Source organism: Methylobacterium sp. NPDC080182, assembly GCF_050281105.1.
GTDB lineage: Bacteria > Pseudomonadota > Alphaproteobacteria > Rhizobiales > Beijerinckiaceae > Methylobacterium.
The window spans coordinates 1-113,066 of record NZ_JBNNWO010000016.1; the positions used below are offsets into that span (position 1 = coordinate 1).

Below are 113,066 nucleotides of genomic sequence, written 5' to 3' on the forward strand. Positions count from 1 at the left end.
GAGCCGACCGGTACTAATCGCCCGATTGGCTTGATCGCTCTCGTGATCCGTGTCCGGACTGGTTCGGCAGCCGCAAAGGCTGGCGAAGCCAGAGACACACGAAACAAGAAGACCCGCAGCGCCAGACGCTGCATGCTTGCCGAACTGAGCACTCGCCGTCGCAGCACCCTGCGACGCCCAGTGCCAAAAAAGTTGCGATGCGCCGGTCTGGTGGCCTGAGCGGCGTGCCCAGAACCCGATCCCATCTCGAACTCGGCCGTTAAACACGCCAGCGCCTATGGTACTGTGTCTCAAGACACGGGAGAGTCGGTCGCCGCCAGACCCGCCCATCGCAATCATTCCCTCGACACGAACACCGATCCGGCCTCCGGACACGCCGCCCGCTCGCCAGAGCCGGCGTACCCGGACCAGCCGCACAGACTTGGCGCGGGGTGGAGCAGCCCGGTAGCTCGTCAGGCTCATAACCTGAAGGTCACAGGTTCAAATCCTGTCCCCGCAACCAAATCCGACGCACAGAACCCGCCGCGCTTAACAGCGCGGCGGGTTCTGCGTTGTGGCAGTAAGTCGCGTGGACCCGCTCGTGGCGCGGACACGCTCCGGAACACGGCCTGCCCTCCGCGAGGGGAGGGGAGTCCGAGCACCGCGCCGCCCCGGGTTCGCGGTCTGTGCCGCCTGCATCACGCGCGTCGGAGCCCGTCGTTGACCAGCCTCATCGCGAGCGGCCGAACCGGTTCCCGGGCGCGGTCCCCGGGCCGCGACCTTGGCGGTGTTGGCCTCGCAGGCACCTGGCCTTAAGATGCGGTGGGGTACGTCGTGATACGGCGTAAGGGGGGAGCGGCAATGATCTCACAGGCAGGCGGCACGGCCGACCTCGATCGGAGCTGAAGAGCGCGGTTTGCGCGTCTCCGCTCCCTCTCATCGTGCGGCCCGCCCGGTGATGCGTCGCGCATCGCCGCCGAGGCTGGTCGCCCTGGCCCTGGCCCTGCTGGTCGCCGCGGGGAGCCAACCCGCGCGCGCCTTCGACCTGTTCGGCCTGTTCGGCAGCGAGCCGGAGCCGTCGCCACCGAGTGCGACAGCGCTTCCGTACACGCTGCGGATCACCGGCACGGACGATTCCGACGTGCTGCGGGCCCTGCAGGACACGTCCACCCTCTATCGCCTGCGGCAGGAGCCCCCGCCCGACGGCGAGGGTCTGCTGCGCCGGGCCGAGACCGACCGCGCCAAACTCGCCGACGTCCTGTCGGGCTACGGCTACTATCAGGGAACGGTCACGATCCGGATCGACGGCGCGCCGGTGCCGGGCCAGGCGGCGTCGGCGGTGGGTGCTGCGGAGGCGTGGCGCAACCGCAGCCTCGTCCCAGTGCGGATCGCGGTGGATCTCGGACCCCTCTACCATCTGCGCCGGATCACCGTGCGCGATCCGGCGGGCAACCCGTTCCCGGACGCCGTTCTGCCAGCGCGGGTCACCCGCGTCGACGACGACGTTCCCGCGCGCTCGGCCACGGTGCTGGCGCGGGAAGCGCAGATCGTCGACCAGTTCCGCGCGCAGGGCCATCCCTTCGCCAAGGTGATCGCGCGCGACCCCGTGGTGGACGATTCCGCCCACGTCATGGACGTGACCTTCACGGTGGCGCCGGGCCCGGTGGCCGGACTCGGCCCGGTCACGGTCAGCGGCGCGCCGGGCATCGACCCGGCGACCATCCGGTCCTTCATCTACGCCGAGCCGGGCGACCCGTACTCGCCCCAGGCGGTGGCGGCGATCCGCCGGTCGGTGGCGCGGATCGAGGGGATCGGCGGCGTGCGGGTCCGCAAGGGCACGACCCTCGACGCCGACGGGAACCTGCCGCTGTTCGTCGCGGTCACCGAGCGCGAGCGCAACCTCGTGGGCGTCTCGGCGCGCTACTCCACCGTCGACGGGCCGGGCGTGCGGGCCTACTACGCCAACCGCAACCTGTTCGGTGGCGGCGAGTCCTTCCGGGTGGACGCCGACATCTACTATCTGGGTCTCGGGAACGACCCGTTCGCCAACCAGCGCAAGCTCGCGGGGATCGGCACGAACGGCCTCGGCGGGCGCCTCTCGGCGACCTACGTCCAGCCGGCCCTGTGGGGGACGCGCAACGACTTCCTCGCGAACGCCTTCATCACCCGCGAGGTGCAGCAGAGCTATCTCGTGGATGGCGGGGGCGTCTCGGGGGCGATCCGCCACCGGTTCTCGGACACGTTCTCGGCGCAGATCGGGCTCGACGCGCAGGCAGGCCGGTCGAAGGACGCCCTCGGCACGGTCAATTACCGGCTGATCGGCGTACCGGCGTCGGTCACGTACGATTCCACCGACAGCCTCCTGGACCCGACGCGGGGCGTCCGGGCCATCGCCTCGCTGGCGGTCTATCCCGGCGCGATCTCGTCGCCCGGCATCGTCGTGGCCAAGGCGCAGGGCTCCACCTACTACGCCCTCGACGACGAGGCCCGCATGATCTTCGCCGGCCGCATCGGCTTCGGCTCGGTCTCGGGCGCGCCGCTGGGGGAGATCCCCGACAATTTCAGGTTCTTCGCCGGCGGCGGCGGCTCGGTGCGGGGCTACCCGTACCGAACCCTCGGGCCGATCGGCCCCTTCAACCTGCCGATCGGCGGCCGCAGCCTGCTGGAGGCCTCGCTCGAGGCGCGCATCAAGGTCACCGACACGATCGGCGTGGTGCCGTTCTTCGACGCGGGCACCGCCTTCGCCTCGGCGACGCCGGATTTCGACGAGAAGATCCGCAAATCCGTGGGCATCGGCCTGCGCTACTACACCGGCATCGGGCCGATCCGCGCGGACGTCGCCTTCCCGCTCGATCCCTACAAGGGCGGACACGTGCGTCCCGCCGTCCTGTATCTCAGCCTGGGGCAGGCGTTCTGAATGGTGTTCCGAACCGGACTCACGCCGCGCGCCGCGCGTCCGACCGCCCGTCCCGGCCGGTTGAGCCTGGCGCTCGTCCTGGTCTGCCTCGCCCTGCTGCTGCCCTGCACCCTCGCGGCGACGCGCGCCGACGAGGGCGACAAGTCCGTCCTCGGCGGCCTCCTGTCCCGCGCCCTGTCGACCCCATCCTCGCGGGTGGCGATCGGCGCCGTCGACGGCGCGCTGTCGTCCGACGCGACCATCCGGGACGTGGCGATCAGCGACCGCGACGGCGTCTGGCTGAAGCTCGACCGGGCCCGCATCGTCTGGCGGCGGCTCGCCCTTCTGTCGGGACGGCTGGAGGTCGACAGCCTCGAGATCGGGCATCTCGACGTGCTGCGCCGCCCGATCCCCGGACCGCCGCCGCCCGAGGCCAAGCCCGACGGGCGGCTCCTCCCGGACCTGCCGGTCAAGGTCGAGATCAAGGGGTTCAAGCTGGCCGAGCTGACGCTGGGCGAGGCGGTGGCCGGGCAGCCGGCGCGGCTGTCGGCGGAGGGCCGGGCGAAGCTCGGCGCCGCCAGCGAGGGGCTCGACCTGCAGGCGAGGGCGCAGCGCCTCGACGCGCCGGGCCGCTTCCTGCTGTCGCTGCTGTTCGTGCCGAACGGCGAGCGACTGGAACTCAAGGCGAACCTGGTCGAGCCGGCGGGCGGCCTGCTCTCGAAGGCCGCCAACCTGCCCGGCACCCCGCCGATCGACTTCGCGCTCGACGGGACCGGGACACTGGATGCCTGGGGGGCCAAGCTCGACTTCACGGCCGGTCCCGACATCGGCGCCAGGGGCGGGGCGAAGATCTCCCGCATCGGATCCGAGCGGCGCCTCGCCCTCGACCTCGCGGCCCGGATCGAGGGACTGATGCCCGGTCCGGCGGCGGCGGTCTTCGCCGGCACCACCAAGCTCGACGGCGGCCTCGCCTTCGCGGATAGCGGCGCCTTCCGGATCGACCGGCTGGAGCTGACCTCCCGCACGGCGCGCCTGACGGCCGGCGGCAGCCTCACCCGCGACCGGATCGCCGACCTGACGCTGCAGGCGCGCGCCCTGCCGACGGAGGGCGACGTCACCCGGGCCGGCGAGGCCGAGATCGGCAAGCTCGTCTTCGACGGCAGCCTCAAGGGACCGCTGGCGGCGCCCACCGTCCGGGGCCGTCTCGACGCGGCCGCCCTGCGCAGCCGCAATTCCAGCCTCGACCGGATCGAGGCCAGCCTCGGCATCGACCCGCAGGGCGAGCCGTCGGCGCAGCGTTTCGCCATCGCGGCGGACGGCCGGGTCGACGGGCTGAAGCTCGCCGACCCGGCCCTGCGCCGGGCGATCGGCAGCCGGGCCACCGTGACGCTCCGGGCCTCGGCCGGCGCCGACGGCGTTCTCGATATCGCGGCGCTCAACCTCGATTCCGACACGGCGCGGGCCGCCTATGCCGGCCGGGTCGGCCAGAACACCCTGACCGGCACCGTGGACGCGGCGCTGCCGGACCTCTCCGTCTTCTCGGGCCTCGCGGGCCAGGGTCTCGCGGGCAGCCTCGACGCCAAGGCGCGGCTCAGCGGCGATCCGGCGCGCAAGGCCGTCGCCGCCGACCTCGCCGTGACGACGAGCGGCGTCGTCACCGGGATCCGGGCGGCCGACCGCACCCTCGGCCGCGCGCCGAGCCTCCAGGGGCGCGTCTCCCAGACCTTCGACGGGTACGGCTTCGACCATCTGCGCCTCGAAGGCTCCGGCGTCACCGCGACCCTGCAGGGCGAGGCGACGGCGACCCGCGCGGACGTCACCGGCAGGATCGACCTCAAGAGCCTCGCGGATCTCGACGGGCGCCTCACCGGCAGGGCGGGCGTCGACGCGCGCCTGACCGGATCCCTCGAGCATCCGGACGTGACCGCGAGCCTGACGGCGCCCTCCGCCACCGCGGCCGGCAAGCCGATCCGGGACCTGCGCGTCGAGGCGGTCCTGCGGGACGCGCTCCTCGCGCCGGACGGCACGGTCCGGCTCGGCGGCGATGTCGGCGGCAAGCCGCTGACCGGCGGCGCGCACCTCGCGCGCGTCGGCGGGGACTGGGTCCTCGACCGGCTCGGCCTCGATCTCGGCTCGGTCTCCGTCGCCGGCCAGGCGACGGTCGCGGCCGACACGTGGCTGTCGGCCGGCGCACTCACCGTGCGGGCCGGCGACCTGACAGACATCGCGCCCCTGGTCCCGGAACCGGTCGCGGGCCGCCTCGACGCCGCACTGACCCTCGCCCGCGACGGCGGCCGCCAGGACGTGACCGTCCGCGCCACCGGGGGCGGTCTCCGCTACGGCGAGACCGCCCTCGCGCGGCTCGACGCGGACCTCTCGGGACGCGACCTGCGCGCCCACCCGGTCCTCGACGGGCGCGTCGAGGCTGACCGGCTCGTGGCCGCCGGCCAGCAGGTCGACGCAATCCGGCTCCTCGCCAACGGCACGCCCGCCTTCAGCGACGTGAGCCTCACCGCCCGGGCGCGCGGCTTCACGCTCGACGGTGCCGCGCGGGTCGTCCCGGCCGCGGACACGCGGATCGAGATCCAGCGCCTGTCGGCGGCCCGCGGCAACGACCGCTTCGCCCTCACCGGGCCGGCGGCGATCACCCTCCGGGACGGCGGCGCGGTGATCGACGGCCTGTCGATCGCGGCGGGCTCCGGCCGCGTCACGGTCGCGGGCCGCGCCGGGCGGGATCTTGACCTCAAGGTGGCGATCCGGTCGCTGCCCCTGTCGCTCGCCCGGATCGCCGCACCGAGCCTCGCCCTCTCGGGGACCCTGGACGGGGAGGCGGATCTCCGCGGCCCCGCGACGCGGCCGGAGGGGCGCTACGCGGTCAGCGTCGCCAAGCTCGTTGCCCCGCAGACGCGGCAGGCCGGCTTGCCGGCGATCGACGCGACTGCCAAGGGCAGGCTGTCGGACGGGCAGGCGAGCCTGGACGGGCGGGTCACGGCCGGGCGCGGTGTCGCCCTGACGGTCTCCGGGTCGCTGCCCGTGGAGGCCGGGGGTCCGCTGGACCTGCGCGCGCGCGGGACACTCGACGCCGCCCTCGCCAATTCCCTCCTGAGCGTCGGCGGCCAGAGCGTCACCGGCAAGATCGCCATCGACGGCGGCGTCACCGGCACGCTCGCGGCGCCGCGGGCCCAGGGCGCGGCGGTGCTGAGCGGCGGGAGCTTCACCGATCCGCTGAACGGGCTCCGCTTCACCGGGATCGAGGGTCGCGTCACCGGCCGCGGCGACAGCGTCGTGGTCGAGCGCCTGACCGCGACCGCCCGCAACGGCGGTCAGGTCTCCGTAACCGGCCGCGTCTCCCTCGCGCCCGACTTCCCGGGCAATTTCCACGTCGTCGCCGACAAGGCCGAACTCGTCTCGAGCCCTCTGATGACGGCCGTGTCGAGCGTCGACATCACGCTGGCGGGGCCGCTGGCGCGGACGCCGCGGATCGCCGGCCGGGTGAACGTCGTGTCGATCGACGTCGCGGTTCCGGACCGGCTGCCGGCCACCATCCGGCCGCTGCCGGGAGTCCGCCACGTCAACACGCCGCCGGCCCTGAAGGCGCGTCTGGCGCAGCGGGCGGAGCGGAAGGCCGCGACCCGGTCCGGGCGACGGGGCGGGAAGCCGGCCGTCCCGTTCGACGCCACCCTCGACGTGACGATCGACGCGCCGAGCCGCATCTTCGTGCGCGGGCGCGGCATCGACGCGGAACTCGGCGGTGCGCTGCGCGTGACCGGCACCTCGGCGTCGCCCAACGCCAACGGCGCGTTCTCGCTGCGGCGCGGACAGTTCGAGCTCGTGGGCCAGCGCCTGGATTTCAGCCGCGGCCGGCTGACCTTCGCCGGCAGCCTGACCACGCCGGAGCTCGATTTCGTCGCCGAGACCAAGGCCACCGACGTGACCGCCCGCATCGCGGTCTCGGGCTTCGCGGACGCGCCGCAATTCTCCCTGACCTCGGATCCGGTCCTGCCGCAGGACGAGATCCTGTCGCGGATCCTGTTCAAGAAAGCGTCGGCCGGCCTGTCGCCGTTCCAGGCGCTGCAGCTCGCCCAGGCCGTCGCCCAGCTCTCGGGTGGCGCCGCCGGTCCGGACGTGTTCGAGCAGGCGCGCAAGAGCCTCGGCCTCGACAGCCTCGACGTCTCCACCGGCGCGAGCGGCGGGCCGGCGATCGGCGCCTCGCGCTACATCTCGGATCGGGTCAGCGTCGGCGTGAAGGCCGGGGCGAAGCCCGCCGACACCGCCGTCGGGGTCGACTTCGACGTCACCCGCCGGATCAAGCTGAAGGGCGAGGCCGGGACCGACGGCCGCACCAGCCTCGGCGTCGGCGCCGAGTACGAGTGGTAGCCGGCACGGTCACACAGCCGCCCGTTCCACCGCGCCCGCGGGGCTGCGGGATCGACACGCCCGGTCAATGGTTTAGGTTCGGGACGAGCGGCCGCCAGGGCCGCCGATCGGGCGGGAAACACCACGGGCAATGGACGAGCTTTTCGAGACCGATGACGATCCGCCGGTTCCGGAGGGCGGCCTTATCCGCAAGCTCCCGATCATCAACAGGCGGGGCCTCCACGCCCGCGCCTCCGCGAAGTTCGTGCAGACCGTGGAGCGCTACGACGCCGCCGTGACGGTCACCCGGGCCGGCGAGACGGTCGGCGGACGCTCGATCATGGGCCTGCTGACGCTCGGCGCCGCCATGGGCACACGCATCGCCGTCACCGCCGTCGGCCCGGACGCGGAGAGCTGCCTCGACGCCATCGAGGCCCTGCTGGCCAACCGCTTCGGCGAGGACGAGTAACCTCTAGGCCGTCGCCTTGCCCGGCCACGCGCACAGGTCGGAGACCGGGCACCGGGGGCAGGCGGGCTTCCGGGCCGTGCAGGTGTCGCGCCCGTGCCGGAACAGCCAGACATGGGCGTTGTCCTTGAACGCGTCCGGCACGATTCGGGCGAGGCCGTCGGCCACCGCGTCGACCGTCGCGCCCGGAGCGAGGGGGATCCGGTTCGCGATCCGGAAGATGTGGGTGTCGACCGCGATCACCGGCTCGTGGAAGGCGAAGTTCGCCGTGACCTCGGCGCTCTTGCGGCCGATCCCCGGCAGGCGGCGCATCTCCGCGGCGCTGCGCGGGACGGCGCCGCCGTGCTCCGCGAGCAGGACCGCCGACAGCCTGACGATGTTGCGCGCCTTGGAGGGCCCGAGCCCGACCGGCCGGACGATCTCGGTGATCCGGGCCTCCCCCAGGGCCGCCATGGCGGCGGGATCGCGGGCCTCGGCGAACAGCGCGTCCGCGATCCGCGAGACGGTCGGGCCGGTGGACTGGGCCGAGAGCAGCACGGTCACGAGCACGCGGAACGGGTCGGTGTGGTCGAATCCGGCCTTCGGATCCGGGTCCCGCTCGGCGAGGCGCGCGAGGATGGCGGCCACCCGGTCGGCCTCGCCCGCCCCGCGCGAGCGCGGCACAGTCCGTGCGGCCGCCTTCCGGCGCGGAGCGGGTCGAACGCCGTGGGGCAGGTCGCGGGTCATGTCGGCCAGCTAGGGTTCGCCGCCCACGTCGACAGGCGCCCCGGACGCGGCGGATTGACTGCTCACCGACCACTCAGGCCCGGGCGCGGCGCCAGGGCACCGCGTTGGCGCCGGCGCACAGGTGGAGCGTCCCGGCGACCACCGCGCCGGCCCGACGGCGGAACTCGACCCGCAGCGCGCCGCGGCGGGCGAACAGCCGGGTGACCACACGCACCAGCGACGCCTCGGCCGGGTCGGCGATGATCGGCCGCGCGGCCGTGCGGGCGTCGAGGGCGAGGAAGGTCTCGACCGCGTCGCGGACCGCTTCCGGCTCGGTGACGGCGAGCATCTCGGTCTCCGCGGGCTCCCAGCCCTCGGGACGCACGCCGAGCAGGTTCCCGGCCGGGATCGGCCGGGAACGCGCCGGGCGGCTGGCCGCCAGGACAGGGCGCCGCGGCTCCGGTTCCGGGGCGGGCGCGGACTGGCCGACGAGACGGAGCGGGCGGCGCAGCGCCCCGAGCCGCTCGCGCAGCGCCCGGTCGACGGCCTCCGCGGCCGCGCGCTCCACGAGGGCGGCCGCGTCGGGCTCGGCGGGCTCCCAGGGCCGGGCGCGGCGGCCCCAGACCGGATGCGGCATCGCCAGCGGGACCACGCCGCGCAGCGTCTCGGGGCCGTCGCGCGCGTCCCGGCTCCAGGCGAGGGCGACGGCGACGGGACGACCGGCCGGGCGGTGCTGGGCGAGCGGGAGGAGGTGGTCCGGGTCGCGCAGCGGGTCGGTCACCGCGTTGCGCACCAGCATGGCCCGCCACGCGGCGACGGAGGCCGCGTCGACGGCACCGGGTCGCCGCAGATCGACCCGCCAGGTCCCGGTCTCGGCGCCGTCCTCGGCGCCGTCCTCGGCACCGGCTCCGGCTTCCGGATCCGCCGCGCGGTCCGGCCGCTCGGTGAGCCCGCCCTGTATCACGGTGAAGCGTCGCGCCATCCGCGTGTCCTGCCTCTCGACGACCCGTCCCGATCCGGGACGATCCGGCGCCTCCGGGGCGCCCCTCGCGTCGAGGGCTTCAAGGACGGTGCCGACCGCCGGCGTCAGGGGCCGGGGATCGCCAGGGGATTGTCGGTCAGGGCGGCGGCATCCGGCGCGTCGACCCGGGGGCGGCCGAGGAAGGCGTCCCAGAGCTGGCGCACGAAGGCCGGATCGAGGTCGCGCAGGATCAGGACGAGGCGCGAGGTGTGGTCGGGATCCGGCCAGGCCGGCAGGGTGACCGGCGCGTGGAACACGTGCTGGACGCCGTGGACGACGAGGGGACGCTCGGGATCGTCGGCGAGGGCGACGAGGCCCTTGAGCCGGAGCAGCTTCGGCCCGTGGCCGGAGCGCAGGAGATCCATGAACATCTCGAAGGCGGGGCGCGGCACGGGCGCCGCGCTGGTCAGGCAGATCGCCCGGATCGACGCGTCGTGGCGGTTCACGTCGGCGTGGCGGTGATGCGCCTGCTCCAGGGCCGCGTCGCCGAGCCACGCGCGCACGTCGGCGGTCTTGCCGTCGAGGCCGAACAGGCCGCCGAGGAGCGTGTCCGCGGGGGCGTCGGGCGCGACGATCGGGGCGGCCGGGTTGAGCGCCGCGAGGCGCGCGCGGATCCCCGAGAGGTCGCCCGCGAGGTCGGCCTTGGTCAGCACGATCCGGTCGGCGACCGCGGCCTGCCGCAGGGCTTCCGGATGGGCGTCGAGGGTCGCGGCGCCGGTAGCCGCGTCCACCACCGTCACCACGGCCTGGAGACGGTACCGCAGCACGAGGTAGGGGTGGTAGATCAGCGCGTGCAGGATCGGCGCCGGATCGGCGAGGCCCGTCGTCTCGATCACGACCCGGCGGAACGGCCGGATCCGGCCGTTGTCGCGCTTGCGCAGCAGATCCTCGAGGGTCGCGATCAGGTCGCCCCGCACCGTGCAGCACAGGCAGCCGGCGCCGAGCAGGATCATGTCCTCGTCGACGGTCTCGATCAGCAGGTGGTCCAGGCCGATCTCGCCGAACTCGTTGACGATCACCACCGTGTCGGCGAGCGCGGGATCGCGCAGCAGCCGGTTCAGCAGGGTGGTCTTCCCGGCTCCGAGGAAGCCGGTGAGCACGGTCAGCGGGATCGGCTCCGGGCGGCGCGGGTCCGGAGCGGGGGCGGGGGTCTCTGACAGAGGCGGCGACATGGGCGACGAAGTGGGGTGTGGCGGCCTCCGCGGCAACGCGGCGGCCGCACGGACACCCGCGCGGACCTACTCGTCGGCCGCCGCCTTCTTGGCGGCCGGCTTCCTGGCCGGGGCCTTGGCCGCCGCCTTGTGGGACGTCGTATCGGCCTTGGCGGGCGACGGCTTGTGGGCGGCCGCCTTCGGAGCCGGCTTGCTCAGGCCCTTACCGGGCTTGGCCTCCGGCATCCCGGGCGTGACGTCCGACGTGTAGGCGCTGGCGTTCCGCGGCACGCCGTGGCCCGGCTTCGCGGCGACCTTGGGAGCGGATTTGGCGGCCGCCTTCGCGGCCTCGGCCCGCTCCAGGCGCGCCGCGCGCGCCTGCTTGGCCGCCTCGAGGGCCGCCGCGCGCTTGGCCTTGGCGGCCTCGAGCTTGGCGGCGCGGGTGTTGGCGGCGGCGGCCTTCTGCTCGGCCTCCTGCGCCTCGAGGATCTGCTGGCCCTCGGCCGGGTTGCGACCGACCCAGACGGCGATCGGCTGGAGCGGCGCCCGCGGCGGCAGGGACCGCGCCCGCAGGGCCGGGTTGGAGAACGCGGCGAGCGCCAGCGCCGGCGAGTTCGCCGCCGAGCCGCCGATCAGCTGCGCGGCCGAACCGGGGGCGCTCAGCGCGCCGGGACCGTCCTCGATGGCCGGGGGCTTCTTGCCGCCGCACACGAAGGGACGCATGTCCGGCGGCGCCGGGATCGCGGAGGCCGGCAGCGCGTCGAGGGTCGGGCTGGTCCAGCCGGCGCTCTGGCCGAAGGCGTAGTCGAACAGGTCGGCGGTCTTCACGTCGCGCTCGCGCGGGGTCGGCTGCCCCATCACGATGGTGACGATCCGCCGGCCGTTGCGCGTGGCGGTCGCCACGACGTTGAAGCCGCCCGAGCAGATGAAGCCGGTCTTCATCCCGTCCGTGCCGGGATAGCGCCCGAGCAGGCCGTTGTGGTTCGCCATCACGGCGCGGCCGAACTGGATCGCCGAGATCGAGAACAGGTCGTGGGAATCCGGGAAGTCGCGGATCAGCGCCCGGGCGAGGACCGCCATGTCGCGGGCGGAGGTCCACTGGCGCGGGTCGGGCAGGCCGTTCGGGTTGAACCAGCGGCTGTCGTGCATGCCGATCCGCTGCCCGGTCTCGTTCATCAGCGCGGCGAAGTTCTCGACGGATCCCCCGAGCGACTCGCCGATCGCGTAGGCGACGTCGTTCGCCGACTTGACCATGATGATCTTCAGGGCGTTGTCGAGGGTGAGCTGCGTGCCCGGCTTGAAGCCCATCTTCGACGGCGGCTCGGCGGCGGCGGCGGCCGAGATGGTGATCATCGAGTCGAGCGAGACCTTGCCCTGGCGGACGAGGTCCAGGGCGACGTAGGTCGTCATCAGCTTCGTGATCGAGGCCGGGTACCAGGGATCGGTCGGCGCCTGCGCGTAGATGACCTTGCCCGAATCCACGTCGGCCACGAGGATCGGCACCGTCACGGCGTTCGCGGCGCCGATCCCGACCAGGCCTGCCCCGAGCAGACCCGTCAGCGCCGCAAGCCCGACGGTGAGGCGTCGGTAGAGAGAAGAGGACATTCGAGCCCGACTCGTCAGAGGATCGCCTGGATCGACGCCCTGGGGGCGTCGGATTTCCGGCCGGCCAGCCGGAGAGCGGCGCAGCCCGGTCGGCCGAAGGCGGTCGCCGGACTGCATCTCGGCATGAACGAGCCTACCGTGGCAAGAGCAAGGCGAGATCACATCGCGGGTCTGCACGGCGCGGTTGTCGGTGGCCCGCGCGGGCGGCACGGCTTATGTGCAGACCGGGCGCGCAAGCCGGATCGCGCGCGACGGTGACTGGGACGGTTGTGGCTTACGCGGTCAAGGAGATCTTCCACACGCTCCAGGGCGAGGGCGCGCAGGCGGGCCGTGCCGCCGTGTTCTGCCGGTTCGCCGGATGCAACCTCTGGTCCGGGCGCGAGGCCGATCGCGCCGCCGCGGCCTGCCGGTTCTGCGACACCGATTTCGTCGGGATGGACGGGGAGGGCGGCGGGCGCTTCGCGGACGCGGCCTCCCTCGCCGACGTGATCGCCGCCACCTGGGCGGGCGGCACCGCGAACCGCTACGTTGTCTTCACCGGCGGCGAGCCGCTGCTCCAGCTCGACACGCCGCTGATCGAGGCCGTCCACGCGGCCGGGTTCGAGATCGCCATCGAGACCAACGGCACGCTGCCGGCGCCCCCGGGGATCGACTGGATCTGCGTCAGCCCCAAGGGGAGCAACGCCCTCGCACAGGTCTCCGGCCACGAGCTGAAGCTCGTCTACCCGCAGGCGGACGCCGATCCCGCGGCCTTCGTGGATCTCGCTTTCCAGCACCGCTTCCTCCAGCCCATGGATGGCCCCGACCGGGTCGCCAGCACCGAGGCGGCGATCGCCTATTGCCGCCGGGACGCCCGCTGGCGGCTCTCGCTGCAGACCCACAAGATGATCGGCATTCCCTGAGAGGCCTGGATTCGGTCCCGGGATTGGGTTCGGACGAAGTGATCGCCAAGCCGGTGCCGCACGAGGCGCCGGTCCCCTCTCCCGTGCGGGAGAGGGACAGGGTGAGTCGCGGCCTGTCGGCAACCCGAGAGCGCGCCTGATCCTGAAGCTTCTCGTCCCTCACCCCGACCCTCTCCCGCACGGGAGAGGGGGTTACGACGCGGTTGTCTCGACCGGGATCGCCGTCTCTCCGAACCATCAGGACGCGATCGGGGACGGCACTACCTGACGATAGCCACCCGCTGGGCGCGCGCCGCGCGGATCGCCGAGCGCGCGAACCGTCCGCCCGCGCGCGGCGGATCGGGATCCTGGCCGTCCAGCACAGCGCGGCGCAGGGCCACCAGCGCGGGATCGCCCCATCGGTCGAGGACGCGTCCGAACGCGGCGTGGCGCCCGGCATCGAACGGGACCGGTCGCCCGGCCCCGTCCCGCACGGGATGGGCCGGATGCAGCGTCCCGCAGGGTATCCAACCCGGCGGGATCGGCGCGGTGGCCGCGTGCGTGCGTGCGAGTCGCAGGAGTTGCGGCAGCAGGTGGCACCGCGGCCCGGGCCCCGCGGCCGCCCGATCGGCCTCCGGCGCGAAGACCTCGACACGACCGATGCGGGTGATGACGATCTGGTCCAGGCCCGAGATGACAGCGGACGGCATCGCCGCGGCGCCGGCGGCGAGGAGCGGACGGCCCGCCAGCGCCCGCAAGCGGGCGATCCGCGCGGGGTCGGCGGTCCGGATGCAGGCATCTGCGGCGCGCAGACCGAGGCCGAGATCGAACAGGCGCGCGGCGCGGTCCTCCGGCCGGATTGCCGCCTCGTCGGGACCCAGTTCGGTCAGAACGGTGCGCCGGCCCATCGCGCAGGCGGCCTCGGGAAGGCAGAGCGCGAGCGTCTGGCTCCAGCCGTCGGCGAAGCCGGTCTCGTAGGCGAACGGCCTGAGATCCGGATGCGCCCGGACCGCGAGCGCGCCGCGGGCCGTGCGGATCCCGATCGCGTCGTCCTCGAGGGGCCGTGCCGGCTCGTCGGGTTCCCGCGCGAACACGGCGGCGGCTCCGTAGCCGCCGAGGCTCCACGTGCAGGCCGGATCGGCCAGCTGGGCACGCAGCAGGCCGTCCACCGCGGGTCCGGCTCCGCCCGTCATCGGCTCCCCTCGTGCACGCCACCGCAGCCCGCACGCCTTGACACGGACGGCGAATGACCGGAAGTCGCGGTGCATCACCGAGGTTGTGGTCGGCGAGGCGGGCGCGCGACCCGGAACGACCGACGCGGAGACGTCCGCTGGACCTCGCGACGGGATCCGCAAGAAGGGCGCTGGCATGGACGTCATCGAGACCGAGATCCCGGACGTGAAGCGCATCGTCCTGAAGCGCTTCGGCGACGCGCGGGGCTGGTTCTCGGAGACCTTCCGGGCCGACACCCTGGCGCGGGCCGGCATCACCACGCCGTTCGTGCAGGACAACCAGTCCTTCTCGGCCCCGCAGGGGACGGTCCGCGGCCTGCACTTCCAGATCGCCCCCCGCGCGCAGGCCAAGCTGATCCGCGTGCTGCAGGGCGCGATCCTCGACGTCGCGGTCGACATCCGCAGCGACTCGCCGACCTACGGGAAGTACGTCGCCGTCACGCTCGACGCCGAGAACGGCGAGCAGCTCTACATCCCGCACGGCTTCGCGCACGGCTTCTGCACCCTGACCCCCGACGTCATGGTCGCCTACAAGGTCGACGACTACTACAGCCCCGAGCACGACCGCGCGCTGTTCTGGAACGATCCGGCGATCGGGATCCCGTGGCCGGTCTCCGGCGAGGCGGCGATCCTGTCCGACAAGGATCGCCGGGCGCCGAAGCTCGCCGATCTCGGCCGCGTCTTCTGAAGAGCGCGGCCCGGCCGCAATTTTGTCACGACGGCCGGTCTTAGGCTGCCCCGGCTTTCTCAGTTCTCGATCGATCCGAAGAGGTAATCCGCCATGCGCATCCTGGTGACCGGAGGCTGCGGCTTCATCGGCTCGGCGCTGGTGCTGCACCTCGTCAACGATCTCGGCCACGACGTCTGCACCCTCGACGCGATGACCTACGCGGCCAACCCGGTCTCGCTGGCGCCGCTCGCCGACAACCCGCGCCATCGCCTGGTCGAGGCCGACATCTGCGACCGCGCCGCCGTGCAGAAGGCCTATGCGGACTTCAAGCCCGAGGCGGTGATGCACCTGGCCGCCGAGAGCCACGTCGACCGCTCGATCACCGACCCGGGCGCCTTCGTGCGCACCAACGTGATCGGCACGCAGACCATGCTGGACGGCGCCCGCGGCCATTACGAGACGCTGCCGGAGGCCGAGAGGAAGACCTTCCGATTCCTCCACGTCTCCACCGACGAGGTCTACGGCTCGCTGCCGCCGGACGCGTTCTTCACGGAGGAGAGCCGCTACGATCCGCGCTCGCCCTACTCGGCCTCGAAGGCGGCCTCCGACCACCTCGCCCGCGCGTGGCACGAGACCTACGGCCTGCCGGTCCTGGTGACCAACTGCTCGAACAATTACGGGCCGCGTCACTTCCCCGAGAAGCTGATCCCGCTGATGATCCTCAACGCCCTCGAGGGCAAGAAGCTGCCCGTCTACGGCGACGGCCTGAACGAGCGCGACTGGATCCACGTGGAGGACCACGCCAAGGGCCTCGTGGCCGTGCTGGAGCGCGGCCGGATCGGCGAGACCTACCTGCTCGGCGGCCGCGCGGTGCGCAACAACCTCGCGGTGGTCAAGGCGCTGTGCGCGGCCTTCGACCGGCTGCGCCCGCAGGGCGCGCCCCACGATCAGCTGATCAGCTTCGTGGCCGACCGCCCGGGCCATGACCGGCGCTACGCGATCGACTGCACCAAGGCCGAGACCGAGCTCGGCTGGCGCCCGCAGAAGACCTTCGAGCAGGCGCTGGAGGATACCGTGGCGTGGTACCTCGGCAACGAGGGCTGGTGGCGCCCGATCCGCGAGGGCCGCTATAAGGGCGAGCGCCTGGGGCTCAACGGCTGATGGACGTCCTCGTCCTCGGCGGCGCCGGCCAGGTCGGCACCGAGTTGCAGGCCCTGACTTGGCCGGACGGCGTCACCGTCCACGCGCCGGGCCGCGCGGATCTCGACATCACCGACGCGGACGCCGTCGCGGCGGCGCTCGCCGCCCGCGACTACCGGGCGGTGATCAACACCGCCGCCTACACGGCGGTCGACAAGGCCGAGTCCGACGTCGTCGCGGCGTGGCACCTCAACGCGCTGGCCCCGGCGATCCTGGCGGCCGCGACCGCCGCCAAGCGAATCCCGCTGGTGCACGTCTCGACCGACTACGTCTTCGCCGGAACGAAGCCCGACGGGGCCTACGCGCCCGACGCGCCGATCGACCCGCAGAGCGTCTACGGTGCCAGCAAGGCCGCCGGCGAGCTGGCGGTGCGCACCGGCAACCCGCGCCACGCCATCGTGCGGACCGCCTGGGTGGTGAGCCCGCACCGGGGCAACTTCGTCAAGACGATGCTGCGGCTCGCGGCGGAGCGCGACGCGCTGACCGTGGTGAACGACCAGCACGGGTGCCCGACCTCGGCCGCCGACCTCGCCGCGGCCCTCGCGACGATCGCGCAGGCCATGGCCGCGGATCCGGAGGCGCCGACCGGCACGTTCCACTGCGTGAACCGGGGCGACACCACGTGGTGCGGCTTCGCCGAGGCGATCGTGGCGGGCTCGGCCCGGCGCGGCGGGCGCTCCGTGCCGGTCAAGGGCATCCCGACCTCCGCCTACCCGACACCGGCCCGGCGGCCGGCCAATTCGCGCCTGTCCACCGACAGCCTCACGGCCGCCTACGGCATCGCGCCGCGGCCCTGGCAGGCGGCGCTCGACGACATCCTGGACCGGCTCGTCGGGCCGGTCTCAGAGGGAGTTTCCAAGCCATGAAGGGCATCGTTCTGGCCGGCGGATCCGGCACGCGCCTGCACCCGGCCACGCTGTCGATCAACAAGCAGCTCCTGCCGGTCTACGACAAGCCGATGATCTACTACCCGGTCTCGGTGCTGATGCTCGCCGGCATCCGCGAGATCCTGATCATCTCGTCGCCGGAGCACCTCGACAACTACAAGCGCCTGTTCGGCACCGGCGAGCAGTTCGGCCTCAAGTTCTCCTACGCCCTGCAGCCGCGGCCGGAGGGCCTCGCCCAGGCCTTCGTGATCGGGCGCGACTTCGTCGGCGACCACGACGTGGCGCTGATCCTCGGCGACAACCTGTTCTTCGGCGCCGGCATGGGCGAGCTCCTGGAGCGCGCGTCGAGCCGCAAGCAGGGCGCGACCGTCTTCGCGTACCACGTCGACAACCCCCAGGCCTACGGCGTCGTCAACCTCGACAAGTCGGGGCGGCCGACGAAGATCGTCGAGAAGCCGCAGAACCCGGAATCGACCTGGGCGGTGACCGGCCTGTACTTCTACGACAACCAGGTGCTCGACATCGCCGCCGACGTGAAGCCCTCGGCCCGGGGCGAGCTGGAGATCACCAGCGTCAACGAGGCCTACCTGCAGCGCGGCCAGCTGCACGTGGAGCGCATGTCGCGCGGCTACGCGTGGCTCGACACCGGGACCCACGACAGCCTGCTGGAGGCGAGCGAGTTCGTCCGCACCCTGCAGAACCGGCAGGGCCTGCAGGTGGCGTGTCTCGAGGAGATCGCCTACCTGCAGAAGTTCATCACCCGCGACCAGCTCGTGGCCCGCGGCGAGATGTTCGCCAAGACCGCCTACGGGCAGAACCTGCTGCGCCTCTCCCGCGAGAGCGAGGACGACCTGCGCCTGCGCCGCGGCAAGTAGCGCCGCCGGCGGCGCGGGGTCGCCGCCCCGTCGCCGCCCCCCTTATCGGGGGGCGCAGCCGATGCAGATACCGCGCATGAGCTTGTCGTTCTTCGCCTCGCGCGGCGTCCGCACGCGCCGGTCGTCCGGCGTCTCGGCAGCGGCGCCGCGGCTCGGCGGCATGACGCGGCCGACCGACGAGGTGTTGGGGGCGGTCGCCGTGGAGGCGGGGCCGCCGCCGGTTCCGGTCTGGGCCTGAGCCAGCGCGGGGCCGGTCGCCAGGACCGGCAGGAGGAGCGCGAGGCCGAGGGCGGTGAGGGGGCGGGTCATGGGTGCGGAACTCCGTGCCGGGCCATAACGCGGGTGTGACCGTCCGGTTCGATCGGGCCGCGCGATCCCCACCTTTGTTCGCCTTTGCAGAAGCGATGCGGCGCCGTATCAGGGGCCGCGTTCCCGCCGCCGCCATCCTGATGCGTCGAAACTCGGAGCCGCCGCGACGATGCGGGACCCCAACGCGATCGACTTCTGGCGCGGCTTCGCCCTGATCACGATCTTCATCAACCACATCCCGGGCAACACCTTCGAGCGCTACACCTTCTCGCAGTACGGCATCTCGGACGCGGCCGAGCTGTTCGTGTTCCTGGCCGGCTGGTCGATCGGGATCGCCACCCGCGGGCGCGACGGCAACCCGGAGCCGCCGGGCCGGAGCGTGGTGCGGCTCCTCGCCCGCACCGTCGAGGTCTACCGGGCGCAGCTGACCGTGATGCTCCTGGCGCTCGCGATCATCGCGGGGGCGGCGCTGCTGCTCGACAACCCGCTGATCCTCGAGTGGCACAATGCCGGCGGCTTCTTCGCGGACCCGATCCAGTCGGTCTGCGGGATGGCGCTGCTGACCTACCAGCTCGGCTACTTCAACATCCTGCCGCTCTACGTGCTGCTGATCGGCATCGCGCCCGTCTTCGTCCTGGTCGGCCGCTTCAGCCTGCTCGCGGCCCTGGGCCTGTCCGTGAGCGTCTATCTCGCGAGCCTCGTCTTCGGGTGGAACGTCCCGTCCTGGCCGGGCGAGGGCGACTGGTTCTTCGATCCGCTCTGCTGGCAGCTCCTGCTCGTCCTGGGCTTCGTCCTGCAGGGCTGGAACCTCCGCTCCGACGCCCTGCGCCGCTGGTCGCGGCGCCTGATCCCGGCGGGCGTCGTGATCGTTCTCCTCGGGATCGTGCTCGCCGTGACGGAGATCCGCCCGGATCCGATGCTCGTTCCGGAGCCGCGCCTACTGTTCACGTTCGAGAAGACTTACCTGACCCCGGCGCGACTGGTTCATTTCCTGGGGGTATTGTTAGCGTTTGCACCGCTTTACGCGGTGCTCGCCCCCCGAATCGGCCGCGTCGTCGGTTATCTGAGTCAGATGGGCCGGAATTCACTGGCTGTCTTCTCGATGGGCTCGATCCTGAGCCTGATCGGGCAGCTCGTGCGTTTCCAGACGGGCGGCGGCGCGCTGATCGATATGCTGGTCGCCGGCTCGGGCCTCGTCGGGCTGGGGTTTACGGCATGGTTCGTCGAATGGCGCAGCCGCAGCAGATCGTCGCGACCCCGCGCATGACGCGGGCTCGGCTCGCCGCGGCGCTGGCCGTGCTCCTGCTGTCGGGCTCCGGCGGCTCGGCCGCGGCCGAGCAGGCCGCCGGCCCCGTGGCGGACGATCCGGCCCTGTCGCAGGAATGCCGGGTCCCGGGGGCGCAGCTCTACAGCGTCGCCCAGCTCGGCGCCGTCAAGGCCGCGCTGGCGGAGAACCGTCCGCTCAAGATCCTGGCGATCGGCGGCAGCGCGGCGCCGGGCGCCTCGGCCTCCTACCCGGCCAAGCTCGAGGCCGCGCTGGAACACGCCCTGCCGAAGGTCGACGTGGTGATCGACCACCGCGGCCTGCCGGGCGAGATCGCCTCCGGGGCCGCCGAGCGCCTGCGCACCATGGTGGCCGAGGCCGAGCCCGACCTCGTCGTCTGGCAGGTCGGCACCCACGACGCCATCGCCCGCGTCGACGTGGACGCCTTCGCGAGCGCGCTGGCCGAGGCCGTGGGCTGGATGCGGTCCCACGGGATCGACGTGGTGCTGGTCGACCCGATCTACACGGCCAGCATGGCGGCCGACGTCGACTACAACCGGATCGTCGAGGCCGTCCGGAGCGTCGCGACCCAGCAGGGCGTGCCGCTGGTCCGGCGCTACGAGGCCCTGCAGTACCTGTCGCACCGCAGCGACAAGGGCGAGGGTCACATGCTCGGCCGCCAGTTCCGGCTCAACGACCTCGGCCTGCGCTGCATGGCCGAGCACGTGGCGCTGACGATCGCCACCTCGCTGATGCGGACCGAGGCGCCCAAGGAGCCCAAGGCGGCCCCGGCCCAGCCGCCCTTAACCGAGCCGCAACGCGCCCCGGGCTAGACCGGACGGCCAGAGATCGGCCTCCCGCCGAGTTCGGGACCGGCGCGGAGCGCGTAGTGTCAGCCACGGCCCTCCCTGTCCTCGCGCTCCGGCACCTCCGGGCGCTGCGCAGCGGCCCGCAGCGGGCGGCCCTGACGGTCTTCGCGATCCGCGTGGGGTCGGCCGGCTTCGCCTACGGCGCCCAGGTGCTCGCGGCGCGGCTGATGGGCTGGGACGCCTACGGGATCTTCGCGTCGGTCTGGGTCTGGACCGCGATGCTGGGCCACACCCTGACCCTCGGCCTCTCGCAGGGCGCCTGCCGGTTCGTGCCGGGCGACCAGGCGCAGGGCGACCTCGACCTCGCGCGCGGCTACATCCGGGCCGGCGCCCTCGTGACCGGCGGAGCGGCGCTCGCCGTCGCCTGCCTCGGCGCGGCGCTGCTCGCGCTCGAGCCGGACCTGTTCGCCCCCGCCTACTGGGCACCGATCCTGGTCGCGCTCTGCGTGATGCCGCTCTTCGCGCTCCAGGACTACCTCGAGGGTGTGGCGCGCAGCCAGAACTGGGTCGGGCTCGCCATCGCGCCGCCCTACCTGCTGCGCCAGACTCTGATGATGGCCTGCATGGTCGCGGCGATCCTGCTCGGCGCGCCGCCCCGTGCCGAGGTCGCGATGGCCTGCATGCTGGTCGCCGCCGCGGTCGCGACCGCCCTGCAGGCCGCCCTCCTCGCCGCGCGGCTCCGGCGGGAGCTGCCGGCCGGGCCGCACCGCTACCGGTGGCGCACGTGGCTCGGCACGGGCCTGCCGATCGCCGCGATCGACCTCGCCAACGCCGGCTTCACCTTCGTCGACGTGATCGTGCTCGGCGCCCTGGTGAGCCCGGCCGAGGTCGGGATCTACTTCGCGGCGACCCGCATCCAGCAATTCGTGGTGTTCGTGCACTACGCGGTCAGCGCGGCGACGCTCCAGCGCTACAGCGCCGCCCAGGCGCAGGCCAACCGCTTCCTCCTCGCCGAGCTGGTCCGGCGCCAGGGCCGTCTGACGGCGGCCGCGACGCTCGTGGTCGGCGGCGCGATCCTGGCCGTCAGCCCCCTGCTGCTGGCCATGTTCGGGCCGGGTCTCGGCGACAGCGTGCCGATCCTGTGCATCCTGATCGCCGGCAGCGTCGGGGCGAGCCTGTTCGGCCCGGGCGAGGATCTGCTGACCATGCTGGGCGGGGAGCGGCTCTGCGCCGGCATCACGGCGGGGAGTCTCCTCGCCGCCGCCGGCCTGTGCCTCGCCCTGGTCCCGGCGCTCGGGACGCTCGGCGCGGCCGTTGCGGTCGCGGTGGCGAGCGTGGGCCGGGCCGCCCTGCTCGCGCGCGCCGCGGGGCGCATCCACGGGTTGCCGACACCGGTCTGGGCCGCCGGAGCGGTCCGATGATCGCCGCGAGCCCCCTCCGCGCGCCGTCCGGAGCCGTCGTCACCCTCGGCGACGCGCCGGAGCCGGAGGCCTGGGACGCGCTGGTCGCGGCGGGCGCCGCGGCGCACCCGCACTTCTCCCGGCACGTCATCGAGGCCCATCGGACCGCCGGGCTGCTGCCGGCGGCCCTCCGCTACGTCACGGTCTGCGCGGGCGACCGTCTCGTCGGGCTGCTCCCGTACCGTGAGGCCCGGGACCTGACGGGCCTCGGCGGCCGGGTCCTGCGGCCCTTCCTCTCGCCCTACGTGACCGCCACGGCTCCCCTGGTCGCCGACGGTCCGGACCGGGCCGCGCACGCGCTGGCCCTAGTGGCCGGCCTCGAGGCCGCCTCCGGCGGATGCCCCTGGCGCTGGCCGCTGCTGCCGACCGGGGAGGGCGCCGTTCCGGAGATGCTCGCGGCGATGCGCGCGCGCGGCTGGGCCATCGGCACGGTGGCGGGCTTCGACCGCCCGGTCATGGACCGGCGCGCCGACCACGCGGCGTTCCTCGCCGACCATCCCGGCCGGGCGCGCTTCAAGGATCTGCGCCGCCGGGCGCGCCGCCTGTCGGAGACCGGAACCGTCGCCCACGCGTGCGCCACGGGCGGATCGGACCTCGCCCGCCTCGTCGCGGCCTTCCTCGACCTGGAGCGCGCCGGCTGGAAGGGGCAGGCCGGCACCGCCATGGCCTGCCGGCCCGAGGGCGCCGCGCTGGCCAGGGCGCTGTTCACCGCGGTTCCGGGCCCGGTCGCCGTCCGGGCCGACGCGCTGACCCTCGACGGCCGGCCTGTCGCCGTCAGCCTCGCCCTGGTCAGCGGCGGCACCGCGACCCTGCTGAAGACCGCCTACGACGAGGATCTGCGCGGCCACGCCCCGGGCCTGCTGCTCGAGGCCGAGATCGTGCGGGCCTGCCACGAGACCGGCTTCGCCGACCGGCTCGACTCGGCGACGCTGGAAGGATCGGCGCTGGAAGGTCTCTACCGCGACCGGGTTCCGGTCGCCGAGATCATCGCGGTCCCGCCCGGTCGACAGGTGATCTCGCTGGAGCGGCGCCTCCGGCTCGCCCGGTTCGAGCGGGACGCGCGCGCGGCCGCGAAGCGGGCCCTGCGGCGGCGCTAGGGCCGGTTCAGCGCGTTCCGCACGCGGCGCTGGTCCCCTCTCCCGTGCGGGAGAGGGACAGGGTGAGGGATCGGGTCTGTCCGAACGAAGCGCAGTCTGGCCGAGCGGCAATGGCGCGCTCGACCGAGAGGCCTCTTGTCCCTCACCCCAACCCTCTCCCGCACGGGAGAGGGGGCGATGGCGCGGCTGTCGCGTTCGGAGCCGCCGCCCTATCAAACCGTTCCAGAGCGATCGGGACAGGTTCTCGCGCCTCAACCCCATCCTCTCGCGGCGGGTCCACGGCGCCCTGAAACCGCGGTGCGGCCCGCTACCGGCCCCGGTACAGACCGTCGCCCTGCACCCGGTCGTAGACGCCGAGCCCGGTCCGGGCACGATAGGCGCGGCCGGCGATCGCGCCGGGGGTCGGCGGCGTGCCGGGCTGCGCGAAGCTCGTCTCGGGCCGGTAGGCCGGCCCCCAGCCGATCTCCTCGTCGCCCGCGGGATCCTTGCCCGGGAAACCCGTGACGTAGCCCGTGCTCTGCGCGAGCGCGGGCCCGGCGGCGAGCCCGAGCAGGAGCGCCAGCGTGCAGCGGTACGTTGTCCTGGATCGCATCGGCCGTATCCTCCAGTCCGGTCCGCCGGGCGGACCACCTGCGGCGCAAACCCGGATCCGGAACGGAGGGTTTTCCGGCGTGTACTCATGCCGCGGGCGAGACGGCGGGCGGGCTGTTGGGAATTCCGGCCGGCCGCGGGGGCGGGCGATGATCGCGGAGGCGGGCGTCATGGACGACTGGAAGGCGGGGCTCCGGGCGGAAATGCGGGCCATCGACATCGCCACGGGCGAGGCGGCCTCGGCGCAGCTGCCGGACCTGCTGCGACGCCTGAGCCGGCATCAGGCCGGTCTCGGCGGCAACCCGGTCCTGTCGCTGTACCGGCGCTGGCGCATCCGGCGCTTGGCACGCGCCGTCGCGGACGCGCGCTGGCACGCGGAACAGGGCCGCCTCGCACGCCGCGGCGGGCTCGATCCGCGTCCGTGAACGGTCCCGCTCAGGCGGCGGAACGGCCCGCCCGCGGCGCCTCGCGCCTGACAATCGTGGAATCGGCCGTCGCGGAAGGGGCCGAGCCGGCCGGAACGCCGGCCTCGCGCTCGGCCGGCGTGGCCGGCAGGCGGACGAGCACGATGGTGCCCACCGTCTCCTCGGAGCGGATCCGGAGCGAGCCGCCGTGGAGCTCGACCATCGAGCGGGTGATGGCGAGGCCCAGGCCCGAACCCTTGTGGCACCGGGTCATCTGCCGCTCGACCTGCGTGAAGGGCCGGCCGAGGCGGGCGAGGTCGGAAGTCGGGATGCCGATGCCGTTGTCCTCGATATAGAGGTGTGTGCACGCGCCGGCGCGGCGGCCCCGGACGGCGACGCGGCCGCCGGCGGGCGTGAACTTCACGGCGTTCTGCACGAGGTTGGCGAGGATCTGCCGGATCGCCTGCGGATCGGCCAGCAGCTCGAGGCCGGGCACGACGTCGACGCTGACGGTGATCGCCTTCTCGCGGGCGGCCGCCTCGACGGGCGCGAGGGCCGCGCTGATCGCGGTCTCGGCGGAGATCGCCCTGGGGCTCAGGCGCACGCGCCGGGCCTCCAGCCGGGCCATGTCGAGGATGTCGTCGATCATGGACAGCAGGTGCGAACCGCTCTCGCGGATGTCGCGGCAATACTCGGTGTAGCGCGGGGTGCCGAGCGGCCCGAGAACCGCGTTCTCCATCACGTCGGCGAAGCCGATGATGGCGTTGAGCGGGGTGCGCAGCTCGTGGCTCATATTGGCCAGGAACTCGGCCTTGGCCTGGTTGGCCGCCTCGGCGGCCGCCTTCTGGTCGAGGTAGCGCTCGGCGAGATCCGCGAGCTGCTGGGTCTGGAGTTCGAGGGTGCGGCGGGACCGTTTGAGGTCCTTGACGGTCTCGATCAGCTCGCGCTCGGAGGCGAGGAGCTGCTCCTGGTTGCGCTTCAGGCTGGTGATGTCGGTCCCGACCGACACGTAGCCCCCGTCCTTCGTGCGCCGCTCGCTGATCTGCAGCCAGCGGCCGTCGGCGAGTTCCGCCTCGAAGGTGCGGGCCGCAATGTCGGTCAGCGCCATCCCGGCCTCGGGCGATTCCCGCCGGACCTGGGGCAGCACGCCGCGTCCCATCACGTCCGTGTAGCTCCGGCCCGCCTGCGCATCCTCGGGGCTCAGGGCGTGGAGGTGGCGGAATTTCGAATTGCACAGGACCAGGCGGTTGCCGGTATCCCAGAGCACGAAGGCCTCCGAGATCGCCTCGACGGCGTCGCGCAGGCGCATGTCGGCCGCGGCGTTGGTCTCCTCCAGGGCCCGCTGCTCGCTGATGTCGTTGGCGATGCCGACGAGGTGGCGGCCGCCGTCGGCGGCGTCCGCCACGACCTCGGCGCGGGCGCGCAGCCAGACGTAGGCCCCGTCGGCACCGCGCATGCGGAAGGCGTGATCGATATGCGTCTGGTTGGCCGCGAGCCCCCGGGCGAGGCTGTACAGGTCGCCGTCGTCGGGATGGACCAGGCCGTTGACGTCCCCGAACGAGAGGTACTCGTGCTGCCGCCTGTAGCCGAGCAGCGTGTACATCGAATCGGACCAGTAGATCCGGCCGCGCGCGATGTCCCAGTCCCACAGCCCGCAGGCGCCCCGGCGCAGGGCGGTCTCCAGGCGGCCGCGGATCTGCTCGCGGGCCCGGTCGGCGCGGGCGGCCTGGCGGGTCTGCAGGCCGTAGGCGAGCCCGACTCCGACGATCACGATGGCGGCGGCGGCGATCAGGACGATCTGGTCGCGGGTCCGGGCGCTCCAGCCGCGCAGCAGCGGCTCGATGGGCTGGAGCACCGCCACCTGTCCCGCGCCGCCGGGCAGGCTGTGCACCGCGGCGAGCACGCTCTCGCCGCCGGGAAGCTCGAGGGCCATCGCGCCGGCGCGCTCGCCGAGGCCGGAGAGCGGCTCGCTCTCGCCGAGCACCGCCGAGAGGGTCGTGCGGTCGGCCGGCAGCGGCGGATGGGCGGCGACGATGCGGGTGTCGGGGCGGACCACCAGCAGGCGGCGGCCGGGATGCCGCTCGCTCTCCGGCATCAGGGCGCGCAGGTCCTCCGCCACGGTGCCGGCCGGATCCACCGCCCGCGCGGCCAGACGAGCGAAGCCTTCGACCTCGGCCTTCGCGCCCGCCAGGATCTCGGCACGCTGGCCCTGGATATGGAGGGTGGCGAGCCCGACGAGGCAGGCCAGGAACACCGCGAGCGTTCCCGGCACGGCGTAGCGCAGCCAGCGCTCGGCCTGGCCGAGCCGCGGATCCCGGCTCCGCATGGGCCACGAGATCGTGAGACTCGAATCCGCACGCGCGGAGAAGGAAGCGGAAGCCGCCTCCGGCATGGCCGAACCTCGCCCGTGGGAACTGTGATCCGGTGTGGGCACCCGGCCCCCGAAGGCCCCCCGAATCTGACTGAATACAATCACTTCGGGGGGCAGTTTGTCCACGGATTTTTTACCATAAGGGCTTGACGGAACCCAGGTGTTGCCTGGGAGCCCGAGAATCGATTTCTACCGCAGGTTCAGACGGTTAGCCGCCTCCGAGGGTGCGCGCGAGGATGTCGGCTGTGTCCCGGGAAAGCCCCGGGATCGCCTTGATCCCATTCAGCATTTCGACCGCTTTGGCGCCGCGTGATTTTTCCAGCCGGCGCCAGGATCCGAAGGCCGTGAGGAGCCGTGCGGCCACCTGTGGGTTGGTCGAATCGAGCGCCGCGACCGTCTCGGTCACGCGGGCGAATCCCGCCCCGTCCCGCCGGGCGAACTGGGTCGGGTTGCCGAACGCGAAGCTCCCGATCAGCGCCCGCACGCGGTTCGGGTTGGTCATGGTGAAGGCCGGGTGTTCCTGCAGCCGCGCGATCCGGTCGAGGGTGCCGGGCTCCGGGATCTGGGCCTGGAGGGCGAACCACTTGTCGAGGACCAGGGGCTCGTCGGCGTAGCGGGCCGCGAACTCCGCGAAGGCGGCCTCGCGGGTCTCTCCCGGGATCAGCGCCAGCGTGCCGAGGGCCGCGAGCCGGTCGGTCATGTTGGTGGCCTCGGCCAGCCGCGCGGCGGCGCGGGCAGCCCCCTCCCGGGGATCGCCGGCGGCGACCAGGTCGAGGGCCGCGTTGCGGAGCGACCGGCGCCCCGCCGAGGCGGCGTCGGGGCTGTAGGGCGCACCGGCCACCGGCGCGAGCGCCGCGTCGATCGATTCGAGCCGCGGCCGCAGGGCCTGGCCCAGACGCGCCCGCAGGTTGAATCGCGCCCGGTGGATCGCGTCGGGATCCACGTCGGCCGGCACCGCGTCGGCGGCCTCGCCCTCGCTCGGCAGCGCCAGGACCAGGGCCGCGAAGGCCGGGTCGGCCAGGGCCTCGTCTTCGAGGAACTGGCCGAGTGCCGCGGCGAACGCCTCCGTCCGATCGGCGTCTGGCTCGAGGGTCAGCCGCAAAGCGACGTCCTGCGCGGCCTGCCAGCGGTTGAACGGGTCGCTGTCCTGCGCGAGGAGCCGCATCCGCTCCGCGTCGGTCAGGGCGAGGTCGAGCCGCACCGGGGCGGAGAAGTCGCGCAGGAGCGAGGGGACCGGCTCCTCGGCGACCGCGTCGAACACGATCTCGGCCTCGGGGCGGTCGAGCACGTAGACGCCGTCCCGCACGTCCGGGCAGGTCGCGCCCGCCAGCGGCCCGGACGCCCCGACGAGACCGAGGGCCACGGGGATCACCAGGGGCGGCCCGTCGGACTCCGCGCCGCCGCCGGGCAGGCTCTGGGCGAACCGGAGGGTGTAGCGGGCGGCGGCCGGATCGTACGCGGCCGCGACGGCGAGGCGGGGGGTGCCGGGACGCTCGTACCAGCGGGCGAAGGCGCTGAGATCGCGCCCGGTCACCGCCGCGAAGGCCGCCAGGAAGTCCTCGACGGTGGCGGCGCGGCCATCATTGTCGGCGTAGTACCGGTCCATGCCGGCCCGGAAAGCCTCGGGACCGATCAGCGTCCGCAGCATCCGGACGATCTCGGCGCCCTTGTCGTAGACGGTCGCCGTGTAGAAGTTGTTGATCTCCGCGTAGGCCCGCGGCCGCACCGGGTGCCGCAGCGGCCCGGCATCCTCGGGGAACTGGCGCGCCCGCAGGGAGCGCACCTCGGCGATGCGGTGCACCGGCCGGGAGCGCATGTCGGAGGAGAATTCCTGGTCTCGGAAGACCGTGAGACCCTCCTTCAGGCAGAGCTGGAACCAGTCCCGGCACGTGACGCGGTTGCCAGACCAGTTGTGGAAGTACTCGTGCGCGATGATCGCCTCGATCGCCGCGTAGTCGCCGTCGGTCGCGGTCTCGGGACTCGCCAGGACGTATTTGTCGTTGAAAATGTTGAGGCCCTTGTTCTCCATGGCGCCCATGTTGAAGTCGGACACCGCGACGACGTTGAACACGTCGAGGTCGTAGGCGCGGCCGAAGGCGGTCTCGTCCCAGGCCATGGAGCGGATGACGGCGTCGAGGGCGTAGCCTGCCCGGTCCTCCTTGCCGGGCTCGACGTAGACCGCGCAGGTTACGGGGCGGCCCTCCATCGTGGTGAAGCGCGTCTCGACCTTCCCGAGCCGGCCGCCCACGAGGGCGAACAGGTAGGCGGGCTTCGGGTGGGGATCGTGCCAGATCGCGAAGTGGCGGTCCGGCCCGGCCGCGCCGGTCCCGACAGGATTGCCGTTGCCGAGCAGGACCGGCGCCTCGGCCCGGTCGGCCTCGATGCGCGTGGTGTAGACCGACAGCACGTCCGGCCGATCGAGGAAGTAGGTGATCCGGCGGAAGCCGTCCGCCTCGCACTGGGTGCAGTAGACGCCGTTCGACCGGTAGAGGCCCATCAGCTTGGTGTTGGCGGTCGGATCCACCTCCGTGACGAGACGCAGCGCGAAGGGCCGCTGCGGCGGATCGCGGAGGATCAGTCCGGACGGCGTCGCCGCGTAGGCGTCGGGCGCCAGCGGCGCGCCGTCGAGCGCGACCGAGACCAGCCGGAGATCGTCGCCGTCGAGGGTGAGCGGCGCCGCCGGCACGCCGGCCGGGTTCGGCCGCAGCGTCAGCGTCGCGTCGACGCGGGTCGCGTGCGGGTCGAGACGGATGTCGAGGTCGACGCGATCGATCAGGTAGTCGCTGGGCCGGTATTCCTCGAGGCGGATCAGCGGCGGCGTCTCGGTGCGCATTCGGCTCACTCCGGGTGCGGGGCGGGCCCGTTCTGGTCCCTCGGAGCGCGCGGCGCAACGATCGGAGCCGTCGAAACGGCCGGCGTGGCGCGGTCCTCGCCCGGCTCAGAGCCCCGGGGCGGGGCGGCCCTCCGCGCGGAGCGGCCGCTCGAGGCCGACCCTGTCGAGCGTGGCGGACAGGCGGGCGCGGACGAACGGCTCGGCCCAGCGCATCACGGCGTAGCTCAGCAGGAGCATGGCGCAGCACGCGGCCACGAGCGCCGCGTAGGGCGGAACCCCGCCGCCGACGAGGCGGTGGATCAGGGCGGCACCGTTGACGTTGTGCAGGAGGTAGAGCGGGTAGGTCATCAGTCCGATCCGTCGGGCCAGCGCGCAGCCCCGCTCGCCGAGCCGCGCGCGGAGCCACGCGTTGCCGCGCACGCTGGCCACGATCATCAGGACGCAGCCCGCGAAGACGAGGCGCGGGAGGAGCGGATCCTCGCTGCGGCCCATCTGGAACAGGAACGACCCGGCCGCGTCACCGATCTCGACGAGCGCCCCGACGGCGCAGACGGCGATCACGCAGAGCCGACCGGCCGTCGGCCCCTTGACGAGCGACAACCACAGGAAGACGCCGAGCGCGAAGAAGCAGCCGTGGCGCAGGAGCGTCAGCTCGGCCACGCGGTTCGCCGCCAGGGCAGGGGGGTTCGGCACGGCCAAGGTCGCGACCCAGAAGAGGGTGCTCACACCGCCGACCACGGCGCAGACCGGGCCGATGCTCCGGAATCGCCCGAGCCGGAGCAGCGCGAAGACGAGTGCGTAGAAGGCGATCTCCACGCCGAGGGTCCAGTAGACGCCGTCCAGCCACGGCTCGACCGGAACGAACAGGACGCAGTCGAGATAGGCCCGCAGCACGTGCCGACCGGACCCCATGCGGCCGATGGCGAGCGAGACCAGGGCGGTGAGCGTGGCGCAGATCCAGACCGCCGGCACGAGGCGCAGGATGCGGCTGCGCAGGAAGGCGCGCGCGGTCGCGTGCTCGGCCGAGTAGGCGATCACGAAGCCCGAGATGACGAAGAACAACTCGACCCCGATCCATCCGAACCACGTCCAGGCGAACAGGCCGGGGTAAGCTGCGGCGGAGTCGAAGGCGCGTCCGGCCGTCGAGAGCGGCGCCTGCCACGCGTAGGCGCCGAGATGAAAGACCATGACCAGCATTGCGGCTAGGAATCGTGCCGCATCGAGACCGATCATCTGTGCATCATGCTTGCCGCCCTCGGATCCCTGCGTCCTCATCACGGCCCCCGACGTTCGAAACCGCTCTCATCATCCCACCGAGTAAGACGAATCCGTCGCAGCCGGGCTACATCTTGCTGGGTAAGACGCGCCCATACTTTCGGCCGAAGGGTCTCTCCTCCGGCGGATCGGGAGTTCGCGGCGGGGCCGACGGGACGCACGCGGCGCGAGGCCCGCCGCCAGGTCGACGATGCCGGGGGCTGCCGAAACGCCCGCCCGGTCGGCTCGACGGGGTCCGACCGCGCGAACGCCCGGGCCCGATTGTCCCGAGTCTGTATCGGACGGCCTTCTCACCGCCGGACCGGCCGCTAGCTAGCGGGGCGAGTCAGCCGGAGCGGGCCGGTGGTCCGTCTTCGAAGAGAACAGGACAGGATCCGATGGAATTTCTGCACACCATGGTCCGGGTCGCCGACCTCGACCGGGCACTCGCCTTCTACGTCGACACGTTCGGCCTGAAGGAGGTGCGCCGCGTCGAGAACGAGAAGGGCCGCTTCACCCTCGTCTTCCTCGCCGCGCCCGGCGATGTCGAGCGGGCCTCGGCGACCAAGTCGCCCCTGATCGAGCTCACCTACAACTGGGATCCGGAAACCTACTCGGGCGGCCGCAATTTCGGCCATCTCGCCTATCAGGTCGACGACATCTACGGCTTCTGCGCCAAATTGCAGGAGAAGGGCGTCACCATCAACCGGCCGCCGCGCGACGGCTACATGGCCTTCGTGAAGTCGCCGGACGGCATCTCCATCGAGATCCTCCAGAAGGGCGGCGCCAAGGAGCCGCAGGAGCCGTGGAAGTCCATGGAGAACACCGGCACCTGGTAGCGGGCCCGCGCCCTTGACCCGGACGGCCCCGCGGGCGCATCTGCCCGCGGATCAGCCGGCCGGGCGGCCGCTCCGGACGCGCGAGCGTTCGGGGAGGAAAGTCCGGGCTCCATGGAGAGACGGTGCCGGATAACCTCCGGCGGGGGCGACCCCAGGGACAGTGCCACAGAGAGCAGACCGCCCCGGATCCGTCCGGGGTCAGGGTGAAAGGGTGCGGTAAGAGCGCACCGCGGACGCGGCAACGCGGACGGCACGGCAAACCCCACCGGGAGCAAGACCGAATAGGGGCGGCGCGCCCTTCGCGAGAAGGGCAGGCCGGCTCTCCAGGCCAGTCGCCCGGGTTGGTTGCTCGAGGCGATCGGCGACGATCGTCCCAGAGGAATGGCTGCCACGCCGGCGCGCGCGAGCGCTCCGGCCCTACAGAACCCGGCTTACAGGCCGGCTGATCCACTTCCCGATAAGACTTGCACCTGCAAGGCTTTATCGCCCCGCCGGCGTTCCCGCGCGGGCGGCCGGCGCGCCGAAGATTCCGCGGCGGCAAAAACCTTCGGTTAACCTTGCCGGGTTCAGATCGGTCCGCGCGGCAGTGCCAAGCTTGTGCGTTGACGATCCTCCGAGGCCCATGATACCCGGCATCCTCCCGTCAACGGCGTGTATCGGATCGCCGGGCGCACCCTGCCATCGCGCAGGTCCCGTCCGTGCGCGGCGTCTTGCGCGCTCCGCATCCGGTGCCGTTCCCGTCACGCGCGCCGCGCTCGCGCGGCCCGGCACAGGGCACCATGAGACGCACGAGCCGCATCCGCGCCCGGGTTTCCGGGACGCGCCGACAATCCGCCCATCCGCGCGCGCCACGGCGCGCCGGCGCGTCGAGACGGTCATGACTCGGCGCCGCTCCTCCCCCGAGAGTTCGCCCCGCCACGGCGGCGGCGATGCGGCGGCTGAACCGCACGTCCCCGTCCTCCTCGCGGAAGTCGTCGACGCGCTCGGCACCGCGGGCGGGATCGCGGTCGACGGCACGTTCGGTGCCGGCGGCTACACCCGCGCGCTCCTCGCGGCGGATCCGGCCCTGCAGGTCGTCGCGATCGATCGTGACCCCACGGCCATCGCGGGCGGACAGGCGCTCGTCGCGGAGTCCGGCGGGCGCCTGCGCCTCCTCTCCGGCCGCTTCGGCGACCTCGACAGCCTCCTCGCGGAGGCCGGCATCGCGCAGGTCGACCGGGTCGTCCTCGATATCGGCGTCTCGTCGATGCAGCTCGACGCGCCGGAGCGGGGCTTCTCGTTCCGCAGCGACGGCCCCCTCGACATGCGCATGGCCTGCGACGGGCCGAGCGCCGCCGACCTCGTGAACGAGGCCGACGAGACCGTTCTGGCCGACATCATCTACCATTTCGGCGAGGAGCGGCGCTCGCGCGCGGTCGCCCGGACCATCCTCGAGGCGCGGCGCCGCGGGCGGATCGAGACCACCGCGCAGCTGGCCGAACTCGTCGCTGGCGTGGTCCGGACCGAGCCCGGCAGCCACATCCACCCGGCGACGCGGACCTTCCAGGGCCTGCGGATCGCCGTGAACGACGAGCTCGGCGAGCTGGTCCGTGCCCTGCACGCGGCCGAGCGCGTGCTCAGGCCCGGCGGCCGGCTCGCCGTCGTGACGTTCCACTCGCTCGAGGACCGCATCGTCAAGCAGTTCTTCGCGGCGCGCAGCGGTCGCTCCCAGCAGGGCTCCCGCCACCTGCCCGGGGGCCCGGTCGAGACCGTCCGCAGCTTCCGTCCCGTCACGAAGGGCCCGGTCCTGCCGGGCGAGGCCGAGACCGCCCGCAACCCGCGCGCGCGCTCGGCCAAGCTCCGGGCCGCGGAGCGCACCGAATCCGACGTTCCCGAGCCGCTGGCCGCGCTGACCGCGCTGGCGAGCCTGCCCGACGCGGCCCGCGGAGGCCATCGCCGATGATCCGCCTCCTGAACCTGCTGGCGGTGGCCGGCCTCGTCGCCTCGGCGATCTACGCCTACTCGATCAAGTACGACACGCTCTACCAGGGCGGTCAGGTCTCGAAGCTCCAGACCGCCCTGCACAAGGAGCGGCAGGCGATCGCCGTGCTGCGCGCCGAGTGGCAGCTCCTGACGCGGCCCGACCGGCTCCAGGCGGCCGTCGACAAGCATCTCGCCCTGGAGCCGATCGGCACCAGCCACCTGGCGCGCCTCTCGGATCTGCCCGCCCGGCCGGAGCGCGGCGACGAGATCGGCCGTCTGCTCGCCGCCACGGCGACGCCCAAGGACAAGGGCGCGATCGAGCCGCGCACGACCGGCTCGATCACCCGCACCGTCACCACGACCCGCACCCCGACGACGGCTTCGAGGTAAACCCCCGTGTCCGATCACGCCGACGAGACCCTAGACCCGGCGGTCGAGCCCGCCGTGTCGGACCACGAGGCGGCGCTGCTCGAAGCCGCCGCGCTGGCGCATGCCGCCGGCGCGCCGCGCCCCCTGGAGGAGGAGGCGCGCGAGCCCGAGCCGCGCGCCGACCGCGCCAAGGCGCTCCTGCGCAGCATGTTCCGGCTGGCGATCGAGCGCTCGCACCTGCGGGTCGCGATGGTTGGGCTGGTCTTCGTCGGCGTGTTCGGGACGATCTCGGCCAAGCTCCTGATGATGGCGATCTTCGGGGAGCCGCCCAGCCAGGAGCACCGGGTCGCGGCCGCGTCCTCGACCGCCTTCCGGCCCGACATCATCGACCGCAACGGCGAGATCCTGGCCACCGACATCCGCACGGTCTCGGTCTTCGCCGAGCCGGGCAACATCTACGACAAGGACGAGGCGGTCGAGCTGCTCACCGCCGTCCTGCCGGAACTCAACGCCTCCGAGCTGCGCGCCAAGCTGACGCAGCGCAAGGACAAGAAGGGCGCGGGCTTCGTCTGGGTGAAGCGCGAGCTGACCCCGAAACAGCAGGCCGAGGTCCACCGGCTCGGCATCCCCGGCATCGGCTTCCTGCCCGACCACAAGCGGGTCTACCCGAACGGCGTCGCGGCCGCCCACATCCTGGGCGCGACGAACCTCGACGGCATCGGCATCGCCGGCATGGAGAAGTACATCGACTCCACCGGGCTGCAGGCCCTCAACAGCTTCGGGCTGATCAACAAGCAGGCCGACCTGAAGCCGGTGCAGCTCTCGCTCGACCTGCGCGCGCAGTTCGCCGTGCGCGACGAGCTGGCCTGGGGCATCGATCACTTCAAGGCCAAGGCCGGCGCCTCGATGATCCTCGACGTGAAGACCGGCGAGGTCATCGCGCTCGTCTCCATGCCGGATTTCGACCCGAACGACCCCAAGGACGCGCTCTCGCCCGACCGCATCAACCGGATGAATGTCGGCGTCTACGAGATGGGCTCGACCTTCAAGGCGATGACGCTCGCCATGGCGCTCGATTCCGGCAAGTACAACGTCAACTCGACCTTCGACACCCGGGGCGGCGTGCTGAACTGGGGCCGGCAGAAGATCCACGAGTACCACGGCACGAACCGCGTCATCACCATGCCGGAGGTGTTCACCCACTCCTCCAACATCGGCTCCGCCAAGATGGCGCTCGGCGTCGGCGTCCCCGGCCACAAGGCCTTCCTGAAGAAGATGGGCCTGCTCGACCGGCTGCGCACCGAGCTGCCGGAGAGCGCGGCGCCGATCGTCCCGTCCCGCTGGACCGAGATCAACACCATCACCATCGCGTTCGGCCACGGCATCGCGGTGGCGCCGATCCAGGCCGCGGCCGCGGTGGCGGCCATCGCCAACGGCGGCGACCTGATGACGCCGACCTTCCTCAAGACGACACCCGAGGCGGCGCGGGCGCGGGCCACGCACGTCCTCTCGGGCCAGACCTCCGAGGCGATGCGCTACATCATGCGGCTCAACGCCGCCGAGGGCTCGGCCAAGAAGGCGGCGGTCCCGTACTACTTCGTGGGCGGCAAGACCGGCACCGCCGAGAAGGTCATCGGCGGCCGCTACATCCACAACCGCCTGTTCACGACCTTCATGGCGGCGGCGCCGATGAACGATCCGAAGTACCTGTTCGTCACGATCATGGACGAGCCGCAGGGCCTCCCGGAATCGGGCGGCTACGCCACGGCGGCCTGGAATTCCGGCGTGGTCACCGGCAAGGTGATCGAGCGCGTCGCGCCGATCCTCGGCCTGCCGCCGCAGTTCGAGCCGCCGGTGAGGCCGTTCCCGCAGATGGTCAAGCTCAACGCCTACCACGTCAACCAGCTCGGCGGCCCGTGAGATCGGATCGATGAGGGTGCAGCGATGAGCGCGCGGCTCGCCGACCTCTTCCCCGAGGCTGCTGGCCCCGCCGCGGACCTGACCGTCTCGGACCTCACGGCCGACAGCCGGCAGGTCGCGACCGGCACGGTGTTCGTCGCCGTTCCCGGCACGAAGGCCGACGGCCGACGTTTCGCCGCGCAGGCCGCGCAGCGCGGCGCCGCCGCGGTCGCCGGGGAGGGGACTCGTCCCGCCGACCTGCCCGACGCGGTCGCCTGGATCCCGGTCGCCGACGCGCGCCGGTCGCTCGCCCTCGCGGCGGCCCGCCTCGCGGGCCCGCAGCCCGAGACCGTGGTGGCGGTCACCGGCACCGCCGGGAAGAGCTCGGTGGCCGACTTCGTCCGCCAGATCCTGGCGCGTCTCGGCCGCGACTCCGCGAGCCTCGGCACCGTCGGCATCGTCACCAACCGCGGCGCGCAGTACGGCTCCCTCACGACCCCGGACCCCGTGACGCTGCACCGGACGCTGGCGCAACTCGCCGCGGACGGCGTCACCGACCTCGCCATGGAGGCCTCCTCCCACGGGATCGAGCAGCGCCGGCTCGACGGCGTGCGCCTCGACGCGGCGGGCTTCACCAATCTCGGCCGGGACCATCTCGATTATCACGCGAGCATCGAGGAGTACCTCGCGGCCAAGCTGCGGCTGTTCACCGAGCTGCTGCCGCCGGGCCGCCCGGCCATCGTCAACGCCGACGGCGCTTACGCCGAGCGCGTCATCGCCGCCGCCGAGGCCGCTGGCCGGCCGGTCCGCACGGTCGGGCGGGGCGGCCGGGACCTGCGGGTCGAGTCGGTCCGCACGGAGGGGTTCGCGCAGGTCGCCCGGATCCTGTTCGCGGGCCGGGCCCGGGAACTGCGCCTGCCGCTCGTCGGCGAGTTCCAGGTCGAGAATGCCCTGGTGGCGGCCGGCCTCGCACTGGCTACCCCGGCGGGGGCGGCCGATCCCGACGGCGTCCTGGCGGCCCTCGACCATCTCACCGGCGTCCCCGGCCGCATGGAGCGGATCGGCGAGGCGCGGGGCGGCCTCTGCCTCGTCGACTACGCCCACAAGCCCGAGGCCCTGGAGAGCGTGCTCGCCGCGCTCCGCCCCTTCGCTTCGGGCCGGCTGATCGTGGTCTTCGGCTGCGGCGGCGACCGCGACCGGGGCAAGCGGCCGCTGATGGGCGCCATCGCGCAGCGGCTCGCCGACGTCGTCATCGTCACGAACGACAACCCGCGCACCGAGGACGCGGCCGCCATCCGCCGGGCCATCCTGGACGCGGCGCCGGGCGCCGAGGAGATCGGCGACCGGTCGGAGGCGATCCACAGCGCCGTCGGCCGTCTCGGACCGGGCGACGTGCTGGTCGTGGCCGGCAAGGGTCATGAAACCGGCCAGATCGTGGGGGATCGGACGCTGCCGTTCTCGGACCACGCGGTCCTGCGCGCCGCGATCGCCGCGGCGGCCTGAGGACGACGGGGGGCCGACGATGACCGCACTCTGGACGCGGGAGGAGCTGGAATCCGCGACGGGCGGCCGGTTGGCCGGCGCCGGGCGCGCGATCGGCGGCGCCTCGATCGACACCCGCACGCTCCAGCCCGGCGACCTGTTCTTCGCGATCCGCGGCGACACCCGCGACGGCCACGACTTCGTCCCCGACGCCCTGGGGCGCGGCGCCGGCGCCGCCGTGGTGAGCGCCGCGCGCGCCGAGGCGCTCGCGGTCCACGGCCCCGTCCTGGCGGTGCCCGAGGGGGGCGCCGACCCGGTTCTCACCGCGATGGTGCGCCTCGGTGCCGCCGCCCGGGACCGGACGCGCGCGCAGGTCGTGGCGGTCACCGGCTCGGTCGGCAAGACCGGGACCAAGGAGGCCCTGCGCCACGTCCTGTCCGAGCAGGGCGAGACCCACGCCTCGGCGGCCTCCTACAACAACCACTGGGGCGTGCCCCTGACCCTGACGCGGATGCCGCGCTCCGCGCGCTACGGCGTGTTCGAGATCGGCATGAACCACGGCGCCGAGATCGTGCCGCTGACCGCGCAGGTCCGGCCGGACATCGCGCTGATCACCACGATCGCGCCCGCCCATATCGAGCATTTCGCCTCGCTGGCCGCGATCGCGGACGCGAAAGGCGAGATCTTCTCCGGGCTCCAGCCCGGCGGCGTCGCCATCCTGAACCGCGACGCCCCGCATTTCGACCGCCTGGCCGCCCACGCCCAGGCCTCCCGGGCGGGCCGGGTGGTGACCTTCGGCGAGCACGCGGATGCCGACGTCCGCGCCCTGAAGATCGTGCTCCGGCCCGACCTGTCGGTGATCGACGCGGTGGTGATGGGCCAGCCCGTCACCTACAAGCTCGGCACCGCCGGCCGGCACGCGGCGCTGAACTCCCTGGGCGTCATGGCGGTGGTGCACAGCCTCGGGGCCGACCTCGCGCGCGCGGCCCTGTCGCTCGGGGGGCTAAAGCCGCCGGCGGGGCGCGGCGAGCGCACCGCCCTCGAGATCGGCGGCGGTGCCGCCTACCTCGTGGACGAGAGCTACAACGCCAATCCCGTCGCCGTCCGCGCGGCGCTGGCGACCCTGGCGGGGATCGAGACCGGGCCCCGCGGCCGCCGGATCGCGGTGCTGGGCGACATGCTCGAGCTCGGCGCCGCCGCGCCCGACCTGCATCGCGGCCTGGCGGAGGCGATCGAGGCGGCCCGGGTCGACCTCGTCTTCACGGCCGGTCCGCTGATGCGCCACCTGTTCGAGGCCCTGCCGGTGAGCCGCCGCGGCGCGGTGGCCGACACCGCGGCCGACCTGCTCGAGCCGCTCGCCCGGACCCTGCGGTCCGGCGACGCCGTCATGGTGAAGGGCTCGAACGGCAGCCGCATGGGCCGGATTGTCGAGGCGCTGAAAGCCCGCTACGCGGTCGATCCGGCCCGGCGGACCCAGGCCGTCCCGTGACCGGCACGCCCGCGCGCACGGCGCGACTGGCGCCGTCCCCCGAAACCTGAGCCTGAACAAGGGGGCCGAGCGCCCGGATGCTGTACCTTCTCTCGGACCTGAGCAGCAGCTTCACGCCGCTCAACGTGTTCCGCTACATCACCTTCCGCACCGGCGGCGCGCTGTTCACGGCGGGCCTGTTCGTGTTCTGGTTCGGGCCCTGGATCATCTCGCTGCTGCGGATCCGCCAGGGCAAGGGTCAGCCGATCCGCGAGGACGGGCCGCAGACCCACCTGCTGACCAAGCGCGGCACGCCGACCATGGGCGGCCTGATGATCCTGGCCGGCGCCGTCGTGGCGATCCTGCTCTGGGCCAACCCGCGCAACCACTACGTCTGGGTGACGCTGACCGTCACCCTCGGCTTCGGCGCGATCGGCTTCTACGACGATTACCTCAAGGTCACGAAGCAGTCGCACAAGGGCTTCTCGGGCAAGTTCCGCCTCGCCCTCGAGGCGGTGATCGCCATGGCGGCCTGCGTGACCATCGCGGTCTACTCGCCCGCCGCGCTTCAGAACCAGCTCGCCTTCCCGGTGTTCAAGGACGCGCTGCTGAACCTCGGCTGGTTCTACCCGCTGTTCGGCGCCTTCGTGATCGTCGGGGCGGGCAATTCCGTGAACATGACCGACGGCCTCGACGGCCTCGCGATCGTGCCGGTGATGATCGCCTGCGGCACGTTCGGCTTCATCGCCTACCTCGTCGGCAACTCGTTCACCGCCAGCTACCTGCAGGTGAACTACGTCCGCGACACGGGCGAGCTCGCCGTCGTCTGCGGCGCGGTGATCGGGGCCGGGCTCGGCTTCCTCTGGTTCAACGCGCCGCCGGCCCAGATCTTCATGGGCGACACCGGCTCTCTGGCGCTGGGCGGCCTGCTGGGCTCCATCGCGGTGGCGACGAAGCACGAGATCGTCCTGGCGATCGTCGGCGGCCTGTTCGTGCTGGAGATGATGTCGGTGATCATCCAGGTCGCGTCGTTCAAGCTGACGGGCAAGCGCGTGTTCCGCATGGCGCCGATCCACCACCATTTCGAGCAGAAGGGCTGGAAGGAGCCGCAGGTCGTGATCCGCTTCTGGATCATCGCGGTGATCCTGGCGATGGCCGGCCTGGCGACGCTGAAGCTGCGCTGAGAAATCGTGCTAGAGGGGCGGCCTGAGAGGTCGATCCGATCCTCGCCCTCGTCCTGAGGCGCGGCCGCGGAGGGGAGCCTCGAAGGAGGCTCCCGGCCGGCCGCGCGATCCCGGGAGCCCGCCTTCGGGGTCGCCGATGCGGGGCGCCCGGGAGGAGGGTCCGGTTCGGGTCGGCCGGGTCCGGTCGCCGCATCCAGAGTTCCGCATGACACCCGTCACCGTCTTCCAGGACAAGACCGTCGCCCTGTTCGGCCTCGGCGGCTCGGGGCTCGCCACGGCGCTGGCGCTGAAGGCCGGTGGCGCGGGAGTGCAGGCCTGGGACGACAATGCCGACAGCCTCGCCCGCGCGCGGGAGGCCGGCATCGAGACGCGGGACCTGCGCGCGGCCGACTGGTCCGCGTTCGCCGCCTTCGTGCTGAGCCCCGGCGTGCCGCTGACCCACCCCGAGCCGCACTGGAGCGTCCGGCTCGCCCGGGACGCCGGCGTCGAGATCATCGGCGACATCGAGCTGTTCTGCCGGGAGCGGCGGGCGCAGGCGCCGGAGGCGCCGTTCGTGGCGATCACCGGGACCAACGGCAAGTCGACCACCACGGCGCTGATCGCCCACGTGCTCGCGCAGGGAGGCCGCGACGTCCAGATGGGCGGCAACATCGGCACCGCGATCCTGTCGCTGGAGCCGCCGGCCGCCGGCCGCGTCCACGTGATCGAGATGTCGTCGTTCCAGATCGACCTGACGCCGAGCCTCGACCCGAGCGTCGGCGTGCTGATGAACATCACGCCGGACCATCTCGACCGGCACGGCACGATGGAGCAGTACGCGGCCATCAAGGAGCGTCTGATCCAGGGCGCCGGCCTCGCGGTGGTCGGCGTCGACGACGCCCCGAGCCGCGCCATCGCGGACCGCCGCGGCGCCGACCTGGTGCGTGTCCACGTGCCCCACGGCGACGTGCTGTGCACCGACGCGCTGACGGTGCGCGACGGGATCGTCCGGGAGCCGGACGGGACGGCCCTCGCCGACGTCAACGGGATCGGCTCGCTCCGGGGGGCGCACAACTGGCAGAACGCCGCGGTGGCGGTGGCCGTCGCGCGGGCCCTCGACCTGTCGCCGGAGCAGATCCAGGCCGGCCTGACCTCGTTCCCGGGCCTGCCGCACCGGATGGAGGAGGTCGGGCGGCGCGGCCACGTGCTGTTCGTCAACGATTCCAAGGCGACGAACGCGGATTCTACCGAGAAGGCCCTCACCGCCTTCCGGGACATCCACTGGATCCTCGGCGGCAAGGCCAAGGAGGGCGGGATCTTCCCGCTGGTGCCGTATTTCGAGCGGGTCGCGCACGCCTACCTGATCGGCGCGGCGTCGGACGCCTTCGCGGCGACCCTGGAGGGCGCCGTGCCCTACACGCGCTGCGAGACCCTCGAGAACGCCGTCCCGAAGGCCGCCGAGAACGCCGCCGCCTCGGGCGCACCGGAGCCGGTGGTGCTCCTGTCGCCGGCCTGCGCGTCCTACGACCAGTTCCGGAACTTCGAGATCCGCGGCAACCGCTTCCGCGAGCTGGTGCAGGCGCTGCCCTGAGGCAGCGCCACTTCAGCGCGCCAGGACCTCAGCGCGCCAGAACCTTGGCGGCGTCGCGGGTGGTGTCGACCGCATGCGAGACGTTGGCCACCGACTGGGCGATCGCCCCGATGTTGCCGGTGATCTCCGTGACGGCCCCCGCGGCGCTCTGCATGCTCTCGGCCAGATCCCGGGTCACGGCACTCTGCTCCTCGATGGCGGCCGCGGTGGCCACCACGGTCTCGCGCATCACCGAGACCGAGGACCCGATCGAGCTGAGAGCCTGCACGACCTCCTGCGAGACGCGCTGCACGCTGGCGATCTCGCCGTTGATCTGACCGGTGGCGCGCGCCGCCTGGTCGGCCAGCGCCTTAACCTCGGAGGCGACGACCGCGAAGCCGCGGCCCGCCGCGCCCGCGCGGGCGGCCTCGATGGTGGCGTTCAGCGCCAGCAGGTTGATCTGGCCGGCGATGTCCTGGATCAGGCCGACGATGCCGGTCATGGCGGTGGCGGTCTCGGCCAGCCGCTTGGTGTGGCCGTCCGCGTCCTGAACGCAGGCATAGGCGGTGTCGGTGGCGCTCTGAGAGCGCACGATGCTCTGGGACATCTCCGCCACCGAGGCCGCCAGCTCCTCGGCGGCGGCCGCCACGGTCTGGACGTTCCCGGAGGTCGAGTCCGCCGCCGACGAGGCCAGCGAGGCCGCCGTGGTCGAGTGCGTCACCGCCTGCTCGATCTCGCCGAAGTTCTGATCGATCAGGGTCCGCAGGTTGGCGAACAGCCGGACCTGGTCGCTGATGTCGGTGGCGAATTTCACCACCTTGTAGGGCCGGCCGGCGGCGTCGAGGATCGGGTTGTAGGAGGCCTGGATCCAGACTTCGCGCCCGTCCTTGCCGATCCGCCGGAACTGGGCCGCCTGATAGGTGCCGTTCCGCAGGGCCGCCCAGAAGGCCCGGTAGGCCTCGCTCTCCCGGTAGGCGGGCTCCACGAACAGGCTGTGATGCTGCCCGAGCACCTCGGCGCGGCTGTAGCCCATCGCGGCGAGGAAATTGTCGTTCACCGCGATCACCGTGCCGTCGAGGTCGAAGGCGATGACCGCCTGCACCTTGTCGATCGCGGCGATCTGCCCGGCGCGGTCGGCCTCCTCGGTGCGCTGCTGCGTGATGTCGGTGGCGAACTTCACCACCTTGTAGGGCCGGCCGCGGACGTCGAGCATCGGGTTGTAGGAGGCCTGGATCCAGATCGACCGGCCGCCCCGGCCGACCCGCTGGAACTGGCCCGACTCGAAGGTGCCGGAGCGCAGACGCTCCCAGAAGGCCCGGTAATCCGGGGCGTCCCGCTGGGCCGGCTCCATGAACATGCTGTGGTGCTGGCCGACGATCTCCGGCAGCGTGTACCCGACGACGTCGAGGAAATTCCGGTTCGCCGACAGGATCCGCCCCGCCAAGTCGAACTCGATCACGCCCTGAACCCGGTCGAGGGCCGCGAGCTTGGCGTGCGCTTCACGGACGTTCAGGGCAGAGAACATGGCGCGTCGGCTTCCGCTGGGCGGATCGGGCGCGGCGCACCGCGACCCGCCGGGTCGATACATCCGAAAGTTGCAATGGGAAGATTAACATAGAGTGTCTTTTTACTAGTATTGCGCCGTCCTAATACAGCATCCCAGGGGCCGCCGGCTGCGTGGCCGGCGCGTTCTGACGTGCCCCGACGCGCCCCGACGCGCCCCGACCTGTCGGTCATAAGGCTCCGTTTACCATTCCTGCCGAGGATCCCGGCCGACCCGCGCGGATCGGCATCCGCGCGGCCTGGAGTCGTTGCCCGGCATGATGTCACGCGCGGAACGCACCCCCCTGACGGACTGGTGGTGGACGGTGGACCGCGGCCTGCTCGCGGCGCTGTTCGCGCTGATGGTCGCGGGCCTCGTCTTCCTGATGGGCGGCGGCCCGCCCGTGGCCGAGCGGATCGGCCTGCCGACCTTCTACTTCCTCAACCGGCAGGCGATGTACCTCGCGCCGACCATCCTGCTGATCTGCGCGGTCTCGTTCCTGTCGCTGCGCGGCATCCGGCGGCTCGCGCTCGTCACCTGGATCCTTGGCGTCATCCTGTGCCTGCTCGCCGGCAAGTTCGGGCCCGAGATCAAGGGCGCGCATCGCTGGATCCAGTTCGGCTCCTTCGGCCTGCAGCCCTCGGAGTTCGTGAAGCCGGCCTTCGTGGTCGTCGCCGCCTGGGCCTTCTCGGAGGGCGCCCAGCGCCGCGACATGCCGGGCGGCATCCTGGCGCTGCTGCTCCTGCCGATCACCATCGTGCCGCTGCTGCTCCAGCCCGATTTCGGCCAGACCATGCTGATTACCATGGTGTGGTGCGCGCTGTTCTTCGTGGCCGGCCTCCACCTGATCTGGGTGGCCGTCCTCGGCGTGCTGGGCCTCGGAGGTGTGTTCGCTGCCTACCTGTTCTTCCACCACGTCCGCGAGCGCTTCAACAAGTTCCTCGACCGGGATTCCGGCGGCGGCTTCCAGGATTTCTGGTCGCGCGAATCGTTCCGCTCGGGCGGCTGGTTCGGCACCGGGCCGGGGGAGGGCGTGGCCAAGCGCCACCTGCCGGACGCGCATACCGACTTCATCTTCTCGGTCACCGGCGAGGAGTTCGGCGTGATCGTCTGCCTCTGCCTCGTGGCGCTGTTCGCCTTCATCGTCCTGCGCGGCCTCAAGCTCGCGCGGCGCACCGACGACACCTTCTCGCGGCTGGCGATCACCGGCCTGACCACGCTGTTCGGCCTGCAGGCCTGCATCAACATGGCGGTGAACACCCAGCTGATGCCCGCCAAGGGCATGACGCTGCCGTTCGTCTCCTACGGCGGCTCCTCGCTGATCTCGCTGGCGCTCGGCACCGGCTTCCTCGTCGCCCTGACCCGCAAGCGGCCCCGCACCGTCATGCTCAGCCAGAAGCCCCCCGGCACCGCGCCCGCCACCGTCGCCGGGGTGATGCGGTGACCGTCTTCACCCCCACGATCCTGCTCTGCGCGGGCGGCACCGGCGGCCACCTGTTCCCGGCCGAGAGCCTCGCCCACGCCCTGCGCGCCCGCGGCATCCGGGTGGCGCTCGCCACCGACGCCCGGGTCGATGCCATCGCGTCCGAGTTCCCGGCCTCCGAGGTGGTGACCATCGCCTCGGCGACGCCGTCCGGCCGCTCGCCGCTGAAGCGGGCCGGCGCCGTGCTGACCCTCGGCCGGGGCTTCGGCGTGGCCGCGAAGGAGATCCGCCGGATCAACCCGGCCGCCATCGTGGGGTTCGGCGGCTACCCGACCGTGCCGCCGGTGCTCGCCGGCCAGATCCTGCGCGTGCCGACGATCCTGCACGAGCAGAACGCCGTGATGGGCCGGGCCAACGCCTTCCTGGCGCGGGGCGCCCGCACCATCGCCACCGGCTTCAAGGTCGTGCGCGGCGTGCCCGACAAGGCCAAGGCCCCGCGGATCCACACCGGCAATCCGCTCCGCCCGGCGGTGATCGAGGCGGCCAAGGTCCCGTATCCCGCTTTTGGCGAGGGCGACGCCCTGCGGCTCCTGGTCTTCGGCGGCAGCCAGGGCGCCCGGGTCATGGGAGAGGTCGTGCCGGAGGCGATCGCCCGCCTGCCCGACGCGCTGCGCGCCCGCCTGCACCTCGTCCAGCAGGTCCGCCCCGAGGACCTGACGGCCGTTCAGAACCGCTATCTCGCCATGGGGCTCGCCGGGATCGAGGCGGCGCCGTTCTTCAAGGACCTGCCCGCCCGCATGGCCGCGAGCCACCTCGTGGTCTCGCGCTCCGGCGCCTCGACGGTCTCCGAGCTCGCGGCGATCGGCCGCCCGTCGATCCTCGTGCCGCTGCCGGGCTCCCTCGACCAGGACCAGGCCGCCAACGCCGCGACCCTCGACGCCATCGGCGCGGCGCTGGCGGTGAAGCAGCCGGATTTCACGCCCGAACGGCTCGCCGCGGAGCTGACCGCCTGCTTCGAGACGCCGGCAAAATTGACCGCGGCGGCCGATGCGGCCAGAAGCGCGGGCATCCACGACGCCGCCGAGCGGCTGGCCGAGGTCGTCGTCGAGACGGCCGCCCGCACCTGATTTCTTGAGGGATTCCGCACCGGCGGTCCCGCCACCAGACGGTTCGACCCATGAAGCTGCCCGATAAGCTCGGCCCCATCCACTTCATCGGCATCGGCGGCATCGGCATGTCCGGCATCGCCGAAGTGATGCACAACCTCGGCTACACGGTGCAGGGCTCGGACGCCTCCGACAACGCCAATGTCCGCCGTCTCGCCGAGAAGGGCATGCGCACCTTCGTGGGCCACGATGCCAAGAACGTCGAGGAGGCCGCCCTCGTCGTCGTCTCGACCGCGATCCGGCGCGACAACCCCGAGCTGCAGGCCGCCCGCGAGCGACGCCTGCCCGTGGTGCGACGGGCCGAGATGCTGGCGGAGCTGATGCGCTTCAAGTCCTGCGTGGCGATCGCCGGCACGCACGGCAAGACCACGACCACGTCGCTCGTCGCCACGCTGCTCGACGCCGGCAACCTCGACCCGACTGTGATCAACGGCGGCATCATCAACGCGTACGGCACCAATGCCCGCATGGGGGCGGGCGAGTGGATGGTGGTGGAGGCCGACGAGTCCGACGGCACCTTCCTGAAGCTGCCGGCCGACGTCGCGATCGTCACCAACATCGATCCCGAGCATCTCGACCATTTCGGCTCGTTCGACGCGATCAAGGACGCGTTCCGGCGCTTCATCGACAACATCCCGTTCTACGGCTTCGCGGTGATGTGCATCGACCACCCGGTGGTCCAGGATCTCGTCGGCCATATCGAGGACCGGCGGATCATCACCTACGGCGAGAACCCGCAGGCCGACGTGCGCCTGATCGACGTGGACCTGCGCGGCGGCCAGAGCCGCTTCCGGGTGATGATCCGCGACCGTCGGCCCGGCTACCGGATGGAGATGGAGGATCTCGTCCTCCCGATGCCCGGCAAGCACAACGCCCTCAACGCCACGGCGGCCCTCGCCGTCGCGCACGAACTCGGCGTGAAGCCGGACGCGATCCGCCAGGCGCTCGCGGGCTTCGGCGGCGTGAAGCGGCGCTTCACCCGCACCGGCGAGTGGAACGGCGCGACCATCTTCGACGATTACGGGCACCATCCGGTGGAGATCAAGGCGGTGCTCAAGGCCGCCCGCGCCTCGACCGAGCACGGCGTCGTCGCCATCGTGCAGCCGCACCGCTACACCCGGCTGCAGTCGCTGTTCGACGATTTCTGCACCTGCTTCAACGATGCCGACACGGTCATCGTCGCCCCGGTCTACGCGGCCGGCGAGCAGCCGATCGAGGGCTTCGACCGCGACAGTCTCGTGGCCGGCCTGCGCTCCCGCGGCCACCGCGACGCCCGGGCCCTGGAGCGGCCGGAGGAACTCGCGGGCATCATCGCGGAGCTCGCCAAGCCCGGCGACTACGTGGTGTGCCTTGGCGCCGGCACGATCACCCAGTGGGCCTACGCCCTGCCGGACGAACTCGCCGCGCGGGGACGGTAGGCGCGGTGCGCGCGCCTGCCCCGGGAGGCCTCTCGGGTCGGCGGCACCCTCGACCGTCCACACTGGGCTGCGCTCCGAGGATGAACCCGGCGGTGACTCTCCGGACCCCGGCCTCGCAGCGTCCGCTGCCACCCCGATGCGACGACACCAGGATCGCCGCATCCCTCTCCCCGCGGGCGGGGCGAGGGGAGACACACAGATGACCGCCTCTCTGCACGATCGCATCCGGGCCGCCGCGCCCGACCTCCGCGGGCGCCTGCTCGCCGACCAGCCGCTCGCCGACCTCACTTGGTTCCGGGTCGGCGGACCGGCCGAAGTGCTGTTCACCCCGGCCGACGAGGAGGATCTCGCCCGCCTCCTCGCCGCTCTCGATCCGGACGTGCCGGTCACGGTCATCGGGCTCGGCTCGAACTTGATCGTGCGGGACGGCGGCGTGCCGGGCGTGGTCGTGCGCCTCGGCGGCAAGGCCTTCGGCAGCATCGCGATCGACGGCGACGCGCTGACCGTCGGTACCGCGGTCCCGGACATGCGCCTCGCTAAGGCGGCGGCCGAGGCTGGGCTCGACGGGCTCGCCTTCTACCGGGGCATCCCCGGCTCGATCGGCGGGGCGCTGCGCATGAACGCGGGCGCGCATGGTGGCGAGACCACCGACGTGCTGGTCGAGGCCCGCGGCATCGACCGCGGGGGCGCGCTGCGCACCTTCAGCCACGCCGACATGGGCTTCTCCTACCGACATGCTGATGCGCCCGAGGACGTGATCTTCACGCGCGCCGTCTTCCGCGGGCGGCCCGGCGACCGGGTCGCCATCGAGGCCGAGATGGAGCGGGTCACCGCCGCCCGCGAGGCCGCGCAGCCGATCCGCGAGCGGACCGGTGGCTCGACCTTCGCCAACCCGGACGGCGGCAAGGCGTGGCAGCTCGTCGACGCCGCCGGCTGCCGCGGATTGAGGCGGGGCGGCGCCCAGGTCAGCGAGATGCACTGCAACTTCCTGATCAACACCGGTACCGCGAGCGCGGCCGACATCGAGGGGCTCGGCGAGGAGGTCCGCCGCCGCGTCCGGGAGACCAGCGGGGTCGCATTGCGCTGGGAGATCCGGCGCATCGGCCGCCCCGCCGGCACGACGTGAGAGCGGTGTTCCGGACGGACCGGTGCGCTCAGATCCTGATTGAAGCCGACCTATTCGAGGTGCCCTGATGTCCAAGCACGTCGCCGTCCTGCTGGGCGGCACCTCCGCCGAGCGCGAGGTCTCCCTCAGTTCCGGCAAGGCCTGCGCCGACGCGCTCGAAGGGGAGGGCTACCGGGTCACCCGGGTCGATGTCGGCCCCGACATCGCCGCGGTGCTGACGGCGCTCCGGCCGGACGTGGCCTTCAACGCGCTCCACGGGCCGGACGGCGAGGACGGCACCATCCAGGGCCTGCTGGAGATCCTCAAGATCCCCTACACCCATTCCGGCGTCCTCGCGTCGGCGCTCGCCATGAACAAGGAGCGGGCCAAGACCGTCATGCGCGCCGCCGGCGTCGACGTGCCCGAGGGCCGGATCGTTAACCGTCGTGAGGCCGCCAGGACACACCCCCTGCCGCCACCCTACGTCGTGAAACCGATCGCGGAAGGCTCATCGGTGGGTGTGATCATCGTGCGCGACGGCCGCTCGCACCCGCCCCAGATCCTCGCCTCCGAGGAGTGGACGTTCGGCGAGCAAGTCCTTGCAGAACCTTACATTGCTGGCCGCGAACTCACCTGCGGCGTGATGGGCGACAAGGCCCTCGGGGTGATCGAGGTGAAGGCCGCCACGGGCGATTGGTACGATTACGACGCCAAGTACGCCCCGGGGGGCTCGGTGCACGTGCTCCCGGCCGAACTTAAACCAAATGTTTACCAGCGTGTCCAAGAACTGTCGTTAACGGCGCATCAAGCACTGGGCTGTCGGGGCGTCAGCCGTGCCGACCTTCGCTACGACGACACACCGGGTGGAACCGGTCTGCTCGTGGTGCTGGAGGTCAACACGCAACCCGGCATGACCCAGACGAGCCTTGTGCCGGAGATGGCGGCCCATGCGGGCCTGAGTTTCGGTGAGCTCGTCCGATGGATGGTGGAGGACGCTTCCCTGAATCGCTGAGCGGCGACGCCGCCGGCCGGAGCGGTCCCGCGCGCCTCGCCGGCGCGATCCTGGGCCGGCTCACCGGCCGCGGCACGTCCCGGTCGCTCTCGGTTCGTCGGGCCCGCCCGAGTCAGCGCCTGAGCGAGCGCCTGCCCCGCGGCGCCGGGATCGTGGCGGTCTCCGTCTCCGCCGCCGCCGTGGCGCTCGCCGGTTTCGTGGCGAGCGGCCGCTACGACGCGTTCGTGGCCGAGCAGGGCCGCCCCCTCGACATCGCCGCGCGCGTCGCCGGCTTCGGCGTCGAGCGCGTCACCATCTCGGGCATCTCCCGCATGTACGAGCGCGAGGTCCTGGCGGCCGCCGGGATCGACTGGCGCTCCTCGGTTCCCTTCCTCGACGTCAACGACGTGCGCGAGCGGCTGCTCCGCGTACCGCTGATCGCGCAGGCCTCGGTCCGGAAGATCTACCCCAACGAGATCGCCATCACCCAGGTGGAGCGCGAGCCCGCGGCCCTCTGGCAGAAGAACGGCGAGATCAGCGTGATCGCCGCCGACGGCACCGTCATCGACGCCATGCGCGACGACCGCTACGCCAGCCTGCCCCTGGTGGTCGGCGAGGGCGCCAACACCAAGCTTCCGGAATACCTCGCCCTCATCGCCGCCGCGGGGCCGCTCGCCGAGCGGATCAAGGCCGGCACCTACGTGTCCGGCCGGCGCTGGACCCTCAAGTTCGACGGCATCGACGTGCGCCTGCCCGAGGTCGATCCGGCCGCGGCGCTCGCCCGCCTCGTCCGGTTCGAGCGCGAGGCCCACCTGCTCGAGAAGGACGTCATCGCGGTGGACCTGCGCATGCCGGACCGCCTGGTGGTGCGCCTGACCGAGGAGGCCGCCGCCGCCCGCGCGGAAGCCCAGAAGGCGAAGAAGAAGGGCGCGGCCAGCTGATGCCCTTCCTGTCGATCTCCGCCCGTCCCGCATCCCGCGCCCGGTAGCGTCAATGCACAGCCAACACGGCCTCACGCCGCGCTTGAAGCCGCTCTCCGCCCGGCGCTCGACCACCCTCTCGGTGCTCGACATCGGCACGAGCAAGGTGGTCTGCCTCATCGCCGAGCTGCAGCCCGCCGAAGCGCTCACGACGCTCCGCGGCCGCACGCACCTCGCGCGCATCATCGGCATCGGCCACCAGCGCTCCCTGGGCCTGAAGGGCGGCGCCATCGTCGATCTCGCCGCGGCCGAGAGCGCGATCCGTCAGGCGGTCCACGCCGCCGAGCGGATGGCCAAGGTCGAGGTCCAGTCGGTCATCGTCAACATGTCGGGCGGCCGGCTCGCCTCGCAGCATTTCCAGGCGCGGGTGAACGTCCGCTCGGGCACCGTCACGGGCAGCGACGTCGAGCGGGTGCTCGAGACCGCCAGCGCCCACGGCGTCAGCCCCGGCCGGGCCGTGCTGCACGCGCTGCCCACCGGCTACGCCCTCGACGGGCAGGGCGCCGTCATCGACCCGTCGGGCATGATCGGAGAGGCGCTCAGCGTCGACCTGCACGTCGTCACCAGCGAGCTCGCGGCCGCCCGCAACGTCATGCTGGCGGTGGAGCACTGCCACCTCGGCGTCGAGGCGGTGATCGCCACGCCCTACGCGGCCGGCCTCTCGGCGCTGGTCGACGACGAGGCCGAGATGGGCGTCTGCGTCGTCGACATGGGCGGCGGCACCACCAGCGTCGGCGTGTTCTCCGGCGGCCACCTCGTTCACGTGGACGCCCTGGCGGTCGGCGGCCACCACGTCACCATGGACATCGCCCGCGGCCTCTCCACCCGCATGGCGGCGGCCGAGCGGCTGAAGACCCTCTACGGCTCGGCCCTCTCCACCCCCTCCGACGACCGCGACATGATCGCCGTGCACGGCGTCGGCGAGGACGAGGGCGAGGCGCCGGCCCACATCCCGCGCTCGCAGCTCGTGCGGATCATCAAGCCGCGCGTCGAGGAGGTGGTCGAGCTGGTGCGGGACCGCCTGCGCGACGCGGGCTTCGCCGCCCAGGCCGGGCGGCGCGTCGTCCTCACCGGCGGCGCCAGCCAGCTCGTCGGTCTGCCCGAGGTCGCCCGCCGCGTCCTCCAGGGTCAGGTGCGGATCGGACGGCCCCTCGGCATCCGGGGCCTGCCGGAAGCCGCCAAGGGTCCGGCCTTCTCGGCGGCGGTCGGCCTGCTCGTCTACCCGCAGGTCGCCCATGCCGAGCATTTCGAGCCGCGGGGGCACGGCGCCTTCGCGGCGACCGGGACCGACAACTACCTGAACCGGGTCGGCCGCTGGCTCCGGGACAGCTTCTAGGTTTCACGCCCGCCCGCTCGCGCGGGGGGATCGAAGGGATCCGGCGCCCAGGCGTCGCACGGACAGCACAGTTAGCGAGAGGCTCGACACCATGGCCATCACCCTCCAGGCGCCGGACATCCGGGAACTGAAGCCCCGCATCACCGTCTTCGGCGTCGGCGGCGCCGGCGGCAACGCCGTCAACAACATGATCGAGTCGGGCCTCCTCGGCTGCGAGTTCGTCGTGGCCAACACCGACGCGCAAGCGCTCACCTCCTCGAAGGCCGAGCGGGTGATCCAGATGGGCCTGGGCGTCACCCAGGGCCTCGGCGCCGGCTCGCACCCGGAGGTCGGCTCGGCCGCCGCCGACGAGGTGATCGACGAGATCCGCGACCAGCTCTCCGGCGCCCACATGTGCTTCATCACCGCCGGCATGGGCGGCGGCACCGGCACCGGCGCCGCGCCGGTCATCGCCCGGGCGGCCCGCGACATGGGCATCCTGACGGTCGGCGTCGTGACCAAGCCGTTCCAGTTCGAGGGCATGCGCCGCATGCGGACCGCCGAGTCCGGCATCCAGGAGCTGCAGGCCGCGGTCGACACCCTGATCGTGATCCCGAACCAGAACCTGTTCCGGGTCGCCAACGAGAAGACCACCTTCGCGGACGCCTTCGCGATGGCCGACCAAGTGCTCTACTCGGGCGTCGCCTGCATCACCGACCTGATGGTGAAGGAAGGCCTCATCAACCTCGACTTCGCCGACGTCCGGGCGATCATGCGCGGCATGGGCAAGGCCATGATGGGCACCGGCGAGGCGTCCGGCGAGAAGCGCGCCAACCGCGCCGCCGAGGCCGCCATCGCCAACCCGCTGCTCGACGACGTCTCGATGAAGGGCGCCCGCGGTCTGCTGATCTCGATCACCGGCGGCTCCGACCTGACCCTCTACGAGCTCGACGAGGCCGCCACCCGCATCCGCGAGGAGGTCGACCAGGACGCCAACATCATCCTGGGCGCCACCTTCGACGAGAGCCTCGACGGCATCATCCGCGTGTCGGTGGTCGCCACCGGCATCGAGCCGGCGCTGATCTCGGCGAACTCGCCCAACAACCCGGCCATCGCCGAGACCGAGCAGCGCATCGCCGAGGTCGCCGAGCGCCTGCGCGCCGAGGCCCGCTCGCGCGCCGCCTCGCCGGTGCCGAGCATCCGCACCGAGTCGGTCGCCCCGGCGCCGATGCCCGCCCCGGCCCCCGCGCCGCTCGCGGCCCCCGAGATGCGCCCCGAGTCGCGGATCGACAGCCGCATCGAGGCCGCCGCGCCGATGACCCGCGACGACGTCGTGCTCGCCCCGGTCCAGGCGCGCGCCGCGGCGCCGTTCGTCCCGGCCCCCGCGCCGCAGCGCGTCGAGGCGGCGCCCGCCGTCGAGGCCGGTCCGTTCGTGCCGCCGCGTCCGGCTGCCCCGACGGGCACGCCGCTCGCCCGCGCCCCGCGCATGCCGCAGATCCACGAGCTGCCGCCGATCGCCCAGACGCAGATCATGGCGAACCGCGCTGCCGAGGAGGCCGCCCCGGAATCCAAGCGGACCTCGCTGCTGCGCCGGCTCGCGACGGTGGGCTTCGGCGGCCGCCGCGAGGACATGGACGGCGCCCCGGCGGCCCGGCCGGCCTCGTCCGCCGCCCCGCAGCCGCATATGGCCCAGTCGCACATGGCCCAGTCGCACATGGCCCAGCCCCACATGGCCCAGCCCCACATGGCGCAGCCCCACGTGCCGCCGGCCCCGCGCGCTCCGGCCGCCCCCGCGGTCCCGCAGTACCGCCCGGCCCAGGGCAACCTCGACGGTCAGGGACGGGCCGCGCCCCAGCCGCGGATGATGGACGACGATCAGCTCGAGATCCCGGCCTTCCTCCGCCGTCAGGCGAACTGACCGGGCCGGGTCTCCGGCACGGCCCGGGGCTGGCGGGAAACCGCCGGCCCCTTCGCGCTGCAGCAAAGCAACTCATGGTTGTTGCGGTGAGAAATAGGGCTCGACGAGGCTGTGCGCGGCGGCTCTCGAGCCGCGGCGCATGGTGCATCCGCGCCACAGAACGGCCGCGGGTTAGTCACGCATTAACCAACCTTTAAGCCTTTGGTGGAGCAGCGCTTTGTGGTGACGAACCGCTAAGCGTGTCTGTAACAGACCGTAAGAATCCGTGATTTGGCTGCCCTGTGCGGCGCAGCTATAGAAACCATGTGATCGAGACGACACGCAGCAGGACACAACCTGATCGCGTGGGCTAGGGCATCAAGCAGCGGACGGATCAGTCAGTTTCTCCTCACCCCCAGTCGGGGTGGCGGAAATGATCGCGCCCGGGGGCTAAGGAATGCGAACGCATAAACAGACGACCCTCAAAGGGCCGGCGACTCTCTCGGGGATCGGAGTTCACTCCGGCAACCCCGCCGAGATCACCATCCGACCCGCTCCAGCCAATCACGGCATCGCCTTCCTCCGCACCGGCACCACCCACGGCAACGACCGCCTGATCAAGGCGCATCACGCCCTCGTCTCCGCCACCGAACTCTGCACCGTCCTGGGTGACGTCGAGACCGGCGCGGTCGCCACCGTCGAGCACCTGATGTCCGCCCTGTACGGGCTGGGCGTCGACAACGCTCTGGTCGAGATCGACGGCCCCGAGATGCCGATCCTCGACGGGTCCGCGCTCCCCTTCGTCCAGGCGATCGACCAGACCGGCATCGCCACCTGCGACACGCCGCGGCGCTGGCTCAAGATCCTCCGCCACGTCCGCATCGAGACCGGGACATCCTTCGCGGAACTGCGCCCGATCGACCGCGGCTTCCGCCTCGACGTCGAGATCGACTTCGAGAGCCCGGTGATCGGCCGTTCCCGCAAGGCGATGGACCTGTCGCCCGCGACCTACCGCCGCGAGATCGCCGGCGCCCGCACCTTCGGGATGATGCGCGACGTGGAGCGCTACTGGAAGGCGGGCTTCGCCCTCGGCGCCTCCCTGGAGAACACCGTGGCGGTCGGCGAGACCGCGGTGGTCAATCCCGAAGGCCTGCGCTTCCAGGACGAGTTCGTCCGCCACAAGATCCTCGACGCCATCGGCGACCTCGCCCTGGCGGGCCTGCCGATCCAGGGAGCCTACCGCTCCTATTGCGGCGGCCACCGGATGAATGTCGGGGTGCTGTCGGCCCTGTTCGCCGACCGGGCAAACTACGCCATCGTCGAGGCGCAGGGCTCGCGCCGCGAGACCGTGCTGTCCGAACTCGGCGCCGGCCTGGGCCTCGCCGCCTTCGCGGGCGACCTGTAGCCCCTGTGACCGACGGGCCACAGCCCGCAACCGATCCTGACTGCCGCAGCCTTGCCGCTTTCGTGCCCGAATCGAACGGCACGGTTTAACGGTCCGTGAACGGCGGGCACGGCCCGGGCGGGCCGGATCCACCCACGCGATGGCATGACGGCGCGCAACGGCGCCGGTTCCGGGAAAGAGCGCCAGATGCCTGTCACCATTCGTCATCGCCGGGCAGCGGCCTTCGCGGCGCCCCTCGTGGCCGTCCTCGGCCTGGGCCTCGGCGGCTGCGACTTCGACCCGACGAGCATCTTCGCCGAGAAGTACAAGCCCGAGGTCGTGCCGGACGTTCCGGCCGACAAGCTGTACAGCGACGGCCTCGCCAAGCTCGAGGACAGCGACTACGAGGGCGCGGTCAAGAAATTCGACAGCCTGGACAAGCAGTACCAGTACTCCGATTGGTCCCGGAAGGCGCTGCTGATGACGGCCTACGCCAATTACGAGGGCCAGAAGTACGACGACGCGATCAGCGCCTCGAAGCGCTACCTGCAGCGCCATCCGGCCAGCAAGGATGCGGCCTACGCGCAGTACCTGATGGCGATGTCGAACTATAAGCAGATCCCGGACGTCACCCGCGATCAGGAACGCTCCGAGAAGGCCCTCGTCGCGCTGCAGGAGCTGGTGCAGAAGTACCCGACCTCCGAATACGCCGCGGACGCGAAGGCGAAGATCCAGATCACCCGCGATCAGCTCGCCGGCAAGGAGATGGAGATCGGCCGCTTCTACCTCGAGAAGCGCAATTTCCCGGCGGCGATCAACCGCTTCCGCGACGTGGTCGCCAAGTATCAGACCACCCGGCACGCCGAGGAGGCGCTCGAGCGCCTGACCGAGGCCTACTGGGCGCTCGGCATCACCCAGGAGGCGCAGAACGCCGCCGCGGTGCTCGGCCACAACTTCCCGGAGAGCCCCTGGTACAAGGACGCCCACGCGCTGCTGGCGCAGGGCGGTCTCGAGCCCCGCGAGGAGAAGAGCTCGTTCCTCTCGAAGATCTACCGGACCGTCACGGGCAAGACCGCCTCGGCCCAGTAAGCCGCCGCGCCCGCGCGGGGACTGCCCACGAAACCTCGAGGCCCGGAGCCGCCGCTCCGGGCCTTGCCCATTGCGGCGCCCGGCGCGTTGCACCGACCGCGCGGTGCGACGCATTTTTGGGGTGAATCCGCGCCGCGGCGGCCTTATGTCTGCGGTCCCATCCTGAGGAATCCCCGTCGCCGCATGCTGGCGCAGCTCGCGATCCGCGACATCGTCCTGATCGACAGGCTCGAACTGAATTTCCGATCGGGGCTCAGCGTCCTGACCGGGGAGACGGGCGCGGGCAAATCGATCCTGCTCGACGCCTTCGCCCTGGCGCTCGGCGGCCGCGGCGACGGCCGCCTCGTCCGCCACGGCGAGGCGCAGGGCGCGGTCACGGCGGTGTTCGATCTGCCCCTCGACCATCCGGCGCGCCGGATCGCGGCCGAGGCCGAGATCGACACCGAGGGCGACTTGATCCTGCGCCGGACCCAGATGGCGGACGGCCGGACCCGCGCCTTCGTCAACGACCAGCCGGTGGGCGTTCAGGTCCTGCGGGCGATCGGCGCGGCTCTCGTGGAGATCCACGGTCAGCACGATGACCGGGCGCTGGCCGACCCCGCCTCGCACCGGGCGATCCTCGATGCCTTCGGCGGCCTCCAGACTCAGCTCGCGAAGGTCGCCGCCGCGTCGCGGACCGTGCGGCATGCCCGCACCGAACTCGCCGAGCACCGCGCCCGCGTGGAGGCGGCCCGCAAGGAATCCGACTTCCTGCGCCACGCCGTGGAGGAGCTCGCCGCACTGGCGCCGCTCGCCGGTGAGGAGGCCCAGCTCGCCGAGCGCCGCACGATCATGCAGCAATCCGAGAAGGTCGCGCGCGAGCTCAACGAGGCGCTCGAGGCCGTCGGCGGCCCCCATTCCGGCGTGCCGCACCTCTCGGCCGCCCTGCGCAAGCTGGAGCGGCGCGCGGCGCAGCTGCCGGCCCTGGTGGACCCGTGCGTGAACGTCCTCGACGCCGCGATGGTCGCCCTCGACGAAGCCCGCGCGGTCCTCGAGGCGGCGGTGGCCGAGACGGAGTTCGACCCCCGCGACCTGGAGCGCGTCGAGGAGCGGCTCTTCGCCCTGCGCGCCGCCTCGCGCAAGTACGATGTCCCGGCCGATGACCTCGCGGCCCTGGCGGAGCGCTACGCCGGCGACGTGGCGGCGATCGATGCCGGCGAGGCGGCGCTGGCCGGGCTGGAGCAGGCGCTCGCGACGGCGGAGGCCGCCTACGCCGAGGCGGCCGAGAAGCTCAGCGCCGGGCGGCGCCGGGCGGCCAAGCAGCTCGACGCGGCCGTGAAGGCCGAGCTGCCGCCGCTCAAGCTGGAGCGCGCCCGCTTCATCACCGAGATCGCCACGGACCCGGATTCCCGCGACCCGGCCGGCACCGACCGGGTCGAGTTCTGGGCCCAGACCAATCCCGGGACCAAGCCCGGCCCGATGATGAAGGTCGCCTCGGGCGGCGAGCTGTCGCGCTTCATGCTGGCGCTGAAGGTCGTGCTGGCCGACAAGGGCTCGGCCCCGACGCTCATCTTCGACGAGATCGATACCGGCGTGGGCGGCGCGGTGGCGGACGCCATCGGGATGCGGCTCGCCCGGCTGGCGGCGACCGTGCAGGTGGTCGCGGTCACCCACGCGCCCCAGGTCGCCGCGCGGGCGGAGACGCATTTCCTGATCGCCAAGGCCCCCGTGAAAGGGGCCGGCCGCGTCGCCACGCGGGTGGCGAGCCTGCCGGTCGCCGAGCGCCGCGAGGAGATCGCCCGGATGCTGGCGGGCGCCACCGTCACCGACGAGGCCAGGGCGGCGGCCGCGCGACTCCTCCAGGGCGCCGACGCGTGAACCGGCGTCAACCTTAACCGTTGGTTGAAGGTAACAATTCGTTAACTATTCATCGCGAGAATGCTGCCATCCCGGTACCGCGGCAGGGTTGGGCGGTCGAAGGGCGGGAGGAGCCATGAAGCCGTCAGTCGTCGACTCCGATGGGTCTCTGCCCGCGGGACAGCCCCTGAAGCGGGCGGTCGACACCCGCCAGCTCGGCCTCACGCTCCGCACGGTCTACGAGGGCAGCGTCGACACGCAGCCGATCACCGACACGCATGTCGAGCTGCTCCTGCGCCTGCGCCAGAAGGAGCGGGAGCTGCGCCGGGCTGTCTGACGCGGGGCGGCGGCCTCACCAGCGGCGCGCCCCCGGCCGGCGACGGTACTCGGCCGCACGAATCAGCGTCAGCACGCGGTCAAGGCTCACCAGCAGCTCCGCCTCCTCGACGCGCGCCGCGGAGGCCGCGTCCGGGTCGGGGCTGAATTTCTGCCGGGCCTGCGCCAGCGCGAGCGCCCGCTCCACGGCCTCCCGCTCGGCGTGCAAGGCCAGCCAGGCCGGATCGGATTCCGTCGCCGCATCCACCTCGTCGCCGCCCACGATCCGCGCGTCCTTCTGCTGCCGGCTGCCGCTCCTGGCTGAGAGGAACGCGCGAGAGGCCGGAACCGTGCCGCGCCCGGCCGACGTGCGGTGTCGTCCCCCGTGTCGTCCCCCCGTCATCCCCCGTGTCATCCCGGTGTCATCTACTTGTCGTAACCGCCCGGCCATCGGGCGGCCGGCGCTGGGTCTCTTCGGAAGATCGGCCGCAGGGCTCTGCCGCGGGCACGGGCCCGCCGGCGGGGCAGCGCAGGCTCTAGCCCGACGGCAACGGAGATTCCTTTGAGACCCTTCGCTTACGCGCTCGCCGTCGGCCTCGCGACGGTTCAGCTGGCGTCCGCGGCGCTCGCCGCCGATATCACCGGCGCCGGCGCCACCTTCCCGTTCCCGGTCTACTCGAAGTGGGCCGAGGCCTATCGCAAGGAGACCGGCTCGGGCCTCAACTACCAGTCGATCGGCTCCGGCGGCGGCATCAAGCAGATCCAGGCCAAGACGGTCGATTTCGGCGCCACCGACGCGCCCCTGAAGCCCGAGCAGCTGGCCAAGGACGGCCTCGTCCAGTTCCCGACCGTGATGGGCGGCGTCGTGCCGGTGGTGAACATCCCCGGGATCGAGCCCGGCAAGCTGAAGCTCACCGGCGACGTGCTGGCCGACATCTACGCCGGCAAGATCGCGAAGTGGAGCGATCCGCGCATCGCCAAGCTCAATGACGGGCTGAAGCTGCCCGACGCCAACATCACCCCGGTCTACCGCTCCGACGCGTCGGGCACGACCAACATCTTCACCACCTACCTGTCCCAGGTCTCCGAGCCCTGGAAGAAGGAGTACGGCGCGGCCACGACGATCTCCTGGCCGGTCGGTCAGGGCGGCAAGGGCAACGAGGGCGTGACCGCCACCGTCAAGCAGGTTCCGAACGCCATCGGCTACGTCGAGTCGGCCTACGCCAAGCAGAACAAGCTCTCCTACGCCCTGCTGCAGAACAAGGCCGGCCAGTACCCGCAGCCCGACGACAAGGCGTTCCAGGCCGCGGCGGCGAGCGCCGACTGGAAGGCGACCCCGGGCTTCGGCATCTCGCTGACCAACCAGCCGGGCGAGGCGGCGTGGCCGATCACGGCGGCGACCTTCATCCTGGTCCACAAGGACGCCGCCGATCCGGCCAAGTCCGCCGCCGTGCTCAAGTTCTTCGACTGGGCCTACAAGAACGGCGACACGCTCGCCACCGACCTCGACTACGTCCCGCTGCCGGACAACGTCGTCGAACTGATCCACCAGGAGTGGAAGGACGTGAAGGGCAAGGACGGCAAGCCTGTCCTCAACATGTGAGCGTGGCGGGGAGGGGGTGAGAACCTCCTCCCTCGCTTCCGGGAACGCACCGCGCTACCACGCCCCCCTTCGCAGAGAACCGCGGATGCCCGCTTTGACCGAATCGATCGCCCTCGGCCGAACCCGTTCCGCGACCGCGCGGAAGGCGCCGAGCCGGAGCCTCGACACGCTGTTCCGGACCTGCTCGTACGGCGCGGCCCTGCTGGTGCTGCTCGTGCTCGCCGGCATCCTCGGCTCGATCCTGTACGGCGGCTGGCCCGCCTTCCGCGAGTTCGGCTTCGGCTTCCTGACCTCCAGCGCCTGGAACGTCGGGACCGAGCAGTACGGCGCCCTGGTCGCGGTGATCGGGACCGTCGCCTCCGCCTTCCTGGCCCTGCTGATCGGCGTGCCCGTCTCGCTGGGCATCGCGGTCTACCTGACCCAGCTCTGTCCGGGCTGGGCCCGCAAGCCGGTCGCCATGACGATCGAGCTGCTCGCGGCCGTGCCGAGCATCATCTACGGCATGTGGGGCCTGTTCGTGTTCGCGCCGCTCCTGGCGCGCTACGTCCAGATCCCGGTCTCGAACCTCGTGGAGGGCATGCCGATCGTCGGCACGCTGTTCTACGCCCGGGTGCCGTCGGGCGTCGGCGTCTTCACCGCCGGGATCATCCTGGCGATCATGATCGTGCCGTTCATCGCCTCGATCGCCCGGGACATGCTCGACCAGATCCCGACCGTGCTGCGCGAGAGCGCCTACGGCATCGGCTGCACCACCTGGGAGGTCGTGCGCCACGTGCTGGTGCCGCAGGCGGCCGTCTCGATCATCGGCGCGATCATGCTCGGCCTCGGCCGGGCGCTCGGCGAGACGATGGCGGTGACCTTCGTGGTCGGCAACGCCAACCGGCTCTCGGCCTCGATCTTCGACCCCAGCTCGACCATCGCGTCGCGCATCGCCAACGAGTTCAACGAGGCGGACGGCCTCCAGCTGAACGCGCTGATGGCGCTGGGCTGCATCCTGTTCGTGATCACCTTCGTGGTGCTCATCATCGCCCGGCTGCTGACGCGCCGCGTCCAGTCCGCCTGAGGAGCACGCGCGATGGTTTCCTCCAGCACGATCGCCCCGGCCGCCCAGCACCGCCCCGGCCGCGTCCGCCAGGGACGCCGCGTCGCCGACCGGACCCTGCGCGTCGCCTGCGCCGCCGCGACGGTGGTCGGCGCCCTGGTTCTCGGCTCGATCCTGGTGATGCTGATCGTCCAGGGCGTGCGCGGCTTCACGCCGACCCTGTTCACCAACCCGACCCCGGGCCCGGGCTCCGAGGGCGGCGGCATCGCCAACGCCATCCTGGGCAGCCTCGTTCTGACCGGGATCGGTATCCTGATCGCCACGCCGGTCGGCGTCATGGCCGGGACCTTCCTGGCCGAGTACGGGCGCGGCTCGAAGCTGGCCGCCCTGATCCGCTTCCTCAACGACGTCCTGCTCTCGGCGCCGTCGATCCTGATCGGCCTGTTCGTCTACACGCTGATGGTGCGGCCGATGGGCACCTACTCGGGCTGGGCCGGCGGCGTGGCGCTGGCGATCATCGCCGTGCCGGTGATCGTGCGCACCACCGAGGACATGCTGCGCCTCGTGCCCGGCACCCTGCGGGAGGCCGGCGCGGCGCTCGGCGCGCCGCCCTCGACGGTGATCATGAGCGTGACCTGGCGGGCGGCCTCGGCCGGCATCGTCACCGGCATCATCCTGGCTCTCGCCCGCATCGCCGGCGAGACCGCGCCGCTGCTGTTCACCGCGCTCAACAACAATTCCTGGTTCTCGGCCAACCTGATGGGCGGCGTCGCGAACCTGCCGGTGATGATCTACCAGTTCGCCCTCTCGCCCTACACGAACTGGCAGGGCCTGGCCTGGGCGGGCGCGCTCCTGATCACCACCACCATCCTGGCGCTGTCGATCATCGCGCGCCTCGTGATCAAGCCGCAGGCCTCGCGCTGAGCCCCCTTTCGAGGACACGACGATGAACGCCGCCTCCGCGATCCCCACGGTCGAGCTGAACCGCAACCGCGCCGAAGAGGGCGGCCCCGTGCGGATCGCCGTCAAGGACCTGAACTTCTACTACGGCAGCTTCCACGGGCTGAAGGACGTCAACCTCAACTTCCACGACCGGCAGGTGACGGCGCTGATCGGCCCCTCCGGCTGCGGCAAGTCCACCCTGCTGCGCTGCTTCAACCGGATCTACAGCCTCTACCCGGAGCAGCGCGCGGAGGGCGAGATCCTGCTCGACGGCGAGAACATCCTCAGCCCCTCCGTCGACCTGAACGAGCTGCGCTCGCGCATCGGCATGGTGTTCCAGAAGCCGACGCCGTTCCCGATGTCGATCTACGACAACGTGGCCTTCGGCCTGCGCCTCTACGAGAAGCTGCCGAAATCCGAGCTCGACGGCCGGATCGAGGAATCCCTGCGCAAGGCCGCCCTCTGGGACGAGGTGAAGGACAAGCTCCGGCAGCCCGGGACCGGCCTGTCGGGCGGCCAGCAGCAGCGCCTGTGCATCGCCCGGACGGTGGCGCAGAAGCCGGAGGTGATCCTGTTCGACGAGCCGACCTCGGCGCTCGACCCGATCTCCACCGGCCGCATCGAGGAGCTGATCGAGCAGCTGCGCGACGAGTTCACCATCGTGATCGTCACCCACAACATGCAGCAGGCGGCGCGCATCTCGCAGTTCACCGCCTTCATGTATCTGGGGCAGCTCGTCGAGTTCGGTCCGACCAACCGCATGTTCATGAACCCGACGGAACGCCGCACGCAGGACTACATCACCGGCCGCTTCGGCTAGTCTGCCGGGCCGCTCCGGTCCCGGGACCGCCGCTCGCGTCTCCGGCGCGCCGGCGGGTCCCGCAAGCCTCCCGGAGGGCCGTCCCCGGGACCCCATCGAAGGATCCGCCATGCCCGGCCATATCGTCACCTCCTACGACACCGACCTGGAGAACCTGCGTCGCTCGATCTCGGAGATGGGCGGCGTCGCCGAGAAGATGACCGCGGAGGCGACCGACGCCCTCGTGCGCCGGGACGACACGCTCGCCCAGGCTGTGATCCTCGCCGACAAGCGCCTCGACGCGCTGCAGCGGGACATCGAGGAGCGCGCCGTGCTGCTGATCGCCCGGCGCCAGCCCCTGGCGATCGACCTGCGCGAGACCATCTCGGCGATCCGCGTCTCCGGCGATCTGGAGCGGATCGGCGACCTCGCCAAGAACGTCGCCAAGCGCGTGGTGGCGATCTCCGATCAGGCGCCGGCCCAGAAGATCGTGCTCGGCGTGCGCCACATGAGCGACCTCGCCGAGGGTCAGCTGAAGGACGTGCTCGACGCCTACGGGAGCCGCGACGTCCAGGCGGCCCACGACGTCTGGGAGCGCGACGGCGAGATCGACGCCCTGTACAATTCCCTGTTCCGCGAGCTCCTGACCTACATGATGGAGGATCCGCGCAACATCTCGTTCTGCACGCATCTCCTGTTCTGCGCGAAGAACGTCGAGCGCATCGGCGACCACACCACCAACATCGCCGAGACGATCCACTACCTCGCCACGGGCGAGACGCTGGCGGGTGACCGGCCGAAGAACGACGCGTCGAACTACGCGACCGTGGACGGCGTGCAGGCGCCGTGAGGCGCCGACCCCGGCGCCTTCCTGTGGGCGCGGCCGGGGTCACTCTCCGTGCGGGTTGAGGCGGGGCGGCGCCTCCTGCACCATCCGGTGACCGCCCGCAGAACGAGTTTTCGAACGTGAGCATGCAAGTCCTGATCGTCGAGGACGAGGAGGCCCTGAGCACGCTGCTGCGCTACAACCTGGAGGCCGAGGGCTTCCTGGTGGATTCGGCGGCGCGCGGCGACGACGCCGAGCTGCTCCTGGCGGAGCGGATCCCGGACCTCGTCCTGCTCGACTGGATGCTGCCCGGCCTCTCGGGGATCGAGCTGTGCCGTCGGATCCGGGCGCGCCGGGAGACCGAGCGCCTGCCGGTGATCATGCTCACCGCCCGCGGCGAGGAGGGCGACCGCGTCCGCGGGCTCGGCACCGGCGCCGACGACTACATCGTCAAGCCGTTCTCGGTCCCGGAGCTGCTCGCCCGGATCCGCGCGCTCCTGCGCCGGGCCAAGCCCGCCCACGTCTCGGACCGGCTGGCGGCGGGCGACCTGGAACTCGACCGCACCGGCCACCGCGTCCGCCGCGGCGGCGAGGAGCTGCATCTGGGCCCCACGGAGTTCAGGCTCCTGGAATTCCTGATGCTGGCGCCGGGCCGGGTCTTCTCCCGCGAGCAGCTCCTCGACGGGGTGTGGGGCCACGACGTCTACATCGACGAGCGCACCGTCGACGTCCATGTCGGGCGGCTGCGCAAGGCGCTGAACGGCCCGCGCCAGACCGACCCGATCCGCACGGTCCGGGGCTCGGGCTACGCCTTCGACGAGACCTTCTCGCTGGAGGCCTGAGGCGGCCTCACGGGCCGTCCGGATAGGACTTCGCTCCGGCGCACCGTCATCGCGAGCGCAGCGAAGCGACCCAGGGCGGCGGAACGCCGGTGAGCGCGGCGCTGCTGGGTTGCTTCGCTCCGCTCGTAAAGACGGTGGGACGGGCCCGCGAAGATTCGCGCGTCCCGGTCTCCAGGGACTCAGCGCGCCAGCGCCGCGCTCCGGCCCGAGGCGGCCGGCACCGCCTCCAGCGCCGCCAGGACCGTCCCCTCGGTGAGGATCTGCGGCAGCACCTGGGGCTCTCCCGTCCCGGTATAGAGCAGGTAGAGCGGGACGCCGCTGCGCCCGTGCTTCTCCAGGAGGCGGGTGATCTCGGGGTTCTGGTTGGTCCAGTCGCCCTTCATGTAGGTCACGCCGCGCTCGGCCATCGCGGCCCGCACGGCCTTGGTGTTGAGCGAGGTCGCCTCGTTGACCGCGCAGGTGATGCACCACGCGGCGGTCATGTCCACGAAGACGGGGCGGTGCGCGTCGAGCAGGGCGTCGAGGCGCGCCTGCGTGAACGGCTCGATCCCGTCGGCGGCGGCCTGCGCGGCCGGCGCGGCGCGGTCCCGGGGCAGGGTGACGGCGAGGGCCCCGACGGCGATCAGCGCCAGCGCGGCGGCGGCCTGCGCGACCCGGCCGGCCCGCGGCGGGGCGGCGCGGCCGTGCTCCCAGGCCCAGGCGGCGAAGCCCACGAGGACGAGGCCGATCAGCGCCGCCAGCAGCCCGCGCGGGTCGACCTGCTGCGCCAGCACCCAGATCAGCCACGCCACGGTGGCGTAGACCGGGAAGGCCAGCACCTGCTTGAGGGTCTCCATCCAGGCGCCCGGCCGCGGCAGCGCCCGCAGGGCCGGCGGCCAGAGGGTCAGGAGCAGGAAGGGCAGGGCGAGGCCGAGGCCGAGGCTCGCGAAGACGGCGAGCGCCACGCCGGCGCTCTGGGTCAGCGCGAAGCCCACCGCCGAGCCCATGAACGGCGCCGTGCAAGGCGTCGCCACCAGGGTCGCGAGCACGCCGGTGAAGAACGAGCCGCTCAGGCCGCCGCGCCGGGTGAGGCCGTCGCCGAGGCCGGCGAGCCGGCCGCCGACATGGACCGCGCCCGAGAGGCTCAGGCCCATCGCGAACAGCAGGTAGGCGAGCCCCGCCACGATGGCGGGCGACTGGAGCTGGAACCCCCAGCCGATCGCGGCCCCGCCGCTCTTCAGGCCGATCAGCGCGGCGGCGAGCGCCAGGAAGCTTGCCAGGACGCCGGCCGTGTAGGCGAGGCCGTGGAGCCGCAGCCGGGCCGGCCCCTCGCCCGCGTGCCGCACGAGGCCGAGCACCTTGATCGACAGGACCGGGAAGACGCAGGGCATCAGGTTGAGGATCAGGCCGCCGAGGAAGGCGAAGGCCGCGGCGGTCGCCAGCGTCAGCGCGTCGAAGTCGGCGGCGGCCGGCGCGGTCGCGGGCGGCGCGGTCGCGGCCGGCGCCGCGGCGGCCGGGAGGACCGGCTCGTCGCCGTACGCGAAGGCGAGCCGGCGGGTCCCGGCGGCGTCGACCGCCTCGACCGTCAGGACGCCGGGCAGCGCGGCGGGCACCGGGTCGGTCGGGCTGCTCCGGGCGAGGGTCAGGTGCAGGCCGGTCCCGTCGACGCTCATCACCTGCGCGGCGGCGTTGTCGATCGCGGTCTCGGCGTAGGGGAAGTACGCGGCGTTCCGGACCGCCTCGGGCTTGAGGCCGGCCGCGGCGAAATCGAGGCGCAGGGTGTCGCCCTGGCTCGACAGGCTCAGGGGCCAGAGCGCCGGCACGGGGAGCGCAGCGCGGGCGCGCGCGAACAGCGCGGCGTTGGCCGGGTCCGGCTCGGCGTTGCCGACCGGCAGGGTCAGGGCGAGATCGGCCGAGCCGGGCACGCACTCGGTCTCGCAGACGAGGTAAGTCAGCTTGGCCTGGATCCGCACCGGGTCGGCCGGGTCGAGGCTCGGCGGCGGCGTCACCGGGACGAGGAGCGTGACCTCGCCCTCGTAGCCGTAGTTCATGAGGGTCGCGATCGGGATGCGCTCCGGCGCCGGCCACCGGATCGCGCCGGCGTTGAAGCCGGCCGGCACGGTCCAGGTCACCTCCGGGGGCAGGCCGGAATCGCCCGGGTTGCGCCAGTAGACGTGCCAGCCGGGCTTGACCTGCATCCGCACCGCCAGCGTGAAGGGCTGCGCGCCGGCGACCGCGGCGGACTCGGCCACGAGGCTCGCGCGCACGAGGTCCGCGGGCGTGCGGAAGCCCTGCGGGACCCCCTGTGCCGCGGCGGCCGAGAGGCTCGCGGCGAGGGCCAGGATCAGGAGGACGAGGCGGCGGATCATGCTGTCCCTTCGCGCGCGGGGCGGTCGCGGTTTCACGCGCGGCGTGTCGGGCTCGGCGCGGGCGTTTCCATGGCGTCCGGTCTTACCATGGCGTCGGGTCTTACCACGGACCGCGTCCGGGATCCCCTGCGGCCGGCTCACCCCTCGAGCGGCGCCGTCGCCCGCTCGAGCCAGTCGCGCGTCGCGGTGTCGAGCCCGGGCGCCAGGGTCTCGCGGACCCTCGCATGATAGGCGTCGATCCAGGCCCGCTCCCCGGGCTCGAGCAGGTCCGGCCGGATCAGCCGGCGGTCGTAGGGAGCGAGCGTCAGCGTCTCGAAGCCGAGCATCGGGCGCTCCCCGCCCGCGATCGCGCGGGCCTCGACCAGGACGAGGTTCTCGATCCGGATGCCGTAGGCGCCGCGGGCGTAGTAGCCCGGCTCGTTCGACAGGATCATGCCGGGCTCGAGCGCCACCGTGCCGGTCTTGGCGATCCGCTGCGGCCCCTCGTGCACCGACAGGAAGGCGCCGACGCCGTGACCGGTGCCGTGGTCGAAGTCGAGGCCCGCCTGCCAGAGCGGTGCCCGCGCGAAGGCGTCGATCTGGGCGCCGGTCGTGCCGACCGGGAACACCGCCCGGGCGATGGCGACGTGCCCCTTCAGCACCCGCGTGAACCGGTCGCGCATCTCCGGGCTCGGCGCGCCGACCGCGACCGTCCGGGTGATGTCGGTAGTGCCGTCCGGGTACTGCGCTCCCGAATCGATCAGGAACAGCTCGCCCGACTGGACCGCCCGGTCCGTGGCGCGGCTCACCCGGTAGTGGACGATCGCGCCGTTCGGTCCGGAACCCGAGATCGTGGGGAACGAGACCTCGCGCAGGTCGCCGCCGGCGGCCCGGAAATCTTCTAGGGCCTCGACGGCGGCGATCTCGGTGAGGCCGCCGGCCACGGCCGCACCGTCGAGCCAGGCGAGGAAGCGCGCGACGCTCGCCCCGTCCCGGACATGGGCGGCGCGGGCGCCCGCGATCTCGGCGGCGTTCTTGACCGCCTTCATGCCGGTTATCGGGTCCCTGCCGACATCGGCCGTGCCGCCGGCAGCCTCGATCTTCTCCTTCAGGGCGACGGCGCCGGTCGCGGCGTCGAGGCGGACGCGCGCGCCCGCCAGCGATGCCAGCCCGTCGTCCAGGTCCGCCCGCGGCAGGATCTCGGCGATCGGCGCGAATTCCGCCCGCAGGGCCGGATCGATGTTCGGAGAGACGAGGTACAGCCGGGCCCGTCCCTCGCGCGGCAGGATGGCGTAACCCAGCGCCAGGGGCGTGTGGGCGACGTCGGACCCGCGCAGGTTGAAGGCCCAGGCCAGGTTGTGCGGGTCGGAGATCACCAGGGCATCGCAGCCGCCCCCGGCGAGCGCCGCCCGGATCCGGCCGAGCTTGTCGGCGGCCCCCTCGCCGCACAGCGCGTCGGGATGGACCACCACCGGGCCGGCCGGCGACCGCGGCCGACCGGCCCAGACCGCGTCGACGAGGTTCGGCACCGCCCGCACGGTCCCGCCGGCGCGGGTCACGGCCCGCTCCAGGCGCGCCAGACCGTCCGGGGTATGCAGCCAGGGATCGTAGCCGAGCACCTGATCCCGCCGCAGGTTGGCTCCGACCCAGGCCTCCGGCGTCGATTCGGCGAGCGGCACCACCGTGACGAGGCCGGTATCGACCTGCTCGGGCGCCTGCAGGGTGTAGCGCCCGTCGACGACCAGTGCCGCGGACTCCATCAGGATCACGGCCGTGCCGGCCGAGCCGGTGAAGCCCGTGAGCCAGGCCAGCCGCTCGGCGTCGGCGGGAACGTATTCCGACTGGTGCTCGTCGGCCCGCGGCACGACGAAGCCGTCGAGTCCGGTCTCGCGCAGCGCCGCCCGGAGGGCCTCGATCCGCTCGGCGCCCTTCCGGTGGCTCGGGTCGTCGAAGCTCTGGAAGCGTTGACGCTGTCGGGACGGAAGGGTCTCGGTCATGTCGCGAGCCTAGCGCCCGCCGCTCCCGCGTCGCAACACCCTGTTGTCATGAGAAAGAGGTTGGTGGGAGGTCGGTTGCGGTGCTTAAAGATCGTTAGCAATCTTATCACGCCGCGGATTCTCGCTTATTACTCAGACATGCCACGCCGCGTTTACTACCGGATCAGCGACAGACCCGACGGCCGCTTCGACGCCGTCGTGACGATCGAGCCCGACACGGTCGTCCGCCGCGACGGCTTCGATTCGCTCGCCGAACTCGAAGAGTGGATCGACGGCCTGCGCGCGCTGATGGCGGCGCTCGGCGCGCCGGTGTCGCAGGCGGACGCACCGGGGTCGCCGGCCGAGACCGCGGGCGCGCCGGACCGGCCGGGCCGGCTGCGCACCGCGCGCTGATCAGCCGTTCGTGATCGGCAGGTCCGGCGCCCGGTCCGCGGGTGCCCCATCGTAGCCCTCGATCCAAGCCCGGCGCGCGGGCGAGTCGGCCGGATAGGGGCAGGCATCCTTGGGCCGCCCCTGCGCCCGGGCGCGGGCGCCCTCGGCGATGGGGTCAGCGGGCGGATCGTGGAGCGACGTCTGGCTCATGGCCGGACAACACGCCGGCGCGCGGGGAGTTCGGGGCGATGCCGCGCGGGTCAGCGCCGCGGACGCTGCGCCGCACCGCCGCGCGTCAGGACCAGGGCGACCCACCCCTCGATCACACCGCGCCGCACGAGGGAGAAGCCCTGGAGACGGTAGGCGGAGAGCACGCCCGGCACGTCGCGCTCGATCAGGCCGGACAGGACCAGCACGCCCTCGGTGGCGACGACCCGCGCCAGGGTCGGGGCGAGGAGCCTGAGCGGCCGGGCCAGGATGTTGGCGAAGACGAGATCGAAGTGGCGCGGCCGGTCGGCGAGGCGGTGGCGGACCCCGGGCCCCTCGTAGAGCTTGAGGTAGGGGCCGAGCCCGTTGGCGCGGGCGTTCTCGCGGGCCGTGCGCACGGCCTCCGCGTCGAGGTCGCCGGCCACCACGGGCTGCCGCAGGGCCTTGGCGGCCGCGAAGGCGAGGATCCCGGTTCCCGTGCCGACATCGAGGACGTGGACCGGGCGCCGGCGCTTGAGTTCCGAGACCAGGGCGCGGAGGCAGCCCAGTGTCGTTCCGTGATGCCCGGTCCCGAAGGCGAGGGCGGCCTCGATCTCGATGGCCAGATCGTTGCCCCGGACCGAGTCGCGGTCGTGCGAGCCGTGCACGAGGAACCGGCCGGCCCGGACCGGCTTCAGGCCCTCCAGCGACGCGCGCACCCAGTCCTGCTGGTCGATCGTGCGGAACTCCGCCGCGTCGGCCGCGTCGCCGATGACCGGGCGGATGAGCTCGCGGACGTACTCCTCGTCGGGCGCGTCCGCGAAGTAGGCCTCAAGCCGCCACGTGCGCCCGTCCTCGTCCTCGAAGGCCGCCACCGCGGTCTCCGTGGGATCGAACATCTCGCCGAGGAGGTCGGTCATCGCGCGGGCCGAGCGTTCGTCGGTCAGCAGACGCAGGACGTGGGACGGGCGATGGGGCGGCAGGCCTTCGAGCATGGTGCCCGGCTGTAACGCCGGGGCGCGCCGCAGCCCAGGGGCTGGCGCGAAAAAATCCGGGCCCGGCAAGGGTGGGGCCGCGGGGCGGGGCAGTTGAGCGGACCGGCGGCCCCGTCCGTTGTTGCCGGACGGTCACAAGCGCCAATACTTATCTTCTGCGCGACTCAAACCAGTGTCCACAGCCATCGCGTGTGCTTAAACAATCTCGGCTTACCCAAGGCCGGACCCTCAACTCGGGCGCGCCGCACTTCCCGGAGCGGCGCGCCTGTTTTGACAGACGATCGTGCTGCCATGACCGCGCCTCTCCTCATCAGCGTCGCCTTCGCGGCCGTGACCGCGGGCGCCGCCACGCTCTGGGCCTTGCTGGTCGCGAACGGCATGAACGGCATGCCGGAGGCGAGCCCGAGCGAGCGGCACGACATCCGGACCTGGTGACGGCGCGACACCGGTTCGCGCGAGCGGGCGCCCAGGAATGAGGCAGGTTGTTCGCGCGTTAACCAAATGATGTACGGCAGCTGCGGAACTGGCCGACTTGCGCGGCGTTTTTGCCGGCTTTTTACGTGAATCACGATTGAGCAGGGTGCGTACAGCGTGACCAAGTCCCGGCGTTCCGGCCCCCGCGGGCCCGTGGTCGTCAACGGTGCGGCCGTGCCTGCCCGACCACGCGAGCGGATCTTCGGCGGTCCCGCACCGGACGGGCCGCTCCCGGGCCATCTCCTCGTCCTGCTGAGCCGCCTCCACCGGGCCGAAGCCGAGCCCAAGGACCGGCCGGAGGCCAAGCTCGGCTGACGCGCGGTCACCCGGGTCGGCCGGACCTTGGCCGACCGCCCGCGCGCGCCTATGATCCCCGTCGTTCCCCGCCGTATATAGCGGGTCGCGACCGGAGAGATCTGCGTGATGCCCCTGACCCGACGGATCCTGGTCGCCTGCGCGCTCGCGGCGCTGGTCCTCGCGCCGACCGACAGGGCCGCGCGGGCGGACGAGCCGGTCGTCGTGTTCGCGGCCGCGAGCCTCAAGAACGCCCTCGACGACGCTGCGGCAGCCTGGACGAAGGCGACCGGCAAGACCGCGCGGATCTCCTACGCCGGCTCGAACGCCCTCGCGAAGCAGATCGAGGCGGGGGCGCCGGCGGACCTGTTCATCTCGGCCGACCTCGCGTGGATGGATTACGTCGACCGGGCCGGGCTGCTGAAGGCCGGCTCGCGGATCGACCTCCTGCGCAACGCCCTGGTGCTGATCGCCCCGGGGCCGAAGGACAGCGCGGCGGATCCGCAGGTGGCCCTGGCGCCGAACCTCGGCACCACGCTGACGCGGATCCTCGGCGGCGGGCGGCTGGCGATGGCGACGATCGACGCCGTTCCCGCCGGCAAGTACGGCAAGGCCGCCCTGGAGAAGCTCGGCGCCTGGGACGCCGTGAAGGGGCAGGTCGCCCAGGCCGAGAACGTGCGCGCCGCCCTCCTGCTGGTCGCCCGGGGCGAGGCGCCGCTCGGCATCGTCTACGCCACCGACGCGGCCGCGGACCCGAGCGTCCACGTTGTGGCGACCTTCCCGGCCGACAGCCACCCGCCGATCGTCTATCCGGCGGCGGTGACCCGGGAGTCGCGCAACCCGGATGCCGGGACGCTGCTCGGCTACCTGCGCGGCCCGGAGGCCCGGGGCTCCTTCGAGCGCCAGGGCTTCACGGTGGTCGCGCAGCCCGGCGCCAGCCAGTAGCGGCGCGCCGCCCCCTTGCTCGGGCTCACGCCGGACGAGTGGACCGCCGTCGGCCTGAGCCTGCGGGTGGCGACGGTGGCGACGCTCGCGAGCCTCGTGCCCGGCCTCGCCGTGGCGTGGCTGCTGGCGCGGCGCCGGTTCCCCGGCCGCGCCCTGCTGGACGGGCTGGTCCATCTGCCGCTGATCCTGCCCCCGGTCGTGACCGGCTACCTGCTGCTGCTGGCCTTCGGCCGGCGCGGCCCGCTCGGCGCGCCCCTCGCCGAGATCGGCGTGGTCTTCTCCTTCCGCTGGACCGGGGCAGCGCTGGCCTGCGCGGTGATGGGCTTCCCGCTCATGGTGCGGGCGATGCGGCTGTCGATCGAGGCCGTGGACCGGCGCCTGGAGCAGGCGGCCGGGACGCTGGGCGCGAACCCCTTCGCGGTGTTCCTGACGATCACGCTGCCCCTCAGCCTGCCCGGGTGCCTCGCGGGCGCCGTGCTGGCCTTCGCCAAGGCGATGGGGGAGTTCGGCGCGACCATCACGTTCGTCTCGAACATCCCGGGCGAGACCCAGACCCTGCCGTCGGCGATCTACACGCTGACGCAGGTTCCCGGCGGGGAGGGGCCGGCCCTGCGCCTCACCCTGATCTCGATCGCGCTGTCGGTCGCGGCCCTGCTGGTGTCGGAATTCCTGGCGCGGCGGGCCGGTCGGCGCCTGGGGGCGGGCTGAATGGCGATCGATCCGGGGCGGGACGCCCGCTCAGGCATACGCGTAGGGCCCGCCCTGCTGCAGGGCCCTCTGGTAGGCCGGACGGGCGTGGATGCGCGCGAGCCAGTCCGCGACGCGCGGGCCCGCGCCCGTGCCGCGCGCCGCGAAGGCCTCCAGCGGGAAGCTCATCAGGATGTCGGCCGCGGTGAAATCGGCGCCGCAGAAATACGGGCGGCCGGCGAGTTCCGTCTCCCAGAAGGCCGCGTGCCGGCGCAGGTCCGGATCGACGAAGCCCCGCAGCACCGTGTCGGCGATCCGCCGGACGAGGGGCCGCAGCGGCCAGGGACTGCCCGGCGCCAGCCGCCCGAAGACCAGCTTCAGCAGCAGCGGCGGCATCGCCGAGCCCTCGGCGTAGTGCGACCAGTAGACGTAGCGCCGCCGCTCCTCCGTCCCGGGCCCGGGCACCAGCCGCGCGCCGGCCAGATCCGTCAGGTAGGCGACGATCGCGCCGGTCTCGGCGACCACCGTCCCGCCGTCGGTGATCACCGGCGCCTTGCCCAGCGGGTGGACGGCCAGGAGTTCGGCGGGCGCGCGCAGGGTCCGCGGGTCGCGGGCGTGGCGGATCACGCGGTAGGGCAGCTCCAGTTCCTCCAGCAGCCAGAGCACGCGCTGCGAGCGGCTGTTCTCGAGGTGGTGGACCGTGATCATCGCGGGCAAGTCCGGGCCGGCGCCGGGACGCGCCGGGGCTCCTGTTACGCGAGTCTGTCCGCGTGAGCATCCAGGTCGACGTTCAGCTCCGGCGCGGCGCCTTCGCGCTCGCGGCCGCCTTCGAGGCCGGGCCGGGGCTGACCGCCCTGTTCGGGCGCTCGGGCTCGGGGAAGACCACGCTGATCGACCTGATCGCCGGCCTCGCGCGGCCGGACCGGGGCCGGATCGTCGTCGGCGGCACCCCGTGGGTCGACACCGCGTCCGGCCTGGTGCTGCCGTCGCACCGGCGCCAGGTCGGCGTGGTGTTCCAGGACGCGCGGCTGTTCCCGCATCTCAGCGTCCGGACCAATCTCGGCTACGGCCGGGTCTTCGCGCGGCGCCGCGCCGACCCGGCGGCCTTCGCGGCCGTGACCGACATGCTCGGCATCGACCATCTCCTCGACCGGCGGCCCGCGGGTCTCTCGGGCGGCGAGCGCCAGCGGGTGGCGATCGGCCGAGCGCTGCTGGCGAGGCCGCGCCTCCTGCTGATGGACGAGCCCCTCGCGGCCCTGGACGAGGCCCGCAAGGCCGAGATCCTTCCCTACATCGAGCGCCTGCGCGACGAGGCCGGCGTGCCGATCCTCTACGTCAGCCACGCCGTCTCCGAGGTGGCCCGGCTCGCCAACACGGTGATCGTGCTGGAGGCCGGGCGGGTGGCCGCCGCCGGCCCCGCGGAGACGATCCTGCGCCGCGCCGATCTCGTGCCGATCCACGAGGCCGAGGCCGGCGCGCTCCTCGACATGGTCGTCGAGGCCCTCGACGCCGCCACCGGGCTCACGCGCCTGGCGGGCGCCGCCGGGAGCCTGCTGGTGCCGGGCCTGTCGCGCCCGGCCGGGACGCGGCTGCGGGTGCGCATCCCCGCCCGCGACGTGCTCGTCTCCACCGAACCTCCCCGCGGCCTCAGCGCCCGCAACGTGCTGGCCGGCCGGATCTGCGGCCTGACGGCCGCGGGCGCCGAGACGGCGGTGGAGATCGACTGCAACGGCGCCCGTCTCGTGGCGCGCGTGACCGGCGCGGCCGTCCGCGAACTCGGCCTCGCCCCGGGGCGCGAGGTCCACGCCATCGTCAAGAGCGCGTCCTTCGATCCGGCGGGGATCGGCCTGCTGCGGCCTCCGCGGGCGATCTGAGACCGCGACGCGGCTCGCTGCGACGAGCCGGTCGAGCCCGGGAGGCGCACCCGGGACGCGAACCACTCGCTTTGGTTGTAAAATTGAGCATTAAAACAACCATTAGTTAGAACATCGCCGCCACGATGGATCGTGCAGTGGTCGTGCTGCGCGAGTCGCGGAGGACGATGCGATGGGCATGCGGCGCTTGCGCCGGCGGAGCGCGCCGAACGGGTGGACCTGCCGGCGCGGCAGTTCCGCGGTGGAGTTCGCCCTCGTGGCGCCCGTGCTGTTCCTGCTCTTCGCCGGGATCGCGGTGTTCGGGATCTGCCTCGGCGCCGCCCACAACCTCCGCCAGATCGCCGCCGAGGCGGCCCGCGCCTCTGTGGCCGGCGTCACGGATGCCGAGCGCGCGAACCTCGCCCAGTCCATGGTGAACCGGAGCCTGAGCGCCGGCGCGATGTTCCGGCCGGGCAGCATCGTCGTGCAGGTCGGGCCGGATCCCAGCGACGCGACGGTGTACACGGTCACCGTCACCCTCGACGCCAACACGCTCGGCATCAACGCCTTCGCGCGCCTGCTGCCGATGCTCCCGACCGTGCTGCGCAGCACCGTCAGCGTCCGGAAGGGCGGCCTGTGATCGGCCGGGGCGGGCGCCTGCGCCGCTTCGGGGCCGCGCGCGGCGGCAACGTCGCGATCCTGGTGGCGCTCGGCAGCGCGATGCTGATGGGGGCGGGCGCGGTCGGGATCGATCTCGGCCTGGTCTTCCAGGCGCGGCGCAAGGCGCAGGGGGCGGTGGACATCGCCGCCATGCTGGCGGCCGTCGATCCGAGCCAGGCCGACACGGTCGCCCGCCGCTCCCTCGGCGACAACGGCTACGGCGCGGCGACCGCCACGGTCGCGCCCGGCAGCTACGACGCGAGCACCAAGGGCGTCGCCCCGGGCGGCCGGTTCAGCGCCGGCGGCAGCCCGGCGAACGCGGTGCGGGTCGGCCTCGCGACCTCGGTCCCGGTGACCTTCGGCCGGGCGATCGGCCTGCCCGCCGCGGTGCCGCTGCGGGTGACCGGCACCGCCGCGAGCGCGCAATTCGCCGCCTTCACGATCGGGTCCGGCACGCTGAAGCTCGACGGCGGGATTGCCAACGCCCTGCTCGGCGCGCTGCTCGGGGCCAAGCTGTCGCTCAGCGTCAGCGACTACGATGCCCTGGCCAGCGCCCGCGTCGACGGGCTGCGCGTCCTCGAAGCCCTCGGGGCGAGCCTCAACATGCAGGCCGCGAACTACACCGACATCGTTCAGGCGAATGCCAGCGTCGGTCAGATGCTGATGGCGCTCCGGGTCGCCGCGGCGGACAACGGCAGCGCGGTGTCGGCCCTGTCGGGGATCCTCAACGCCCTGCCGAATGCCGGAAACCTCGTCGCGATCGGCCAGGTGGACGGGCTCGGCGACGCCGCCGCGCTGGCGCCGCCGCGGGGCTTCGCCGGCCCCTCGCTCAACGTGCTGAACCTGCTGGGCGCGGCCGCCTCCCTGGCGAACGGCCAGAATCAGGTGGCGATCGATCTCGGAGCCACGGTGCCCGGCCTGCTCTCGACCCGCCTGACCCTGGCGATCGGAGAGCGCAAGCGCAGCTCGGGCTGGGTCCGGCCGGGCAGCCGGAACGCCACCGTGCAGACGGCGCAGACCCGGCTGCTGATCGAGACCACCGTCACGGCGCTCGGGCTCGGAACCATCACCCTGCCGGTCTACGCGGAGGTGGCACCGGCGCAGGCGACCCTGCGGTCGCTCAGCTGCGCCGGGTCCGGCGGACGCAAGGTCACCCTCGACGCGCAGACGGGACTGGCGACGCTGGCGATCGCGCAGGTGCCGCGCACCGCGATCAACGGGGGCAGCGCGAGCCCCGACCTGTCGCAGCCCGCGCCCCTGGTCACGGTGCTCGGGATCACCGTCTCCGGGCGCGCCCTGGCGACGCTCGGCACCGGGTCGCAGACCCTCGTGTTCTCGGACGCGGACATCGCCAACCACACGGTGCGCACGGTCGCCTCGGGCAACCTGACCCAGTCGCTCACCGGCAGCCTGCTGCGCAATCTCGTGCTGAGCGTCGGCGACGTCGGCGTGCCGCCGCTGATCCAGTCGACCCTGACGACCGCCCTGGGCACCGTGACGCCGGGTGTCGACCTCGTGCTCGACACCGTCCTGCGCAGCCTCGGCCTGCGTCTGGGCTACGCCGACCTCGAGGTCGACGGCACCCTCTGCAACCAGGCCGTGCTGGTGCAGTGAGCCGGGCCGGACGGCCCGGCAGAGCCCCGACAGGACGCGGCAGCCCCGCTCAGTGGCCGCCGCGGCGCGCACCGGTCGTGGAGGCCTTGGCGATGCGCCGTCCGAGGTGCAGCAGCAGCATGTCGATCAGGAGTTGAAGCTCGGAATCCGCCACCCCCTCCAGGGCGTCGCGGCATTCGAGAGCGCGGTCGACCGCCTGGGTGAGCGCGTCCGCGGGCTCGGGCATCGCGCGCGTCGCCGACGGCTCGTCGGTCACGTCGATGATGACACCGTGCCCGAGGCGCCGGCTCGAGGCGCCCGGCGGGATCCGGCCACGATCGAGGATCCGGCGGACCTGCCCCGAGGGCGACAGCGTCCGGTACTCGGCCACGAACAGGCCGCCGCGCTCGCGCAGAGCCTTGAACTGCCGCACCACGGCCGGCCGATCCTCGGGATGGACGCAGGCCTTGGCGACCGAGAGCGGGAGGGGGCGCCCGGCGAGCCCGGCATCCCCGGCCAGCACCTCGGCGGCGCCGGCATCGAGGACGCACCGCTCGGCGCGCGGCGACCACGACCACGCGCCGATGATCCCGGAGGCGTCGAGGGCGGACGAGAGGTCGACCGGCCGAGGGCGGGGGCCCTGGATTGCGTCGGCCATCATGGGCGAACTCCGGTTCCAGCGCGCACCGTGCCCGCCTTCGTCCGAGACATACAACCGCTGATGGAATTAATGAGCAGTTAACTCAACTCGATAGCCCGTGAAGCATCAACGGCATTCCCCTGCGCGGACGGCGGAATCCCGATCGTCGGGCCGCCGGGCCGCGCCGATCGGGGCCGGGATCGACCCGCTCAGGTTGCAATCGCGGTCGCGCCTCAGCCGAGCTGCGTGAGCAGCGTGAAGGCGCCGAAAATCAGGACCGCCCCCACCGAGGCGGCGAGCAGGATGAGCGCCGCGCGCGATTCCCGCATCTCCGGTGACATGGCGCCCTCCCTTCGCGGCCCGCGTTGGCTCGCGGGCGAGTTCCGTCAGGATTCGCACCGGCCGGCCGCGCTGTCGACGGCCGAACGGGCTCGCGCGGCGACATCGCCCGTCATCCGGAAAGTCCCGGAGGGCGGGGACGGCGCCCGGCGTCAGGCCGCGGTGCGGCGCTCGACCATCCGCGCCAGGAAGGCGCTACCGATCGGGATGATCGAGTCGTCGAAGTTGTAGCCGGCATTGTGCAGGCCGGGCCCTGGATTGGCGCCGAGCCAGACATAGGCGCCGGGGACCGCCATGGTCATGTCGGCGAAGTCCTCGCTGCCCATCTTGGGCACGACGTTCGACTCGACCTTGTCGGCGCCCAGGAGCTCGGTGGCGACCTCCGTGGCGGCGGCCGCCTGCGCGGGGGCGTTCTCCAGGACGGAGAACACGTCCTGCAGGTCGACCGTGACCTCGGCGCCGTAGGCCGCGCCGAAGCCGGCCGCCAGCTCGCGCATGCGGGTTCCGGCGAGCGCCCGGATCTCCTTGTCGAAGGTGCGGATCGTGCCGGCGAGATGGGCCGTCTCGGGGATCACGTTGTAGGCGGAGCCCGCCTCGATCCGGGTGATCGACAGGACGATGGACTTCAGCGGGTCGGCGTTGCGCGACACGATCGACTGGAGCGCCTGGGCGAGGCCGGTGGCGATGATGATCGGGTCGACGCCCCGGTGCGGCTGGGCGGCGTGGATGCCCTTGCCGCGGATGTGGATGTCGAAGAAGTCCGCCGCCGCCATGATCGGCCCCGGCCGGAGCTTGATCATGCCGTGGCCGCCGCCGGGCTGGTTGTGCAGGCCGTAGATCTCGTCGCAGGGAAAGCGCTCGAACAGGCCGTCCTTCAGCATGGCCCGGGCGCCGCCGCGGCCCTCCTCGGCCGGCTGGAACACGAACACCGCGGTGCCGTCGAAATCGCGGGTCTCGGCGAGGTAGCGCGCCGCGCCGACCAGCATGGTCGTGTGCCCGTCATGGCCGCAGGCGTGCATCTTGCCCGCGTAGGTCGAGCGATAGGGGAGGTTGGTCTCCTCCTCGATGGGCAGGGCGTCCATGTCGGCGCGCAGGCCGATGCGCTTGCCGTTGTCGGTGCGGCCCTTGAGCAGGCCCACCACCCCGGTGCCGCCGACGCCGCGATGGACCTCGCAGCCGAACGTCTCGAGGAGGTCGGCCACGATGCCGGCGGTGCGCACCTCCTCGAAGCCGAGCTCCGGATGGGCGTGCAGGTCGCGGCGCAGGGCCGTCAGCTCGTCGGCGTAGGTCTTGATGCGGTCGATCGGGCTCATGGCTCGGAACTCTCGGGGGGGGAGGTGTTGGGGGACGAGGCGTCGGGGGGCGTCGCGCAGGCGTCGCCCGCGTCCGCGCGCCGGAACGGCGTCAGCGTGTCGAGAACGTCGACCGCCTCGGCGACGTGGGCGCGCTCCCGCTGCAAGTAATCGGCCACCGCGCGGCGCAGCGCCGGGTCGGCGATGTCGTGGGCCGAGTGCATCAGGATCGGCCGGTAGCCGCGGGCGAGCTTGTGCTCGCCCTGGGCACCCGCCTCGACCCGCTTCAGGCCCCGGGCGATCGCGAAGTCGATCGCCTGATAGTAGCAGATCTCGAAATGCAGGAAGGGGTGGTCCTCGATGCAGCCCCAGTTGCGCCCGTAGAGCGCGGTATCGCCGATGAGGTTGATCGCCCCCGCGATGTAGGCGTCCCCGCGCTTCGCCATCACGAGGAGCACCCGGTCGGCCATGCGCTCGGACAGGAGCGAGAAGAACCGGCGGTTGAGGTAGGGCCGCCCCCACTTCCGCGAGCCCGTGTCCATGTAGAAGGCGTAGAACGCGTCCCAGTGGGCCTCGGTGATGGCCGCGCCGGTCAGGTGCTCCACGGTGATGCCCGGCGCCAGGGCGTCGCGGCGCTCCTTGCGGATGGTCTTGCGCTTGCGGGAGGCGAGGGCGGACAGGAAGTCGTCGAAGGTCGCGTAGCCGTCGTTCTGCCAGTGGAACTGCTGGTCGGTGCGCTGCAGGAAGCCGGCCGCGCCGGCCCGCTCCCACTCCGGCTCGCGCATGAAGGTGACGTGGATCGAGGAGGCCTTGGTCTCGCCCCGCAGGGCCCGCAGGCCCGCGACGAGGCCGGCCGTGGCCTCATCGGGATCGGCCCCCGGGGCGATCAGGAAGCGCGGCCCGGTCACCGGCGTGAACGGCACGCTGACCTGGAGCTTGGGGTAGTAGGCGCCGCCGGCCCGCTCGTAGGCGTCGGCCCAGCCGTGGTCGAAGACGTACTCGCCCTGGCTGTGCGATTTCAGGTAGCAGGGCGCGACGCCGAGGCGGACGCCGTCGCGCTCGACCGAGACGTGGAGCGGCAGCCAGCCGGTCCTGCGCGAGACGCAGCCCGAATCCTCCAGCGCCGACAGGAAAGCGTGCGACAGGAAGGGGTTGTGGGTCTCGTCGCCCGCCGCCAGGGTCTCGGGCGAGAAGGCGCAGGCATCCCATTCCGCCGCGCCGATCTCCTTCAATCCGGGAAGCGCCCGCACGGTCAGTGCGGCGGTCTCCGGCGTCGGCCCGGGTGCTTGCTTCATGGGCCGGACTCTAGCCCCTGACCGGCCGGGGGCAAGCGGGCGGATGCGCGCGGCGACCATGGCAGCGTTGTCAGACGGCCGCCGACGTCACCCGCCCCGCGCTTTCGCGCGGCCTCCAGGACGGCGCGCGGCGACGCGCGCGCGCTCCGAACCGGACGGCGCCGTCGTGGCCCGCGCTCACTCGCCGAGGCGGCCGACGCACGACACGTCGTCCGCCTTGCAGTCGAGGTATCCCTTCAGGACCTTGATCCGCGCGTCGGTCAGCCCCTTCAGGCAGCCGTTGTACTCCATCGCGTAGGCCGAGCCCCCGTCGAGGCCCATGGTCTCGAGGAAGCAGGTCGCGTCCCGGTACGACAGCCAGGCCTTCTGGGCGCCCCGCAGGGCGTCCTTCGTCTTCGGGCCGATCTTCTTCATCAGCTGCCCGTAGACGGCGTTCAGCGCCGTGTCGGCGGCCCGGTAATCGGCAGCCGCGCAGGCGTTGAGATCCGCCTGGGTCGTGCCCGCGCACGGGTCGGCCGCCGGAGCGGGCGCCGGGCAGAGCAGGGTCGCGGCGAGGGCGAGGCCCCCGCAGAGCCGCGCGAAGCGGGCGCGCGCGTCACTCGAAGCGGTCATGGCGATCTTGGTCGGACAGAATCGGACAGGGCGTAGGAAAATTTACGGGACGAAGCCCTCGAACACCATCTGGTCCGCGTGCGCGGCCGCGCGGGCGCGCTGCTCCGCATTCCGGACCGTCCAGGTCATGACGGGGACCTGACCGAGCAGCCGGCAGAGGTAGGTCGGCGCGCAGGGCAGGTCGTCCACCCGCCAGGACAGGAAGTCGGGCCGCGTCTCGGCGAGGTGCAGCAGGTCGGAGAGGGACCGGCGGAGCGAGGGGGTCAGCGCCGCGTAGACCGGGTCGTCCTGCGTCGTCTCCGCCACGATGCCCCGCGGGATCGCGGCGGGGCAGAGGTCGCGCAGGGCCGCGACCACCTGCGGGTCGAAGGATTTCAGCGCCACCGGCCCGTCATAGGCGGCGGCCACTTCGGCGGTGCGGGTCGCGAGCCGCAGGTCGCCGTCGTAGCGGGACTTCACCTCGATCACCACCGGCACCGCCCCGGCCACCGCCGCCAGGAAGGCCGGCAGCGTCGGGATCGTCTCCGCGGACCCGGCGACGGCGAGCGTCCCGAGTTCGGCGGCCGACCGGTCGGCCAGAGCCGCACTCGCCCCGGTCAGGCGCCCGAGCGCGGCGTCGTGGAAGACCATCGCCTCGCCGTCGGCGCTGAGCTGGACGTCGCACTCGATGGCGAAGCCGCCCGCGACGGCCGCCCGGGCCGCCGCCAGCGTGTTCTCCGGCCGGCCCGCCGCGCGGTCGTGCAGGCCGCGATGGGCGATCGGCCGCGCGGTGAGCCAGTCGGGGGCGGCCACCGTCAGCGGACCTCGAACATCGCCTCGACCTCGACGGCGGCGTCGAGGGGCAGCTCGGCCACGCCGACGGTGGAGCGCGCGTGGCGCCCGCGGTCGGCGAGGAGCTCGACCATCAGGTCGGAGGCGCCGTTCATCACCCCGGCCACGGCCGAGAAGCCCGGCGCCGCGTTGATGAAGCCGCCGAGCCGCACGCACTGGACCACCGCGCGGTCGAGGTCGCCCACCGCGGCCTCGAGCTGGGCGAGCACGTTGAGGGCGCAGAGGCGCGCGGCCGCCTTGCCGGCCTCGGCCGAGACGTTGCCGCCGACCTTGCCCTTGTGCTCGGCCGCGATGGCGCCGTCCGCGCCGAAGCAGACCTGGCCGGAGATCACCACGAGGTTGCCGGCGCGCACGAACGGCACGTAGTTGGCGACCGGCGCCGCCGCCTTCGGCAGCGTCAGGCCCAGCGCCGCCAGGCGTTCCTTGATCGAGCTCATCGGGTTCTCCCTGGTTCCTGCGAATCCGCGGGAGCAGGAGCACGGCCGCCCCCCGCGGCGCAAGGGCCGCCGCCGCGAAGGCCGGGATCGCGGCCCCGCGATTCTCCGGTGATCCGGGACGGGACCGCCGCAGATTCGCCGTCAGGATCGGCTCTATCGGTGCCGCGCGCAGGGCTGCCCATCGGGCCCGCCGGGCACTGAAACGTTGACAGGCGCCGGCTCTTTCATAGTAATCGCGCGCGTGCCGCCCAGGACTGAGGCGGCACTTTCATTTGGAGCCGGCTCAACGCTCGCTCCGGGATCCTGCGTGAAACGGAGATGGGACCCGTGACGTCAGCCCTTCTGCCGACCTACGTCCGCGCGCCGCTCGCTTTCGAGCGCGGCGAGGGCGCCTGGCTCGTGACGGAGGGTGGGGAGCGATATCTCGACTTCGGCGCCGGCATCGCGGTGAACGGCCTCGGCCACGCGCATCCGCACCTCGTCGGCGCGCTGACCGAGCAGGCGGGCAAGATCTGGCACACCTCGAACCTGTTCCAGATCCCGGGCGGCGAGCGCCTCGGGCAGCGCCTCGTCGACGCGACCTTCGCGGACGTGGTGTTCTTCTGCAACTCGGGCGCGGAGGCGAACGAGGCGGCGATCAAGATCGCCCGCAAGTACCACGCGGCCGGCGGGCAGCCGGAGCGCTACCGGATCGTCACCTTCGCGGGCGCCTTCCACGGGCGGACGCTGGCGACGCTCGCGGCCGGCGGCCAGCAGAAGTACATCGAGGGCTTCGGTCCGAAGGTCGAGGGCTTCGACCAGGTCCCGGCCGGCGACTGGGCGGCGCTGGAGGCGGTGATCGGGCCGGAGACGGCGGCGCTGATGATCGAGCCGATCCAGGGCGAGGGCGGCGTGCGGGAGATCCCCCACGCGGACCTGCGCCGGCTGCGCGAGATCTGCGACGCCAACGGCCTCCTGCTGATCATGGACGAGGTCCAGACCGGCGTCGGCCGCACCGGGCGGCTGTTCGCGCACGAATGGTCCGGCATCACCCCGGACATCATGAGCGTCGCCAAGGGCATCGGCGGCGGCTTCCCCCTGGGCGCCTGCCTCGCGACCCGCGAGGCCGCCCGCGGCATGACTGCCGGCACGCACGGCACCACCTTCGGCGGCAACCCGCTCGCCATGGCGGTGGGCAACGCCGTGCTGGACGTCGTGCTGGAGGAGGGCTTCCTCGCGCGCGTCGCCCGCTCCGGCCTGCTGCTCAAGCAGAAGCTCGCGGCCCTGCGCGACCGCCACCCGCACGTCATCCAGGAGATCCGCGGCGAGGGGCTGATGCTCGGCCTCAAGCTCGGCGTGCCGAACACCGACTTCGCCGCCGCCGCGCGGGACGCGCACCTGCTGGTGATCCCGGCGGGCGACAACATCGTCCGCCTGCTGCCGCCGCTGACCATCGGCGAGGCCGAGATCGACGAGGCGGTCCGCCGCCTGGACGCGGCGGCGTCCGGCTTCGAGGCCGTGCGCGGCGCGGCCGAGTAGGATCGATCCGCGCGATTGAGAACACCGCCCCCCGGACCCCGGAGGGCGGTCCGAAGCATTTCCGGGCGCGGTCGATCCCGCCGCGCGTGACGGAGATGCCCCTGCCAGGAGGTAGAGTGCGGTTCATGATCAGGTGATCGGTGAGCAGACTCTAGTGATTGTGACGCGATGAAAGCCCAGATTGACGGCCGGGCACAGGCCCCGGCCAGGCACCTGAACGGTGCCGGCCCTCGTCATTTCCTCGACCTCAAGGATTTCTCCGGTGCGGAGCTGCGCCGGGTCCTCGATGCCAGCGCCGCCATCAAGGCGCGCCGCCGCAAGGGCGAGCTGGCGGCCGAGCGCCCGCTCACCGGCAAGACCCTCGCTATGGTGTTCGACCGGCCCTCGACCCGCACCCGTGTCTCCTTCGACGTGGCGATGCGCGAGCTCGGCGGCGAGACCCTGATGCTCACCGGCTCCGAGATGCAGCTCGGCCGCGGCGAGACCATCGGCGACACCGCGCAGGTGCTCTCGCGCTTCGTCGACGCGATCATGATCCGCATCCTCGACCACGGTCAGATGCTGGAGCTGGCCGAGTACGCCACCGTCCCGGTGATCAACGCCCTGACCAAGGTCTCCCACCCGTGCCAGATCATGGCCGACGTGCTGACCTTCGAGGAGCATCGCGGGCCGATCCGCGGCCGCAAGGTCGCGTGGTCGGGCGACGCGAACAACGTGCTGGCGAGCTGGGTCCACGCCGCCGCCCGGTTCGACTTCACGCTCAACGTCGCGAGCCCGCCGGAGCTCGCGCCGCCGCCGGCGCTCCTCGCCTGGGCGCAGCAGGAGGGCGCCGACGTCCACGTCACCACCGACGCCTTCGCGGCCGTCGACGGCGTCGATGCCGTGGTCACCGATTGCTGGGTGTCCATGGGCGACGACGACGAGGCGCACCGCCACAACCTGCTCAGCCCCTATCAGGTCAACGACAAGCTGATGGCGGCGGCGAATCCGGGCGCGATCTTCATGCACTGCCTTCCGGCCCACCGCGGCGAGGAGGTGACGGCCGAGGTGATGGACGGCCCGCGCTCCGTGGTGTTCGACGAGGCCGAGAACCGCCTGCACGCGCAGAAGGGCATCCTGGCCTGGTGCCTCGGCGCCAGCGGGCTCTGATCCCGCACTCATACTGTCCGGCCTCGCGCTCGCGGGGTCGGCGCACCATATAGGCGTGAGCGGGCGGCCCGTGCTGCCCGTCTCCCCATCACGGCCGCCGGAAGGCGGCATCCCGGCGACGAACGGAGCGCGCTGCGCCGCCGCTCCCGCTCCGGGCTGGACGGGGTGAGGGATCCGATCGCTCCGCCAAGGTCATCGCCTCACGCCGCCCGGCCCCCCGGGAGGACGGATCCCCGCTTTGCCGGCACGCGCCGCCGGACGCATCGATCGGAGAGGGCATGACCTCAGGAACGCAGTCGCACCCCCAGTCGCCATCCCAGCCCCAGAATGCCGGCAACGGCCATGCCGGCGCGGACGACGCCGTCCTGCCCTTCGCCGTCGAGGCGCTGGACGTCCGCGGCCGCGTCGTCCGGCTCGGCCCGGCCGTCGACACGATCCTGCGCCGCCACGGCTACCCGGACCCGGTGGCGCGCCTCCTCGGCGAGGCCGCGGCGCTGACGGTGCTGCTCGGCTCCTCGCTCAAGTTCGAGGGCCGGTTCCAGCTCCAGACCAAGACCGACGGTCCGGTCGCGATGATCGTGGTCGATTTCGAGGCCCCGGACCGGCTGCGCGCCACCGCGCGGTTCGAGCCGGAGCGGGTCGCGACCCTCGGGACCGGCCCGCTCAAGGATGCCGAGCTGATCGGCACCGGGCATCTCGCCATGACCATCGACCAGGGCACCGCCGCGAGCCGCTACCAGGGCGTCGTCGCCCTCGAGGGCCAGAGTTTGGAGGAGGCCGCGCACCAGTACTTCCGCCAGTCGGAGCAGATCCCCACGCAGGTGCGCCTCGCCGTGGCCGAGGCCGTGGAGGAGGGGGCCGGGCGCTGGCGGGCCGGAGGGCTGCTCGTGCAGTTCCTGCCCCAGTCGGTGGACCGGGCGCGCCTCGCCGACCTGCCTCCGGGCGATATCCCGGAGGGCCACGCGCACCTCTCGGGGGACGCGCCGGAGGACGATGCCTGGGTCGAGGCCCGCTCGTTGGTGGCGACCATCGAGGACCACGAACTGGTCGATCCGAACGTGTCCAGCGAGCGGCTGCTCTACCGGCTGTTCCACGAGAGCGGGGTGCGGGTGTTCGACCGCCAGCCCGTCCAGGAGACCTGCCGCTGCTCGCGGGAGCGGGTGATGGGCATGATCCGCTCGTTCACGCCGCAGGAGCGGCACGAGATGGTGGCGGATGACGGGCGCATCGTCATCACCTGCGAGTTCTGCTCCCGGCGCTACGACCTCGATCCCCAGGAGGTCGAGGCCGAGATCGCCGGACAGCCGAGCCAGTAGAGCGCAGGACAGCGGGCCTGCGGACCAGCATGCCCGCGTCTACGGCCAAGCTTTTCCGCGCGAAACGCACGAAGATCGGTATTCGTTGCGTAAATTTTGGGCCCTCCAGGCCGAACCGTTTCGCGACCTTTGACGTTGCGTCGCAGATTCAACATTGGAGGGTACGCCATGCGGAAATTATCGATCGGATTGGCCGCGCTGCTGATCAGCACCTCGGCCTACGCCCAGCAGGGTGGCGCCGATCGCGGCGCCGGGATGGGCGGTCGCGGCGGTCAGGGTGGCGCCGAGTCCGGCATGAAGGCCGGCGGCGGCGAGCGCGGCGGCATGCAGGGCGGCGCCCAGGGTGGCATGCAGGGTGACATGAAGGGCGGCCGCCAGGCGACGTCCGAGCGCTCCGGTGCCGAGGCAGGCCGGTCCGCGCAGGGCCGCGAGGCCGGCGGCGAGGGCCGCACGGGTCAGGATCGCATGGCTCAGGACAAGGACCGGGCCGGCGCCGAGCGGGGCGACCGTCGCGGTGATCGCGCCGACCGCGACGAGCGCGGGGATCGCGACGGCGCGCGTGCCGATCGCGGTGACCGCCGCGGTGACCGCCGCGCCGACCGGACCGATTTCCGCGGCCGGACCGACGTGAGCCGGACGGATGTCCGGTCCGAGCGGGTCGAGGGCGGCTTCCGCCGCGAGGGCCGCTACGTGTTCATCGGCGGCCGCCGGGTCGTGTACGGCTCGCCGGAGTATCGCCGCCTGATCGTCACCGAGAATCGCGGCCCGCGCGCGCGCTACGTCGTGATCCGCGGCCAGCGCGTGCTCTACGGTTCGCCCGAGTACCGCCGTCTGGTCAGCGTCCGCGAGAGCGGCCCGCGCGAGCGCTACGTCGTCATCCGCGGCCAGCGCGTGGTGTACGGCTCCCCCGAGTACCGCCGCCTCGTCTCCGTCCAAGAAGACCGCTTCGTGACGATCCGCGGCCAGCGGGTGCGCTACGGCTCCGCCGAGTACCGGCGCCTGAGCGGCGGCGGTGCGGTCAGCGCGAGCTTCCGCTCCGAGCAGCGCGCCGGCGCGCGCTTCGACAACCGCGGCGAGCGCGACGGCATCCGCAACGCGTCGCGGAACGAGGGCCGCAACGAAGGCCGGATGGACCGGAACGACCGCGGCCAGGATCGCGGGATGGACAAGGCCTCCCGTCAGCAGGAAGGCAAGAACGACGGCATGCGCAACAGCGACATGCGCGGCGGCCAGCAGGACGGCATCCGCAACGCGTCCGATCGCGGCGGCCAGCAGGGCGGCATGAAGTCCGGCGCCGAGGGCGGCCGGACGGGCGGCGCGGAGCGCGGCGGCATGAGCGGCAATGCGGGCGGCAACGCGGGCGGCAACGGCGCCATGGGCGGCGCCCAGGGTGCCGGCCGGACCGGCGGCCAGACGGGCGGTGCCGGCCGCAACTGAGCGGCGTGAGCGCGGGGGCGGGGCCGACTGGCTCCGCCCCCGCGTCGTTTAGAGCCTCGTCCGCCACCCGCCGGCGGCGGGCGAGATCCGGTTCAGACCTTCAGGACGGGCTCCGCGATGTCGCCGCCTCCGCCGCGGGCCCTCAGGTAGTCCGGCTGGAACAGGCACATCCGCACGGCGTCGCGGTAGCGCCCGTTCACGAAGAACTCGTCCTTCAGCACGCCCTCGGGGTGGAAGCCGCAGCGCTCGTAGATCCGCACGGCCCGGGCGTTGTCCCGGTCGACGTGCAGGTAGAGCTTGTGGATGTTGAGCACGCTGAACGCGTAATCCATGGCGATCCGGGTGGCCTGCCACGCGTAGCCGCGGCCCTGGAAGCTCGGGTGGATCGCGATCTGGAACTCGCAGCGCCGGTGCAGGTGGTTGATCTCGACGAGCTCGATCAGCCCGGCCGGCTCCCCGCTCGGATCGGCCACGATGAAGCGCCGCTCGGTCTGGTTGTGGATGTTGCGCTCGTAGAGCTGCTGCAGTTCGGCGAAGGACTCGTAGGCCTCCTCGAACCAGTAGCGCATGATGCTGTCGTTGTTGTTGAGCTGGTGGACAAAGCGCAGGTCCTCCCGCTCCAGCGGACGCAGCTTGATGGTGATACCGGTCACCGCATTCATGACGCACTGGCCTCGATCAGCTCGCGCAGGAAGTGCTCACCCTGGCCCAGGGCATCCAGGGTGATGAACTCGTCGGGCTGGTGCGCCTGGGCGATGTCGCCGGGGCCGCAGACCACCGTCGGGAGACCGGCCGCCTGGAAGCGCCCGGCCTCGGTGGCGTAGGGGACCGCGACGGTGTGGTTGCGTCCGGCGAGGCGCAGGCAGAGGCGCTCGGCCGCCGAGCCCGGCTCCGGGGCGAGGCCGGGGATGTCGACCTCCTCCAGCGTCTCGATCCGCCCGAACGCGCCGTAGCGGTTGAGGCGCTCGCGGGTGACCCGCTCGACCTCGGCCGCGAAGAGCCGCGGGATCTCGGCCGGGTCGAGATCCGGCAGGCCGCGATACTCCCAGAGGAAACGGCACTCCTTGGCGAGGATGTTGCGGGCGGTGCCACCCTGGATCGTCCCGACATGGACCGTGGTCGAGGCCGGGTCGAACCGCCCGGACGGGTCGCCGCGCTCGATCATCAGGTCGGCGATCCGGTTGAGGCCGGCGACGAGGTCGCAGGCGGCCGATACGGCGTTCGCGCCGAGGGCGGGGCGGGCGGAATGGGCCTCGTGGCCGTGGACCGTGGTGAGGCAGGTGACGATGCTCTTGTGGGCGTCCGCCACCTCCATCCCGGTGGGCTCGCCGACGATCACCGCGGCCGGCCGCGGCAGGCCGTCGCCGAACCGCGCGATCCCGTCCATCGAGCCGAGGCAGGTCGTCTCCTCGTCGTAGGAGAGCAGGATGTGGATCGGCCGCTTCAGGCCGGCGGCGAGCATGTCGGGCAGGAGCGCCAGGGCCAGCGCGTCGAAGCCCTTCATGTCGACCGCGCCCCGTCCGTAGGCACGGCCGTCGGCGACGCGCAGGGTGAACGGGTCGCCGGTCCAGGCCTGGCCCGCCACCGGCACCACGTCGGTGTGTCCGGACAGGACGGTGCCGCCGTCGATCATCGGGCCGACCGTGGCGAGGATGGCGGCTTTGTCGCCCGCCGCGTTCGGGAGGCGCAGGTACGGGACGTCCCAGCCGTCGAGATAGGCGCAGACGGCGTCGATCAGGGCGAGGTTGGACTTGTCGCTTTCCGTGTCGAAGGACACGAGGCGGGCGAGCATGTCGAGCGGGCTCAGCCGCTCGCCGGTCGCGGACATGGATTCCTCCGGGGCGAGGCCCCGAGCCGGGACCTCAGTGCAGGCTGCGGCGGACGTGCGGGCTGTCGAGGGAGAAGGCGGGGATCTCGGCCTCGAAGCTCTCGCCGGCCACCGTCGCCATGGTGTAGCTGCCGGCCATCAACCCGTCGGGCGTGTTGAGCGGACAGCCGCTGGTGTAGCAGAAGGACTCGCCCGGCTCCAGCACCGGCTGCTTGCCGACCACCCCCGTGCCGCGCACCTCCTGGCAGGCCCCGTGCCCGTCGATGATCCGCCAGTGGCGCGAGCGCAGCTGGACCTGCTCGCTGCCGTTGTTCACGATCTCGACCGTGTAGGCGAAGAAGTACCGGCTCTCGGTCGGCGAGGACTCCTCCTCGACGAAACGAGACTGGACCGTCACACTTATTCCCCGCGTCTCGGCCTTGTACATCGCCCTATTTGGCCCTTCTTCGGACGGTACGACTCGCTGAAGCCGAATGGAACGCGCTTCCCGGCCGGTGGTAGTGGGCGGCGGAATCGCCGTCAATTGCGGCGGACTACCTCGCGCGGCGCGGCGGGCTGCCGGTCGCGGCGCCGGCCTCGCGAGGCCTCCGGACGCGGTTAAGCCCGCGTTAGCGGGTCCCGGCGGACAACGCTGCTCGGCGTGACGCGGACCGGCCGGGGCGCGCGAGGGAGTCAGGGGCGCGATGAACGCGGGCGCAGCCACGGGAGCCGCCGAGACGAGCGCGGACGGCCGATCCGGCATCCTGCCGGCCCAGGCGATCGCCGCCCTCGCGCGGGCGGGCGGCATCCGGAATGCGAGCCCCTTCGCGGCCGATCAGATCCAGCCCGCGAGCCTCGACCTGCGCCTGGGCGCCAGGGCCTACCGGGTGCGGACGAGCTTCCTGCCCGGCTCGGGACGGACGGTCCAGGCCTGCGTCGACCGGCTGTCGCTGCACGCCGTCGACCTGCGCCCGGGCGCCGTCCTGGAGACGGGCTGCGTCTACATCGCGGAGCTTCAGGAGAGCCTCGCCCTGCCGGCCGATCTCGCGGCGGCCGCGAACCCGAAGAGCTCGACCGGGCGCATCGACGTCTTCACCCGCGTCATCACCGACCGGGGCGAGGCCTTCGACCAGGTCGAGCCCGGCTACGACGGGCCGCTCTACGCGGAGATCTCGCCGCGCACCTTCCCGGTCCTCGTGCGCAGCGGCTCGCGGCTGTCGCAGATCCGCTTCCGCCGCGGGGCGCCGCGGCTGACCGAGGCCGAGCTCGGCCTGCTGCACGCCCGCTCGGCCCTGGTCGACGCCGGCAGCCCGTCCTTCCAGGGCGGCGTGGCGGTCTCGGTCGACCTCGCCGGCTTCGACGGCCTCGTCGGCTACCGGGCGAAGCGCCACACCGGCCTCGTCGACGTCGACGCCCCCGGTCGCCACCGGGCGGCGGATTTCTGGGAACCCCTCGCCGCCGACGGATCGGGCAGCCTGATCCTCGATCCCGGCCAGTTCTACATCCTGGCCTCCAAGGAGGCGGTGCAGGTCCCGCCGGACCACGCCGCCGAGATGGTGCCGTTCGATCCCCTCGTGGGCGAGTTCCGCGTCCACTACGCGGGCTTCTTCGACCCGGGCTTCGGCTATGCCGGGGCCGGCGGGGCGGGCGCGCGGGCCGTGCTGGAGGTCCGCTCCCGCGACGTGCCCTTCCTTCTGGAGGACGGGCAGATCGTCGGCCGCCTCGTCTACGAGCGGATGCTCGACCTGCCGGAGACGCTCTACGGGGCGGGGGCCGGCTCGAACTACCAGGCCCAGGGGCTCAAGCTCTCGAAGCACTTCGCCCTGTAGTCCGGCCCGGACGCGCCGACGGGAGCATCGATCGTATGGACGCCGTGGACCGGAAGATCCTCGATCTCCTCCAGCAGGACGCGACGCTCCCGGTGGCCGAACTCGCCGAGCAGGTCGGCATCAGCGCGGCGCCGTGCTGGCGGCGGGTGAAGAAGCTGGAGGCGTCCGGGGTGATCCGCCGCCGGGTCGCCCTGGTCGACCGCCGCAAGGTCAACGTCCCCACCACGGTGTTCGTGGCCGTGAAGGCGCCGCGCCACGCCGCCGACTGGTCGGACGCGTTCCGGCGGGTGGTCGCCGGCTTCCCGGAGATCGTCGAGGCGTGGCGCCTGACCGGCGAGATCGACTACCTGCTGCGGATCGTGGTGCCCGATATCGAGGCCTACGACGCGGTCTACCAGCGCCTCATCGCCAAGCTCGACTTCTCGAACCTGTCCTCGTCCATCGCCATGGAGGAGATGAAGTATACGACTGCCGTCCCGACGATCTACGTGGCGTGACGCGGCCGCGCCGCGGCGGGGCTCAGCCCGCCGCCACCGCGTAGGTCCGGTGGATCGACGAATCCTGCGCCCGGTGGTCGTAGCCGTAGACGTGGATCGAGACGGCCGCCTCCGGCCCGTCATTGGCGATCCTGTGCAGGTTCGGCCCCGTGGGCATCATGCAGGCGACGAAGCCGGGCTCGCGGACGGCGTCCATGGTCGCCACCGCGTGGGTCTCGCTGATCGGACGGTACCACGTCTCCCGGAGGCTGCCGCGCAGCAGGCCGAAGCAGCACGAGCAGTGGTGGTCGTGGACCGGCGTGACCGTGCCGGGCTCCCAGACCATCGCCCAGACGCTGATCGCCTCGGTGCCGAACAGGAGGTTCCGGCTCAGGCCGGGCCCCCGGCCGACCAGCCGCGACGGGTCGAGCAGATCCGGCTGGGCCAGCAGGCGCACCAGGGTCGCCCGGGCCGAGGCCAGATAGGCCTCCGGCGAGCGGCTCGCGGAGCGCGCGAGGTTCGCCAGCATCGCCTCGACGTCGGTCGGGGTGGTGGTCTGCGGCATCGGCAGGTCTCCTTCGGTGCCCTTTCACGAGGCTGCACGAAGGATACCCAGAGGCTGGCGATGACGGGTTGCGTTCTCGAACGTCATCACGTGCGACGTGGCAATGCCATTGCTCGGAGACGCCCAAGTAGGAAATGGTGTTGCGCGCGCCCGATCATTCCCGCGCGGCTGACGCCGGCGCGGCGGGTTCAGCCGGCCGCGGCCTCGTCGAGCAGCCACGCCACGGCGCCCGCGCTGGTCACGCGGCCGGCCGGCAGGGTCTCGCCGGCGGCCAGCCGGGCCAGCGGGGCCCGCTTGCCGGCCCCGGTGACGAGGAACAGCACGTGCCGGGAGGACGCGAGCGCCGGCAGCGTCAGGCTGATCCGCGGGACGAACGGCTCCAGGCCGGCCTCGGGCACGGCGACGACGAGCCGCCGGGTCTCGTCGACGGCAGGCTTGCCGGGAAACAGCGAGGCGGTGTGCCCGTCCTCGCCGAGGCCGAGGAGCACGAGGTCGAACAGCGGGCGGGCCGGATCGAGGCGCTCGGCCCCGTAGAAGTCGAGGAGCGTCCGCTCGTAGGCGCGGGCGCCCGCCTCCGGGCCCGCGTCCGACGGGATGAAGTGGAGATGCGTCGGCGGGATCCGGGACCCGTGCCCGAAGGCCTCCCGGACCATCCGGACATTGCTGCGCGGATCGTCCCACGGCACGGCGCGGTCATCGCCGAAGAACCAGTGGATCCGCTCCCACGGCACCCGGGCCGCGTAGTCCGGCCCGGCGAGCAGGCCGTACAGCACCTTGGGCGTCGAGCCGCCCGAGAGGCAGAGCGCGATCCGGTCGGACCGGCCCTCGCCGCAGGCCACGATGATCCGCTCGGCCGCCTCGCGGGCGACCGCCTCCGGATCCTTCAGGACGTGGGTTCCGACGGGAAGGCTCATGGGTTCGGGCCCTGCGGCTTCGGGGGTCGGACAGGTCGGCCGGCGGGCGTCCCGCTCAGCCCTTCGGCTCCTGGTGGCCGCCGAAGCCCTTGCGCATCGCCGAGAGCAGCTTGTCGGCGTAGCTCGCGTGCTCGCGGGAGCGGAAGCGGCGGTAGAGCGCGGCGGAGAGCACTGTCGCCGGGACGCCCTCCTCGACGGCGGCGTTGATGGTCCAGCGGCCCTCGCCCGAATCCTCGACGTAGCCGGAGAAGTCGGTGAGCTGCTCGTCGCCCGCGAGTGCCTGGGCGGTCAGGTCGAGCAGCCAGGACGAGACGACGCTGCCGCGGCGCCAGACCTCGGCGATGTCGCCCATGTTGAGATCGAAGCGGCGCTCGGCCGGCAGGTCGGACGCGTTGGCGTGGCGGAGGATGTCGAAGCCCTCCGCGTAGGCCTGCATCAGGCCGTACTCGATGCCGTTATGGACCATCTTGACGAAGTGGCCGGCGCCGGTCGGGCCCGCGTGAATGTAGCCCTGCTCGGCGCGGGGGTCGCGCCCCTCGCGGTTCGGCGTCTTCGGGATGTCGCCGATGCCGGGCGCCAGGGTCTTGAAGATCGGGTCGAGGCGGTCGACGGCTTCCTTGTCCCCGCCGATCATCATGCAGTAGCCGCGCTCCAGGCCCCAGACGCCGCCCGAAGTGCCGACATCCACGTAGTGCAGGCCCTTCTCCTTCAGGGCGGCCCCGCGGCGGACATCGTCGCCGTAGAAGGAGTTGCCGCCGTCGATGATGCAGTCGTCCGCCTGCATCAGCCCCGAGAGCGCCTGGACGGTCTGCTCGGTGATCGCCCCGGCCGGCAGCATCACCCAGGCCGCGCGCGGCACCTCGAGCTTCGAGACCAGGTCCTCCAGGCTCGACGCGCCGACCGCACCGGCCTCGACCAGGGCGGCGACGGCCGCCGGGTTCTGGTCGAACACCACGGCTGTGTGCCCGTCGCGCAGGAGACGCCGGACGATGTTGCCGCCCATCCGGCCGAGGCCGATCATGCCGAGTTGCATTGCTGCCCTTCCTTACCGATTGCCCCCGCGCGGCGAGGGTCAGGCCCCTACGGCTTCACCGACGTCACAGGCGATCCGCGAGCCTCGCCCGCTCGCGGGACGAGGTCTGCCACGGCCTGCCGCGGCGGGCCGACGGCGGGCCGGGAAGCCCCCCGCCGCCGGTCCAAGCGGCTAGACGACCGCCATCTTCAGGGCCGCCGCGACACGGACGAGGCCGGCCTTCGTGTCGCCGCCCTTGAGGTGGACGCGCAGCGCCCGCCGGCCGCGCTCGGCGAGGACGGCGAAGTCGCCCCGCGCCTGCGCCGCGGCGACGGTGCTGAACCCGAGCTTCCGGCCCGGGATCGGCAGGTCCTCGGCAGCGTCCGCAGTGATCTGCAGGAACACGCCGGTGTCCGGGCCGCCCTTGTAGGCCTGGCCGGTCGAGTGGAGGAACCGCGGCCCGAACTCCAGGCAGGTCGCGACCTTGCGGGCGTCGCGCACGGCGATCCGCGGCTCCTGCAGGATCGCGGCGGACTCGGCGTCGCGCGGGACGTAGGCCAGGAGCCCCAGGTAATCGCCGTCCTTCAGGCGGCCGATCTGCGCCTTCATCGCGGCCTCGAGCCCCTCGGCGGCCGGCTTGAGGGCGTCGGCGTTCCGCGGATCGGCGTAGAGCGCGACCCAGTCGTCCTCGTAGAGCGGCGTCTCGGCGGGGAGGGCGCCCTTCGCCTCGGCCTCGGCGAACAGCTTCTTCGTCTCGACCTTGCTGGCCTCGACGTCGGGCTGGTCGAACGGGTTGATCCCGATCACAGCGCCGGCCACCGCGGTCGCCATCTCCAGGCGGTAGAATTCCTGCGGCAGCTGGTCGATCGAGTCGAGGGTGATGCGGGCGATCGGGTGGCCGTCCCGCTCCAGGGCGCGCAGGGCCTCGTCCTGCGCGGCCTCGGCGTTGCCGTCGAGGCGCAGGTAGACGAAGAACCGGTCGTGGCCGTAGACGGCAGGAACGCCGACCGGCTCGCCGTCCACCGGCACGAGGCCCTTGCCCTGCTTGCCGGTCGATTCCGCGATCAGCTGCTCGGCCCAGGCGCCGAAGCTCGCGATCGCCGGCGAGGCGACGATCGTCACCTTGTCGCGGCCGGCGAGCGCCGCGGCGCCGATGGCCGTGCCGAGCAGGACGCCCGGGTTCACGGCCGGCGGCACGGCCGGGCCGCAGGAGCGGACCATGATGCGGGCGGTCTCGAGGAGCGCCTTCACGTCGAGGCCCATGGCGGCGGCCGGCACGAGGCCGAAGGCCGAGAGCACCGAGTAGCGCCCGCCGATCTGCTTCACGCCGTAGAAGATCTTTTTGAACCCATCCGCCTTGGCGGCGCGCTCCATGTCGGAGCCGGGATCGGTCACGGCCACGAAGTGGTCGCCGACCTTCTCGCCGAGCACGTCCTTGGCGCGGGCCAGGAAGTAGTCGCGGAAGACGTTCGGCTCCAGGGTCGAGCCGGACTTGGACGCGACGATGAACAGCGTCCGGGCCAGGTCGATGCTCGCCTCCAGGGCGCGCACCTGATCCGGGTGGGTCGAGTCGAGGATCTGGAGCTTCGGGAACCCCTCGCGCTGACCGTAGGTCAGGCTCAGGACCTCCGGGCCGAGGCTCGACCCGCCCATGCCCAGCACCACGGCGTCGGTGAAGCCCTCCGCCTTCACCCAGTCGGAGAAGGCGGCGTAGTCGGCGGCCTTCTCCAGTTCCTCCTCGACGATGTGCAGCCAGCCGAGCCAGTTCGCCTCGTCGTGGCCGGACCAGACCGAGGCGTCGCCCGCCCAGAGCCGGCGGATCGACCCGCTGGCGCGCCAGGATTCGACGGCCTTCTTGGCCTCGGCCGCCAGGGTGTCGTCCATGGCGAGGCTCTGCCCGTCCAGACGGTGCCCCAGCAGCGCGACGCGCTTGCCGGCGACGGCGCCCAGCAGGTTGTCGGCGGCATCGATGAAGAGCTGCACGCCCTCCTTCACCAGCTGCTCGGCCACCGCCTCGATGTCGATCCCGGCCCGGGCGAGGCGGTTCATCACCGCTTCGGCGCCCGGCACGTCCTCCTCGATCGTGGCCCGCACCACGCCGTGGTCGCGGAACGCGTCCATGGTGGCCGGCGGCATCGTGTTGACGGTGTTCGGCCCGATCAGCTCCTCGACGTAGAGGACGTCGGAATAGGCCTTGTTCTTCACGCCCGTGGAGGCCCAGAGCAGACGCTGCGCCTTGGCGCCCTTCTCGGCCAGGGCGGTCCACTTGGATTCGGAGAAGATCGTCTTGTAGCGCTGGTAGGCGAGCTTGGCGTTGGCGATCGCCACCTTGCCCTTCAGCTGCTCCAGGGCGAACTTCTCGTCCGGATCGTTGGCCTGCGCGATCTTCTCGTCGAGGAGCTTGTCGACCAGGACGTCGATGCGGCTGATGAAGAAGCTCGCCACGCTGGCGATCCGCGAGACGTCGTGGCCGGCCTTCGCGCGCGCGTCGAGACCGTCGATGAAGGCGCGCGCCACGGCCTCGTAGGCCTCCTGCGAGAACAGCAGGGTGACGTTGATCGAGATGCCCTCGCTCGTCAGCTGCTGGATCGCCGGGATCCCCTCCGGGGTGGCCGGCACCTTGACCATCAGGTTGTCGCGGGAGACCGCCTTGTGCAGGCGGCGCGCCTCGGCCAGCGTCGCCTCGGTGTCGAGGGCGAGGTAGGGCGAGACCTCCAGGCTGACGTAGCCGTCGGCGCCGTCGCTCGCCTCGTAGACCGGGCGGAGCACGTCGGCGGCCGCCTGGATGTCGGCGATGGCGAGCCCCTCGTAGAGGTCGATGACGCGGCTGTCGCCGGTCGCCTGCACGGCCTTCAGGCTGTCGTCGTACTCGTCCGAGTGGCCGATCGCCTTCTCGAAGATCGACGGGTTGGAGGTGACGCCCCGCAGGCCGTCGCGCTCCACGAGCTGCTTCAGCTCGCCCTTCTCGATGAATCCGCGGGCCACGAAGTCGAGCCAGACCGCTTGATCCTGTTCGTCGTGCAGGGCCTTGAGCGCGTTCATGTCGGTTCCTCGCCTCGCGTACCGCGTACTCTCGCCCGAACGCACCCTCCCGCCCGGACCGGGCGGGAGAGCAGGCCCCCGGGCTACTTCTTGTGCTTGGCCACCTGCGCCTTCGCGGCGTCCAGGACCTTCTCGGGGGTAAAACCGAACTTGGTCTGGAGATCCTTGATCGGCGCTGAGGCGCCGAAGGTGTGCATGCCGATGATCGCGCCCTCGGAGCCGGCGTAGCGGTCCCAGCCGATGACGCTGCCCTGCTCGACGGCCACCCGGGCCTTGACGGCGGGGGGCAGCACCGAGTCGCGGTAGGCCTCGTCCTGGCGCTCGAACAGGTCCCAGGACGGCATCGACACGACCCGGGCCTTCACCCCCTCGGCCTTCAGGGCCTCGTAGGCGCCGACGCAGAGCTGCACCTCGGAGCCCGAGGCGAGCAGGATCACGTCGGGCGTGCCCTCGCTGTCGGCCAGCACGTAACCGCCCTTGGCGGTGCCGGAGGCGGCCCCGTACTTCGCGCGGTCGAGGGTCGGCAGCGGCTGGCGCGAGAGGGCGAGAACCGCCGGCTGGTTCTTCAGCGTGAAGATCACCCGGTAGGCCTCGGCGACCTCGTTGGCGTCGGCCGGGCGCAGGGTCACGAGGCCCGGGATGCAGCGCAGCGACAGGAGCTGCTCCACCGGCTGGTGGGTCGGCCCGTCCTCGCCCACGCCGATCGAGTCGTGGGTGAAGATGTGGAAGACCGGCAGCTCCATGAGCGAGGCGAGCCGGATCGGCGGGCGCATGTAGTCGGCGAAGACCAGGAAGGTCGCGCCGTAGGCCCGCAGCCCGGAGAGGCCGAGCCCGTTCACGATCGAGCCCATGGCGTGCTCGCGGACGCCGAAATGCAGGTTGCGGCCGCCCGGCGAGAACGGGCCGAACGAGCCCGCGCCCTCGAAGGTCAGGTTCGACTTGTTGGACGGCGCCAGATCGGCCGAGCCGCCGAGCAGGAACGGCACGTGCTGGGCGATGGCGTTCAGCACCTTGCCGGAGGATTCGCGGGTGGCGAGGCCCTTGGCGTCCGGTTCGAAGACCGGGATGTCCTTGTCCCAGCCCTCCGGCAGGCGGCCTTCCAGGAAGGCGTTCAGGTCCTCGGCGTGGGCGGCGTCCGCCTCCTTCGCCTTGGCGAGCAGGCCCTGCCACGAATCGTAGAGGCCGGCGCCGCGCTTGCCGATGCCGTTCCGGAAGTTCTCCTGCACGCCGTCCGGCACGAGGAACTGGGCGTCCTCCGGCCAGCCGTAGGCGCGCTTGGCGCCCTTCACCTCGTCCTCGCCGAGCGCGTCGGAGTGCGCCTTGGAGGTGCCCTGCTTCTTCGGGGCGCCGTAGCCGATCACCGACTTGACGATGATGAGCGTCGGGCGGTCGTTGGTGGCCAGGAAGGTCTCGATCGAGCCCGCCAGCGCGTGCACGTCGTTGGCGTCGGCGACGCGCAGCACCTGCCAGCCGTAGGCCAGGAAGCGGGTCGCGACCTCCTCGCCGAAGGCCAGCTCCGTGTGGCCCTCGATGGTGACGGTGTTGTCGTCGTAGATCCAGCAGAGGTTGGCGAGCCGCAGGTGGCCGGCGAGCGAGGCGGCCTCCGAGGCGACGCCCTCCATCAGGTCGCCGTCCGAGCAGACGGCGTAGACGTTGTAGTCGAACAGCGGCAGGTTCGGCCGGTTCAGGTGCTGGCCGAGGAAGCGGCTGCCCATGGCCATGCCGACCGAGTTGGCGACGCCCTGGCCGAGCGGGCCCGTCGTGGTCTCGACGCCGGTGGTGAAGTGGTATTCCGGGTGGCCCGGGGTCCGGCTGTCGAGCTGCCGGAACTTCTTGATGTCCTCCAGCGACACCGCCGGGGCATTGCCGCCGTCGCTCTCGGCGACGCCCGCGAGGTGCAGCAGCCCGTAGAGCAGCATCGAGGCGTGGCCGCAGGACAGCACGAACCGGTCGCGGTTCGGCCAGTGCGGGTGCGCCGGGTCGTAGCGCAGGTAGCGGTTCCACAGCGTGTAGGCGACCGGCGCCAGCGCCATGGGCGCGCCGGCATGGCCGGAATTGGCCTTCTGCACCGCGTCGATCGCGAGCGTCCGGATCGTGTTGATGCTGAGCGTATCGATCTCAGCGAGGGCCGCCTTGGCGGGAGTGTCAGCACCGCTCATGATGTCGCGTCTTCCAGTTCGCCTCGCGCGGTCCGCTTCGCGGCTTCGCGCTGCCGTAGGACGGCGGGAGGAGCTCCGTTGGCCTTACCACCCTGCCGATCCGCCGGCCCTTCGCCGCGCGTATAGCTGAGGAGCGTGTTGACGAGGGCGACGTGGGTGAACGCCTGAGGGAAGTTACCCACAAGACGCTTGGCTTGCACGTCGTATTCCTCGCTGACGAGGCCGAGATCGGTGCAGATGCCGATCAGGCGCTCGATCAGTACCCCGGCCTCGTCGCGCCGCCCCAGGCCGATGAGGTTGTCCACGTACCAGAAGGTGCAGGGCAGGAAAGCCCCCTCGGAGCCGGTCAGCCCGTCGGTGGTCTGGCCTTCGGTCTCGTAGCGGAGGATGAAGCCGTCCCGCATCAGCCCCTTGCCGATCGCCTCCACGGTGCCGACCACCCGGGGATCGTGCTGCGGCAGGAAGCCGGTATGGGCGATGAGCAGGAGGCTCGCGTCCAGGGCCTTCGCGCCGTAGGACTGGACGAAGCTGTTGAGGGCAGGGTCGAAGCCCTTCTCGCAGACCTCGGCGTGGATCTCGTCCTTGATGGCGCGCCAGCGCTCGGCCTGCTCCTGCGTGGCGCCGTTCTCGTGCATCTCGTGCATGCGCAGCGCCCGGTCGAACGCCACCCAGGCCATGACCTTCGAGTGCGTGAAGTGGCGACGCCCGCCGCGCACCTCCCAGATCCCCTCGTCGGGCTCTCGCCACGCGGTCTCCAGGTGGTTCAGGATCGCGAGGCCGACCCGCAGGCCGTCCTTGCTCACCGGCAGGCCGCGGGCATGGGCCTGATAGAGCGCGTCGAACAGCTCGCCGTAGACGTCGAGCTGGAACTGGCTGGCGGCGGCGTTGCCGATGCGGACGGGCCGCGAGTTCTCGTAGCCCGGCAGCCAGTCCAGCTCGATCTCGGGCAGCAGCCGCTCGCCCGCGATACCGTAGAGGATGTGCGCCTGCTCGGGATTGCCCGCCACGGCCCGCAGCAGCCAGCCCAGCCAGTCGCGCGCCTCGTCGATGTAGCCCCCGTCCATCAGGGCGATCAGCGTCAGCGTCGAGTCGCGCAGCCAGCAGAACCGGTAATCCCAGTTGCGGATCCCGCCGAGCCCCTCCGGCAGGGAGGCCGTGGGCGCCGCCACGATGCCGCCGGTGGGCTCGTAGATCAGCGCCTTGAGGGTCAGGAGGGAGCGCTGGAGCATCCGGTCCCAGCCCGTGCCGCCGGCGCAGCGCGACGACCATTCGCGCCAGTGCTGGTCGGTGGTCTCGAGGACCTTGCGCGGCTCGATCGGGGGCGGGTCCTCCTCGTGGGAGGGACCGTAGCTCAGGACGAACCGGTGCTTGTCACCGGCATGGACGGTGAACTCGGACACCGTCGTCTGCGCGTCCGATCCCTTGAGATGGACGTCGGTGCGCAGCACGACCTTGTGCGGGCCCGAGACGGCGCGCAGGTCGCCCAGCTCCGAGCGGGAGACCCAGGGCACGGCCGAGCCGTAATCGAACCGGACCGCCATCTCCATCCGCATGGCGACGCGCCCGTGCACGCCCTCGACGAGCCGCACCAGATGGGACCCGTCGCCAACCGGCATGAAATCCGTGACCAGGACCTCGCCCTGCCGCGTGGTGTGGCGGGTTTCCAGCACGAGGCTGCCCGGCCGGTAGGACCAGCGCGTCTCGACGTGCTCGGCCTCGGGGAAGATCTTCCAGAAGCCGTGCGCCTCGGTTCCCAGGAGGCTGGTGAACAGGGCGGCCGCGTCGAAGCGCGGCCAGCACAACCAGTCGACGCTGCCCTGACGGCTGATCAGCGCCGCGCTCCGGCAATCCCCGACGAGCGCGTAATCCTCGATGCGTGCAGCCATCCGGCCCCGGCCCCGGTCCGCGGCCGGCAGTCCGGGCCGTCCGCTGCGACGCACCTAGGACGTCCGGTCACGAGATCCAGAGGTCGGAGTGCCCGCTGCCCGACGCGGTCAGCGCAGGCAGTCGGCCACCGCCAGGGCCACCGTGCCCTGGACCGCCCTCGCGCTGCTGCGCACGAGGTTCGCCGCGTCGCCGACGGCCCGCGCGGCCGGAACCAGGGTCTCCACCACCGAGGCCGCGAAGGGCATGGCCTGCGACGGGAGCAGGGCGTCCTCGGCCTCATCGGCCGCCCCGCGGGCGGGCGCCATGGGATCGGTGTTGCTGCGGGGCGTCTCGGGGCAGCGCCGGCCGGGGCAGGCGCGCCGGCCCGCGGCCGCGACGTGGGCGTTCGCCCGTGCGGCCACGGCCGGACGGGCGGGCAGGGACCCCGTCCGCGCGATCACGGCGTCGAGCGGGTACTGCTCGGCGAACGCGATCACGGCGGGCGGGCGGCCCGGCGCCGCGACGGCGGCGATCGGCGCGAAATCCGTGGGTCCGGGCGCGGCGGACACGCCCGCTTCGACCCGGGCGCCGGGCTGCCCCGGCTTCGAGGTCGGGCAGTAGAGCGAGGCCACGCCCAGGATTGCCACGACGGCCAGCGTCGGCAGGAAGGGCATGGACACGCGGCCGTGGGCGGCGGCCGTCAGGGCGGGCTGATCTGGCCTGCGCATCCGAATCACCGATCTCCTTGACCGCCGCGAGGCCTGTACAGTGCGGCCAGCATTGCGGCGGAAGCTGGACCGTTTCTTTGCGCAGCGGTTACTGGTGCCGCAAGGTGGGATTCCGCGGAAACGGGCGCCGCGGGCCCAGCACGGGCACGGGCCTTGCTTAGCTCGCGGCGGCCCGCGCCGGGCCGGCCTCGAGAAGAAGACCCGCCCCGTACCGGGCCACGATGACTGAAACCAATCTCACCGTCGCCGTGATCGACCCGAGCCGCGCCCGCGCGGCCATCCTGGAAGAGGGCCTGCGCGCCGCCGGGATCGGGCGCGTGGTCGTGATTCCCGACACCGCCGACCTCATGGAGCGCGTTGCCGCGCTCAAGCCCGACGTGGTGGTGATCCATCTGGAGAGCCCGAGCCGGGACATCCTGGAGCAGATGTCGGGTGTCTCCCGGCAGGTCGAGCGGCCCGTGGCGATGTTCGTCGACCGCTCGGACTCGACCATGATGCAGGCCGCCGTCGATGCCGGGATCTCCGCCTACGTGGTGGACGGGCTGCGGGCGGAACGGATCAAGTCGATCCTCGACATCGCGATCCTGCGCTTCAACGCCTTCGCGCGCCTCCAGCGCGAGCTGACGGAGGCGCGGGGCGAACTCGCCGACCGCAAGCTGATCGAGCGGGCGAAGGGCATCCTGATGACCATGAAAGGTCTCTCCGAGGACGAGGCGTACAAGCAGCTGCGCCGCAAGGCCATGAACGAGAAGCGCAAGATCGCCGACATCGCCCGGGCGATCGTCACCACCGCGGACCTGCTCGGATGAGGCTCCAGCTCGGCTACGTTCCGCTCTGCGACGCGGCGCCCCTGATCGCGGCCCACGAACTCGGCTTCGCCCGGGCCGAGGGGCTCGACCTCGACCTCACCGCCGAGCCCTCGTGGGCGACGCTGCGCGACCGGCTGGCGCTGGGCCATCTCGACGGCGCGCACATGCTGGCGCCGCTGGCGCTGGCGAGCCGGCTCGCCCTGTCGGGGCCGCCCTCCGACCTGATCGTGCCGCTCCAGCTCAGCACCGACGGCAACGCCGTCACGCTGTCCAACACGCTCTGGGGGGCGATGGACCCGGCCAGCGAGGCCCTGGCGGATGTCGCCCGCGCCTTCGCGGGCGTGGCGGAGGCCCGGCACCGCGCCGGCACCCCGCTGACCCTCGGCACGGTGCATCCCTTCTCGTGCCACAGCTACCAAGTGCGGCTGTTCGCCGAGGCCGGCGGCCTCGACGCGGCGGCGTTCCGCACCGTCGTGGTCCCGCCGCAGCACTGCGTTGAGGCGCTGGCGCGCGGCCTGGTCGACGGGTTCTGCGCTGGCGCGCCCTGGAACGACGTGGCGGTCGCGGCCGGCCACGGGCGTGTGGCGGTCCACGGCAGCGCCCTCGCGCCGAACGCGACCGAGAAGGTGCTGGCCGTCTCCGCGCGGCTCGACGGCGCGATCCTGCCGCTGGTGCGGGCGGTCGCCCGGGCCGGACGCTGGTGCGCGGATCCGGAGAATCGGACCGAACTGATCCATCGCCTCGCCCGCCGGACCTATCTCGACCTCGATCCCGCCCTGGTCGGCCGGGCCTTCGGCGATCCGGACCCGTCCGCCGGGCCCGGCACGCGCATCCGCTTCGGCGCGGCGGTCGAGGAGCCGCGCGCCGCGCAGGCCCGGTGGCTGCTGGAGCAGATGCGGGCGTCGCAGCAGCTGCCCGCGCAGTTCGACATCGCGGCGGCGATCGCGACCGTCTACAGGGCGGATCTGTACCGGGCGGCGATCGCGGATCTCTGACGACGGCGACACTTCGCGCGGTTCGTCATCGGCGCGCGGAATCGCGGCGAACAGCGGCGGAACGCGGGGCACGCTCGCCCGTTGTGCTTGAGCCATGCCCGGATGCCGCAAACTCGAAACTGGATCGTTGATCTCGCATCCGCGCGGGCGGGTCGAGCTTCGACGCTACGTCACGCGGGGCGGCCGCGTGCCCCGCGCCTGCAACGACAACCGTCGGGCGGGATCGCACCACGCCTGGTACTGGGTCCTGGCCGCCGGCGCGATGCCGACGCTGGGGCTCCTGGCGATGCTGTCGACACTCCTGTGACGGACCGCGACGTCGATGCGGGCGCGTTCCAGGCGCCGGCATTGCACGTCTGCGATTCTGTACCTCGAGAATCGGTCCGACTCGCGGCGATATAGTCGCGAGAACTGACGTAAAACGTTCATCATAATCCGAAGCTGCGCGTTGCCGGTCAGCCCATCGGGGCCGACGCGGCGATCGCGTGCGCGCGGTAGCCCCCCGTCGACGCGCCTCCGGAAACGTCCCGACCCTCCTGTCGCTGCCGGAAAGCCCGGTCCGCCCGTGATCGCTTTTGCGACGGGTCGCACAGTTTTTGTGCAGTGCCGAAGCCGCCGCTCAGACGGCCGAATCGTCCCGGCCGCCCCACCGATCCTGCGGGTCCGCGCGGCGCTCGCGGGCCGCGTGGCGTCTGGCACGGAACCTGCAAACCTCCCCCCGTCCGTCAACGGCGACGGACAGCGCCGTCAGCGAGGCCGCTGATCCGGTTCTCCCTGGGGCTGAAGCCTGCCGGGAGACGACCGGCAGCGGCTTTTTCGTGGGCGGTCCGCCAACGACCCTGCACTCGAGGTTCCAGACGCGATCGAGCGATGGCGACATCCCCCATGGACACACGCGGACACGACGCGGGCGCCGGGAACGGCCCGCCGCGCGAGAGGCTGGTCGTCGTCGGCAACGGCATGGCCTCGCTGCGCTTCCTGGAGCGGCTCACCGAGGCCGCGCCCGGCCGCTACGACATCACCTGCATCGGGGCCGAGCCCACGGCCGCCTACAACCGGGTCCTGCTCTCCTCGCTGCTCGGCGGCGAGGTCGACGAGGCGGCCTGCGCCTTCCGGGGCCTCGACTGGTACGCGGATCACGGCATCCGCCTGATCACCGGCGCGCCGGCGACGCGGATCGACCGGGAGAACGGGCTCGTCATCGTGGGCGCGACCCACGTCGTGCCCTTCGACAGGCTGGTCCTCGCGGTCGGCTCCCTGCCGATCCGCCTGCCGAAGCCCGGCATGGACCTTCCGGGCGTCATCACCTTCCGCGACCTCGCCGACGTGGCGGCGATCCGCCGTGCAGCCGTGCAGCACGCGAAGGCGATCGTCATCGGCGGCGGCCTCCTGGGCCTCGAGGCGGCGGTCGGGCTCGCGCGCCTCGGCGTCGAGACCACGCTGCTCCACGTCATGGACCGGCTGATGGAGCGCCAGCTCGATCACCACGCCGCCGGGCTGGTGAAGCGCGCCATGGAGGCGCGGGGCGTGCGCGTCATCCTCAAGGCCGACACCGCCCGGATCGAGGGCGCGTCCCGGGTCGAGCGCCTCGTGCTGGCGGACGGCACCGCGCTCCCGGCCGACCTCGTGGTGATGTCGGTGGGCGTGCGCCCCTCGGTGGCGCTGGCGCAGGAAGCCGGGCTGGCGATCGGCCGGGGCATCACGGTCGACGACCGGATGACCACCTCGGACCCGCGGATCTTCGCGCTCGGCGAGTGCGCCGAGCACCGCGGCCAGATCTACGGTCTGGTCGAGCCCGCCTACGAGCACGCCGACACGCTCGCCCGCCACCTCTCGGGCGAGCCGGCCGAGTACCGGGGCACGGCCCTGTCCACGAGCCTGAAGGTTTCGGGCCTGCCGGTCTTCTCGGCCGGGATCGTCGACACGCCCGACGACGCGGAGGCGATCGTGCTCTCCGATCCCGGCGCCGGCCTCTACCGCAAGCTGCTGGTGCGCGGCGGCCGGCTGATCGGCGCGGTGTTCGTCGGCGACATCGCCGAGCAGGGCGCCTGCAAGGGGCTGATCCGCTCCGGCGACCCGATCGAGAACGTGGACGACTTGATGTTCGGGCGCCCCGCGCCCGAGCCCCTGGCTGCTTGAGGAGGCGCGGATGTCCGAGACCACCACCCAGACCGCCGCGGGCGCGTTCGAGGCCGAGCAGAAGCGCTACCTCGAGGGCTTCGCCTCCGGCATCGCCGCCGTCCGCCTGACCGGCGGCCTCGCCGCGGGCGGGGCGGGGGCGGCCGCGCCGCCGGCCGAGCCGACGGGCCCGGACGCGATCCACATCAAGGCGCAGGACCGGACCGTCAAGGACGGCGGCAAGCTCTGCGACCAGGAGAAATGGAAGCGCGCCGAGAACCCGTTCGACGGCCACAACCGCCTCATCCAGGAGGCCGCCTCCGGCAAGCAGCCGAAGCCCGAGGACAATTTCCGCTGGCGCTACCACGGGATGTTCTGGGTGGCGCCGAACCAGGTCTCGTATATGTGCCGGCTGCGGATCCCGAACGGGATCCTGCACCACTGGCAGTTCGCCGGCATCGCCGACCTCGCCGACCAGCACGGCGGCGGCTACGTCCACGTGACCACCCGGGCGAACCTGCAGGTGCGGGAGATCGATCCCGAGCACGCCCAGCCCTTCCTCGACGGGCTCACCGATATCGGCCTCACGGCCCGGGGGGCGGGCGCCGACAACATCCGCAACGTCACCGGCTCCTCGACCGCCGGCATCGACGCCCAGGAGCTTCTGGACACGCGCCCGCTCGCCAAGTCCTGGCACAACTGGATCCTGAACGACCGCTCGCTCTACGGCCTGCCGCGCAAGTTCAACGTCGCCTTCGACGGCAGCGGCGTGATGCCGACCCTGGAGGAGACCAACGACATCGGCTTCCAGGCCGTGGAAGTGCTGGACGGCGCCGCCGTGCCGCCCGGCATCTACATGCGCCTCGTGCTCGGCGGCATCTCGGGCCACCGGGACCTCGCCCGCGATACCGGCATCGTGCTGAAGCCCGAGGACTGCAACGCCGTCGCCGACGCGATCATCCGGGTGTTCATCGAGAACGGCGACCGGACGAACCGCAACAAGAGCCGGATGAAGTACGTCCTCGACGCCTGGGGCTTCGACAAGTACCTCGCGGCCGTCGAGGACAAGCTCGGCCGCAAGCTCGACCGGGTCGCGCCGGAGCAGGTCGCGCCGCGGAAGGCCACCGACCGGTTCGCCCATGTCGGCGTCCACGCCCAGAAACAGCCCGGCCTCAACTGGATCGGCGTGGTCCTGCCGGTCGGCAAGATGACCAGCGATCAGGTCCGGGCACTGGCCAAGATCGCCGCCGAGTGCGGCGACGGCCAGATCCGCCTCACCGTCTGGCAGAACTTCATCTTCTCCGGGGTTCCGGACGCGAAGGTCGCCGAGGTTGAGCAGCGGGTGCTCGATCTCGGCCTCACCACCAAGGCGGCGGGCATCCGCTCCGGTCTCGTGGCCTGCACGGGGGCGAAGGGCTGCAAGTTCGCGGCCTCCGACACCAAGGGCCACGCGCTGATCATCGCCGACCACGTCGAGACGGCCCTGCCGAACCTCGACGTGCCGGTGAACGTCCATCTCACCGGCTGCCACCACAGCTGCGCCCAGCACTACATCGGCGATATCGGGCTGATCGGCGCCAAGGTCGTCGTCTCGGAGGAGGGCGACACCGTCGAGGGCTACGACGTCGTGGTCGGCGGCGGTTTCGCCGAGAACCCGAAGATCGGCACCGAGATCTGGAAGGCCGTGAAGGCCGAGGATGCGCCCGCCCGCGTCGAGGCGCTGCTGCGTGCCTACCTCGCCCTCCGCCAGGGCCCCGAGGAGAGCTTCCAGGCCTTCACCAGCCGCACCGGCGCGGAGGCGCTCCGCGACGCCGCCGAGGACCAGCCCGCCCTGAAGGCCGCCGCATGACCCAGCACGTCTCGCCCCCCCTCGTCCTGATCCCCGAGACCGCGCCCTTCAACGAGGACCAGCGCGCCTGGCTCTCGGGCTACTTCGCGGCCCTGCTCGGCCCCGCCGTCGCGGGCGCGACGGCGCTCGCGCCCGGCGAGGGCCCCGCCACGGGGCCGAAACTCGCCGACAACGACGATGCCCCCTGGCACGACCCGTCCGTGCCGATCGCCGACCGGATGGCGATGGCCAAGGACCGGCCCGAACCGCAGAAGCTGATGGCCGCCATGGCCCAGCAGGATTGCGGCCAGTGCGGCTACAACTGCGCCGACTACGCCAACGCCATCTTCCTCAAGAACGAGGCGCGCCTGAACCTTTGCCAGCCCGGCGGCAAAGAGACCCTGCGCATGCTCAAGAAGCTGGACGAGGAGTTCGGCGCCGCCGGCGGCGCCCCGGCGGCGCCGAAGGCGGAGGACGACGTCCCGAAGGCGGCGGCCGATCTCGGCCCGCTCGGCTACTGCCGCGAGAACCCGGTCGAGGCGCTGTTCCTGTCCCGTCGACGCCTCAACGATCCGGGCGGCGAGAAGGAGACGTGGCACATCGAGATCGGGCTCGACGGCACGCCGATCCAGTACGAGGTCGGCGACTCGCTGGGCCTGTTCCCCGCCAACGCCCCCGCACTGGTGGATGCCGTGATCGCGGAACTCGGCGCCCGGCCCGAGCGGGTGATCGGGGAAAGGACCCTGCGCGAGCACCTGCTGATCAACTACGCGCTCGGCGCGGCGCCCGACAATCTGTACCAGCTCCTGTCGCTGCTCACCTCCGGGGCGGCGCGCAAGAAGGCGCAGGCGCTCGCCTCCGGCGAGGATCCGGACGGCGACGCCGCCTATCTCGACGTGCTCGGCGCGCTCCACAAGTTCCCGGGCGCGCGGCCCGACGCCGAGGTCTTCCTGGAGGCCTTGGACGAGTTGCAGCCGCGGCTCTACTCGATCTCGTCCTCGCCCAAGATGGATGTCGGCCGCGTGTCGCTGACCGTGGACGCGGTGCGCTACAACCACCGCTCGCGGCTGCGGCTGGGCGTGGCCTCGACGCACCTCGGTGAGCGCCTTCCGGAGCAGACCAGGGTGAAGGTCTACCTCCAGAAGGCGCACGGCTTCGGCCTGCCGGCCGACCTGTCGAAGGACGTGATCATGTGCGGCCCAGGCACCGGCATCGCGCCGTTCCGGGCCTTCCTGCGCGAGCGCGCCGCCACGCGGGCGCCGGGCCGCAACTGGCTGTTCTACGGCCACCAGCGGCAGGCCTCGGACTTCTTCTACAAGGACGAGCTGAACAGCCTGAAGGACGACAAGGTGCTCACCCGCCTGTCCCTGGCCTGGTCGCGGGACGGGACGGAGAAGACCTACGTCCAGGACCGGATGCGCGAGAACGGCGCCGAGCTGTGGAAGTGGCTCGAGGGCGGCGCGCATTTCTACGTCTGCGGCGACGCCAAGCGCATGGCCAAGGACGTCGAGCGGGCGATCATCGACGTGGCGGCGCAGTTCGGCGGCAAGAGCCCCGAGGACGCGGTGGCCTATCTCGCCGCGCTCAAGAAGGCCGGGCGGTATCAGGCCGACGTGTACTGAACCGCAACTTGCTCTCCTCCCCTGGCGACCCCGGGCTTGCCCGGGATCGCTCGAGCTTGTGGGGAGGAGCCGGAGGTGGGGGTGGCGCAGGACGGGGCTCGGGCGGTGCCTTCTGCACCACCTCCACCCCTAACCCCTCCCCACAGGGGGGAGGGGAACGGCGGCGCGAAGCTTGCTCCCGCCCAGGACGACCCTGCGAGGATTCAGCCATGACCCAGCCAGTGGCGGCGCCGACGGTGCGGACCACCTGCCCCTATTGCGGGGTCGGGTGCGGCGTGCTCGCGACCCCGGACGGGCAGGGCGGCGCCACCATCGCGGGCGATTCCGAGCACCCGGCCAATTTCGGCCGCCTGTGCTCGAAGGGCTCGGCGCTGGGCGAGACCCTGTCGCTCGAGAACCGCCTGCTCCACCCGCAGGTCGACGGCGCCCAGGTCTCGTGGGATGCCGCGCTCGACACGGTCGCCGGCAAGCTCCGCGCGGTGGCGGACGAGCACGGGCCGGACGCGATCGCCTTCTACCTCTCGGGCCAGCTCCTCACCGAGGATTACTACGTCGCCAACAAGCTCGCGAAGGGCTTCATCGGCACGCCGCACGTAGACACCAACTCGCGCCTCTGCATGTCGAGCGCGGTCGCGGCCCACCGCCGGGCCTTCGGCTCCGACACGGTCCCGGGCTGCTACGAGGATCTCGACGAGGCCGACCTGATCGTGCTGGTCGGCTCCAACACCGCGTGGTGCCACCCGGTCCTGTTCCGCCGCATGGCCGACGCCAAGGAGCGCCGCGGCACCAAGTTCGTGGTCATCGACCCGCGCCGGACCCAGACCGCGCAGGAATGCGACCTGTTCCTCGGCATCCGGCCGGGCACCGACACCGCCCTGTTCTCGGGCCTGCTGGTCTACCTGTCGGACAACGGTTTCCGCGACCGCGCCTTCATCGATTCCCACACGGCCGGCCTCGACGGCGCCCTCGACCGCGCCCGCCAGATCGCGCCGGACCTCGCGGCTGTCGCCGCCGTCACCGGCGTGACCGAGGCCGATATCGCGGCCTTCTACGCCCTGTTCGCCGGCACCCGCCGGGTGGTCACGGCCTTCTCGCAGGGGGTGAACCAGTCGGCGCAGGGGACCGACAAGGGCAACAGCATCATCAACTGCCACCTCGTCACCGGCCGGATCGGCGAGACCGGGATGGGGCCGTTCTCGCTGACCGGCCAGCCGAACGCCATGGGCGGGCGCGAGGTCGGGGGGCTCGCCAACATGCTGGCCGCCCACATGCACTTCACCCCCGAGGAGGTGGACCGGGTGCGCCGCTACTGGGGCGCCCCGCGGATCATCACCGGCGAGGGCATGAAGGCGGTGGCGCTGTTCGAGGCGATCGGCCGGGGCAAGATCAAGGCGCTGTGGGTGATGGGCACCAACCCGCTGGTCTCGATGCCGCGGGCTGACGCGATCCGGGACTCGCTCGCCGGCCTCGACCTCTACGTGGTGTCCGAGGCGGTGGCGGATTCCGACACCGCGCGGGGGCGGGCCAGGACCACCGTGCTTCTCCCCGCCCAGGCCTGGGGCGAGAAGGACGGCACGGTCACCAATTCCGAGCGCCGGATCTCGCGCCAGCGCCGCTTCCTCGCGAGCCCCGGCGAGGCCCGGCCGGACTGGGCGGCGCTGGCGGATGTCGGGCGCCGCCTCGGCCACGGCCGGGCCTTCGCGTTCGACTCGGCCGCCGCGATCTTCCGCGAGCATGCCGGGCTCTCGGCCTACGAGAACAACGGCACGCGCGATTTCGACCTCGGCGCGCTCGCGGACATCGGCGACGCCGCCTACGAGGCGGCCCTGCCGGTGCAGTGGCCGATCCCGAAGCGCTCCGGCTTCCGGGGCGCCCCGCAGGGGAAGGCGAGGCTGTTCGGCGACGGCCGGTTCTACACCTTCGACCGGCGCGCCCGCTTCGTCGCGGTGCAGCCGCCGGCCCTCGCGCTCGCGGCCTCGGCGGCGTTCCCGCTCATGCTCAACACCGGCCGGGTCCGCGACCACTGGCACACGATGACGCGCACCGGGAAGAGCCCGCGGCTCTCCGCGCACCGGGCCGTGCCGTTCGTCGAGGTCCATCCGGACGACGCGGCGGTCCACGGCCTCGCGGAGGGCGACATCGCCCGGCTCACGACCGCGCACGGCGCGGCCGAGCTGGAGGTGACGGTCACCGACACGGTGGTGCCGGGCAGCCTGTTCATGCCGATGCACTGGGGCGGCGCCTTCGCGTCGCGGGCCCGGGTCGGCGCGCTGGTGCGGGGCATGACCGACCCGGTGTCGGGTCAGCCCGAGCTCAAGGCGACCCCCGCGGCGGTCGAGTCCGTCGGCTACCGCGCCCGCGGCTTCCTGCTGACGCGCCGACAGGTGGCGCTGCCCGAGGGCTGGTGGTGGGCGCGCGCCGCGATCACCGGCGGCTGGGGCGCGCAGTTCGCCACCGCCGACAGCTCCCGCGCCGTGGCGCTGATGGTGCGCGGGCTGATCCAGAGCGAGGCGCTGCCGGGCGGCGAGCTGGCGGAATACGCCGACCACGCCCGCGATCGCTACCGCTGCGCGGTCTACGACGGCGACCGCCTCGTCGCCTGCCTCGCCTACGCCCCCGCCGCCGAGCGGCCGGACTGGGAGGCCGCCAAGGTCCTGTTCACCGCCAAGGCGCCCGACGCCGCCGAGCGGCGGGCGCTGCTCTCGGGCCGCGCGGCGACCGCCTCGGCGGGTCCGGTGGTCTGCGCCTGTCACGGCGTCGGCGCGGACATTATCGCCGCGACCATCGCCGGAGGCGCCGGCTCCGTGGAGGCGGTGGGTGCCGCCTGCAAGGCCGGGACGAATTGCGGCTCGTGCATACCGGAGATCCGCAAGATGCTGGCCGGGCAGACCGCATGCGCCGCGTGATTTTCTGATACACTCGCCGGCGAGGATGGATCGGCTTCTCCTGTCAGATCACCTCATCCTGAGGTGCCCGCGTCAGCGGTCCTCGAAGAAGAGCTCCAGGGATTGCGGCCGACTGGAGCCTCCTTCGAGGCCTCCGCTCCGGTACCCGAGGATGAGGGGGCAGTCGGGACCGGCCGGATCAGGACGATTCAGGACAGGCCCGTGACCGAGACCCCCCTGCGCGCAGCCCGCGCCCCCCGCGAGACCAAGGCTGCCGGCCTGGAGCCGCTGGCGGTGCTGCCCGTCTTCGTCCCCCTGCGCGGCAAGCGGGTGGTGCTCGCCGGCTCGTCCGGCGGCGCCCCCTGGAAGGTGAAGGTGCTGGCCGCCGCCGGCGCCCATGTCGACGTCTACGCGCCCGAGCCCGGCGAGGAGCTGCGCGCCGTGCCGGGCGAGATCGTCGACGGGCAGGTGGTCCTGCACGAACGCCCCTGGAGCCCGGACGATCTCTGGGGCGCGGCCTTCTGCATCGGCGCGATGGGGGACGAGGCCGAGTGCGTCGCCTTCGTGGCGGCCGCCCGCGGCGCCGGCGCCATCGTCAACGCGGTGGACCGGCCACACCTCTGCGACGTGAAGTTCGGCGCCATCGTCAACCGCTCGCCGCTCGTGGTCGGCATCTCAACCGAGGGTGCGGCCCCGGTCTTCGGGCAGACCGTGCGCGCCCGGATCGAGGCGATGCTGCCCCGCGGGTTCAGTCGCTGGGTCGCGGCCGCCCGCGACTGGCGCGACGGCGTCACGGCCCGCTTCCACGGCTTCGCCGACCGGCGGTTCTTCTGGGAGCGCTTCACCGACCGGGCCTTCGCGGAGCCCGACCGGGCGCCGTCGGACCGGGATCTCGCCGAGCTGCTCGGCGAGACCGAGGCCGCCCCGAAGGGCGGCGCCGTGACGCTGGTCGGGGCCGGCCCCGGCGACGCGGAGCTGCTCACGCTCAAGGCGCTGCGGGCGCTGCGCAACGCCGACGTCATCCTCTACGACGACCTCGTCGCGCCCGAGATCCTGGACTACGCCCGCCGCGAGGCCCGCACCATGCTGGTGGGCAAGACCGGCCACGGCCCGTCCTGCCGCCAGGACGACATCAACGCGCTGATGGTGCAACTCGCCCGCTCGGGCAAGCAGGTGGTGCGGTTGAAATCCGGCGACCCGCTGGTCTTCGGCCGGGCCGGCGAGGAGATCGAGGCCTGCCGGGCCGCCGGCATCCCGGTGACCGTGGTGCCGGGCGTCTCGGCCGCGCAGGGTGCGGCGGCGTCCCTCGGCCTGTCCCTGACCCATCGCGACGCCGCGCGCCGGCTCCAGTTCGTCACCGGCCACGACCGCCGCGGGGCGCTGCCGGACGACCTGAACTGGGGCGCTCTCGCCGATCCGAGCGTCACCACGGTCGTCTACATGCCGAAGCGGACCCTGCGGGCCTTGCTGGCGCGCGCCGTGGAGGAGGGGCTGGCGCCCACGACGCCGGCGCTGCTGGTGTTCAACGCCACCCGCCCGAACCAGCAGGCCCTGCGCGGCACGGCCGCCGACCTCGCC

At 72.4% G+C, this 113,066-nt stretch carries 94 protein-coding genes, 1 tRNA gene, 1 rRNA gene and 1 other RNA gene (1 of these 97 running past the window's edge); 64 read left to right on the forward strand and 33 right to left on the reverse strand.

Annotated features, from left to right (window positions below; genetic code table 11):
- Positions 1-206: 206 nt before the first annotated feature.
- The 5 genes from rrf (at position 207) to ACQKQD_RS25125 (ending at position 7,700) form a co-directional block, all read left to right on the forward strand.
- Positions 207-322, forward strand: a 5S ribosomal RNA gene (gene rrf / locus ACQKQD_RS25105).
- A gap of 103 nt (positions 323-425) precedes the next feature.
- Positions 426-502: transfer RNA gene (locus ACQKQD_RS25110), tRNA-Met, on the forward strand.
- A 435-nt stretch (positions 503-937) separates the two neighbouring features.
- The gene (locus ACQKQD_RS25115) at positions 938-2,896 is read left to right on the forward strand and encodes an autotransporter assembly complex protein TamA (protein WP_427509876.1); all 1,959 of its coding nucleotides are present in this window, start codon (positions 938-940) and stop codon (positions 2,894-2,896) included.
- Positions 2,897-7,252 (forward strand): translocation/assembly module TamB domain-containing protein, encoded by a 4,356-nt coding sequence (locus tag ACQKQD_RS25120; protein ID WP_427509877.1) that lies wholly within the window; start codon positions 2,897-2,899, stop codon positions 7,250-7,252.
- A gap of 130 nt (positions 7,253-7,382) precedes the next feature.
- A complete protein-coding gene (locus tag ACQKQD_RS25125; RefSeq protein WP_020094097.1) occupies positions 7,383-7,700 on the forward strand; it encodes an HPr family phosphocarrier protein in 318 nt (105 codons plus the stop codon).
- A gap of 3 nt (positions 7,701-7,703) precedes the next feature.
- Here ACQKQD_RS25125 and ACQKQD_RS25130 read toward each other — a convergent pair whose 3' ends face one another.
- The 4 genes from ACQKQD_RS25130 to ACQKQD_RS25145 all read right to left on the reverse strand — a co-directional run bounded on the left by ACQKQD_RS25130 (position 7,704) and on the right by ACQKQD_RS25145 (position 12,179).
- Complete coding sequence (locus ACQKQD_RS25130) at positions 7,704-8,423, reverse strand: endonuclease III domain-containing protein (protein ID WP_427509878.1); 720 nt, start codon at positions 8,421-8,423, stop codon at positions 7,704-7,706.
- A 73-nt stretch (positions 8,424-8,496) separates the two neighbouring features.
- Positions 8,497-9,384 (reverse strand): hypothetical protein, encoded by an 888-nt coding sequence (locus ACQKQD_RS25135; protein WP_427509879.1) that lies wholly within the window; start codon positions 9,382-9,384, stop codon positions 8,497-8,499.
- Positions 9,385-9,488: 104 nt separating this feature from the next.
- Positions 9,489-10,595 carry a CobW family GTP-binding protein gene (locus ACQKQD_RS25140; protein ID WP_427509880.1) on the reverse strand — a complete coding sequence of 369 codons (1,107 nt, stop codon included), beginning with the start codon at positions 10,593-10,595 and terminating at the stop codon, positions 9,489-9,491.
- 66 nt (positions 10,596-10,661) lie between these two features.
- Complete coding sequence (locus tag ACQKQD_RS25145) at positions 10,662-12,179, reverse strand: D-alanyl-D-alanine carboxypeptidase family protein (RefSeq protein WP_091979202.1); 1,518 nt, start codon at positions 12,177-12,179, stop codon at positions 10,662-10,664.
- Positions 12,180-12,448: 269 nt separating this feature from the next.
- Here ACQKQD_RS25145 and queE point away from each other — a divergent pair, with 269 nt between their 5' ends.
- Positions 12,449-13,081 (forward strand): 7-carboxy-7-deazaguanine synthase, encoded by a 633-nt coding sequence (queE, locus tag ACQKQD_RS25150; protein WP_427509950.1) that lies wholly within the window; start codon positions 12,449-12,451, stop codon positions 13,079-13,081.
- A 260-nt stretch (positions 13,082-13,341) separates the two neighbouring features.
- Here the strand turns inward: queE and ACQKQD_RS25155 are convergent, their stop codons facing one another.
- A complete protein-coding gene (locus tag ACQKQD_RS25155; protein WP_427509881.1) occupies positions 13,342-14,253 on the reverse strand; it encodes a DUF6925 family protein in 912 nt (303 codons plus the stop codon).
- A 175-nt stretch (positions 14,254-14,428) separates the two neighbouring features.
- Here ACQKQD_RS25155 and rfbC point away from each other — a divergent pair, with 175 nt between their 5' ends.
- The 4 genes from rfbC (at position 14,429) to rfbA (ending at position 17,924) form a co-directional block, all read left to right on the forward strand.
- A complete protein-coding gene (rfbC, locus tag ACQKQD_RS25160; protein WP_020094104.1) occupies positions 14,429-14,980 on the forward strand; it encodes a dTDP-4-dehydrorhamnose 3,5-epimerase in 552 nt (183 codons plus the stop codon).
- Between the two features lie 93 nt (positions 14,981-15,073).
- Positions 15,074-16,123: a dTDP-glucose 4,6-dehydratase gene (gene rfbB, locus ACQKQD_RS25165; RefSeq protein WP_427509882.1), complete on the forward strand. Its 1,050-nt coding sequence runs from the start codon at positions 15,074-15,076 to the stop codon at positions 16,121-16,123.
- Positions 16,123-17,028 (forward strand): dTDP-4-dehydrorhamnose reductase, encoded by a 906-nt coding sequence (gene rfbD, locus ACQKQD_RS25170; protein ID WP_427509883.1) that lies wholly within the window; start codon positions 16,123-16,125, stop codon positions 17,026-17,028. The genes rfbB and rfbD overlap by 1 nt, the downstream gene beginning before the upstream one ends.
- Positions 17,025-17,924, forward strand: coding sequence for a glucose-1-phosphate thymidylyltransferase RfbA (gene rfbA / locus ACQKQD_RS25175; RefSeq protein WP_427509884.1), 900 nt, complete (start codon positions 17,025-17,027; stop codon positions 17,922-17,924). The genes rfbD and rfbA overlap by 4 nt, the downstream gene beginning before the upstream one ends.
- A gap of 42 nt (positions 17,925-17,966) precedes the next feature.
- On the opposite strand, the gene ACQKQD_RS25180 is transcribed toward rfbA, so the two are convergent.
- The gene (locus ACQKQD_RS25180; protein WP_427509885.1) at positions 17,967-18,233 is read right to left on the reverse strand and encodes a hypothetical protein; all 267 of its coding nucleotides are present in this window, start codon (positions 18,231-18,233) and stop codon (positions 17,967-17,969) included.
- A gap of 169 nt (positions 18,234-18,402) precedes the next feature.
- Here ACQKQD_RS25180 and ACQKQD_RS25185 point away from each other — a divergent pair, with 169 nt between their 5' ends.
- Genes ACQKQD_RS25185 through ACQKQD_RS25200 form a run of 4 tightly spaced genes read left to right on the forward strand, consistent with a single transcriptional unit; the run spans position 18,403 to position 22,863 of the window.
- The gene (locus ACQKQD_RS25185; RefSeq protein ID WP_427509886.1) at positions 18,403-19,500 is read left to right on the forward strand and encodes an OpgC family protein; all 1,098 of its coding nucleotides are present in this window, start codon (positions 18,403-18,405) and stop codon (positions 19,498-19,500) included.
- A complete protein-coding gene (locus ACQKQD_RS25190) occupies positions 19,497-20,330 on the forward strand; it encodes an SGNH/GDSL hydrolase family protein (protein ID WP_427509887.1) in 834 nt (277 codons plus the stop codon). The genes ACQKQD_RS25185 and ACQKQD_RS25190 overlap by 4 nt, the downstream gene beginning before the upstream one ends.
- Positions 20,331-20,386: 56 nt before the next feature.
- Positions 20,387-21,727: a lipopolysaccharide biosynthesis protein gene (locus ACQKQD_RS25195; RefSeq protein WP_427509888.1), complete on the forward strand. Its 1,341-nt coding sequence runs from the start codon at positions 20,387-20,389 to the stop codon at positions 21,725-21,727.
- Positions 21,724-22,863 (forward strand): GNAT family N-acetyltransferase, encoded by a 1,140-nt coding sequence (locus ACQKQD_RS25200; RefSeq protein WP_427509889.1) that lies wholly within the window; start codon positions 21,724-21,726, stop codon positions 22,861-22,863. The genes ACQKQD_RS25195 and ACQKQD_RS25200 overlap by 4 nt, the downstream gene beginning before the upstream one ends.
- Positions 22,864-23,170: 307 nt before the next feature.
- On the opposite strand, the gene ACQKQD_RS25205 is transcribed toward ACQKQD_RS25200, so the two are convergent.
- Entirely contained in the window at positions 23,171-23,455 is a 285-nt protein-coding gene (locus tag ACQKQD_RS25205) for a hypothetical protein (protein WP_427509890.1), read from the reverse strand.
- A 169-nt stretch (positions 23,456-23,624) separates the two neighbouring features.
- Here ACQKQD_RS25205 and ACQKQD_RS25210 point away from each other — a divergent pair, with 169 nt between their 5' ends.
- Complete coding sequence (locus ACQKQD_RS25210) at positions 23,625-23,879, forward strand: hypothetical protein (RefSeq protein WP_026605077.1); 255 nt, start codon at positions 23,625-23,627, stop codon at positions 23,877-23,879.
- 10 nt (positions 23,880-23,889) lie between these two features.
- On the opposite strand, the gene ACQKQD_RS25215 is transcribed toward ACQKQD_RS25210, so the two are convergent.
- The 3 genes from ACQKQD_RS25215 to ACQKQD_RS25225 all read right to left on the reverse strand — a co-directional run bounded on the left by ACQKQD_RS25215 (position 23,890) and on the right by ACQKQD_RS25225 (position 30,295).
- Entirely contained in the window at positions 23,890-26,184 is a 2,295-nt protein-coding gene (locus ACQKQD_RS25215; RefSeq protein ID WP_427509891.1) for a PAS domain-containing sensor histidine kinase, read from the reverse strand.
- Positions 26,185-26,437: 253 nt separating this feature from the next.
- Positions 26,438-29,062, reverse strand: coding sequence for an aminopeptidase N (pepN, locus tag ACQKQD_RS25220; protein ID WP_427509892.1), 2,625 nt, complete (start codon positions 29,060-29,062; stop codon positions 26,438-26,440).
- A gap of 105 nt (positions 29,063-29,167) precedes the next feature.
- On the reverse strand, positions 29,168-30,295 hold the full coding sequence (locus tag ACQKQD_RS25225; RefSeq protein ID WP_427509893.1) for an acyltransferase family protein: 1,128 nt from the start codon (positions 30,293-30,295) through the stop codon (positions 29,168-29,170).
- 419 nt (positions 30,296-30,714) lie between these two features.
- Here ACQKQD_RS25225 and ACQKQD_RS25230 point away from each other — a divergent pair, with 419 nt between their 5' ends.
- From ACQKQD_RS25230 to murD, 9 genes are all read left to right on the forward strand, one after another.
- Positions 30,715-31,155: a VOC family protein gene (locus tag ACQKQD_RS25230; protein WP_056534063.1), complete on the forward strand. Its 441-nt coding sequence runs from the start codon at positions 30,715-30,717 to the stop codon at positions 31,153-31,155.
- A gap of 51 nt (positions 31,156-31,206) precedes the next feature.
- Positions 31,207-31,605, forward strand: an RNA gene (gene rnpB, locus ACQKQD_RS25235) — RNase P RNA component class A.
- Between the two features lie 427 nt (positions 31,606-32,032).
- Positions 32,033-33,097 (forward strand): 16S rRNA (cytosine(1402)-N(4))-methyltransferase RsmH, encoded by a 1,065-nt coding sequence (gene rsmH / locus ACQKQD_RS25240; RefSeq protein ID WP_427509894.1) that lies wholly within the window; start codon positions 32,033-32,035, stop codon positions 33,095-33,097.
- The gene (ftsL, locus tag ACQKQD_RS25245; protein WP_012319332.1) at positions 33,094-33,507 is read left to right on the forward strand and encodes a cell division protein FtsL; all 414 of its coding nucleotides are present in this window, start codon (positions 33,094-33,096) and stop codon (positions 33,505-33,507) included. Before rsmH ends, ftsL begins: the two co-directional genes overlap by 4 nt.
- 54 nt (positions 33,508-33,561) lie before the next feature.
- Positions 33,562-35,406 carry a peptidoglycan D,D-transpeptidase FtsI family protein gene (locus ACQKQD_RS25250; RefSeq protein WP_376738867.1) on the forward strand — a complete coding sequence of 615 codons (1,845 nt, stop codon included), beginning with the start codon at positions 33,562-33,564 and terminating at the stop codon, positions 35,404-35,406.
- A 24-nt stretch (positions 35,407-35,430) separates the two neighbouring features.
- A complete protein-coding gene (locus ACQKQD_RS25255) occupies positions 35,431-36,888 on the forward strand; it encodes a UDP-N-acetylmuramoyl-L-alanyl-D-glutamate--2,6-diaminopimelate ligase (protein WP_427509895.1) in 1,458 nt (485 codons plus the stop codon).
- A gap of 19 nt (positions 36,889-36,907) precedes the next feature.
- Complete coding sequence (locus ACQKQD_RS25260; RefSeq protein ID WP_427509896.1) at positions 36,908-38,356, forward strand: UDP-N-acetylmuramoylalanyl-D-glutamyl-2,6-diaminopimelate--D-alanyl-D-alanine ligase; 1,449 nt, start codon at positions 36,908-36,910, stop codon at positions 38,354-38,356.
- Between the two features lie 77 nt (positions 38,357-38,433).
- A complete protein-coding gene (gene mraY / locus ACQKQD_RS25265) occupies positions 38,434-39,519 on the forward strand; it encodes a phospho-N-acetylmuramoyl-pentapeptide-transferase (RefSeq protein ID WP_012319328.1) in 1,086 nt (361 codons plus the stop codon).
- A 205-nt stretch (positions 39,520-39,724) separates the two neighbouring features.
- Positions 39,725-41,089, forward strand: coding sequence for a UDP-N-acetylmuramoyl-L-alanine--D-glutamate ligase (gene murD, locus ACQKQD_RS25270; protein WP_427509897.1), 1,365 nt, complete (start codon positions 39,725-39,727; stop codon positions 41,087-41,089).
- A 28-nt stretch (positions 41,090-41,117) separates the two neighbouring features.
- On the opposite strand, the gene ACQKQD_RS25275 is transcribed toward murD, so the two are convergent.
- Positions 41,118-42,593 (reverse strand): methyl-accepting chemotaxis protein, encoded by a 1,476-nt coding sequence (locus ACQKQD_RS25275; protein ID WP_427509898.1) that lies wholly within the window; start codon positions 42,591-42,593, stop codon positions 41,118-41,120.
- A gap of 295 nt (positions 42,594-42,888) precedes the next feature.
- Here ACQKQD_RS25275 and ACQKQD_RS25280 point away from each other — a divergent pair, with 295 nt between their 5' ends.
- The 12 genes from ACQKQD_RS25280 to ACQKQD_RS25335 all read left to right on the forward strand — a co-directional run bounded on the left by ACQKQD_RS25280 (position 42,889) and on the right by ACQKQD_RS25335 (position 57,552).
- Positions 42,889-44,055, forward strand: a complete 1,167-nt coding sequence (locus ACQKQD_RS25280; RefSeq protein ID WP_020094126.1) for an FtsW/RodA/SpoVE family cell cycle protein — start codon at positions 42,889-42,891, stop codon at positions 44,053-44,055.
- Entirely contained in the window at positions 44,052-45,161 is a 1,110-nt protein-coding gene (gene murG, locus ACQKQD_RS25285; RefSeq protein ID WP_091681102.1) for an undecaprenyldiphospho-muramoylpentapeptide beta-N-acetylglucosaminyltransferase, read from the forward strand. Before ACQKQD_RS25280 ends, murG begins: the two co-directional genes overlap by 4 nt.
- A 50-nt stretch (positions 45,162-45,211) precedes the next feature.
- Positions 45,212-46,618, forward strand: coding sequence for a UDP-N-acetylmuramate--L-alanine ligase (gene murC, locus ACQKQD_RS25290; protein ID WP_331298920.1), 1,407 nt, complete (start codon positions 45,212-45,214; stop codon positions 46,616-46,618).
- 199 nt (positions 46,619-46,817) lie between these two features.
- Positions 46,818-47,744: a UDP-N-acetylmuramate dehydrogenase gene (murB, locus tag ACQKQD_RS25295; protein WP_427509899.1), complete on the forward strand. Its 927-nt coding sequence runs from the start codon at positions 46,818-46,820 to the stop codon at positions 47,742-47,744.
- Positions 47,745-47,811: 67 nt separating this feature from the next.
- Positions 47,812-48,735 carry a D-alanine--D-alanine ligase gene (locus ACQKQD_RS25300; RefSeq protein WP_020094130.1) on the forward strand — a complete coding sequence of 308 codons (924 nt, stop codon included), beginning with the start codon at positions 47,812-47,814 and terminating at the stop codon, positions 48,733-48,735.
- Entirely contained in the window at positions 48,702-49,655 is a 954-nt protein-coding gene (locus ACQKQD_RS25305) for a cell division protein FtsQ/DivIB (RefSeq protein ID WP_427509900.1), read from the forward strand. The genes ACQKQD_RS25300 and ACQKQD_RS25305 overlap by 34 nt, the downstream gene beginning before the upstream one ends.
- A gap of 52 nt (positions 49,656-49,707) precedes the next feature.
- Positions 49,708-51,030, forward strand: coding sequence for a cell division protein FtsA (gene ftsA, locus ACQKQD_RS25310; RefSeq protein WP_012319319.1), 1,323 nt, complete (start codon positions 49,708-49,710; stop codon positions 51,028-51,030).
- 91 nt (positions 51,031-51,121) lie between these two features.
- Positions 51,122-52,927 carry a cell division protein FtsZ gene (gene ftsZ, locus ACQKQD_RS25315; protein WP_427509901.1) on the forward strand — a complete coding sequence of 602 codons (1,806 nt, stop codon included), beginning with the start codon at positions 51,122-51,124 and terminating at the stop codon, positions 52,925-52,927.
- Positions 52,928-53,363: 436 nt separating this feature from the next.
- Positions 53,364-54,311 (forward strand): UDP-3-O-acyl-N-acetylglucosamine deacetylase, encoded by a 948-nt coding sequence (lpxC, locus tag ACQKQD_RS25320; protein ID WP_020094133.1) that lies wholly within the window; start codon positions 53,364-53,366, stop codon positions 54,309-54,311.
- A 186-nt stretch (positions 54,312-54,497) separates the two neighbouring features.
- Positions 54,498-55,379 (forward strand): outer membrane protein assembly factor BamD, encoded by an 882-nt coding sequence (locus ACQKQD_RS25325; protein WP_091979221.1) that lies wholly within the window; start codon positions 54,498-54,500, stop codon positions 55,377-55,379.
- A gap of 183 nt (positions 55,380-55,562) precedes the next feature.
- Positions 55,563-57,236, forward strand: coding sequence for a DNA repair protein RecN (gene recN / locus ACQKQD_RS25330; protein WP_020094135.1), 1,674 nt, complete (start codon positions 55,563-55,565; stop codon positions 57,234-57,236).
- Positions 57,237-57,351: 115 nt separating this feature from the next.
- Positions 57,352-57,552, forward strand: coding sequence for a hypothetical protein (locus ACQKQD_RS25335; protein ID WP_020094136.1), 201 nt, complete (start codon positions 57,352-57,354; stop codon positions 57,550-57,552).
- Between the two features lie 15 nt (positions 57,553-57,567).
- Here the strand turns inward: ACQKQD_RS25335 and ACQKQD_RS25340 are convergent, their stop codons facing one another.
- Positions 57,568-57,813 (reverse strand): hypothetical protein, encoded by a 246-nt coding sequence (locus ACQKQD_RS25340; RefSeq protein ID WP_020094137.1) that lies wholly within the window; start codon positions 57,811-57,813, stop codon positions 57,568-57,570.
- Between the two features lie 279 nt (positions 57,814-58,092).
- Between ACQKQD_RS25340 and pstS the strand changes: the two genes are divergently transcribed.
- The 6 genes from pstS (at position 58,093) to phoB (ending at position 63,584) form a co-directional block, all read left to right on the forward strand.
- A complete protein-coding gene (gene pstS / locus ACQKQD_RS25345) occupies positions 58,093-59,133 on the forward strand; it encodes a phosphate ABC transporter substrate-binding protein PstS (RefSeq protein WP_020094138.1) in 1,041 nt (346 codons plus the stop codon).
- An 85-nt stretch (positions 59,134-59,218) separates the two neighbouring features.
- Positions 59,219-60,196, forward strand: coding sequence for a phosphate ABC transporter permease subunit PstC (pstC, locus tag ACQKQD_RS25350; RefSeq protein ID WP_091927093.1), 978 nt, complete (start codon positions 59,219-59,221; stop codon positions 60,194-60,196).
- Between the two features lie 12 nt (positions 60,197-60,208).
- Positions 60,209-61,099: a phosphate ABC transporter permease PstA gene (pstA, locus tag ACQKQD_RS25355; RefSeq protein WP_427509902.1), complete on the forward strand. Its 891-nt coding sequence runs from the start codon at positions 60,209-60,211 to the stop codon at positions 61,097-61,099.
- A 22-nt stretch (positions 61,100-61,121) separates the two neighbouring features.
- Entirely contained in the window at positions 61,122-61,937 is an 816-nt protein-coding gene (pstB, locus tag ACQKQD_RS25360) for a phosphate ABC transporter ATP-binding protein PstB (protein ID WP_020094141.1), read from the forward strand.
- Between the two features lie 109 nt (positions 61,938-62,046).
- Positions 62,047-62,766 (forward strand): phosphate signaling complex protein PhoU, encoded by a 720-nt coding sequence (gene phoU / locus ACQKQD_RS25365; RefSeq protein WP_020094142.1) that lies wholly within the window; start codon positions 62,047-62,049, stop codon positions 62,764-62,766.
- A 122-nt stretch (positions 62,767-62,888) separates the two neighbouring features.
- A complete protein-coding gene (phoB, locus tag ACQKQD_RS25370) occupies positions 62,889-63,584 on the forward strand; it encodes a phosphate regulon transcriptional regulator PhoB (protein ID WP_042671704.1) in 696 nt (231 codons plus the stop codon).
- Between the two features lie 179 nt (positions 63,585-63,763).
- On the opposite strand, the gene ACQKQD_RS25375 is transcribed toward phoB, so the two are convergent.
- Entirely contained in the window at positions 63,764-65,932 is a 2,169-nt protein-coding gene (locus ACQKQD_RS25375) for a protein-disulfide reductase DsbD family protein (protein WP_427509903.1), read from the reverse strand.
- 137 nt (positions 65,933-66,069) lie between these two features.
- Positions 66,070-67,908, reverse strand: coding sequence for an aminopeptidase P family protein (locus ACQKQD_RS25380; RefSeq protein ID WP_427509904.1), 1,839 nt, complete (start codon positions 67,906-67,908; stop codon positions 66,070-66,072).
- Between the two features lie 138 nt (positions 67,909-68,046).
- Here ACQKQD_RS25380 and ACQKQD_RS25385 point away from each other — a divergent pair, with 138 nt between their 5' ends.
- Positions 68,047-68,301, forward strand: coding sequence for a hypothetical protein (locus ACQKQD_RS25385; protein ID WP_056534027.1), 255 nt, complete (start codon positions 68,047-68,049; stop codon positions 68,299-68,301).
- On the opposite strand, the gene rmf is transcribed toward ACQKQD_RS25385, so the two are convergent.
- On the reverse strand, positions 68,302-68,490 hold the full coding sequence (rmf, locus tag ACQKQD_RS25390) for a ribosome modulation factor (protein WP_091979170.1): 189 nt from the start codon (positions 68,488-68,490) through the stop codon (positions 68,302-68,304).
- A 50-nt stretch (positions 68,491-68,540) separates the two neighbouring features.
- On the reverse strand, positions 68,541-69,461 hold the full coding sequence (locus ACQKQD_RS25395; protein ID WP_091681114.1) for a 50S ribosomal protein L11 methyltransferase: 921 nt from the start codon (positions 69,459-69,461) through the stop codon (positions 68,541-68,543).
- A gap of 291 nt (positions 69,462-69,752) precedes the next feature.
- Here ACQKQD_RS25395 and ACQKQD_RS25400 point away from each other — a divergent pair, with 291 nt between their 5' ends.
- The 4 genes from ACQKQD_RS25400 (at position 69,753) to modB (ending at position 71,882) form a co-directional block, all read left to right on the forward strand.
- Positions 69,753-69,896 carry a hypothetical protein gene (locus ACQKQD_RS25400; RefSeq protein WP_427509905.1) on the forward strand — a complete coding sequence of 48 codons (144 nt, stop codon included), beginning with the start codon at positions 69,753-69,755 and terminating at the stop codon, positions 69,894-69,896.
- Positions 69,897-70,109: 213 nt separating this feature from the next.
- Positions 70,110-70,250, forward strand: a complete 141-nt coding sequence (locus tag ACQKQD_RS25405) for a hypothetical protein (protein ID WP_234082796.1) — start codon at positions 70,110-70,112, stop codon at positions 70,248-70,250.
- A 108-nt stretch (positions 70,251-70,358) separates the two neighbouring features.
- Positions 70,359-71,174, forward strand: coding sequence for a molybdate ABC transporter substrate-binding protein (modA, locus tag ACQKQD_RS25410; RefSeq protein WP_020094151.1), 816 nt, complete (start codon positions 70,359-70,361; stop codon positions 71,172-71,174).
- A 15-nt stretch (positions 71,175-71,189) separates the two neighbouring features.
- Complete coding sequence (gene modB, locus ACQKQD_RS25415) at positions 71,190-71,882, forward strand: molybdate ABC transporter permease subunit (RefSeq protein WP_020094152.1); 693 nt, start codon at positions 71,190-71,192, stop codon at positions 71,880-71,882.
- Between the two features lie 30 nt (positions 71,883-71,912).
- Here the strand turns inward: modB and ACQKQD_RS25420 are convergent, their stop codons facing one another.
- Complete coding sequence (locus ACQKQD_RS25420; protein WP_091927087.1) at positions 71,913-72,569, reverse strand: glutathione S-transferase; 657 nt, start codon at positions 72,567-72,569, stop codon at positions 71,913-71,915.
- Between the two features lie 62 nt (positions 72,570-72,631).
- On the opposite strand from ACQKQD_RS25420, the gene modC reads away from it, so the two are divergent.
- From modC to ACQKQD_RS25435, 3 genes are all read left to right on the forward strand, one after another.
- Complete coding sequence (modC, locus tag ACQKQD_RS25425) at positions 72,632-73,735, forward strand: molybdenum ABC transporter ATP-binding protein (RefSeq protein ID WP_427509906.1); 1,104 nt, start codon at positions 72,632-72,634, stop codon at positions 73,733-73,735.
- A gap of 178 nt (positions 73,736-73,913) precedes the next feature.
- Positions 73,914-74,354: a TadE family protein gene (locus ACQKQD_RS25430; protein WP_234082799.1), complete on the forward strand. Its 441-nt coding sequence runs from the start codon at positions 73,914-73,916 to the stop codon at positions 74,352-74,354.
- Positions 74,351-75,988, forward strand: coding sequence for a TadG family pilus assembly protein (locus tag ACQKQD_RS25435; RefSeq protein WP_427509907.1), 1,638 nt, complete (start codon positions 74,351-74,353; stop codon positions 75,986-75,988). Before ACQKQD_RS25430 ends, ACQKQD_RS25435 begins: the two co-directional genes overlap by 4 nt.
- 49 nt (positions 75,989-76,037) lie before the next feature.
- On the opposite strand, the gene ACQKQD_RS25440 is transcribed toward ACQKQD_RS25435, so the two are convergent.
- The 6 genes from ACQKQD_RS25440 to ACQKQD_RS25465 all read right to left on the reverse strand — a co-directional run bounded on the left by ACQKQD_RS25440 (position 76,038) and on the right by ACQKQD_RS25465 (position 81,413).
- Positions 76,038-76,628: a PAS domain-containing protein gene (locus ACQKQD_RS25440; RefSeq protein WP_100252403.1), complete on the reverse strand. Its 591-nt coding sequence runs from the start codon at positions 76,626-76,628 to the stop codon at positions 76,038-76,040.
- Between the two features lie 470 nt (positions 76,629-77,098).
- Positions 77,099-78,259 (reverse strand): M20 aminoacylase family protein, encoded by a 1,161-nt coding sequence (locus ACQKQD_RS25445; RefSeq protein ID WP_056534002.1) that lies wholly within the window; start codon positions 78,257-78,259, stop codon positions 77,099-77,101.
- Entirely contained in the window at positions 78,256-79,533 is a 1,278-nt protein-coding gene (locus tag ACQKQD_RS25450; protein WP_427509908.1) for a GNAT family N-acetyltransferase, read from the reverse strand. The genes ACQKQD_RS25445 and ACQKQD_RS25450 overlap by 4 nt, the downstream gene beginning before the upstream one ends.
- 177 nt (positions 79,534-79,710) lie before the next feature.
- Entirely contained in the window at positions 79,711-80,145 is a 435-nt protein-coding gene (locus ACQKQD_RS25455) for a lysozyme inhibitor LprI family protein (protein WP_100252406.1), read from the reverse strand.
- Positions 80,146-80,187: 42 nt separating this feature from the next.
- A complete protein-coding gene (locus tag ACQKQD_RS25460; protein ID WP_427509909.1) occupies positions 80,188-80,937 on the reverse strand; it encodes a glycerophosphodiester phosphodiesterase family protein in 750 nt (249 codons plus the stop codon).
- A 2-nt stretch (positions 80,938-80,939) separates the two neighbouring features.
- Positions 80,940-81,413 (reverse strand): RidA family protein, encoded by a 474-nt coding sequence (locus ACQKQD_RS25465; protein ID WP_020094162.1) that lies wholly within the window; start codon positions 81,411-81,413, stop codon positions 80,940-80,942.
- Between the two features lie 327 nt (positions 81,414-81,740).
- On the opposite strand from ACQKQD_RS25465, the gene ACQKQD_RS25470 reads away from it, so the two are divergent.
- From ACQKQD_RS25470 to ACQKQD_RS25485, 4 genes are all read left to right on the forward strand, one after another.
- A complete protein-coding gene (locus ACQKQD_RS25470) occupies positions 81,741-82,931 on the forward strand; it encodes an aspartate aminotransferase family protein (protein WP_026605084.1) in 1,191 nt (396 codons plus the stop codon).
- A gap of 168 nt (positions 82,932-83,099) precedes the next feature.
- On the forward strand, positions 83,100-84,080 hold the full coding sequence (gene argF, locus ACQKQD_RS25475) for an ornithine carbamoyltransferase (RefSeq protein ID WP_056533996.1): 981 nt from the start codon (positions 83,100-83,102) through the stop codon (positions 84,078-84,080).
- Positions 84,081-84,358: 278 nt separating this feature from the next.
- A complete protein-coding gene (locus tag ACQKQD_RS25480; protein WP_427509910.1) occupies positions 84,359-85,396 on the forward strand; it encodes an Hsp33 family molecular chaperone in 1,038 nt (345 codons plus the stop codon).
- A gap of 168 nt (positions 85,397-85,564) precedes the next feature.
- A complete protein-coding gene (locus tag ACQKQD_RS25485) occupies positions 85,565-86,833 on the forward strand; it encodes a hypothetical protein (RefSeq protein ID WP_427509911.1) in 1,269 nt (422 codons plus the stop codon).
- Positions 86,834-86,925: 92 nt separating this feature from the next.
- Here ACQKQD_RS25485 and speG read toward each other — a convergent pair whose 3' ends face one another.
- The 3 genes from speG to apaG are packed head-to-tail and all read right to left on the reverse strand — an operon-like array spanning position 86,926 to position 89,088.
- A complete protein-coding gene (gene speG / locus ACQKQD_RS25490; RefSeq protein WP_056533992.1) occupies positions 86,926-87,495 on the reverse strand; it encodes a spermidine N1-acetyltransferase in 570 nt (189 codons plus the stop codon).
- The gene (gene argE / locus ACQKQD_RS25495) at positions 87,492-88,661 is read right to left on the reverse strand and encodes an acetylornithine deacetylase (protein WP_331298910.1); all 1,170 of its coding nucleotides are present in this window, start codon (positions 88,659-88,661) and stop codon (positions 87,492-87,494) included. The genes speG and argE overlap by 4 nt, the downstream gene beginning before the upstream one ends.
- A gap of 34 nt (positions 88,662-88,695) precedes the next feature.
- Positions 88,696-89,088 carry a Co2+/Mg2+ efflux protein ApaG gene (apaG, locus tag ACQKQD_RS25500; RefSeq protein WP_012319280.1) on the reverse strand — a complete coding sequence of 131 codons (393 nt, stop codon included), beginning with the start codon at positions 89,086-89,088 and terminating at the stop codon, positions 88,696-88,698.
- 256 nt (positions 89,089-89,344) lie between these two features.
- On the opposite strand from apaG, the gene ACQKQD_RS25505 reads away from it, so the two are divergent.
- Both ACQKQD_RS25505 and ACQKQD_RS25510 read left to right on the forward strand, forming a co-directional pair.
- Complete coding sequence (locus tag ACQKQD_RS25505) at positions 89,345-90,469, forward strand: 2'-deoxycytidine 5'-triphosphate deaminase (protein WP_020094170.1); 1,125 nt, start codon at positions 89,345-89,347, stop codon at positions 90,467-90,469.
- A 35-nt stretch (positions 90,470-90,504) separates the two neighbouring features.
- Complete coding sequence (locus tag ACQKQD_RS25510) at positions 90,505-90,966, forward strand: Lrp/AsnC family transcriptional regulator (RefSeq protein WP_012319278.1); 462 nt, start codon at positions 90,505-90,507, stop codon at positions 90,964-90,966.
- Between the two features lie 22 nt (positions 90,967-90,988).
- Here the strand turns inward: ACQKQD_RS25510 and ACQKQD_RS25515 are convergent, their stop codons facing one another.
- The 7 genes from ACQKQD_RS25515 to ACQKQD_RS25545 all read right to left on the reverse strand — a co-directional run bounded on the left by ACQKQD_RS25515 (position 90,989) and on the right by ACQKQD_RS25545 (position 101,231).
- Entirely contained in the window at positions 90,989-91,510 is a 522-nt protein-coding gene (locus tag ACQKQD_RS25515) for a cysteine dioxygenase (protein WP_427509912.1), read from the reverse strand.
- 188 nt (positions 91,511-91,698) lie between these two features.
- On the reverse strand, positions 91,699-92,424 hold the full coding sequence (pgl, locus tag ACQKQD_RS25520) for a 6-phosphogluconolactonase (RefSeq protein ID WP_427509913.1): 726 nt from the start codon (positions 92,422-92,424) through the stop codon (positions 91,699-91,701).
- Positions 92,425-92,479: 55 nt separating this feature from the next.
- Complete coding sequence (gene gnd, locus ACQKQD_RS25525) at positions 92,480-93,457, reverse strand: phosphogluconate dehydrogenase (NAD(+)-dependent, decarboxylating) (protein ID WP_020094173.1); 978 nt, start codon at positions 93,455-93,457, stop codon at positions 92,480-92,482.
- 171 nt (positions 93,458-93,628) lie between these two features.
- Positions 93,629-96,478 carry a bifunctional transaldolase/phosoglucose isomerase gene (locus tag ACQKQD_RS25530; RefSeq protein ID WP_427509914.1) on the reverse strand — a complete coding sequence of 950 codons (2,850 nt, stop codon included), beginning with the start codon at positions 96,476-96,478 and terminating at the stop codon, positions 93,629-93,631.
- A gap of 83 nt (positions 96,479-96,561) precedes the next feature.
- Positions 96,562-98,637 (reverse strand): transketolase, encoded by a 2,076-nt coding sequence (tkt, locus tag ACQKQD_RS25535; RefSeq protein ID WP_020094175.1) that lies wholly within the window; start codon positions 98,635-98,637, stop codon positions 96,562-96,564.
- On the reverse strand, positions 98,634-100,523 hold the full coding sequence (locus ACQKQD_RS25540) for a glycoside hydrolase family 15 protein (RefSeq protein WP_427509915.1): 1,890 nt from the start codon (positions 100,521-100,523) through the stop codon (positions 98,634-98,636). The genes tkt and ACQKQD_RS25540 overlap by 4 nt, the downstream gene beginning before the upstream one ends.
- Before the next feature lie 108 nt (positions 100,524-100,631).
- Positions 100,632-101,231, reverse strand: coding sequence for a hypothetical protein (locus ACQKQD_RS25545; protein ID WP_020094177.1), 600 nt, complete (start codon positions 101,229-101,231; stop codon positions 100,632-100,634).
- Between the two features lie 221 nt (positions 101,232-101,452).
- Here ACQKQD_RS25545 and ACQKQD_RS25550 point away from each other — a divergent pair, with 221 nt between their 5' ends.
- From ACQKQD_RS25550 to cysG, 8 genes are all read left to right on the forward strand, one after another.
- Positions 101,453-102,040, forward strand: a complete 588-nt coding sequence (locus tag ACQKQD_RS25550; RefSeq protein ID WP_026605088.1) for an ANTAR domain-containing response regulator — start codon at positions 101,453-101,455, stop codon at positions 102,038-102,040.
- A complete protein-coding gene (locus ACQKQD_RS25555; protein ID WP_427509916.1) occupies positions 102,037-103,035 on the forward strand; it encodes a CmpA/NrtA family ABC transporter substrate-binding protein in 999 nt (332 codons plus the stop codon). Before ACQKQD_RS25550 ends, ACQKQD_RS25555 begins: the two co-directional genes overlap by 4 nt.
- Before the next feature lie 127 nt (positions 103,036-103,162).
- On the forward strand, positions 103,163-103,342 hold the full coding sequence (locus ACQKQD_RS25560; RefSeq protein ID WP_020094181.1) for a hypothetical protein: 180 nt from the start codon (positions 103,163-103,165) through the stop codon (positions 103,340-103,342).
- 578 nt (positions 103,343-103,920) lie between these two features.
- Positions 103,921-105,174 (forward strand): NAD(P)/FAD-dependent oxidoreductase, encoded by a 1,254-nt coding sequence (locus tag ACQKQD_RS25565; RefSeq protein ID WP_427509917.1) that lies wholly within the window; start codon positions 103,921-103,923, stop codon positions 105,172-105,174.
- 10 nt (positions 105,175-105,184) lie between these two features.
- Entirely contained in the window at positions 105,185-107,002 is a 1,818-nt protein-coding gene (locus ACQKQD_RS25570) for a NirA family protein (RefSeq protein ID WP_103985600.1), read from the forward strand.
- Positions 106,999-108,603, forward strand: a complete 1,605-nt coding sequence (locus ACQKQD_RS25575) for a sulfite reductase subunit alpha (protein WP_091979137.1) — start codon at positions 106,999-107,001, stop codon at positions 108,601-108,603. The genes ACQKQD_RS25570 and ACQKQD_RS25575 overlap by 4 nt, the downstream gene beginning before the upstream one ends.
- A 209-nt stretch (positions 108,604-108,812) precedes the next feature.
- Entirely contained in the window at positions 108,813-111,509 is a 2,697-nt protein-coding gene (locus tag ACQKQD_RS25580; RefSeq protein WP_427509918.1) for a molybdopterin-dependent oxidoreductase, read from the forward strand.
- A 201-nt stretch (positions 111,510-111,710) separates the two neighbouring features.
- Positions 111,711-113,066, forward strand: the 5' portion of a protein-coding gene (gene cysG, locus ACQKQD_RS25585) for a siroheme synthase CysG (RefSeq protein ID WP_427509919.1). It continues 117 nt past the right edge of the window; only the first 1,356 of its 1,473 coding nucleotides appear in the window; its start codon is at positions 111,711-111,713; its stop codon lies beyond the right edge, outside the window.

Excerpts from the sequence above, each read along its gene's own strand:
- ACQKQD_RS25115 (WP_427509876.1), top strand. The coding sequence starts at position 938 with ATGCGTCGCGCATCGCCGCCGAGGCTGGTCGCCCTGGCCCTGGCCCTG.
- ACQKQD_RS25120 (WP_427509877.1), top strand. The coding sequence starts at position 2,897 with ATGGTGTTCCGAACCGGACTCACGCCGCGCGCCGCGCGTCCGACCGCC.
- ACQKQD_RS25125 (WP_020094097.1), top strand. The coding sequence starts at position 7,383 with ATGGACGAGCTTTTCGAGACCGATGACGATCCGCCGGTTCCGGAGGGC.
- ACQKQD_RS25130 (WP_427509878.1), bottom strand. The coding sequence starts at position 8,423 with ATGACCCGCGACCTGCCCCACGGCGTTCGACCCGCTCCGCGCCGGAAG.
- ACQKQD_RS25135 (WP_427509879.1), bottom strand. The coding sequence starts at position 9,384 with ATGGCGCGACGCTTCACCGTGATACAGGGCGGGCTCACCGAGCGGCCG.
- ACQKQD_RS25140 (WP_427509880.1), bottom strand. The coding sequence starts at position 10,595 with ATGTCGCCGCCTCTGTCAGAGACCCCCGCCCCCGCTCCGGACCCGCGC.
- ACQKQD_RS25145 (WP_091979202.1), bottom strand. The coding sequence starts at position 12,179 with ATGTCCTCTTCTCTCTACCGACGCCTCACCGTCGGGCTTGCGGCGCTG.
- ACQKQD_RS25155 (WP_427509881.1), bottom strand. The coding sequence starts at position 14,253 with ATGACGGGCGGAGCCGGACCCGCGGTGGACGGCCTGCTGCGTGCCCAG.
- rfbC (WP_020094104.1), top strand. The coding sequence starts at position 14,429 with ATGGACGTCATCGAGACCGAGATCCCGGACGTGAAGCGCATCGTCCTG.
- rfbB (WP_427509882.1), top strand. The coding sequence starts at position 15,074 with ATGCGCATCCTGGTGACCGGAGGCTGCGGCTTCATCGGCTCGGCGCTG.
- rfbD (WP_427509883.1), top strand. The coding sequence starts at position 16,123 with ATGGACGTCCTCGTCCTCGGCGGCGCCGGCCAGGTCGGCACCGAGTTG.
- rfbA (WP_427509884.1), top strand. The coding sequence starts at position 17,025 with ATGAAGGGCATCGTTCTGGCCGGCGGATCCGGCACGCGCCTGCACCCG.
- ACQKQD_RS25180 (WP_427509885.1), bottom strand. The coding sequence starts at position 18,233 with ATGACCCGCCCCCTCACCGCCCTCGGCCTCGCGCTCCTCCTGCCGGTC.
- ACQKQD_RS25185 (WP_427509886.1), top strand. The coding sequence starts at position 18,403 with ATGCGGGACCCCAACGCGATCGACTTCTGGCGCGGCTTCGCCCTGATC.
- ACQKQD_RS25190 (WP_427509887.1), top strand. The coding sequence starts at position 19,497 with ATGACGCGGGCTCGGCTCGCCGCGGCGCTGGCCGTGCTCCTGCTGTCG.
- ACQKQD_RS25200 (WP_427509889.1), top strand. The coding sequence starts at position 21,724 with ATGATCGCCGCGAGCCCCCTCCGCGCGCCGTCCGGAGCCGTCGTCACC.
- ACQKQD_RS25205 (WP_427509890.1), bottom strand. The coding sequence starts at position 23,455 with ATGCGATCCAGGACAACGTACCGCTGCACGCTGGCGCTCCTGCTCGGG.
- ACQKQD_RS25210 (WP_026605077.1), top strand. The coding sequence starts at position 23,625 with ATGGACGACTGGAAGGCGGGGCTCCGGGCGGAAATGCGGGCCATCGAC.
- ACQKQD_RS25215 (WP_427509891.1), bottom strand. The coding sequence starts at position 26,184 with ATGCGGAGCCGGGATCCGCGGCTCGGCCAGGCCGAGCGCTGGCTGCGC.
- pepN (WP_427509892.1), bottom strand. The coding sequence starts at position 29,062 with ATGCGCACCGAGACGCCGCCGCTGATCCGCCTCGAGGAATACCGGCCC.
- ACQKQD_RS25225 (WP_427509893.1), bottom strand. The coding sequence starts at position 30,295 with ATGATCGGTCTCGATGCGGCACGATTCCTAGCCGCAATGCTGGTCATG.
- ACQKQD_RS25230 (WP_056534063.1), top strand. The coding sequence starts at position 30,715 with ATGGAATTTCTGCACACCATGGTCCGGGTCGCCGACCTCGACCGGGCA.
- rsmH (WP_427509894.1), top strand. The coding sequence starts at position 32,033 with ATGACTCGGCGCCGCTCCTCCCCCGAGAGTTCGCCCCGCCACGGCGGC.
- ftsL (WP_012319332.1), top strand. The coding sequence starts at position 33,094 with ATGATCCGCCTCCTGAACCTGCTGGCGGTGGCCGGCCTCGTCGCCTCG.
- ACQKQD_RS25255 (WP_427509895.1), top strand. The coding sequence starts at position 35,431 with ATGAGCGCGCGGCTCGCCGACCTCTTCCCCGAGGCTGCTGGCCCCGCC.
- ACQKQD_RS25260 (WP_427509896.1), top strand. The coding sequence starts at position 36,908 with ATGACCGCACTCTGGACGCGGGAGGAGCTGGAATCCGCGACGGGCGGC.
- mraY (WP_012319328.1), top strand. The coding sequence starts at position 38,434 with ATGCTGTACCTTCTCTCGGACCTGAGCAGCAGCTTCACGCCGCTCAAC.
- murD (WP_427509897.1), top strand. The coding sequence starts at position 39,725 with ATGACACCCGTCACCGTCTTCCAGGACAAGACCGTCGCCCTGTTCGGC.
- ACQKQD_RS25275 (WP_427509898.1), bottom strand. The coding sequence starts at position 42,593 with ATGTTCTCTGCCCTGAACGTCCGTGAAGCGCACGCCAAGCTCGCGGCC.
- ACQKQD_RS25280 (WP_020094126.1), top strand. The coding sequence starts at position 42,889 with ATGATGTCACGCGCGGAACGCACCCCCCTGACGGACTGGTGGTGGACG.
- murC (WP_331298920.1), top strand. The coding sequence starts at position 45,212 with ATGAAGCTGCCCGATAAGCTCGGCCCCATCCACTTCATCGGCATCGGC.
- murB (WP_427509899.1), top strand. The coding sequence starts at position 46,818 with ATGACCGCCTCTCTGCACGATCGCATCCGGGCCGCCGCGCCCGACCTC.
- ACQKQD_RS25300 (WP_020094130.1), top strand. The coding sequence starts at position 47,812 with ATGTCCAAGCACGTCGCCGTCCTGCTGGGCGGCACCTCCGCCGAGCGC.
- ACQKQD_RS25305 (WP_427509900.1), top strand. The coding sequence starts at position 48,702 with ATGGATGGTGGAGGACGCTTCCCTGAATCGCTGAGCGGCGACGCCGCC.
- ftsA (WP_012319319.1), top strand. The coding sequence starts at position 49,708 with ATGCACAGCCAACACGGCCTCACGCCGCGCTTGAAGCCGCTCTCCGCC.
- ftsZ (WP_427509901.1), top strand. The coding sequence starts at position 51,122 with ATGGCCATCACCCTCCAGGCGCCGGACATCCGGGAACTGAAGCCCCGC.
- lpxC (WP_020094133.1), top strand. The coding sequence starts at position 53,364 with ATGCGAACGCATAAACAGACGACCCTCAAAGGGCCGGCGACTCTCTCG.
- ACQKQD_RS25325 (WP_091979221.1), top strand. The coding sequence starts at position 54,498 with ATGCCTGTCACCATTCGTCATCGCCGGGCAGCGGCCTTCGCGGCGCCC.
- recN (WP_020094135.1), top strand. The coding sequence starts at position 55,563 with ATGCTGGCGCAGCTCGCGATCCGCGACATCGTCCTGATCGACAGGCTC.
- ACQKQD_RS25335 (WP_020094136.1), top strand. The coding sequence starts at position 57,352 with ATGAAGCCGTCAGTCGTCGACTCCGATGGGTCTCTGCCCGCGGGACAG.
- pstC (WP_091927093.1), top strand. The coding sequence starts at position 59,219 with ATGCCCGCTTTGACCGAATCGATCGCCCTCGGCCGAACCCGTTCCGCG.
- pstA (WP_427509902.1), top strand. The coding sequence starts at position 60,209 with ATGGTTTCCTCCAGCACGATCGCCCCGGCCGCCCAGCACCGCCCCGGC.
- pstB (WP_020094141.1), top strand. The coding sequence starts at position 61,122 with ATGAACGCCGCCTCCGCGATCCCCACGGTCGAGCTGAACCGCAACCGC.
- phoU (WP_020094142.1), top strand. The coding sequence starts at position 62,047 with ATGCCCGGCCATATCGTCACCTCCTACGACACCGACCTGGAGAACCTG.
- phoB (WP_042671704.1), top strand. The coding sequence starts at position 62,889 with ATGCAAGTCCTGATCGTCGAGGACGAGGAGGCCCTGAGCACGCTGCTG.
- ACQKQD_RS25375 (WP_427509903.1), bottom strand. The coding sequence starts at position 65,932 with ATGATCCGCCGCCTCGTCCTCCTGATCCTGGCCCTCGCCGCGAGCCTC.
- ACQKQD_RS25380 (WP_427509904.1), bottom strand. The coding sequence starts at position 67,908 with ATGACCGAGACCCTTCCGTCCCGACAGCGTCAACGCTTCCAGAGCTTC.
- ACQKQD_RS25385 (WP_056534027.1), top strand. The coding sequence starts at position 68,047 with ATGCCACGCCGCGTTTACTACCGGATCAGCGACAGACCCGACGGCCGC.
- rmf (WP_091979170.1), bottom strand. The coding sequence starts at position 68,490 with ATGAGCCAGACGTCGCTCCACGATCCGCCCGCTGACCCCATCGCCGAG.
- ACQKQD_RS25395 (WP_091681114.1), bottom strand. The coding sequence starts at position 69,461 with ATGCTCGAAGGCCTGCCGCCCCATCGCCCGTCCCACGTCCTGCGTCTG.
- ACQKQD_RS25400 (WP_427509905.1), top strand. The coding sequence starts at position 69,753 with ATGACCGCGCCTCTCCTCATCAGCGTCGCCTTCGCGGCCGTGACCGCG.
- modA (WP_020094151.1), top strand. The coding sequence starts at position 70,359 with ATGCCCCTGACCCGACGGATCCTGGTCGCCTGCGCGCTCGCGGCGCTG.
- ACQKQD_RS25420 (WP_091927087.1), bottom strand. The coding sequence starts at position 72,569 with ATGATCACGGTCCACCACCTCGAGAACAGCCGCTCGCAGCGCGTGCTC.
- ACQKQD_RS25430 (WP_234082799.1), top strand. The coding sequence starts at position 73,914 with ATGCGGCGCTTGCGCCGGCGGAGCGCGCCGAACGGGTGGACCTGCCGG.
- ACQKQD_RS25440 (WP_100252403.1), bottom strand. The coding sequence starts at position 76,628 with ATGATGGCCGACGCAATCCAGGGCCCCCGCCCTCGGCCGGTCGACCTC.
- ACQKQD_RS25445 (WP_056534002.1), bottom strand. The coding sequence starts at position 78,259 with ATGAGCCCGATCGACCGCATCAAGACCTACGCCGACGAGCTGACGGCC.
- ACQKQD_RS25450 (WP_427509908.1), bottom strand. The coding sequence starts at position 79,533 with ATGAAGCAAGCACCCGGGCCGACGCCGGAGACCGCCGCACTGACCGTG.
- ACQKQD_RS25455 (WP_100252406.1), bottom strand. The coding sequence starts at position 80,145 with ATGACCGCTTCGAGTGACGCGCGCGCCCGCTTCGCGCGGCTCTGCGGG.
- ACQKQD_RS25465 (WP_020094162.1), bottom strand. The coding sequence starts at position 81,413 with ATGAGCTCGATCAAGGAACGCCTGGCGGCGCTGGGCCTGACGCTGCCG.
- argF (WP_056533996.1), top strand. The coding sequence starts at position 83,100 with ATGAAAGCCCAGATTGACGGCCGGGCACAGGCCCCGGCCAGGCACCTG.
- ACQKQD_RS25480 (WP_427509910.1), top strand. The coding sequence starts at position 84,359 with ATGACCTCAGGAACGCAGTCGCACCCCCAGTCGCCATCCCAGCCCCAG.
- ACQKQD_RS25485 (WP_427509911.1), top strand. The coding sequence starts at position 85,565 with ATGCGGAAATTATCGATCGGATTGGCCGCGCTGCTGATCAGCACCTCG.
- speG (WP_056533992.1), bottom strand. The coding sequence starts at position 87,495 with ATGAATGCGGTGACCGGTATCACCATCAAGCTGCGTCCGCTGGAGCGG.
- argE (WP_331298910.1), bottom strand. The coding sequence starts at position 88,661 with ATGTCCGCGACCGGCGAGCGGCTGAGCCCGCTCGACATGCTCGCCCGC.
- apaG (WP_012319280.1), bottom strand. The coding sequence starts at position 89,088 with ATGTACAAGGCCGAGACGCGGGGAATAAGTGTGACGGTCCAGTCTCGT.
- ACQKQD_RS25505 (WP_020094170.1), top strand. The coding sequence starts at position 89,345 with ATGAACGCGGGCGCAGCCACGGGAGCCGCCGAGACGAGCGCGGACGGC.
- ACQKQD_RS25510 (WP_012319278.1), top strand. The coding sequence starts at position 90,505 with ATGGACGCCGTGGACCGGAAGATCCTCGATCTCCTCCAGCAGGACGCG.
- ACQKQD_RS25515 (WP_427509912.1), bottom strand. The coding sequence starts at position 91,510 with ATGCCGCAGACCACCACCCCGACCGACGTCGAGGCGATGCTGGCGAAC.
- pgl (WP_427509913.1), bottom strand. The coding sequence starts at position 92,424 with ATGAGCCTTCCCGTCGGAACCCACGTCCTGAAGGATCCGGAGGCGGTC.
- gnd (WP_020094173.1), bottom strand. The coding sequence starts at position 93,457 with ATGCAACTCGGCATGATCGGCCTCGGCCGGATGGGCGGCAACATCGTC.
- ACQKQD_RS25530 (WP_427509914.1), bottom strand. The coding sequence starts at position 96,478 with ATGAACGCGCTCAAGGCCCTGCACGACGAACAGGATCAAGCGGTCTGG.
- tkt (WP_020094175.1), bottom strand. The coding sequence starts at position 98,637 with ATGAGCGGTGCTGACACTCCCGCCAAGGCGGCCCTCGCTGAGATCGAT.
- ACQKQD_RS25540 (WP_427509915.1), bottom strand. The coding sequence starts at position 100,523 with ATGGCTGCACGCATCGAGGATTACGCGCTCGTCGGGGATTGCCGGAGC.
- ACQKQD_RS25545 (WP_020094177.1), bottom strand. The coding sequence starts at position 101,231 with ATGCGCAGGCCAGATCAGCCCGCCCTGACGGCCGCCGCCCACGGCCGC.
- ACQKQD_RS25550 (WP_026605088.1), top strand. The coding sequence starts at position 101,453 with ATGACTGAAACCAATCTCACCGTCGCCGTGATCGACCCGAGCCGCGCC.
- ACQKQD_RS25555 (WP_427509916.1), top strand. The coding sequence starts at position 102,037 with ATGAGGCTCCAGCTCGGCTACGTTCCGCTCTGCGACGCGGCGCCCCTG.
- ACQKQD_RS25565 (WP_427509917.1), top strand. The coding sequence starts at position 103,921 with ATGGACACACGCGGACACGACGCGGGCGCCGGGAACGGCCCGCCGCGC.
- ACQKQD_RS25570 (WP_103985600.1), top strand. The coding sequence starts at position 105,185 with ATGTCCGAGACCACCACCCAGACCGCCGCGGGCGCGTTCGAGGCCGAG.
- ACQKQD_RS25575 (WP_091979137.1), top strand. The coding sequence starts at position 106,999 with ATGACCCAGCACGTCTCGCCCCCCCTCGTCCTGATCCCCGAGACCGCG.
- ACQKQD_RS25580 (WP_427509918.1), top strand. The coding sequence starts at position 108,813 with ATGACCCAGCCAGTGGCGGCGCCGACGGTGCGGACCACCTGCCCCTAT.